We start from the raw sequence: 114,998 nt of genomic DNA, 5'->3' as shown, positions 1-114,998 counted from the left end.
TTTGGCTGTGGCGTACTCACCTGTAAAGATATTTTTGCCACCTATGAAGAACTGAAATCCAAAGGAGTAGAGTTCCTGAAGCCGCCCACCAAAGAGTTTTATGGCACGGAAGCCCTCTTTAAGGATGATTCGGGAAACTACTTTTCATTACAGGCCATCAATAATTTTAGCCATGAAGACAATATTTGATCACCCAACGAGGACTGAATTAATCAACAGAATTAATTCGCTCAACGAGCATAGCAGGGCGCAATGGGGTAAAATGAATGTCTGGCAGATGACCAAACACTGCACCATCTGGTTTGAATGGATCATGGGAAAAAACAATCCTTCCTATAAACAGGAATGGCTGGGCAGAATATTCGGGAAAATAGCGCTGAAAAGTAATACCAAAGACGATAGGCCCATGCAGAAGAATATGCCGGCAGGCAAACAGGCCGTAAAACAAACCGGTGGCGATGTGGAGATGCAGAAAAAAATATGGATGAAGCTGATCGCAGAATGCGAACACTATTCAAATCCCGCATTCATCCACGATTTTTTTGGTAAAATGACCAGAGAACAAATTGGTGTTTTTGCATATAAACATGCCGATCATCACCTGAGGCAGTTTGGCGTATAAGGTCTTGTTACCTCCCTTCCTTTCTGCATTTCACCAAAAACATCGGATAGTTTTCAGTCACCTCGGTGATCTCAAACAATCCTGTCTGCCCGAATTCAGCATGAATAGACGCCTGGTCATAGAAAAACATGCTGACGCCACCGAACATTTCATAGCGGTCTTTACTGATGAGCGTACCCTGGCCATAAGTGGCTGCTGCTTTTGAAATCATCGTGAAAACCATGAAGCCGCCGGATGACAGCTGACTGTAGCAGTCACGGATAAGTTTTATTCTTTCGCTGTCGTCCAGTAAGTGAATCAGTGCATAGCAGAATATCCCATCATATTTTTTATCGTCGAAGGGCATGTCAGTCACAGACCCATGATAGATAGGCATGTCAGTACCGTAATGTTTCTGCGCCATGTCGATGGCGGTTTGGGATATCTCAATGCCGGTGACGGCCATGCCGTTGTCCCTGAAGATACGGGCGTTGCGGCCGTAGCCCATTCCGGGAATAAGGACGTTTTTGATACCTTTTTCAACAAAAAAATCCTTCGTGAGGATGGCGGAGTTGGATGGCTCAAACCCCCACATCTCCTGCTTTTCAATAAAAGCGGCTTCCCAAAATTCAGGTTTCCCGGGTTCCTGTTGCATAGTCAAAATTTGCAACGAAGTTACAAAAAATAGCGCCTCTTGCCATGGGTAAAAAAGGGCTGCTCCTTAAGAGCGGCCCTTAGTGGCGATAACACCGGTTTTATATAGGTTTATAGCCTGTCGGACGATGGCTTTAATTCTGTTGACAGGCAGGTCTTTGGTTGGGTCGAGCAGCATTATTTTCATCCTGGAGCGCTTTTCCTGCTCCAGCCAGGATTGGGAGAAGTGTTTGCCTTCCACAATGCCGATATAGGGCTGCAGGTGTTTTTTGTGTGTCCATAAATAGCAGAACATTCTGCCCCTGAAACAAAAAAACGGCATGCCATATTTTAGCTCGTTCACGATCTCCTCATCCACCGACAAGATAATATCTTTCAAGGCCAGAAAAATTTCCCTGGTGGCTTCATCCTGCCGGAGGTAAAAACTGTCTATTGCTTTCATGGTTGTTTGACTGCTATGAATATATCTACTTCAACAGCTGCCGGATTCATGGCTTTCTCGCCATACACTTCGAAGTCAGCTGTGAAGGTACGGGGTAACCCGGCCTGAATGATCTTTATCCATTCGTGGTAGATCACGTTCTCTGCAAGGTTGCCCTTTGCGGTGTGTTTGGAGTAAGTGGCCGCGGGGATCATTTTGCCTGTCATGCCATCAGGGATATGGTCGAGGTCAGGCACGCGGCAACCGAGGATAACCGTGTATGGTTGGGTATGGTCCTTTTCATAATCTGTATATACGCAGTAAACAGTATCGTCTGTTTTGCCGGGTATATGTTCAGCCACTTTCTCTGAGAAGAACCTGTTCCACAGCGCTGGGATGTCTTGCGTGGCCTGTTCGTTTTCATTGGTTGTTCTCACCGCAATACCGATGATGGCGAATTGCTCCATTTTTTCCATGTCGATCATCTTTTGTTGTGATACAAAACTAGATAGGGGGTGCGACAGCCGTATGTCATGGGTCCGAAAAATATTTTTTACGGCAGTTGTCAAAATAGGTTTGTAAAGTGATCTGGTGGGGTTTGAAGTGTTTGTCGGTGATTTTCAGTTCCAGTATCCTATCCAACCTGAATGCTCTGAAATCCTTTCTCATCCGGCAATACGCAATAAGCACCCAGTTGCCCTGGGTGCTGTATATGGCAAACGGTTCAATTAACCGACTGGTAACTTTATTGTTCTCGTCCGTATATTGTATGTCTGTGAGATTAAAATGGGTCAGTGCCCCTTGTAGTAGGGAAAGGGAGTTGCTGGTCGAGTCACCGGATGTGTTTTTTCTAAATTGGACCCTTTCTGCCAGGAGTGCTGTTTTATCTTTTATACTATGTTTTAGTATAGATCTGATTTTTGAGATGGCTTCGGAATATTCTCTGACAAGGGACGTATCATTGTTTTTTAGCACTATCTGTTCAACAGTGATCAACGCATAGGCTTCACTTTCCGTAAACATGACGGGAGGCATGCTGTAACCTTCCATCAAGGTATATCCTTTGCCTTCTTCGGTTAAGATGGGAACACCTGCTTGCTCCAATGCCTTGATATCGCGGTAGATAGTTCTGATGTTAACATCAAACTTATCCGCGAGCGATCTGGCTGTCACCAGCCGCTTTGTCTGCAGTAGTGTAAGGATAGCAGTTAATCTGGGAAGCCGTTTTAAGTCGTTGTTATCCATCACGATAGCTGTCTGTTAAGGAAGACAAATTTACGCCGTTTTTCCAATTGGGCGGCTATCGTGATAAACAGGCTGTTGCAGAAAAAATGAGGTGATTACCGGCATCACGGCCCGGCAGGCAGCACACCACGCTGCATGAAATCGAAACTTTAAAACACAAAATTATTCGCTGTAGATGGGAGTATACTGGCACTTACGGGAGTAAAAGTGATACAAATCGCTGATGGTGGAAAAAGGCATGAAAAAAGAGGTGAAACGGCCATTTGCGGAAATAATTGGGATTATTCTACGCATTTTTTGGGTACAATAACGGTCAGTGATGTAACCTTACCTATATTTGGACCAGGCCCGGATATTATGGAACGCTACCACTACTTCAGACAATTTCATGATATCAGTCTGGCAGACTACCACCTGCTGACTGACAATCTACAGCTTCGTTCCTTTAAAAAAGGGGAGTCCATTGTTGTACCCGGACAAGTCCAGCGGGAGCTATATTTCGTTAAAAATGGGGTACAGATGGCTTACTTTGATACAGACGACAAAACCTATGTCATCGACTTTAGTTATTTCCCTGGCTTATGTGCGATCGCTGAATCTTTCTCGTTTCAGGTGCCCTCTAAATACTTTATTACCTGTTTGACAGACAGTGAAATGGAATGTCTTAGCTATGAGCGGCTGCAAAAGCTGCTTGATCAGTCCCGGGAAATAGAAAGACTTTTCAGGCGGATGATTGAAGGCATGTTAGCCGGTATGGTGGACCTGCATATTAATCTGCGTGCCATGACCATAGAAGAACGGTACCGCGAGTTTTGCCGAAAAAGCCCGCAACTGCTGCATCTGGTGCCACATAAGTACATCGCTTCCTACCTAGGCATAGCCCCCACCAATTTCAGTAAGTTATTCAATCAGGTGAAGTTCTGATGTTGGTGTACACCAAGAATCGTTTGCTGACTGCTGCCGAGCTTTGTCATAACAAAACAGAAAGTTATGATGACTATAGAAAATCGCGGAAGCTATGCAAACGTAAACGGACTGCATATGTACTATGAAGTACATGGTCAGGGGAGACCTCTTTTCCTGCTGCCTGGAGCTGTCTCCGGAGTAGGTACTGCATTTGGCCGCCTCATTCCACTCCTGGCGGCAGACAGGCAGATTATCGCCCTGGAGTTTCAGGGCTATGGGCATACCGCCGATATCCCCGAACGCCCGCTTTCTTATGAACAATGGGCCGATGACGTGATCGCTTTGACGCAGGTGCTGGACATACAACACGCTGACTTCTTTGGCTACAGCACCGGTGCGGGCGTCGCATTACAGATCGCCATGCGTCAACCGGCACTCGTTGGTAAACTCATCCTCGCTTCCTGTACTTTCAACAGCAAGGGGCGCCATCCACAGCTCAGCGGACTGGAATCGCTGTTGACGCCCGAAGGGCTGAAAGGTACGCCCTATGAAACGGAATATCTCCAGACAGCGCCGCAGCCACAGGATTGGCCTAAACATCTGGCTAAAGTGACGGCATTCAACAAACTAATACAGGATTGGCCTGCCGATGATATCAGGAATATAAAGGCGCCTGCATTGATCATCGCCGGTGATGCGGATATCGTTCAACCGGAACATGCGGTGGAATTGTATCGGCTCCTGGGAGGTGGTAGCCTTGGTGAATTGTCCATGCCGGCGTCACAGCTGGCAATATTGCCCGGAACAATGCATACTGCCTTGACTACAAAAACGGAACTGTTGATGACCATGATCCCGGATTTCCTGAAGATCCTCTAAAAGCATTGTAGTGATTATTGCGCAATCTGTCCTTTAAATACCACGAGGTAATGCCAGGCTGCTCTGTACGCTGCGAAAAGAAAACTGATCACTATATCGAATGGAGCAACTACATATAGTTACTATCGGCATAACCGGACGTATCAATACAACCCGAAGATGGCTTGGATATTGTGAAAAATGGTAGAGTGGTACGTTGTCGGCTTTCTTTAAAACAAGGTTATGTACTTTATTGATCGATATGATGCAGCCATGCAGTTGGTGGATAAACTGAAAAAGTACAGAAGGGAAAATGCCATTGTGCTGGCGGTGCCCAGAGGAGGTGTTCCCATAGGTTATTTTCTGGCCAGGCATCTTGACTTTGACCTGGATTTACTCATGACGAAAAAGATTGGTCACCCTTTGCATGAAGAATATGCCATAGGAGCAGTAGGATTGGAAGATATCGTTATTGATGAAAGAGACGACATTCCTCCTGAATACCTGAAAGAACAAACAGATCTTATTCGTCTTCAGTTAAAGCAACAATATAAAAAATTTATGGGCAGGGAAGCGCCTGCTGACATAAGCGGCAGGACAGTCATTGTGGTGGATGACGGGGTGGCGACAGGCAGGACTATCCTGGTTGCGCTGAAAATGCTTCGTCAGGAACAGGCAGCAAAGCTGGTCGTGGCAGTGCCGGTGGCCGCTGAGGAAGCCGCAGCACTTCTCAAACAGGAAGTAGATGATTTTATATGTTTATATACACCTTCCCCCTTTTATGCAGTGGGGAAGTTTTACCAGAATTTTAATCAGGTAAATGATGAAGAGGTAATGGTTTTATTACAGGAGCTTAATAAAAGAAATACACGCAGGGAGTAGGAAAATATTTCACTATAAAAATTTTTCTTATGCCGGAAAAGAAGACCATCCAGCGGGCGAAGAAAGATGAGCGCGAGGGGAAATCGCCCAGCACACAGGCGGGTGAATTTGTACATGAAGAAATAAAGAAAATCCGTAAGGGAAAACATGGGGCAAGATCAGCCAAACAGGCAATTGCCATAGGGCTGTCTGAAGCTCGTCGTGCTGGTGTAAAGTTAAAACCGCCCAAGAAAGGAACGGTATCAGAGAAAACCCGTAAAAGCGCTGAAAGTGCCTACGAAAAAGGACAGAAGCATGAGCCGATTTCCAAGAAACGCTCTCTGGCAAGAGAGAAAGCCCTGAAAAAGGAAAGTACAACAACCGTTTCTCACAGTGCTTTGTCACGTCAGGCACACTCGGCAGCCGCAAAACGCACCAAGGCCGAACGTTCTGCTGCCGCGAAGAAGGCCGCCAAAACAAAAGGTCCGCGTGAGCGTTCTGTGGCTGCAAAGAAAGCTGCTAAAACAAGAGCGGCACATCATCATTAAAATAATAAAGGGGAGGGGATGTAATTGGAAGAAGCATTTTTTCTGGTGTTGAATGCTGTTGGAGAAATCACCTGGCTGAGATGAATGTGGCTTTTTCACAATGATGGCAATACCAGTAAATTTTGATGTCGTCTTCCAGTCTTATTTCACTTTTTGTTCTGCAGCCAGCACATTCCCTTTCAAAGGATTCGTCTTCCCGGGCAATGTAGCCGCAGCTGGAACAGTTCCATGTTGTGGCCGGGGTATTTTCTTCATCGTATGACCAGGTAAACGCCTGGTCCTGGCAGTTTGGGCAAGTGATCTGTCCCATGGAAAAGTGTTTTGTTTATGGTTGTAAACGCAGCTGCACCCAGGCAAAATCATTTTCCTCTATCTGGTTCCAGCCACAGGTGATATCATATATTCCCGGCTTTACTTTAAATGCGGTGCCTACTTTTAAAATATTTAAGCTGTTTAGTTGAACCGGTGGGTTCAGATCTGCTACCAGACTTAATCCTGTCGGTGCGCCGAGATCACCTTGCGTCATAGGCGCCCATACCAATGCTCCGCGACCGGTAGGTAATGATAATTGCCCAGCTTCATAATGCTTTGTGTCATCCATCACCAGCTGAAGGGCTTTTTCTCTATGCGTGTTCGTTAGTGCAGTGATAAAGAAGACGCTTGTTCGCCTGTGATCAATGGCTAAGGTAACGGTATTGGGTTGTACATCCCAGAATAAGGCCTGCGCATTGGTGCCAAAGGAGGCTACGGCAACTTCATCCTGCGCCAGGGCCGTTTCACAAATACGGGAGTAGTCTGTCTCGATACCTATTCCCAGGTGTAATAAATTTTTATCTTCCAGAGAGAAATGGTAGCTGCCATGTTTGTGTTCATGCCAGATGTGCTGCCAGCTTTCCCTGGCATCGGACACGGCTGCTTCAGAGGCTGCTCCTTTTGCTGCCGCCACGATTTCTTCGACGGTCATTTTTCTCTGTTCCCGCATCGTGATCTCTGGTTGTACCAGGTAGATCTCATCGATCAGGGACTGGATAAATTGCAGCAATCCGGCTTCATCAGCAAAAAGGACAGGAGTAGTTGTTTGAAAACGGGATGGAAGTTCGTTGATCAACGGACCATGGTACTTCACACGATAACCTATTGGTAACGCATCATCACTGCCTCTCCATTGCGTAAAATCTTCAACGGCGGTAATCATAAAGGGGCCGGCTTCGCTGCTGGCGCTTCCATACCAGGTAAAATGTTGCTTTGAGTTTTCCATGCTACTTGATCTTTCAAAGATATATCGGAAAATAATCAATACCTATACGTGATCCGCTAATATATTTCCGAAGCGTGTGGCGGTGGCGCTACACACTTTTTCGGTTAATGTGTTCAATCGCTTATAAATGTCTATCTTGAAGTAAACTATCCAACGCTATGAGAAAACAATCCATTTTAACTATTGTAGCTTTATTGTTGGTTACATCACTCGCCCAGGCCCAATCAGAGAAATCAGGCGTCTACTTCATGAATCCCCCGGAAGTGGCTAAACCCAACGGATACTCGCAGGCCGCCGTTATCAACCTGGGGACCCATACAATGCTCATCCTTTCAGGCCAGGTACCCCTAAACGTTAAAGGTGAACTGGTGGGGAAAGATAACTTCGAACAGCAGGCCGAACAGGTCTTTGCCAACATCCAAAAAGTGATAGAAGCCGCCGGTGGAAAAATGTCCGACATCGTGAAACTTTCCTACTTTATTCTGGACACAAAAAACCTCAAGACGCTTCGTGCTGTCAGGGATAAATATGTGGATGTGCAGCACCCACCTGCCAGTACGCTGGTGCAGGTGAGTGGTTTGTTCCGGGATGATGTTTTACTGGAAGTGGAAGCAACGGCTGTTATTCCTGTGCATAAATAAAATTTTCCTGGCCTTTTACGGGAGGAGGGTCTGTGATGATGACCTGTTATCCGCGCTTACTTTTGAAGTAGCTTTTTTAAAAGGTTTTAAATCCAAAAAACCGCGCGCATAATTTTCTACTTCCATAGATGCCAGCATAAACCGATACTCACTTTTGGTGTTCATTATTTCCCTGCAATACCTTGACTATCGCTTCATGCCCTCGTCCTTCTGCAAAAGAAAGAGCGGTGTGGCCGCCGGAAGAAATATTTTTATCCGCTCCACACTTCAATAAAGTGATTACAATATCCAGATGGCCCATTTCTGCAGCCCGGTGAAGTGATGTAAATCCGCGATTATCTATCGCATTGGGGTTGGCTCCGGATTGCAAAAGCAGATCTACATGATGTATCTTGTTGGATTGTACCGCATTCATCAATGGGGTAGCTCCTTCTTCCGACCTTGAGTCGGGATGGGCGCCCAACGCCAGAAGCTTTTCCATCACCTGTATTTCTTTTGAGGCAATAGACCAATGTAAAGGAGCCAGACCATCACCAGCCAGTAAGTCCAGGCTAAGACCAGTTTGAAACTGTTTTTCAATCTCAGGGATATTGCCCTGCGCTACTGCAATATGCAGGAGGGAGTGGGAGCGAAGCGGCCTATCTATTAGCGGCTCGAAATGCTCATCAAAAACACCAAAATGGGCCATATTTCCATAGGCTGAAAATGCCCATAATGCTGCATTTTGAGGGGTAAGTGCTAATGCTGGAGGTATTGGAGCAGGAGTGACTTCGTTCATTGCATAACCTATCAATAAAAACCTGATAATGTTCCGTGTAAGTTCGGTGCTTTCATTATTAAGAAACTTGCCTTTAATAGCATCGATAGTAAGTGTGTTTTCTCTTTGCGTGGTTTTCGCTGTCACAACTACTTTCCTTAGCCAGCTTCTTACAAATATCAGTGTATCGTTGTGGTAATATATAGCCCACTTATGCTCCATGGTTTGCGGGATAAACAGGACCCCGGGTGCCAGTACCTTATCAATAGGAATAACAATATTGCTGCTGATGATCGTGTTATCGGATGGTTCCTCGTCTATAAAGGTAGTACCATCTTCAGCATTATAGGAAACAGCATTAGATGCGCACTGAGGGTCCTTAGAGGTGGCGAGCATAATTGTTGTGACAGGGCGTAAATCCAGAAGTCTTACTCCCCAGGGATTTTGAGCAGGTTCTATCCACGGCAGAGGTGCTTCATTTGGTTCCTCTTTTTCTGCTTTGTTAAACCATTTTTTGAAAAAGGACATAGGGAGCGGTTTTATTGCGGAGTAAGGTAAATAAAATTTGATTGTTGCAATAATTGCGGGCGGTACTGGGGAAATTAAAAAGCCGCATTTCGTGATGCGGCTTTTTACCTGTAGCGAGATAGGGAGAAATGTTGAAGCTTTTACTGAATGATCTAGTTCGGTTCATAGCCTATAGCCCTTCCCTTGCTTTCAGCCATTTAATCTGATCTTCAGTATCAGGAACCTTCAATCCCCTGGCCCTGCTGATGTATTCAAAAACTTCATCTGCTATATAACCATTCATTAGCAACACGCTTCCTGCAATGATAGAAGACCTACCTATACCCATCCGGCAGTGAATAACAACAGTTGCCCCTTCATCAATCTTTTTTGACAACAGCTTTATAAACTCATTTGGATGTGAAGGAATACCTCTATCTTTTATTGGAAAGTGAAGAAATTCAATTTCATGTTTAGCACAAATCGCTTCCTCCTGTGTAAGTCCCAATTCTATTATTTCCTCTCTTTCAAGCAAAGACGCTATATGTGTGACTTTCTGTTTTCGGAAATTGATTATTTCGTCTTCCAGCCAATCACCACCGCGAGGCCGAGGCATAATGCCTATGCGGGCACCGTTATCAAATTGACGCAACCAATAGATCCTAGTAAGCATAGTTTTATGGAAATAAACTTAAAAGGCTTTCAAGCATCTGCCTGAAAGCCTTTTAACCTGTAGCGAGATCGGGACTTGAACCCGAGACCTCAGGGTTATGAATCCTGTGCTCTAACCACCTGAGCTACCTCGCCATTTCCTGTCTGTCTTGAACTTTCATTCTCAAAACGGGAGTGCAAAGATAACGGCTAATAAATGAAAATTCAAAATGTACAGCCCGTTTTTTTACAATTTTTTTTCTCCGTTCTCTGCCGGCTTATCGCCTGATGGCCCGGATTCCGCTTCCTTATTGACTTTCCACTTGTTCAGCACAGCTTCGTCGACGCTGCGGATATGCAGGTCCCGTTGCGGGAAAGGCAGTTCTATACCGGCTTTATTGAGGGCGTCGTAGATGAAAGTGAGCACTTTACTTTGTAATGTGCCGGCATTGCCGAGATCGGAAATCCAGAAGTACACCTGGAAATTAACGGCGTTATCCCCGAATTGTGACAGTTGCACGATCGGCTCGGGGGTGGTGAGAATACCTTCCTGACCGGGGAAAGCGCTCTTGATAATATCGGTGACCTGCGCTACGTCACTGCCGTAGCCGACGCCCAGCATGAAATTAACACGGCGGACACGATTGGTCATCGTCCAGTTGATCAGCTGCTGGGAGATAAGATCGGCATTGGGAACGACCACGGTCGAGCCATCATAGGCGGAAATTTTGCTGGAGCGGATGCCGATTTCTTTCACCACGCCGGAGCGGGTCCCCAGCTCTATCACATCACCCACTTCTATCGGCTTTTCAAAAGCGAGGATGATACCGGATACGAGATTGTTCACGATATTCTGTAAACCGAAGCCAATGCCCACGCTGAGAGCGCCTATCACGATGGTCAGTTTATCCATCGGGATACCGGAGGCGGCGAAAGCGAGTAATACGCCGCCGGCCAGTACGGCAAGACGTAGCAACAACAGGGTGGAACCGAAGCGTGGCTTCTGGGCGGGACTGGTGCTCTGGCCGGTATTGCCAAACATATACGCGATCAGCTGCGAGGCGACAAAAGCCACCCAGATGACCAGTACAAAAATGATCACGCTGCTGAAGGTGAAGTCGGAATTCCCGATATGGTGGCTGGCAGACAGGATATCGGTGATCTCTTCATAGATGGCATCGTACAGGTACAGATTACGGGCGATAATGATCAGCCAGCCTACAAAAGCCAGTACGGTCAGGAATGTTTTCAGCTTGCGCTGTACATCCTGATAGTCCATGAAAGAGATAAAAGTGCTGGAATTTTTATTGGCTTCTACCTGTATGAAAACAGCTTCCAGCACGATCTTCACAAGCACGTACAGGTTCATGGCCATGACGGTGTTCACCACGGCGCTGGACCCGAATATTTTGGCGCTGCCTACCCGCGCAAATATCACCAGCAGCAGGGAAACAGCGGCGGTGGCGATAAACAGCTTAATGGTCGGCGCGGTATATTTGGGATGGGCGAAGGTGGTCAGCGAGGTTTCTTTGAGCAGCCGGAAACCCAGCATTATACAAAGAACGGCGCAGATCAGCAGCCCCCACTGCTCGGCATAGGTCACCTCAATCAACAGGTTGTTGACGCAATACACAAAAAGCAGCGCCATCAGCATCAGCCAATAGCGATACAATACCCTGGGAAAATGTGACCGGAAAAGATAGGTGAGGGCGAACATGGTCAACCCCCAGATGATTTCTGTGTACAGGATCGGATACCGCACGGAAAACACGGAGGACAGGGTGGTAACGAAAATCACGGTGCTGGCTACAGGATGACGGTATACATACTGCGCATGTTGCAGGATGGCTTCTGCTTCCTGCTCCGGGTGATTGCGCCGGATACGCCGTACATTGGCATAAATCCACCAGGCGAACAGTGATGCCAGCAATATCCATACAATGAAGATCGGCCATTGGATAGAAAAGAAGATGGTCAATACCCGCGTGCTTTTGTGCAACGATCGTTCTACGACCGGGAAAAACTCCAGCGGATTGATACTGTCGCGGTGCGGCGCCCAGATATACCGGTAGTCACGGGAAAACATATTGGCGGAAAACTGTTCCAGTTGGTAATTGCTGTCTTCCAGCAGATTGGACACATCGATGTACCGGTTGGCAATCCTGTTTTGCAACAACCCCATTTTCACAAGACTCACTTTATTGGCGCTGTCTACAACGCGGTATTTGTTGATCAGTCGGGTAAGTTGACCGATATAAAAACCATACAGCTCATCTTCCGCAGGAATACTGCGCATGGAGGTGTCGCGCCGCAGGGAGTGTAGCGTATCATTGATGGCCACCAGGGCGTTGTAATTGGAGAAGAGGTTGTTCTGCCATCCGCTCAGCTTACGTTGCAGCTGTTCCAGCATCACTTTGTTGGTGTAAATATCGTTGATGTTGGGTGTACGGTCTTGTCCAGCTATATTCTGTTTGATCAATGCAAGGGAAGTGTCTACCAACGGAATCTCCCGGGTGATGCTAACGGTGTCAAACCCGCGCCGCAGGCTGCTCATCAGCTGATTGAGCAGCAGGGTGTAACCTTCTATCCTGTTGATGATCACGGCCACGGCGGTGTCAGACTTCTTCAGTTTGGAAGTGTCCTGTGCCAGCTTGCTGATATTTTTGCGGATGGTAGCACTGTCGATTACGGCCATATGAATAGTGTCCGGAATGGGCGTCGCCTTTTTGCTGCGCTGTGCGGTGGCTGGGAAAACGATGCACAGCCATAGCAATGCCAGCAAAGGCCAACAAAAATATCGTGGTCTGGTGATAACCTGAATGGACATATGAATAATGATATGGACTGGAAGTTACGTTACTTAGAGGAACATTTTTTGTGCCTAAATGTTCCGGTCGCCAGAACTTTTCCTTTACCTGTCCGTTAAGTTTTAGGGCAGAAGCCGTTGTCATTTGTGCAGCCGGTATTTCCGCAGTAATTTGTAGTACCCGAAAAATCGTATATGAAAAGAGAAGCTATTGTTGCAGCCCTGAGAAAAGACCTGGAGCCCTGGGATATCATTGTGGCCGGTGGCGGCGCTACCGGTTTAGGTGCCGCGCTGGAAGCGGTGACGAGAGGATACCGTACCCTGCTCCTTGAACAGGCTGATTTTGCAGCCTCCACATCCAGTAAAAGTACTAAACTGGTGCACGGAGGGGTACGTTACCTGGCGCAGGGCGATGTTTCCCTCGTGAGGGAAGCCAGCGTGGAGCGTGGCCGCCTCGCGCATAATGCGCCCCATCTGGTGCGTAACCTCAGCTTCGTCATCCCTACTTTCAATGCGTGGGAAAACCTGAAATATACGATCGGCCTCAAAATGTACGACTGGCTGGCCGGCCGCCTCAGCCTCGGCAGGTCGGTACATATCTCCCGCCGGGAAACACTGGAAAAACTGACTACCCTGAAACAGGAACGGCTCGCCGGCGGCGTCCTCTACCACGATGGCCAGTTCGACGATAGCCGCCTGGCGGTGAACCTGGCCCAGACCATCACTGATAAAGGGGGCACGGTCCTGAACTATATGAAAATCACCAGCCTTCGTAAAGATGAAGGCGGTAATATCAGCGGACTAACGGTCAGGGATACACTGAACAATGGCCCCGAAATATTTCTCAATACCAGAGCGGTGATCAATGCTACCGGTGTTTTTGCAGATGATATTCTGGAGATGGACAACCCGGACGCCCCTAAGTCTATTGCGGCCAGTCAGGGTGTACATGTGGTGCTCGACAGCAGCTTCCTGCCAGGGCATAATGCGCTGATGATCCCCGCTACCAGCGACGGTCGCGTGCTGTTCGTCGTACCATGGCATAATAAAGTGGTGGTAGGCACTACAGACACGCCGGTCAACCACATCAGCCTGGAACCGCATGCGCTGGAGGCGGAAATCAATTTTATTCTGCGTACAGCCGGGCAATACCTGGTCAGGGCGCCCCAACGCAACGATGTGCTGAGCGTATGGGCCGGTCTTCGGCCACTTGCGGCTGCCAAAGCAGAAGGACATAAAACGAAGGAGATATCCCGCAGCCATAAAATTATTGTCGCCGCCTCAGGACTGGTGACCATCATCGGAGGTAAATGGACCACCTACCGCCGCATGGCGGAAGATGTGGTGCAGCAGCTGGAAAAATCCCTGCGCTGGAAACCAACAGCATCAATAACCCACACCATGCCTGTCCATGGTGCCGCTACCGGAATGAACTGGGACGACCCCTGGTATTTCTATGGCAGCGATGTGCCCAGGTTGCAACAACTGATGAAGGACCAACCTGATTTACAGGAAGTGCTGAGTGAGCCTTTCGGTATCCTGAAAGTACAGGTGGTATGGGCGGTAAGGGAAGAAATGGCACGGAATATCGCCGATTTCCTGGCCAGAAGAGTGCGGCTGCTTTTTCTGGATGCACGGGAAGCTTTACGTATAGCCCCGGCCGTAGCGAATATCATGGCGCGGGAACTCGGAAGGGACGAGCACTGGGTCAACGAACAGCTGCAAACATTTGACACGCTTGCCAAAGGATATATACTATCTTGATATTTAGCCATTTGATCATTTAACTATGGGATTTCAAATAATTAAATAATCAAATGGCCAAATACTAAAATAATTACATCCATTTTACTTTTTCAGACAGTGGCCTCAGGCGTTTGCCAGGTTGTGCCGGCTCGTCTGTATAGCCAAGATAGAAGAAGCCCAATACCTGGTCTTCATCTCCCAGGCCCAGGTAGTCCTGCATGGCAGGGTGGAAGGTCATACCACCAGAGCCCCAGTAGGCAGCGATGCCCTGAGCGGTGGCGCTCAGCCACATATTCTGTACAGCGCAGGATACTGCTGCAATTTCCTCTATCACCGGGATTTTCGGATTACTGCCCCTTTTCATGCAAATAGCGATGACATGGGAAGCCAGATCGCCCTGACTTTTCAGTTTATCATAACTGCCGGCAATGAATTTGTCTGCCGGAGTGAATTGTTTGTATAAATCGGCATGAGCAGTACAAAACTCTTGTACCTTTTCACCGCCATACACGACGAAGTACCAGGGCTCCGTATAGCCGTGGGTAGGGGCCCAGTCGGCCATCTGCAGCAGCTGTTGTACGGTTTCGTCGGCTATTTTCCGGCCGTTCATGCTGGTAGGCTTCACGGTACGGCGACTGGCGATTATTTTTTCCAGATAACTGGCTGTAGTATTTGTTTCCATGATATTGACTATATTTTTATAATAATGCTTCTTAATAAAGATGTCTCAGATAATAATGGTTCCCCATAATAATGAAACTTGAATAACATCTTAACCCAGGGCGTGAGCCCCGGGAGACTCTGGGCTTCAAGCTTGGGCTTCATCCTCTGGTTCATCCTCGGGCTTCATCCTCTGGTTCATCCTCGGGCTCCATCCTCTGGTTCATCCTCTGGTTCATCCTCGGGCTCCATCCTCGAGCTCCATCCTCTGGTTCATCCTCTGGTTCATCCTCGGGCTTCATCCCAAACCCTCCATGGCAGCTTTCATCTCTGTCGGTAATTTCATCACTTTACGGGCATTGTAATCAAAGCAGACCATGCCGGTCTTGGCAGTGGCGATCGTGATCGTTTGGCCGTTGCGTTGAGTGGTCAGGTGATAGAAAAGTTCGAAGCCGAAGGGGCTGTATTCACCAGCAGCTACTGCTACGGTGAATATATCGCCGTGAAAGCCTTCTCCTTTGTAGGCTACAGCTACATCGGCCATAATCAGGCCGGTGCCTGCTTGGTGATCCAGTTCTTTGTAGCCGGCCTGTTGAATGAACTGCATGCGGGCTTCATGCATAATAGACAGGATGGCATCATTGCCAACATGTCCGCCGTAGTTAACATCCTGTATCCTGATAGGTATCGTTGTGCTGAACCCAAATTTCTCCGGTAGGTCTATTTTTATTCTTGCCATTATTTTTTAGGTAGATGTTTAGGTAGATGTTAAACAGGCAGTGTTTTCAGGAAGACGATGAACTTCTCAAAGGCACGGCCACGGTGACTGTATTGATTTTTTTCGGCAAGGTCCATTTCGGCAAAGGTGCGGTCGGCTCCTTCCGGAATGAAGATAGGATCGTAGCCGAAGCCTTTCTCGCCGGAAGTGTGCGCTGTAATGGTACCGCGACTGACGCCTTCAAACTGGTGCTCTTTTCCGTCCAGGATCAGAGAGATAACGGTGCGGAACTGTGCGCTGCGGTCGGTGACGCCTTCCATTTCCGCCAGTACTTTAACGATATTGTCAGCTGCCTTTTTCTGTTCACCGGCATACCGGGCGCTTAAGACGCCGGGAGCGCCGTTCAGTGCGTTGATTTCCAGTCCGGTATCTTCAGCAAAGCAGTTTTGGCCGGTCATCTGGTGGATGGTGGTCGATTTCTCACGGGCGTTCTCTTCCAGTGTATCATGTGGCTCCGGAATATCGATGTCAATACCCGCTTCCAGCAGGGTGATGATCTCGAAGTGGTCGCCCAGCATAGAGCGGAACTCCTTCACCTTATTTTCGTTGTTGGTAGCAAAAATCAGTTTCATCTATTAAAATTTCTAAATCTCAAAGTTCCCAAACCCCTGAAATCAAATAATAAAATAAAAAAAATATAAAAATAGCTAAATACCAAGCAGCTGCTTCAAACCGGCCCATAACTTGGCTTTTAATACCTTATCGGTGCCAATCATCTGCAAGTCGTCAGAAAGCAGCAGGGTAGTGCTGTTGACGGTCAGCAACTGGTAAAGAGGCGCGTCTGTCAGGCCCAGCGAAGCTGATGCGGCGCCAAATATAATGGCCTTCTCTATTTTTACAGCAGCCTGCCACGAAGTGTACTCCAGTTGCGGGTATGGAGCGGTGTTCATCAGGGATACGTCCTGCATCCCCAGTTTACAGGCATTTAATATATTGGTAAGGAGGTTGAATAATTCATCATTTAAGTAGGCTTCATTTTCGTTTTGTATGAAGAGCGCAACGTTTTTTTGATTTTCTCCTAAATATTTGACTTTGGGTACCTCAATTTGCGGCGCTGCAACCGGTACGCTTTTCCCGGGAATGATCGGCTGGGTAAAGATCTTAGCCAGATAATACGGATCAAGGTCTAATTGGTCGAGCGACATATTATTATAATTTAATTTAATATCAAAATCCCGCGTGGGGAAAAATCAGTTTATTTGCACTGCCGTATCCGCAAATGCGGCCATCCAACGCAAGAAAGTGTAAAAATATTGAGATAAAATTGATTAACCATGATGGTAGCTAAATCAACAGTAAAGGAAGAAGCATTACAGAAGATCAAAGTCACAAAAACTACGCATAGCCGTTTGAGTGAAGTGGATTTTAATAATCTGGTGTTCGGTAAAAAGTATGCTGACCACATGCTGGTTGCCGATTTTGATGGAAAAGAGTGGAAAAATGCCGAAATCCTGCCTTTTCAGAACTTTTCTGTAAGCCCTTCCAACGCCGCCTGGCACTATGGACAGGCCATTTTTGAAGGTATCAAGGCCTATAAAGATCCTCAGGACAATCCGATGATCTTCCGCCCGTATGATAACTACAAAAGATTCAACCTCTCCGCTGAAAGAATGGGAATGCCCGAAGTGCCGGAATGGCTCTTTATCGGCGGTATGGACATATTGATTGATCTGGACCGCGACTGGGTTCCAACCGGCCCCGGTTGCTCTCTCTATCTGCGTCCCTTCATGATCGCAGCGGATGAGTTCATTGGAGTGCGTCCTTCTGATACCTACCGTTTTGCCATTATCAATTCGCCTTCAGGCCCTTATTTCAATAAACCAATTAAACTGCTGGTGCAGGATAAATATGTACGGGCCTTCCCCGGCGGCGTAGGATACGCTAAAGCTGCGGGTAACTATGGCGGTACCATGTATCCCACCATGCAGGCTAAAAAACAGGGGTACGACCAGATCCTCTGGGTAGACGGCTACGAGCACAAATACCTGCAGGAATGCGGTACCATGAACGTATTTGTGATTATCGGCAATACGGCCATTACCCCCGATCTGGAACAAGGCACCATCCTGGAAGGGGTTACCCGCGCCAGTGTGATCGAGCTGCTGAAAGATCTCGGCCTCACCGTGGAAGAAAGACCTGTATCTATTGATGAAGTGGTGACTGCCTATAAAAATGGCACCCTCCGCGAAGTCTTTGGTACCGGTACAGCCTCCTCCCTGGCTTTTGTAGAACAACTGGACTACCTGGATACCCAGATCAAACTGGACACCACTAAGTATGAAACCGGCGCGGAAGTGATCCGCCGGCTCGATGCTATCCGCACCGGCCGTGCTGAAGATACCCGCCACTGGAATTACCAGGTAGGTGAGAAATAAGCAGGTACACATTAATAAAATATCAAAATCACAAAATATCAAAATGAAAAAGTAGGGTCTGGCAACCGGCCCTATTTTTTTATGGTAGATTCTAAAGGAAATCATACCTTTGCAATCCGGATTTTTGATATCCTGCTTATACCAGATCACGTTTGACCAGTCTTCGACAACATGGGAACTTCAAAACCGGCAAAAAATATTCGAAACAATTTTGTTATTCACATATATAGTTTTACCTTTGCCCTCCCAAAATCCCTTATGGGAAATTTGGATGTCATTGTAAACCGACATAAAAAACTAGGTAAAGAATGCCTACTATACAACAATTAGTAAGAAAAGGAAGAGAAATTATCCGGGCTAAGTCTAAGTCCAGGGCATTAGATAGCTGCCCTCAGCGTCGTGGTGTTTGTACTCGTGTGTACACAACCACGCCTAAAAAACCTAACTCCGCTTTGCGTAAAGTTGCAAAGGTGCGTTTGACCAATAAAGTTGAGGTGATTGCTTACATCCCTGGTGAAGGTCACAACCTGCAGGAGCACTCTATCGTACTGATCCGTGGTGGAAGGGTAAAAGACTTACCAGGTGTTCGTTACCACATCGTTCGCGGTTCCCTGGATACTGCCGGTGTGAAAGACAGAAAGCAGAGCCGTTCCAAATATGGTACTAAAAAGGAAAAGGCTAAAAAATAATCAATTATAAATAGTCGTAATTTTCAATAAATGAGAAAGCAAGCTGCAAAAAAATTGCCTCTGGCTCCGGATCCTCGGTTTAACGACAAGCTGGTAACCCGCTTCGTTAATAACGTAATGGAACAAGGAAAAAAGAGCATTGCCTATAAAATCTTCTACGATGCCGTGGATAAGGTAAGCCAGATGACCGGTGAAAACGGTTATGAAGTTTGGAGAAAAGCATTGAACAACGTAACTCCCGCTGTAGAAGTTAGAAGCCGCCGTATCGGTGGTGCTACCTTCCAGATCCCTGCTGAAGTTCGCCCGGATAGAAAAGTATCCCTGAGCATCAAATGGCTGGTTCGTTACGCTGGTGAAAGAAACGGTAAGAGCATGGCTGATAAGCTGGCAAATGAAATCGTAGCAGCAAGCAAAGGTGAAGGCGCAGCGTTCAAGAAGAAAGAAGATACTCACCGTATGGCTGAAGCTAACAAAGCTTTCTCTCACTTCAGAGTATAGTTATAGCCCTCACGGGCAACTCAATATATTTGGCAAACAGTTCCTCTCCGGAGCTGTTTGCCTTTTTATGTGTGGATAAACTGTGCTTTAGATGTGTGTAACCCCTGCGTAACCTCGTTGATAAACTGAACATCCCACCACCATGGCGGATTTGCCAGAATGCCGCAAGGCATGTGCCGAATGTGGATAACGATGAATCCTTCTGAACAACCCAGCCCTTCTTAGACGCTCCCATCTGTGCAGTGACCGCTCGTTCCATCCCCCTCTTTACTTAAAGTCGCTGTGAGCTTTCTGATTTAATCATTTTACCCTGAGAAACTTCCCGCTTTATCGCTGATGCCAGCCCCGAAATTGTTCCCTTCCTGACATAAAAAAAGCCGTCGGGAGAACCCGACAGCCTTTGCTAATTGGTTAGATTTACTGCTTATCTCACATTTACTAAGACTTTGATCTTGCCGGTTTCACCGGTAAATTCCTGTAATGCCTTGCCGATCGCCTGACCAGGCTTCAGTATATTCAGGTCTGCTTTCATAGCGTAACCAGGTTTGCTGGCGGTAACCAGAATATCCCCACGATGAATAGGCCCATTCTCGTTACATACCTTGGTAGGAATAACACCCACAACACCCAGTGGAACCTTGCTGGAAATATCGGTATCAATATGTTCTTCTGTCAGTAACACCCCCGGTTTGGTAGCATACACGCCAACCACCAGCGAGGAATAGGCTCCGGCAGATTTTTCAATAGTACGGTCAGTATTGGTGGCAATAGCCATCACGTCACCTGGTTCGTACAACCCAATGCCACCTGTTGCATCAAATGCTTCTGCCAGATCGGCGCCACTATTAGCAGTGCCGCCATTAAAGATTCCTTTTCCGTTGTCATCAATACGAGCCACATTTGAGTTTTGATTCTTGAAAACGAAGAAATTTCCATTTCCGCTATTAAGGATGAGACTGAAAAGAGAATTCGAACCATTAACGGTGCCATTGCCGCTAAAAGGAATAGCTATTGTTCCCTGAGGCCCCTGCGGTCCCTGAGGCCCTGTAGCACCTTGTGGCCCTGTCGCACCAGTTGAACCTTGGTTGCCCTGATCACCTTTATCTCCTTTAGCACCAGCGGCACCTGCAGCACCAGTGGCACCTTGTATACCCTGATCGCCTTTATCTCCTTTAGCGCCAGTCGCACCAGTCGCGCCAGTCGCACCAGTAGCACCAGTAGCACCTTGTATCCCCTGATCACCTTTATCACCTTTATCTCCTTTAGCACCGGCAGCCCCGGTTACACCTTGTATACCCTGATCGCCTTTATCTCCTTTAGCACCAGTAGCACCTTGTATCCCCTGATCACCCTTGTCTCCTTTATCTCCAGTCAAGCCTTGGATACCTTGGTTTCCCTGGTCACCCTTATCACCTTTATCTCCCTTATCACCAGTCAGGCCCTGTATACCTTGGTTTCCCTGGTCACCTTTATCACCTTTGTCTCCCTTATCGCCCTTATCACCATTCAGGCCCTGTATACCTTGGTTTCCCTGGTCACCTTTATCACCTTTGTCTCCCTTATCGCCTTTGTCACCCTGGTTTCCCTGGTCACCTTTATCACCTTTGTCTCCCTTATCACCAGTCAGGCCCTGTATACCTTGGTTTCCCTGATCTCCTTTATCGCCCTTGTCACCCTTATCGCCTTTGTCACCCTGGTTTCCCTGGTCACCTTTATCACCTTTATCTCCCTTATCACCATTCAGGCCCTGTATACCTTGGTTTCCCTGATCACCTTTATCGCCCTTGTCACCCTTATCGCCTTTGTCACCCTGGTTTCCCTGATCACCTTTATCGCCCTTATCGCCCTTATCACCTTTGTCACCATGGTCTCCCTGATCACCTTTATCACCCTTATCACCCTTATCACCATGATCTCCCTGATCACCTTTATCGCCCTTATCACCCTTGTCACCATGATCTCCCTGATCACCTTTATCGCCCTTATCACCCTTGTCACCATGATCTCCCTGATCACCTTTATCGCCCTTATCACCTTTGTCACCATGGTCTCCCTGATCACCTTTATCGCCCTTATCACCCTTGTCACCATGATCTCCCTGATCACCTTTATCGCCCTTATCACCCTTGTCACCATGATCTCCCTGATCACCTTTATCACCTTTGTCACCATGGTCTCCCTGATCACCCTTATCACCCTTATCACCCTTATCACCTTTGTCACCATGATCTCCCTGATCACCTTTATCGCCCTTATCACCTTTGTCACCATGGTCTCCCTGATCACCTTTATCGCCCTTATCACCCTTATCACCATGGTCTCCCTGATCACCTTTATCGCCCTTATCACCTTTGTCACCATGATCTCCCTGATCACCTTTATCGCCCTTATCACCTTTGTCACCATGGTCTCCCTGATCACCTTTATCGCCCTTATCACCCTTGTCACCATGGTCTCCCTGGTCGCCTTTATCACCCTTATCACCTTTGTCACCGTGGTCTCCCTGGTCGCCTTTATCACCCTTATCACCTTTGTCACCATGGTCTCCCTGGTCGCCTTTATCACCCTTATCACCTTTGTCACCATGGTCTCCCTGATCACCCTTATCACCCTTATCACCTTTGTCACCTTTGTCACCATGATCTCCCTGATCACCCTTATCACCATGGTCTCCCTGGTCGCCTTTATCGCCCTTATCACCTTTGTCACCATGGTCTCCCTGATCACCTTTATCACCCTTATCACCTTTCTCACCAGGTTCCCCTTTAGGGCCACATGGGCCTGGAGGTCCTTGTACACCAGGCTCTCCTTGAGGCCCGGCCAGTCCTTGAGGTCCTTGAGGGCCTTGAGGTCCAGCTGGACCCTGAGGTCCTGTTGCTCCCTGAGCTCCCGCCGGTCCTTGTTCACCAGGGTCTCCCTTATCTCCCTTTATACCTTGGCTACCAGCTGGCCCGGTTTGTCCCATCGGTCCTGCTGGTCCTGCGGGGCCTGCGTTACCCACATCACCTTTATCTCCTTTAATACCGGCTGCTCCTGCCGGTCCTGTCTGCCCAACGGCTCCCATTGCTCCCATTGGTCCCATTGGTCCCATCGGGCCTACCGGTCCAACGGAACCTGTGGCACCTATATCGCCCTTGTCACCTTTAGAGCCGGCTGGACCCGCCGGCCCTGCTACACCAGCTGTACCTGCTGTACCCGGCGCTCCTGTTGGTCCTGCCGGACCGGTGTCTCCCTTATCTCCTTTTGGGCCGGACAAACCATTAGCCGCATACAAGGCATAAGGTACTGCCGCAAAGGAAGAGGTACCCAATTCCTGATAACTACCGCCATCAGCGGAAGCCTCGACTTTGATGAATTGATTGGCATTAGCCCACGGAATAGTACTGAAATTACCACTGGTAGCACTTCCGCCACCAATCTGAAGTGTAAAAAGCCCTAACTGGTTAGTAGTGGTACTGTGTGTTTCCTGGTATTGTACCGGACCTGACGGTGAGCCACCCAAAATGGTGATCCTCACTTTTATATTTTCGTTCGCCAGCATCGTGCCGTTGCCGTTTCTGGCCACTGCCTGGTAGTTAATGGTCCTAAGCCCGTTTTGTGCATAGAGCTGTAAAGTCAACAGCGTGCAGCAAATGATAAACAAGTATCTTTTTGTCATAACTGGTATTTTATTCAGTAATTGCTTAATGTGTGATGTCTGGGTTTACAGATGGGGTAATAGTGGCAGCGGCGTGTCTGCCGATGTTGTACATCAGTGAAAATTTCAGGGTCCTTCTTTCCCGTAAGCTGTTGGAGGTGGGAATGAGATAAGCCAGGTCCAGCTGCAGATTAGCTACTCTCACACCAAGGCCGCTGGTGAAATGTTGCCGGTAGCCCTTATGGGGATTCTCATAAAAATATCCGGTCCGTACAAAGAAGCATTGTCTATAGGCATATTCAATACCACTGCCAATTGTAAACTCCCGTATTTCTTCTCCAAAACCTCCGGGGGCATCGCTAAAAGAAGAGAAAAGAGCATTGACAACACTCCGGTCGGGATCTTTGCCTTTTGATATCTGACCAGCGCTGTCATACAGGGGTGGGGTAGGCACGAGCAGTTTGTTGATGTCCAGCGCAATGGTGAATTCATGGTCACCGGTATGCACAAACGTATAACTGCCGCCTATCCGCAGATTCATTGGCAAAAAGCTCCTCTGGCGACTGTCATCTGTATACTGAAGTTTAGTGCCAATGTTGGTGATGCTGATACCCACACAATACCGGTTGCTAAAGTCCAGATAGTCCTTGCTGTTCTGGTAGTAGTAGCTGACATCTCCTGCTACTGCGGATGCTGGCTTCTGTTGTATACCATTGAAGGAGCCCTGCCCCAGCTGACTACGGACATAACGCATCGTAATGGCCATCGACATATGCGCTCCCAGCTTGCGCGCATAAGCGCCGTCTATCGCAAATTCCCGGGGAGAATAGTTCTGAAGGATCGTTCCGTTTTCGTCCCGGAAAGTGACATCGCCGTAATTAAAATATTTCATGGAAGCCCCGATACCTTCATTGTCATTCAGGTTCTTATAGGCCGATACAAAAGCCATGTTCGATTTGTAATTGTTTAGCTCCCACATCCAGGGAGAGTAGGTGGCGCTCACTCCCCAGTCCCCCGCAAATACAATTTTGGCGGCATTGGAAAAAATGGAATTGGCGTCCGGACTCACGCCTGTGGCGGCATCACCCATCCCGCTTGATCTGGCATCAGGGTTCACCAGCAAAAAACTGGCACCGATGTTAGGTGGCTGTTGAGGCGCTTTTTGTGCATGGCTGGCTGGTGTAACAGCCAACATGCCGGAAAGAAGTAGAATTATTCGATCACGTTTCATGATTACGACATTTAATTACTGCACGATGAGTTTTTCGAAATAAATGTTGACACCCACTTTCAGCACAACGGTGTAGAGCCCGGCCGCAAAACGGTTGACAGGTATCACTACTGTAGATTTACCCTGCCCGGCCTGGTGTTGTTTGTTATACACCTCCTGCCCGGCCGTATTGAGCATCAGTATGTTGACCATTGCATCGGCAAGTAGCTCAAATTGTACTTTCACCGTGGTGAGCGCAGGATTAGGGAATAGTATGTAGCTTTTGACAGGACTCTTTCCGGGTGGAAGGGGAGGAAGCTCAAATGGTTGCTGAAATCCCTGTGTCAGGAACAACTGTCCATTGGTAATAGGCAGCATAACCGGTTCCCCTATCGTATATTGAATCAATACCTGATTGAGATTACCGCTGCCGCCATTACTGCCAACGACCTGCCTGTTCAGGATCAGTTGCGCGTTCGCTTTGGTGCATAGCGCTGCCAGCACCATCAGCGCAATAATGCACTTGGAGATAAACGATGTCATAATTAAGTAGAGTTAAAAGGTGTGTATAAGCAATAGGAAGCTGTTTCCGACACCGGGAAGAAAAGCCCGACATCGAAAAATGAATGAAAACGAAACAGCCACCTTATTGATTAGGAGGAGTGTACAGATGCAGCCATAAATTTTTCACTTTTGGGATGAATAGATAGATAAATGAATGTGTGATTGACGATAAACAGAAATAGATAAGCACGGAAATAAACCTAAGATCAGAGTTAGATCCAAGCATGGTATAGACATGGCAAAATTTTGATAAGCAGGTATAAATAAACCAATTAGTTTCCTGGGTAACCAGATTATTCTACATGACAGTAAATGTGTGAAGCGGAACTTGGGGGATAATGATCGATAATAACACGAATATCAACGATTTATCGGTCTGAACAAATGCCTAGTTTTCAAGTGGTAGTTTTGGGCTGAAAAATGGTAGAATTCGGTATAAAACTGGTTAGGATAGCTAATAACTATCTTGATTTAAATTAATGTATTGCAACGTTCGTGTTATGACAAGCTGACCATCAAAGAAAAGGCCACCGGCATAAAACCGGCGGCCCTGTGTGCATCGTATACTGCTGATATTATCTCCTGTTATCTCACGTTTACAAGCACTTTGATCTTGCCCTGCGCTCCGTCGAATTCCTGTAAGGCCTTGCCTATTGCCTGACCCGGCTTTAATTTGTTGAGATCTGCTTTCATGGCATATCCCGGCTGGCTTGCAGTCACCAGCAGATCACCCCGGTGAATCGCCCCGTTTTCATTGCATACTTTAGTGGGTATCACACCCACCACGCCCAGGGGCACCTTGCTGGAGATATCGGTCTCAATATCTTCCTCTGTCAGCAACACACCGGGCTTAGTGGCATACACGCCTACCACGAGAGAAGAATAAGCTTCGGATGACTTTTCAATGGTGCGGTCAACATCTGCTGCAATCACCATCACATCGCCGGGCTCATATTGCTGTACGTTACCCGTTACATCAAAGGCCTCGGCTACGTCGGCGCCACTATTCTGGGTACCGCCGTTAAAAAAACCTTTCCCGGCTGAATTGATGCGGGCTACGTTGACCGTTCCCGGATCACCCGCTTTGAAAACTGCCAGGTTACTGCTGATATTGTGGTTTTCCACCTGCAATACAGGATTGTTATTGGCATCGTTGTAGTTTACAAGTCTGGCAGCCCTGCCGTTCCCGAAATTGGGGACCCACGAATAGAGGGCATTGCCACTACCGTCTGCCGTCGTTTCTACGCCATCGCCACCATTGGAGGCATTGGCAGTGATGCCATTGCCGTTGCCATTGGCAATAGCTATCAACGCCGGACCGTTACCTGCCGGGTGGGAGGCGTAAAACAGACCGCCAAAACCGCCGGTACCGGACGATACCCCGTAAACACCGGCAGTACCAAAGTTGGAAAACTGGGAATTGACTTCCCCTTTTACGGCAGGGGAGGTGCCGGTTACCTTATCTACTTTGAAATTTCCAGCGATGCCATTACCAGCCGTCGTAACGGTGATCGCGTCACTGGTATTGGCGGTATTGAAAATATCAAACTTGCCTGCCCTGCCGGTAGCAAAAGAAGGTACCCAGGCATACAACGCGTTACCAGCCCCGTCGATATTGGCTTCCACGGCGTTACCATCTTTGCTGGCATTGGCAGTTATGGCATTACCATTGCCGTCTGTAATAGCCACCAGCGCAGGCCCGTTGCCGCTCGTGTTGGAGGCATGGAAAAGGCCTGCAAAGCCACCGGTGCCGGAAGAAATCCCAAAAACACCGGCCGCTCCAAAGTTGCCGAAGATGGTTTTTACTTCGCTTCTCACGGCTGCTGCTACACTATTGGTATTGTTTACCAGAAAAGAAGCGGCATTGCCCTGTGTATTGTCCGGAATGTTACCGTTGCCGTTGGTCTCTACTTCCAGGGTGTTACCGGCAGTGTTGGCCGTATTGTAGTTCTCAAAACGTCCGGCCCTGCCCGTACCGTTATTGAGACCTACCTGCCCCAACACGCCAATGCCGGTACCTGTGTTATTGGTGGTGATAAAACCTCTTACACCATATCCACCACCATCATTACGGCCCACCACAGCGCCGGCAATATCGCTGGTGGTACGGCCTACCACCGCTTCGCCGCCGCCATTGTTATCGCCCACCACGCCTGCTGACGTTACTGCGCTGGTAATGCCATGCACGGCAAATCCGGCACCACTGCTACTTAGTATCCCGGCACCGTTGCCGCTGGTAGTTACATTAACTACTGTGCCGTTACCCACACTGTTTACACTCAGGGCATTATTGTTATTGGCATTATTGAAAATACTGATGCTGGCAGGTATACCATTGTTACTGGTAGCTGTCAGGCCTGTACCGGTATTACTATTGGCATAAACGCCGATACCATTGGCGGAAGCGTTACCATATACGCCCAACCCATTGGGAGTAACACCATAAACGCCCCAACCGGAGCCATTCTGAGACCCCCATACGCCGATCCCCAAACCACCGGTGCCATTGTTGATACCTCTCATGCCAGATGAAAAACCACCCGGAGCGGTAGAAGATACAATTCCTCTCATCGCGGCAATACTGGAGGTAGCGGTATTATTCACGCCTTCCAGGGAAGTGCCGTCGCCATTATTGGTAATGCTGAAAAGCGTAGCGGCGTTGTTGTCGGTGGCAACATAGGGGAGCGTCAGCCCGCCACCTGCTGCACCGGCCACCCACTGGGTGCCATCAAATTTCAGCAGCTGCCCGGCCAGCGGCGCGGTATTGCTTACCGGTATCCCCTGAAGCTTCGCTACTGCCGGATTGGGATAGGTGCCACTCAGATCTCCACCCGCGGAAACGCCGTTTATGTTGCCCTGCGGCCCTGCAGGTCCCACAGGCCCAACCGGACCAATAGGCCCCGCCGGCCCTGCTACACCTGCCGGTCCAACTGGTCCCGCTGGTCCAACAGGCCCTACAGCGCCTGCCACCCCTGGAAGTCCCATCGGTCCTGCCGGTCCCTGAACACCTTGTGGCCCTACCGGTCCAGCCGGCCCTACTGGTCCTGCCGGTCCTGCCGGACCAGGATTACCATTGGCGGCATACAACGCAAAAGGCACGCTGGCCAGTGGTGAAGTGCCCAGCACCTGGAAACTGCCACCGCCGGTGGCGGCTTCTACTTTGATATATTGATTGGCGTTAGCCCAGGGTACGGCGGAGAATGTTCCACTCACGGGCACGCCGGCGCCAATCTGCAGATTGAACAACCCCAGCTGGTTAGTAATGGCATCGTGCGTTTCCTGATATTGCACCGGGCCGTCTGCTGAACCTCCCAGAATAGAGATCCGCACCTTAATGCTCTCATTGGCAAGCGCAGTTCCATTGGCGTTTCTTGCTACCGCCTGATAGTTGATGGTTTTTAGCCCGTTTTGTGCGGATGTCAACTGCGTTAAAAACAGCATGCTGCAAAAGAGAAAAAGCAGGTATCTTTTTTTCATATCGGCTGATTTAAATCGGTGTTAAGGTTTGTTTTTAAGGGGTTTGCTGCCATTGTTCTTTGGTTCCTCGCCCTGGTCGGGTATTTTGAACGGAGCTGCAGGCGGGGTGGATGGCTGACGGGCGGCAGCCGCAGCTTCACTGTTCATATCAGAGGGGATGGCTGCTTTTTTGCCGGCGGCCGGTGCCGCCATCCTGGCGCTGCTACGGGGTGTTGACGGTTTATAATCGTTAAAAATCAGCTCTTTGGCAGAACGGCCACGAAACTGGCTTTCTTTGGCGTTTTTATCTGAAGCGGGAGCATGAAGCCGTGAAAAATCCTGTTGAAAGGAAGGAAACAGCACATCCCGGGTTTTGTTTTGCGCAGCCGCCTGCATGGTGAGCGCCGCCAGCAGCGTGAAGAGAAAGATAGAAAGTTTCATATGGGTAATTTAAATGTGTTAGCAAATTCATTGGGGTGGCGCATCCCTGCGGGCCCCGATGTTATAGACCAGTGAGAATTTTAATGTTCTTCGTTCCCGCAGGCTGGTACCGGTAGGGACCAGATAGGCTACATCAAATCCGATATTGGAATACCGGACACCCAGGCCGGCGGAGAAATGCTGCCGCAGCCCTTTTTGAGGATGCTCGTAGAAATAGCCGGTCCGTACAAAAAAAGCCTGCTTATAGGCGTATTCCAGCCCGCTGGCAATAGTAAATTCCCGTAACTCTTCACTGAAGCCGCCGGGAGCGTCGCCCAGGGAGGAAAACAATGCATTCACCACTCCCCGGTTGGGGTCTTTGCCTTTGAGGATCTGGTCGGTGGGAATACCATTGTTATCCACAGCATAAAGGGGAGGAGTAGGCACCAGCAACTTGTTGATATCTACGGCTACCGTAAATTCATGATCATAAGTGTGTACAAACGTATAGCCGCCGCCGATACGCAGGTTCATCGGCAGAAAACTCTTACGGGTGTTGTCATCGGTGTACTGCAGTTTGGTGCCGATGTTGGTAAAACTCACACCGAAAGAATACCGGTTGCCGAATTCCAGGTTATCCTTGCTGTTCTGATAATAGTAACCGATATCTCCGGCCACCGCGGATGCCGGCTTTTGCTGTAGTCCGTTGAAGGAGCCCTGGCCCAGCTGGCTGCGTACATACCGCAGACTGACAGAGAGGGACATATGCTGCCCCAGTTTTCTGGCGTAAGCGGCATCCACTGCAAACTCTTTGGGGGAATAGGTTTGCAGCGCCGTGCCGTTATCATCCCTGAAGGTCACTTCTCCGTAGTTGAAGTATTTCATGGACAAACCCACGCCTTCCACGGCGTTGAAGTTTTTATAGGCTGATACGTAAGCCATATTGGACTGGCTGTTATTCAACTCCCACATCCAGGGGGAGTAATTGGCGCTGACGCCCCAGTCGCCGGCAAAAACAATTTTGGCGGCATTGGAAAACAGCGCATTGGGATCGGCTTCCAGCCCGGTGGTGGCATCTCCGGCCCCGCTGGAGCGTGCGTCAGGATTTACCAGCAGGAAGGCGGCGCCGATATTGGGTGCTTTCTGCGTTGTTTTTTGGGCGTGTACGGCCGGTTTTACGGCTAGCATGCCGCATAACAGTAGAATTATTCGACCATATTTCATGATTACATTTTTTAAAAAAAAGATGATGCAATGGTGTGGGCGCTACTGGACAATCAGTTTTTCGAAATAGATGTTGCCATTCACCTTTAGTACTACCGTATAAATGCCGGCGGCAAAATGATTTACCGGCAGTATCAGCGTGGATTTGCCGGCGCCCATCTCAACGAACTGGTGATAGAGCGTCTGCCCTGCCGTGTTCAGCACCTCGATGGTTACCGTGGCGCCCCTGAGCAGGTCAAACTGCACCTTGGCGTTGGTTACCGCAGGGTTGGGGAAGATGATGTAGTTCTTGACAGGGTTGGCGCCGGGAGGCAGGGCAGGAAGTTCTTCCGGTTGCTGGAATCCCTGGGTGAGGAGCAGCCGGCCATCTGTCACCGGTGCCACCACGGCCTCGCCAAGGGTATACTGCAACCGGATGGTGTTCACCACGCCGCTGGCCCCGTTGCTGGCAGTCACCTGCCTGTTCAGGACCAGTTGCCCCTTTGCTGTGGCACATAGCAATGCCAGTACCACTAGTGCAGGGATGCACTTGGAGTTGTAAGATGTCATAATGAAAATGGGGGTTAGAAAATGTACGTATGATATGGCTCTGCTGTAATCAACAGCACACAGCTCAGGAAGAAAGTATATTTCTCTTCATGACAGTTATTTTTTTGGAATTTTGTCAGATAATAATTCGCAATAAGGCCGTTCTGTATACCACTCTGTTGATTTATATATGGTTGATGCTCAGTATTCGGTAACTAACAACAAGGCACAGGATAAACCAGGACATTTCGGGGGCAAACCTATTAAATCATGATACAAATGTGGAAGAATTATTGTTCAGTAAAAATATAGATTTCGTTTTCGGCAGTATTTTTTAAAAAAATGGCGGATTACACCTAAAAACTGGTTCGACTAACAGATACTTATGTTGATTTTAACGCATGTGTCAAAACGCCCGTGTTCGTTAATGAGAAATAACAATTGCACAATATGGCGCGTTTTATTTATTGCTAAAAATAAATTACCTTTGCCCCCCAAATTGCATTATTTAGTCATTTTAATATTATGGCAGACTTAAGATTTCAAAGGAACTTTGGTATTGCGGCGCACATTGATGCGGGTAAAACCACTACCACAGAGCGTATCCTGTATTATACAGGTAAATCCCACAAGATTGGTGAGGTGCACGAGGGTGCTGCTACCATGGACTGGATGGCACAGGAGCAGGAAAGAGGTATTACCATCACATCTGCTGCTACCACTTGTTTTTGGAATTTCCCAACCTTACAAGGTAAAGCTCTCCCGGACACTAAACAATATAAATTCAACATCATCGATACTCCGGGCCACGTGGACTTCACGGTAGAAGTGGAGCGCTCTCTGCGTGTACTGGACGGTCTGGTGGCACTGTTCTGCGCTGTATCCGGCGTTGAACCTCAGTCTGAAACCGTTTGGCGCCAGGCTAACCGCTACCGCGTACCCCGTATCGGTTTCGTTAATAAAATGGACCGTTCCGGCGCCGACTTCCTGAACGTGGTAAAACAGGTAAAGGAAATGCTGGGTGCTAACCCCGTTCCCCTGACCCTGCCTATCGGTGCAGAAGATACTTTCAAAGGCGTGGTTGACCTGATCACCATGAAAGGTATCATCTGGGACGAAGAAGGTAAAGGTGCTACCTACCAGGAAATCGAAATTCCGGAAGACATGAAGGAAGAAGCGAACGAATGGAGAGCTAAACTGGTAGAAGCCGTTGCTGAATACGACGATACCCTGATGGAGAAATTCTTCGAAGATCCTAACTCTATCTCCGAAGCTGAAATCCACGAAGCAATCCGTAAAGCTACTATCGACATCGCTATCATCCCGATGATGTGCGGTTCCTCCTTCAAAAATAAAGGTGTTCAGAAAATGCTGGATGCGGTTTGCCGTTACCTGCCTTCTCCAATGGACATCGAAGCGGTAAAAGGTACCAACCCTGACACCGGTGATGAAATTGAACGTAAACCAGATGCTAAAGAACCATTCTCTGCACTGGCGTTCAAAATTATGACCGATCCTTTCGTAGGTCGTCTGGCGTTCTTCCGGGCTTACTCCGGTCACCTGGATGCAGGTTCCTACATCCTGAACACCCGTACCGGCAAAAACGAACGTATCAGCCGTATCATGCAGATGCACGCTAACAAGCAGAACCCGATCGATTTCATCGAAGCTGGTGATATCGGTGCTGCTGTTGGTTTTAAAGATATCAAAACAGGTGATACCCTGTGCGATGAGAACCACCCGATCATCCTGGAATCTATGACATTCCCTGAGCCGGTTATCCACATCGCTATCGAACCTAAAACTCAGGCCGACGTTGATAAAATGGGTATGGCTATCGCTAAACTGGTAGAAGAAGATCCTACCCTGAAAGCGAGAACTGACGAAGAAACCGGCCAGACCGTATTGAGCGGTATGGGTGAGCTTCACCTCGAAATCATCGTTGACCGTATGAAACGTGAGTTCAAGGTAGAAGTTAACCAGGGTGCTCCTCAGGTTGCTTACAAAGAAGCCCTGACTGCAAAAATTGAACACCGCGAAGTGTTCAAAAAACAAACTGGTGGTCGCGGTAAATTCGCTGACATCCAGATCGAAATCTCTCCTGCTGATGCAGAATGGCTGAAAGAAAACGACGGAAAATCCTTCCAGTTCGTAAACGATATCTTCGGTGGTGCTATCCCTAAAGAGTTCATCCCGGCTGTTCAGAAAGGTTTCGAACAATCCATGAACCAGGGTGTACTGGCTAACTTCCCGCTGGTGAACCTGAAAGTAAGACTGTTTGACGGTTCCTTCCACGCGGTGGACTCCGACGCTATGTCCTTCGAGCTCTGCGCCAAACAAGCCTTCCGTGAAGCTGCCCGCAAAGCTAAACCAGTACTGCTGGAGCCTATCATGAAAGTAGAAGTACAAACTCCTGACCAGTACATGGGTGACGTTACAGGTGACCTGAACCGTCGTCGTGGTATGCTGGAAGGTATGGACTCCAGAAATGGTGTACAGGTGATCAAAGCTAAAGTACCTTTGAGCGAAATGTTCGGTTACGTAACCCAACTGCGCTCTCTGTCCTCTGGCCGCGCCAGCTCCATCATGGAATTCTCTCACTACTCTCCGGCTCCGAACAACGTGGCTGAAGAAGTGGTAGCGAAAGTAAAAGGTAAAGTAAACGCCTAATACATATTCTTTCCATAGAAAAAGGTTGTCCTGCGAAAGCGGGACAACCTTTTTTGCTTACATGAACATGCTATTGTCAGGTGACGGTTTTTCAATAAATTCGGTCACATATAACCTACAACTGAACGTACTTTTTGCCAAATGCCCGGGGTCCTGCTCTTCAGGACCTTTTTTTATGATTTCTTTCGGGGGTACTAGGGGGTGGTCAACGTTTTGCCGTCATACTATATGAAAATGCATATCTAACTGAGCCTGTATTTTTTTACTGATAGCCGACTGACCACATATGTACTTAGAATTAACACAAGCACCTCCTGCAACTGTTATATACGAAACAGGAGAACAGGTTGTACTGGCTCCTGGCCTGGATGTGATTCTGCCCTGCTGGAACCCGTCGGGCCCTTGGGTGGAATCGCTAATCCGGCACTATCATGAAGTACTTCGCCTCATGGGCGAGGTACCGGTGCAGCTCATCCTGGTAAATGACGGCTCACTCCGTAACTTCACCAGCCAGCACATCTCCTGGCTCGAAGCTGCCATTCCCGGTATCATCATCGTCAACTATAAACAAAACCGCGGTAAAGGCCATGCGGTCCGCGAAGGCGTGAAAAACTCCCGTCATGCCTATCAGGTATATACCGACCTCGATTTCCCCTTCGGCGTTGATGCCGTAAAAAAGGCATATGACCAGCTGCAGCATGGCCTCGACGTAGTGGCCGGCGAAAGAGGTGCCGCTTACCTGAAAGAACTGCCCCGCAAAAGAAGAGTGATCACCCGTATCAGCCGCCTGCTCAACAAGGTGGTACTTCGCCTCAAAGTCAATGACGCCCAGGCCGGCCTCAAAGGGTTCAACGCCCACGGCAGGTCCGTGCTCCTCAATACTACCATCGACGGTTTTCTCTACGATAGCGAGTTTCTGTACAAAGCCGGTAAAAATCCACGCCTCAAAATTGGCGCAGTAGACGTATATTGCCGCCCCGGTATCAGCTTCAGCGCGTTTAAAATCAAACTGCTGCTGAAGGAACTAAAGAACTATTGCTGGATTATTACCAGTGCTAACGCCGCTAAATAATGATGAACCAGGAGAAAAGGATACTGATTAGTGTTGACGTGGAAGAATTTGATATCCCCGAAGAATTTGGCCGACAGGTACCCCTGCAGGAAAAACTGGAAATATCCAGAAAAGGCCTGCAAACTACCCTCGACCTCTTTGATCAATACAACGTGCGCGCTACTTTCTTCATCACTGCCTATTGGGCGCAGCATTACCCCGAACTCATCAGGCAAGTGGCAGCCAAACATGAAATAGCTTCCCACGCCTACTACCACAGCTCCTTCTCCGATGCAGACCTGGAAGGGTCGCGACTGGCACTGCAGGAAATCAGCGGTCAACAGGTACGCGGCTTTCGCATGCCCCGCCTCCGTAAAGTGAACATGCAGGCACTACAGGATGCCGGTTATCTCTACGATGCCTCCCTGAACCCTACCTGGCTTCCCGGACGCTATAATAACCGCCACCTGCCCCGTACCATGTTCCGGGGCGATAACGATATGTGGATCATCCCTTCGTCCGTTTCCCCCCTTATCCGATACCCCGTTTTCTGGCTCAGCGTGAAAAATGCCCCGCTGTGGGTAACCCGCCATTTCAGTAAAACAATCCTCCGGAAGGATAATTACCTCTCTTTCTACTTCCATCCGTGGGAACTGGTGGATATCCGGGGCTATGCCCTGCCTTCCTATATCAGCCGGGTTTCCGGCGCCCGAATGGAACAGAAAATGAGCGGTTTCCTGCGTTTTCTGCAACAACAGGGCCGCTTCTGCGCACATATTGATATGCTGTAATCTGCCTTTTAATCGTGCTTATTTTGTCTGTACTGTACAGTTCGGTATAAGCTGCCGGCTACCCCTGCTATCTGCTCATCATTCGGCAGGTGACCTCCTGCCGCTGCCGTGGGTCCTTCCTGTCAGGTCTCCGAACCATTCTCCTTCCCGAAATATCATAGGATAAACATGGAAAAAAAAGCACAGGTGGGAAAAGATTTTTATACAACAACATTCGATCGTAATTGTTATTAGCCTTAAGTATCATCGGAAAAACATGATCAGCAAAAAGTGCAGCGCAAGAAAAAAATTATATTTTTCTTAACAAATTGAACACTTATATGCTTCATTTTCAGTACTTTTGTTTCACGTTCAGATTCTGTTCGAACATGTGTCTGTGATTGTTTGTGATTGTTTGAAGCATATTATTAAGCTACCCATTATCCCCCTGCCGCTAATTTTTTTCAGTTCATTATTCAATAGCAACCTGCTACAGCTGCAAACCTCAAATACTGATTTGCTGTTTTGCGCGATCGGCATATTTATTCATTCAGCATGTTAAATGTTAAAACTAAAATGCACACTATGAAAAAAATTCGTCTCCTAACCCTTGTTGCAGTGAGCGTACTGATGGGATCAACCGTTAAAGCACAGATCCAGAAAGGAAACATTATGGTGGGTGCCAATCTCACAAATTTGAATGTGACTTTTCAAAAGGAAAGCACTGCTTTCAGTTTCAATCTATCTCCTAAAATCGGTTGGTTTATCAAAGATGGTCTGGCTATCGGTGGTTATGTTGATTTTGGTGCCAACACCACCAAGAACAAAGTGACAGACACCAGGGCTTCGAATACAAATTATGGTGTAGGCGTCTTTGCCCGTTATTTTGTGGAAGATAAAAACGTCCGGAAACTGGAGTTTTCCAAGAGAGTGAGATTCTTTGCGGAAGCGAATGCCGGATTCGCTGGCCAAAACCCGGCCAGTGGCGCATCTACAAATGGTTTTAACGTGGGTATCGGACCTGGTATTTCCTACTTTATCACACCCAATGTTGGCCTGGAAGGCTTAGTGAAATATGATCTGACAGTTGGAGGCGGTAATTCCACCACTGCTAACCGGATCAGCCTGGGCGTAGGCTTCCAGATCTACCTGCCATCTGCTAAAGCAAAAGCTATTTATAAAGAAGAAAGAGGCGGAAAATAATCCACTGGCAAGTGAAAAAATAGTCCCGGTAGCCGTATCCATGGCCGCCGGGGCTTTTTTAATCAGGATTCCTAATGAACAAAATGAATGTCATAGTAACGATTGAATGACGTGTATCATATTTGAATTTGAGCGAAGCGGTTACATTTGTGGCATGACCGGTTATTACCGGTCATTTGGGAATGCTGAAAACCAATAAAAGAGTAGGCTTTAACCCTAAAACCATTTGTTATGTTCCTTCACGATTTGCTCGAATGGCTTCGCCGGCTGCTTTGCGGCGGTAACACCAATCCTGGTAATGGTGGTAATGGATGTCACCGTCGTGATGACGATGATGATGATCGTTGCCATCGTCGTTGCCACTAAACGACCTGTGAACTATTCTTGCTCTTGAACCCCTATGGCTTGTCTACCTTCCCCAGACCGCACAAACAATAAGATTACCGAAAGCCATGTAAAAGCGTAGCTGAGATTAAAAACCTTTTTCCTATGGTCCTCGCTGTACTCTTTCCCTGTCACCAGGTTATTTTGCGTTGCTGAAAACCGCACTGGGCGGCATTCGGCCCGAGAGCATGCTGTGTTTGTTACCCGTAGAGCCATGACTGACGTCATGGCTTTTTTATAGGCAGGAATATATTGAACAACGATTAAAATAAATATTGTGGTAAGTAACCAATGGGTGATCTGCATCATGTTTCGATTTAGGAGAAGCGGTTACATTTGTAGTATGACCGGTTAACACCCGGACATTGGGATTGCTGAAAACCAATAAAAGAGTAGGCTTTAACCCTAAAACCATTTGTTATGTTCCTTTGTGAATTGCTTGAATGGCTTCGCCGGCTGCTCTGCGGCGGTAACACTAATCCAGGTGGTGGTGGTTGTCATCGTGATGATGATGACGATGATAATCGTTGTCATCCTCGCCATTGCAGTTAAGCAACCAGTGAACTATTCCTGCTCTCGAACCGCTACGGCTCGTTTGCCTCTCCAAGACGCATGAACAATGAGAATGCCGAAACCATGTAAAAGCGTAGCTGAGATTAAAACCTTTTTCCGATGGTCCTCGATGTACTCTTTACCTGTCACCAGGTTATTTTGCGTCGCTGAAATCCGCACCGGGCGGTATTCGGCCCGAGAGCATGCTGCGTTTGTTACCCGTAGAGCCATGACTGAGGTCATGGCTTTTTTATTGGCAAGGCGTCTGTAATAATCAACTTCATGCCTTCATTCACAAGAATGAATGCGAGATTAAAAAGGGGTGACCGGAGTCATCGTTGTATTTAAGAGAAGCGGTTACATTTGTAGTATGACCGATTGTTACCGGTCTTTGGGATTGCTGAAAACCAATAAGAGAGTAGGCGCTTAACCCCTTTAAATCCAGTTTTATGATTCTCACTGGTTTGCTTCAATTCCTGCTCCAACTGCTGTTGGGTGGAGGTAACACTAATCCTGGTGGTGGTGAACATGGTGGTGGCTGTGGCTGCCATCGTTGTCACTAAACAACCTGTAAACTATTTTTTGCTCTTGAACCCATGGCTTGTCTGCCCTCCCCAGACGCACGAACTATGAGACCGCCGAAAACCATGTAAAAGTGAAACTGATATAACCCCTTTTCTTATGGTCCCCGCTGTACTCTTACCCTGTAGCCAGGTTATTTTGCGTAGCTGAAAACCGCACTGGGCGGCATTCGGCTAAAGAGCATGCTGCGTTTGTTACCCGTAGAGCCATGACTGACGTCATGGCTTTTTTGTAGGCAGATATTGCAATGAACAAAATGAACGGTAGTGGTGGCAATGGATTAACTGAACAGGTAATTATTGCGGGGATACACTATTTTGCAGTGTGGCCGGTGCGTTCCGGTCATTGGGATCGCTGAAAACCAATAAAAGAGTAAGCTCAGAATCTTTAATCGTTTCCGTATGTTAAACACAATTCTCAACGCCTTCCTGAAGTTTCTGCACACTGTTGTTGGTGCCCTGTAATTCCTGTCAGCTACAGGACAGCTATTGCTCTTGTATCCTGTGATTACGGAAAACATTTTTTACTTGTATTGCAAAAAAGCCGCGAATAATCGCGGCTTTTTTGTGTCTCGTGAATAATAAAATAATTAGGATTCCTGTTTTCCGGTAATGATTTTTACAGATATGATAGTATTTCAAAAGATGTTCGATAATCGCTGATGACCTTGTAAATAGCGTGTTCAGCGGATTGAACAAGATGATATTTTTTGAAGATGGAATGAACAAAATGAATGCATGTTATTGCAGGAATAGCCCTTATTTTTAACGTGTTGGTTGCTCCTATGAAACCAATTGGGATTGCCGAAAACCAAAAAAAGAGTAGGCTAAACAGGTGTAATTTCCATTCTTATGAACTTACTGAACCAACTGCTCGCAACGATCGTTGCGCTGCTGCAATCTCTGCTGGGCGGCCTGTAATCAGTAGCACCCGTGAGGGAACTGTCCTATCCTTAGCGCCTGATTTCCCTCGCAATGCATGAAGCTAATTGGGATCGCCGAAAACCAAAAAAAGAGTAGGCATAATAACTGAAAATCCATTTCTATGAACTTGCTGAATCAACTGCTCGCAACGATCGTTGCTCTGCTGCAATCTCTGCTGGGTGGCCTGTAATAATTGACCTCCCGTAAGGGAATTGTCCTATCCTTAGCGTCTGATTTCCCTTGCAACGCATTTAGCTCCGGGACCTGTTCCCGGAGTTTTTTTTTATGGCTACCTGCTATCCGCACGATGATTCCACTGCTCGCTATAGGGTGAATTTTTAGTGAAGGCAGCGTCGTTTCAGGTGTTTTTCTCCTTGACAGAGAAGGGGGAAATAACCTGCTATGCAGCCAGTATAAAGGAATGAACAAAATGATCAAAAGTGCTGAAAATGAACAAAATGAGCTCAGGCTAATTGCGGAAGAGCTTTTAAATTCGGCACCGGATGTTAACATTACCAACTGGGATTGCCGAAAACCAGTCAATAGAGTAGGCATAACAATGAAAACCTAAAACTATGGATTTGCTGAACCAATTGCTCGCACTGATCTTAGGATTAGTAAAATCATTACTGGGCGGTATCGGTGGCGGTTTACCTCTGTAAGAGGTGGCCGGATGCACCGTATCTGCTTTAACTAATTCAGGGACCGCTTCGTTTTGCTGCCTTTGGCACAAAATGGAGCGGTTTCATTTTGAAGTGTTACGATTGTTTGAGTTGTTCCTATGTTTCGATTGTTACCTATAATAGTATGGCATCCTTCCTTTTTTAACCAGGTCCTTCTTCCTGGTTGTACTGAAGGCATATCGTTTCCCGACATTTCTATGGCCTGAGTGCTGGCAGAGCAGCTGTCCAGGCTGGTCACAGCGGTATTTCCCCGAATGCTGGCATATGAGCTCAGTATACGGGTATAGCGCGCTATCTCCCGGTTATCTGTAAAAAGGGGGAGGAGGGGGCCTTTTTGCCGGAGGTTGCCAACAGGGAAGAGGGTGTAAACAGGGAAGCGTCCGGAGCCGGAGTGTGGTTTTACTGCCTCCGGAAGCAGCTGGGGTAAAAAATCGTGTTTTTCTCCGGAGGCTTGCTGAAAAATTTTTTGTTTTGATTTTTGTTTTCCTATATTTGTCAAAATCAGCATGTCAACTAAGCGTAAGACTTAATACGCACAAAATGAATGTTTTCGGAGGCCTAATCGCATAAAATCCGTACCCCATACCCCGCTTTCCCGTGACCATGGCAAACTTCTGCCGGGTATCTTTTTATTTTTTTCCTGAGATTTATTTGCCAATTCAAAAAAACCGGGTTACCTTTGCCCTCCCAAATTGTAAAGGGAAAAAACACGAAGAAGTTCATTGCATATGTCTCAGAGAATAAGAATCAAGCTGAAGTCCTACGATCATAACCTGGTAGACAAGTCTGCTGAGAAGATCGTTAAAACCGTGCGTAACACGGGCGCCGTGGTAACAGGTCCAATTCCTTTACCTACAGAGAAGAAAATTTTTACGGTACTGCGTTCTCCGCACGTAAATAAGAAAGCGCGCGAGCAGTTCCAGTTGTGTACTCACAAACGTTTACTGGACATCTATACCTCCTCTTCCAGGACGGTGGATGCGCTGAGTAAGCTGGATTTACCTTCTGGGGTAGAAGTTGAAATTAAAGCATAAGGACAACAGCAAGGCTGGGCAAAAGGCCCGCCTTTTACTGATTTTATGGTTATTGGTTGATTTTCAACCAATAACAATTTTAACACATAACACATAGGTCGCGCCTTCTGGGCGGCCGCCCAATAAATGTATTTAACCGCCCATCCTGGGGATAGCTGGAAATCCCCCAGGCGCTGGGTAAAATCATATATAAAATGAAAGGTATTATTGGTAAAAAGATTGGTATGACCAGTATCTTCGAGTCCAATGGTAAGCAAACTGCTTGCACCATTATCGAAGCAGGTCCCAACGTTGTAACACAGGTAAAAAGCCTGGAATCAGACGGTTACAATGCAATTCAGGTTTCTTTCGGTGAGAAGAAAGAAAAACACACTACAAAAGCTGAGCTCAATCACTTCGCGAAAGCAAGCACCTCTCCCAAACGTTTTGTTAAAGAATTCCGCAATCCGGACGTACAGAAAGCCCTTGGTGAATCTATCACCTGCGAAATCTTCGCTGAAGGTGAATCTGTTGACGTTGTAGGCACTTCCAAAGGTAAAGGCTTCCAGGGTGTTGTTAAACGCCACGGATTTAGCGGTGTGGGTGAAGCCACCCACGGCCAGCACGACAGAAGCAGGGCTCCTGGTTCTGTAGGCGGTTCCTCCTATCCTTCCCGCGTTTTCAAGGGCATGCGTATGGCCGGCCAGACAGGTAACGAAAGAGTGAAAGTGAAAGGTCTGAAGATCCTGAAAATATTCCCTGAAAAGAATTATATCCTGGTAAGTGGTTCCGTTCCCGGCCACAATGGTTCAATCGTTTTAATCCAGAAGTAACATGCAACTCGATATTTTAAATATAGAAGGTAAGAAAACCGGAAGATCCATCGAACTTCCTGAGGAGATCTTTGGTGTGGAGCCTAACAACCACGTGATCTACCTGGCTGTTAAACAATACCTCGCTGCTCAGCGTCAGGGTACCCACAAGGTAAAAACCAGAGCTGAAGTAAAAGGTGCTTCCCGCAAACTGCACAAACAAAAAGGTACTGGTGGCGCCCGTAAAGGTAACATCCGTAACCCACTGTATAAAGGTGGTGGTACCATCTTCGGTCCCAAACCTCATGGTTGGGGTATCAAACTGAACAGAAAAGTGAAAGATCTCGCTAAGATCTCCGCCCTGTCAGTAAAAGCTAAGGAAAACAGCATCATCATCGTTGAAGATCTGGCGCTGCAGGCTCCTAAAACCAAACAATTCGTTGGTATCTTAAAGAACCTGAACATCAATGTAGACGGTAAGAAGACTATGTTCATCACACCAGAATACAACGATAGCGTTTATCTGTCTTTAAGAAACATCCCTACTGTAGACGGAGCAATGCTGAGCGATATCAATACTTATGATATCATGAACAGCAACTACCTCGTGTTCACAGAAAGCGCTGCTAAAATCTTCACTGAAGAGCCAGCAGAAGCATAAGGTGTTGTAAACCAATTCAATAACAAAGCTACAAAGCTCACAGCTTAAAAGCTATAAGCTATAAAAGATGAAACTTTCAGACGTTTTAATCAAACCGGTAGTAACCGAAAAGGTGAACAAAGCCACCGAAAAATTCAACCGCTACTACTTCATTGTTGACAAAAAAGCCAACAAACTGGAGATCAAAAAAGCAGTGGAAGAGTTCTACGGTGTAACCGTACAGGATGTGAATACTGCCGTAATGCCGGGTAAAGCTAAATTCCGCTTTACTAAAGCCGGTTTCATTGCAGGTAAAAAACCGTCTTTCAAAAAGGCGATCATCACCCTCGCATCTGGTGAAACTATAGATCTGTATGCTAACATGTAGTGCCGTTCCGGCCTGAACAGCCGGGATGTGGATGTATATACAGATCACGATTTATAATTATCAATAACATTTAACTTTTTAGGAAGTAATGGCACTGAAGAAGTTCAAACCAATGACGGCCGGTACCCGCTGGAAAATAGGCAACGCTTATGCTGAGCTGACTACGGATACCCCCGAAAAAAGCCTGCTCGAGCCCGCTAAAAGAAGCGGCGGTAGAAACGCTCAGGGTAGGATGTCTATGCGCTACATCGGTGGCGGTCACAAAAAAGCTTACCGTGTGGTAGACTTTAAACGTGAAAAAACTGATATTCCTGCTACTGTTAAGACTATCGAATACGATCCTAACCGTAGCGCATTCATCGCTCTGATCAGCTATGCAGACGGTGAAAAACGTTATATCATCGCTCCACAAGGCCTCCAGGTTGGCAGCACCGTTGTTAGCGGTGAGAATGTTGCTCCTGAAGTAGGTAACGCCCTGCCGCTGAAAAATATGCCGCTGGGTACTGTGGTACACAATATCGAACTGCAGCCTGGTAAAGGTGGTGCTATCGCAAGAAGCGCCGGTGCCTACGCTCAGCTGTCGAACAAGGAAGAAAGATACGCCGTACTGAAAATGCCTTCCGGTGAACTGCGCAAAGTGCTGAACACCTGTAAAGCAACTGTAGGTACTGTTTCCAACTCCGACCACGCCCTGCAATCTATCGGTAAAGCAGGTGCTAACCGTTGGAGAGGTATCCGTCCCCGCAACCGTGGTGTAGCCATGAACCCTGTAGATCACCCGATGGGTGGTGGTGAAGGTAAATCTTCCGGCGGCCATCCTAGATCCAGAACAGGCAAATATGCGAAAGGTCTGAAAACCAGAAAACCGCATAAGAGCTCTGATAAACTGATCATCAGCAGGAAAAACGGTAAAAAATTATAATATTTCGGAATTCGGGTCCTGCTAACCCGGGACCCAAATTTGAAAAATCATAAATAAGAAGACATGGCTCGTTCCATAAGAAAAGGTCCTTACGTAGACCAGAAATTAGAAACTAAAGTTGAAAAAATGAACGCTGGCACCAAGCGCACAGTTATCAAAACCTGGAGCCGCCGTTCTACTATTACGCCTGATTTCGTTGGTCACACTTTCGCTGTTCACAATGGCAACAAATTCATTCCTGTTTATGTAACGGAATTTATGGTAGGCCACAAACTGGGCGAATTTGCACCTACACGTAACTTCAGAGGACACGCTAACAAGAAAATGTAAATTATAGTCTGAGGTTTGAGGTTTGAGAAGGTTCAAGCCCAATCTCAAACTCCAGACGTCAGACATTAAATAATAAAAGAAATTAATAACAATGGAAGCAGTAGCTAAGCTGAATAATAATCCCACATCTACCCGCAAAATGCGTTTGCTGGCAGACTTAATCCGTGGTCTGGATGTGGAAAAGGCTTTGAATATTTTGAAATTCCATCCAAAGCACCCCAGCGTTCCGTTGGAAAAACTGCTGGTATCCGCTATCGCAAACTGGAAAGTGAAGAATGAAGGTGCTCGGGTAGAAGATGCCAACCTGATCGTTAAAACCATCTTCGTTGACGGTGGCCGCACCCTGAAAAGAATGCGCCCCGCTCCGCAAGGTAGAGGTTACCGTATCCGCAAGAGAAGTAACCACGTTACGATTGTAGTGGATGGTAAAAATGCACAGTAAGCGTTTCATACCAAAGAGATATAAATTAAAACTATTAAACTAATAGACAAATAACCGAAACATGGGTCAGAAAACAAATCCTATTGGTAACAGGTTAGGTATCATCAGAGGATGGGACTCTAATTGGTATGGCAGCAAAAAAGATTTTGCTACCAAACTGATCGAAGATAACAAGATCAGAACTTATCTGAATGCCCGTATCAATAAAGGTGGCATCTCCAGAGTTGTGATTGAAAGAACTTTAGGTAAGTTGATCGTCACTGTGCATACTTCCAAACCAGGTATCATTATCGGTAAAGGTGGTAACGAAGTTGATCGTATCAAAGAAGAACTGAAGAAACTGACTGGTAAAGAAGACGTACAGATCAATATTCTCGAAATCCGTCGTCCTGAAATGGATGCTAACATCGTTGCTGAAACCATCGCTAAACAAATTGAAAGCCGTATCAACTACAAACGTGCTATCAAAATGGCGATCGCTACTGCACTGAGAATGGGAGCAGAAGGTATCAAAATTAAAGTAAGCGGCCGTCTGGGTGGTGCTGAAATCGCCCGTGCGGAAGAAGTGAAACAAGGTCGTGTACCCCTGCATACTTATCGCATGGATATCGACTACGCTTCCCTGTTCGCACTGACTGTATACGGTAAAATCGGTATCAAAGTATGGATCTGTAAAGGTGAAGTACTGGGTAAACGCGATCTGAACCCGAACGTGCTGACTGGCAAAGAAGGCGATAACCGCGGTGGTGGACGTGAACACGGTGGAGAAAGAAGAGAACACGGCGAAAGAAGAGATCATCGCGGTGGTGACAGAAGAGGCGGTGAAAACCGTGGCGGTGGCCGCAGATAATCCCTGCAGGCATAGCAAACATTAACAATTACTATTAACATTAACAATACAGACGATGTTACAGCCAAAAAGAGTGAAACATAGGAAGATGCACAAAGGCCGCATCAAAGGGAACGCTAAAAGAGGCGCTACCCTCTCCTTTGGTACATTCGGTCTTAAAGCATTAGAACCTAAGTGGATCACTGACCGGCAGATCGAAGCTGCCCGTGTAGCCCTCACCAGACACATGAAACGTGAAGGTAACGTATGGATCCGCATATTCCCTGACAAACCTATCACTGCCAAACCTCTGGAAGTGAGGATGGGTAAAGGTAAAGGTGCTCCGGACCATTGGGCAGCAGTAGTAAAACCAGGCAGAATTTTATTTGAAGCAGACGGCGTTCCCTTACAGGTAGCGAAAGAAGCGATGGAACTCGCAGCACAGAAACTGCCCATCAAAGTAAAATTTGTAACCAGCCGCGACTACGTTGCTTAATTACTTATCAATCACTAATATACCCCGTTTACAGCGTGAGCGGTAAACGGACCAAATAAAATACAAATGGCAAAAGAAAAGCTGGATCTGAACGGCCTGAGCATTCAGGATCTCCAGGAGAAAATCTCTGCGGAAGAGCTGCGCCTGAAGAAAATGAAATTCGGTCATGCAATTACGCCCATCGAAAATCCCATGAGCATCCGCTCTGTGAGACGCGATATCGCCCGTATGCAAACCGAACTGCGTAAAAAACAACTGGGCTTCTAAGCATTCGTATAACAAAATTTACCTCCCCGGAGGATTAAATACTTTCAACAATGACGACCGAAAGACAATTAAGAAAAACCAGGATTGGTGTGGTGGCCAGCAACAAAATGGATAAAACCATTACTGTGAAGGTAGAACGTAAAGTGAAGCACCCTATCTATGGTAAATTCGTTAAAAAAACTACCAAGTTCATGGCGCACGACGATAAAAACGAGTGCAGCATCGGCGATACCGTGAAAATCGCGGAAACCCGCCCTCTGAGCAAAAACAAATGCTGGAGATTGGTAGAAATTATCGAAAAAGTAAAATAATTTATCAAGTGTTTCAAGCTGCTGCCGGCTTACCCGGCTTCAGCCGCTGATTAAACAACAAACTCATTACGATGATACAACAAGAATCAAGACTGAGTGTAGCTGACAACAGCGGTGCCAAAGAAGTACTTTGCATCCGTGTGCTGGGCAACTCCGGTCAGGACTACGCTAAAGTAGGCGATAAAATTGTGGTAACTGTAAAGGACGCGATTCCTGGCGGTGGTGCTAAAAAAGGTATGGTTACCAAAGCGGTAATCGTAAGAACCAAAAACAAATTACGCCGTAAAGACGGTTCCTATATCCGTTTCGACGACAACGCGGTTGTACTGCTGAATAACTCAGACGAACCACGCGGTACCCGTATTTTCGGTCCGGTTGCCCGTGAACTGAGAGACAAGGGATATATGAAAATTATCTCCCTCGCTCCTGAGGTATTATAAGATTTGTTAATTTATCCATTTTGATATTTTAGGTTTTATCCCCTGAAATAGCAAAATGGATAAATGTCAAAATATTTCTTATCTTTGCAGCCCGTTTGCAAAACGAGACAAAACATTAATCAAGCGAAACAATTGTTTCGCTTGGCGTTTATAAATAAATCAAAGTGATGAAAACTAGATTTAAGCCTAAATTCAACATTAAGAAAGGCGACCTGGTTGCGGTGATTGCCGGTGACGACAAGGACAGGACCAAAGCGCGCAAAGTGCTGGAAGTTCAGCCTGAAGCAGGTCGTGTTCTTGTAGAAGGCGTTAACATTATTACCAAGCATACCAAGCCTACTGCGCAGAACACCAAAGGTGGTATCGTTAAGCAGGAAGCTCCGATTGCGATCTCCAACGTGATGCTGTGGGATGCCAAAGCAGGTAAACCTACCCGTGTAAACAGACAGCGGGAAAACGGTAAATTAATTCGTATCGCTAAAAAATCAGGGGAGGTAATTAAATAATGGCAAACACTACATATACTCCAAGACTGCAGAAAAAATACTTCGACGAGGTAGCTCCTGCACTGATGAAGAAATTCAACTACAAAAGTGTAATGCAGGTTCCCCGTCTGGTAAAAATTTGCCTGAACCAGGGTATCAATGGCGCCGTGGGTGATAAGAAACTGGTTGACATCGCTGTAGATGAAATGACCCGTATCTCCGGCCAGAAAGCTGTTGCCACCATGTCCAAAAAAGATATCTCAAACTTTAAACTGAGAAAAAACATGCCTATCGGCGCCCGCGTAACACTGCGCAGCACCAACATGTTTGACTTCCTGGACCGCCTGGTTTCTGTTTCCCTGCCTCGTGTACGTGACTTCAAAGGTATCAACGAAAAAGCTTTCGATGGTCGCGGTAACTACACCATGGGTATCACCGAACAAATCATCTTCCCTGAGATCGATATCGATAAAGTAACAAAAATGTCCGGTATGGATATCACTTTCGTTACTACGGCTAAAACCAACGAAGAAGCTTACGAGCTGCTGAAAGAAATGGGTATGCCGTTCAGGAACATGAAAAAAGATAATCAGTAAATTGAAACGATAATATAATTATGGCAAAAGAATCCGTAAAAGCCAGACAAAGGAAAAGAGAAGCCATGGTAGCAAGATTCGCTGAAAAGCGCGCTGCCCTGAAAGCTGCCGGTGACTACGCTGCACTGGATCAACTTCCTAAAAACGCTTCTCCTGTTCGTCTGAAAAACAGATGCCAGCTGACCGGTCGTCCTAAAGGATACATGCGTCACTTCGGCCTCTGCAGGAACATGTTCCGCGACCTGGCTCTCGCAGGCAAAATCCCTGGTGTAACTAAAGCCAGCTGGTAATTCCATTTCAATATTTAATTATTTAAATATTGAAATAAAAAAAGTTATTTGATTCCCATCTTTTTCGATTGGATATCGCATTGTAAACATTATTCAAACTATTTAAACAATGGTTACTGATCCAATAGCAGACTTCCTGACTAGAATCCGGAACGCGCAAATGGCCACCCACAGGATCGTGGAAATCCCGGCTTCCAAGCTGAAAAAACGCATTACAGAAATTCTGTACGACAAAGGTTATATCCTGAAGTACAAATTCGAAGAGGACAACAAACAAGGTGTTATCAAAATAGCCCTGAAATATGATCCTCAGACTAAAGAACCCGCTATTAAAGAACTGCAACGCATCAGCCGTCCAGGCCTGCGTCAGTACGCTAAACCTGAAGAGTTTAAGCGTGTTAAAAACGGGCTCGGCGTGGCTATCATCTCCACTTCTAAAGGCGTAATGACCGACAAAGAAGCTAAAGCTCAGAACGTAGGCGGCGAAGTAGTTTGCTACGTTTATTAATATATTGGCTTACAGGGACTTCCGGTCCCGGTAAGCCCAAACGGTTATCTGACAATTAAGCTTTCTATACGGCGCTGAACACGGATAACTGCAGAAACAACTATCAAAAATATACTTAAACTCAAGTTATGTCACGTATAGGTAAAGCTCCTATCAAATTGGCCAGCGGTGTTACCATCACCGTTTCTCCGGCTAATGAAGTTACTGTAAAAGGTCCTAAAGGTGAACTGAAAAGATCCATCGACAGAGACCTGAAAGTAGAAGTGAAAGACGGAGTATTGACTGTAATTCGTCCTACAGATCAGATCCGCCACAAAGCACTGCACGGTCTGACCCGCGCACTGATCGCTAACATGGTGACTGGTGTTACTGAAGGATTCAAAAAACAACTCGAACTGGTTGGTGTGGGTTACAAAGCTGCTAACAACGGTCAGCTGCTGGACCTGTCTCTGGGTTACTCCCACAACATCGTGATCGAAATTCCAAAAGAATTGAAAGTGGCTACCCTGACTGAAAAAGGTCAGAACCCTAAAATTATGCTGGAAGGTTCCGATAATCAGTTGCTGGGTCAGGTAGCGGCTAAAATCCGCAGCCTGCGTAAACCAGAGCCTTACAAAGGTAAAGGTGTTCGCTACAGCGATGAAGTGGTTCGTAAGAAAGCTGGTAAGTCAGCAGGTAAATAATTTTTAACTGGCTAATCAGCTCCGGCTGGTTAGCTGGTTTTAACATATCCCGGCAGCATCGGGATAATAAATAAAACTCACAATGAGCACAAAAGTTAGCAGAAGGGAAAAGATCCGCTACCGCATCCGTAAAAAGATCTCCGGTACTGCCAAAACACCAAGATTATCTGTATTTCGCAGCAACAGCGATATCTACGTACAGCTGATCGATGATACCAACGGTACTACCCTGGCATCCGCTTCTTCCCGTGATAAAGATATCAAAGCGCAATCCGGTACCAAATCCGAGAAATCCAAACTGGTAGGTATGGCCCTGGCTCAGAAAGCCACCGCTTTAGGCCTCACCACTTGTGTTTTCGACAGAAGCGGGTACTTATACCATGGCCGCATTAAAAGTGTAGCTGACGGAGCAAGAGAAGGTGGTCTCCAGTTTTAATTCCTGGGTCCTAATTTTATCATTCTGAACAAGTAATTCTTATAAAATAAAATGGCAAAGAATTCATTCAATAAAGTAAAGGCCGGTGATCTGGAGCTGAAAGAGAAAGTAGTGGCGATCAACCGTGTTACCAAAACCACCAAAGGCGGTCGTACTTTCAGTTTCTCCGCACTGGTAGTAGTAGGTAATGAAAACGGCGTGGTAGGTCATGGCCTTGGTAAAGCTAAAGAAGTACAGCAGGCTATCACCAAAGGTATCGACGATGCTAAAAAGAACCTGATCAAGGTTCCGGTTATGCACGGTACTATTCCTCACGACCAGTTCGCGAAAGAAGGTGCTGCCAAAGTATTGATCAAACCGGCTGCTCACGGTACCGGTGTGATCGCGGGTGGTTCTATGCGTGCAGTACTGGAAAGCGCAGGCGTTACTGACGTACTGGCTAAATCCCTGGGTTCTGCCAACCCTCACAACGTGGTGAAAGCTACTTTCAAAGCACTGGGCCTGCTGCGCGAACCAATCAGCGTAGCCAGAACCAGAACTGTTTCCCTGAAGAAAGTTTTCAACGGTTAATTTCCTCTCGAGGCGATTATCCGGTGAAACATATACCTCCGGGATATATTGACACTCATTATTAACAATTAAATTACTCCGCCTTCAGCGGATAGGGATTTATGGCAAAGATTAAGATCACTCAAGTGAAAAGTGGTATTGACCGTCCTGAAAGGCAGAAACTGACCTTGAAGGCACTGGGCCTGACTAAAATGAACGCTACTGTTGAAGTAGAAGCTACTCCTCAGGTCCTGGGAATGGTTCGTAAAGTGGATCATCTGGTAAAAGTAGAGACAGTTAACGCTTAATAATTAAGTAACACTGCTGTGGGATTGTCTACTGATAATCTTACTTTTACATTTGTAACTTTACAAAGTCATACTTTTTACAATTACATGCGAGCGGTTAATTTCCGCGTAAGTAAAAACAATTAAATTATGAATCTGCATTCATTAAAGCCTGCTAAAGGCGCCGTACATAAAGAAAAACGTCTCGGACGTGGTGAGGCTTCCGGTAAAGGTGGTACTTCTACAAAAGGTAACAAAGGTATCCAGCAACGCGCCGGTTACGCCAGCAAAAGAGGCTTTGAAGGTGGCCAGATGCCAATCCAGCGCCGTATGCCTAAACGCGGTTTCAAAAACAACAACCGTGAGGAATACACCATCTTCAACCTGGGTCAGATTGACCACTTAGTTGAAAAATATGGCCTGCAGGAATTCAACCTCGAAAACCTGTACATGAACGGCCTGGTGAACCGGACAGCTAAAGTGAAAATTCTGGCTAACGGTGAACTGAAATCCAAGGTGACTGTTAAAGTAAACGCTATCAGCGAAAAAGCTAAACAGGCCATCGAATCAACAGGTGGATCAGTAGAACTGGTATAAGACTTTACGACTGAGGAGACGCCTACGGAGTAGTGCGTCTTTTCATATTTAATAGCGCTATTAAACCTTTATCTTCCTGTGAAGAAATTTATCGAAACGATTAAGAATATCTGGAGTATCGAGGACCTGCGTAATCGCATCTTAACTACCCTGCTCCTGGTCCTCATTTACCGTGTTGGATCCTATATAGCCTTGCCCGGTATTGATGCAAACGCGCTCAGCAACTTTGAAAAAAATTCTAACCAGGGCATTCTGGGGCTGGTAAACATGTTTGCCGGCGGATCGTTTTCAAGGGCCTCCATTTTTGCGTTGGGTATCATGCCCTACATCTCCGCCTCCATTGCTATTCAGTTGCTGACCATAGCAGTACCTTATTTCCAGAAATTACAGAAGGAAGGTGAAAGCGGCCGCAAAAAAATCAACCAGTATACCCGTATACTTACGGTGGTGGTAACCGGATTCCAGGCAAGTGCTTACGTAGCTTATCTCCGTAATCAGTCAGGTGGCGCTATTATTCCAGAATACGGAACCTTCTTCTTCTGGCTCTCTACCACTATCGTCCTCACAGCAGGTACCCTGTTCGTGATGTGGCTCGGTGAAAAGATCACAGATAAAGGTATTGGTAACGGTACTTCCATTATCATCATGATGGGCATCCTCGCCCGCCTCCCACAAGCCCTGATCGGGGAATTCTCCTCTAAAGTGGCCGGCTCCGGCGGTCCGATCCTCTTCCTGATCGAAATCGCGGTGTTTATCATGATCACCGTGGGCCTTATCCTGCTCGTTCAGGGTACCCGGAAAATTCCTGTTAACTACGCAAAACGTATTGTGGGCAACAAACAATACGGCGGGGTTCGCCAGTTCATTCCCCTCAAGGTGAATGCTGCCGGTGTAATGCCGATCATCTTTGCCCAGGCTATTATGTTCATCCCTGCTACGGCCATCGGTTTCGCTACCAGCTCTGAAAGCGCTTCCGGTTTCGTTCGTATCTTCAGTGACCACACTAATGGCTGGTACAACCTGATCTACGCTGTTCTCGTGATTGTATTTACTTATTTCTATACTGCGCTGATCTTCAACCCCACTCAGATGGCGGATGAAATGAAACGCAACAATGGCTTCGTTCCCGGTGTTAAACCCGGTAAAGCGACTGCTGATTACATCGGTGCTGTAATGGACCGCATTACCCTCCCGGGAGCATTTTTCCTGGCACTCGTGGGTATTATGCCTGGTCTGGCAGCTGCCTTCAAGATCAACAGCAACTTCGCCACCTTCTTCGGTGGTACGTCCCTCCTCATCATGGTAGGGGTTATCCTGGATACGCTACAACAGATCGAAAGCCAGCTCCTGATGCGCCACTACGATGGCCTCATGAGCACCGGCCGCATCAAGGGCAGAACTGCCCCGGCTAATGCTTAAAATGATTGTTCGCCCGGTGCGCTCCGGCGCCTGACGCGACAAACGCAATAAAATAGCCACAAGAGCTTTTACGCTTTGGTGGCTATTATATTTTGTTAAGGCCGTCAAACGCCCCCTTAAAAGGGCTGGACCGCTAAAAGTTTACGAAAGATGATTCACTATAAGACGAAGGAAGAAATAGAGCTGATCCGTAAAAGTGCCCTCCTCCTCAGCGCTGCCCTGGCAGAAGTGGCGAAAGCCCTCAAACCAGGGATGACGACACTCGACGTGGACGCGGTGGCGGATAAATTTATCGTGGAAAACGGAGCCGTGCCTTCGTTTAAAAACTATAAAGGTTTCCCCAACGCCTGCTGCATTTCGGTGAACGAGGCAGTGGTGCATGGTATTCCCAACAAACATGTGCTGAAAGACGGTGATATCCTCACGGTGGACGTAGGCGTGTATATGAACGGTTTCCATGCTGACAGCGCCTATACTTTCGCTATCGGTAACGTGCCGGAGAATGTGCGCCGCCTCATGGCTGCTACCAAAGCTTCTCTCTATAAAGGCATTGAAAAAGCCGTTATCGGCAACCGTATCGGGGATATCTCCTATGCCATTCAGGAATATACCGAAAAAGAACGCGGTTACGGCGTAGTAAGGGAACTGGTAGGGCATGGCTTGGGACGCCATCTCCATGAAGATCCGCAGGTGCCTAACTATGGCAAACGCGGTAGCGGTCCGGTGATCAAAGAAGGACTGGTCATCGCCATCGAACCGATGATCAACCTCCGTACCAAGGACGTGGAATACCTGGAAGACGGCTGGACCGTGGTTACCCGCGACAGAAGTCCGTCTGTTCACTTTGAACACACCGTAGCGGTAGGAAAAGGCAAGCCCGATATCTTGTCTTCCTTCACAGAAATCGAAAAAGCGGAGAAAAACAACCCGGAGCTGAATACAAATTACTAATATCTGTTAGTGTATTTGATTAGTAGTGAAGGGGTTTTATATAGCGACAGACAGGCATTAATGACCGGATCGGCAATATTAATAATAATTAAGGGAAATTTTTCTATTTCAAAAGATAAATGCTATCTTTGCAGTCCTAAAAATTTTTATGGCAAAACAGGCACTCATTAAACAGGATGGAATTATATTAGAAGCCTTGTCAAACGCTATGTTCCGTGTAAAACTGGAAAATGGGCACGAGATCCTGGCCACCATTTCTGGAAAAATGAGAATGCACTACATACGCATTCTGCCAGGAGATAAGGTGGGAGTGGAGATGAGCCCATACGATTTGTCAAGGGGCCGTATAATTTTCAGATACAAATAGGCGGGACCCGGATTCGTGCATTAAGGCAGATAAATTAACAAATAATATAACCTTTTATAAAATAATCATCATGAAGGTAAGAGCTGCAATCAAAAAAAGAAGTGCGGATTGTAAAATAGTTCGTAGAAAAGGTGTTCTGTTGGTGATCAACAAAAAGAACCCTCGTTTCAAACAACGTCAGGGATAATCTGTTCCCCCACGGAATTTGATTTTTTAATCAGAATCATAAAATCTAAAATATAAATATGGCACGTATAGCCGGTATAGATCTTCCTAAAAATAAAAGAGGAGAAATTGGCCTCACCTATATTTTTGGTATAGGCCGTTCTACCGCCCAATATATCCTGAACAAGGCGGAAATTGATGTAAACAAGAAAGTGAAGGATTGGAATGACGATGAACAAGCTGCCATCCGTAACATTATCAACGGCGAGTTTAAGGTAGAGGGTCAACTGCGTTCTGAAGTACAAATGAATATCAAGCGTCTGCTGGATATCGCTTGCTACCGTGGTCTGCGTCACAGGAAAGGCTTACCGGTAAGAGGTCAGCGTACACGTACCAACAGCCGTACCCGCAAAGGTAAACGTAAGACAGTGGCTGGTAAGAAAAAAGCAACTAAGAAATAATAAATAATCCCAGGTTGGAATCCCAAATTCCCAAACGAGGGGTTTGGTTTCGATGTCAACAGGATCGGAAGATTTGGGATCTGGAATTTCATATTTGGAATTTAAATCATTATGGCAAAAGCAAATAATACAAAAACTGCTGCTAGTAAAAAAAGGGTAGTAAAAGTAGACAACTACGGAGACGTACACATCTCCGCCAGCTTCAATAACATTATTGTGAGCATCACCAACAAGCATGGTCAGGTTATTTCCTGGTCTTCTGCTGGTAAAATGGGCTTCAGAGGTTCTAAAAAGAACACTCCGTACGCCGCTCAGCTGGCTGCACAAGATGCTGCTAAAGTTGCTATGGACGCCGGTCTGAAAAGAGCAGATGTATTTGTAAAAGGCCCAGGAGCAGGTCGTGAGAGCGCTATCCGTGCTATCGCTAACTCCGGTATCGAAGTGAGCATGATTAAAGACGTTACGCCTTTACCGCACAACGGTTGCCGTCCTCCCAAGAAAAGAAGAGTATAGTCAGCTATCATAACAGATTCCAGATACCGGACTTCAGCAGAAGTTGGGTATCTGGACTTTGTAATTTATATTTATAATTGGGTGTATGATCAGGTTTTCAGATTTTTTGAAGAGCATACATCATTAACTAAAAAATCTAACTTATATTTAAATCATGGCAAGGTATACAGGCCCAAAGACCAAAATTTCCAGAATTTTTGGCGAACCTATCTTAGGTAATGGTAAATACTTAGGTAAAAACAGTAACCCTCCGGGTCAGCACGGTGCTAACCGCAAACGTAAACAACTGGGCGAATACGCACTGCAGCTGAGAGAAAAACAGAAAGCCAAATACACTTATGGCCTGCTGGAAAAACAATTCCGCAACCTGTTCGATGAAGCTACCCGCAGAAAGGGCGTTGCCGGTGAAGTATTGATTAAACTGCTGGAAGCACGTCTGGACAACACCGTTTTCCGTCTGGGTATCGCTCCTTCCCGTCCTGCTGCCCGTCAGCTGGTATCCCACAAACACATCACCGTTAACGGTATCGTGGTGAACACACCTTCTTTCCAACTGAAACCAGGTGACGTTATCAGCCTGAAAAACAAAACTGCCAACAATACCGCTCTGACCAGCGTTATTCGTGGAAAGAATCCTAAATTCAGCTGGCTGGATTGGAACGAAAAAGAAATGAAAGGCGTATTCATTGCTTATCCTGAGAGAGAGAGCGTTCCTGAAAACATCAAGGAACAACTGATTGTAGAATTGTACTCTAAGTAATAAATATTAGTCCATGGCTATTGCCATGGACTAACTTCATATTTAAACTAATAAATCTATCATATCAATGGCAATTTTAAATTTCCAGAAACCTGATAAGATCGTATTGCAGAAGTCTACCGACTTTGAAGCTCAATTCGAATTCCGTCCATTAGAACCAGGTTATGCTGTGACTATCGGTAATGCGTTGCGTCGCGTACTGTTGTCTTCTTTGGAGGGCTATGCCATTGTGGGTATAAAAATTGAAGGCGCCGATCACGAATTCGCTACACTCAGAGGTGTTACCGAAGACGTTACAGAGATCATCCTGAACCTGAAACAGGTTCGTTTCAAGAAGATCGCTGAAAACGACGTAACGAACGAAAAGATCACCCTGTCCATCAAAGGCAAAACAGAATTCCGTGCCGATATGATCGAAAAAGCCACCAGCGCTTTCCAGATCATGAACCCGGAACTGCTGATCTGCACCCTGGACCCTTCTGCCAAACTGGATATCGAACTGACTATCGGCAAAGGCCGCGGTTACGTGCCAGCAGAGGAAAATAAACCCAAAGATGCAGTATTCGGCTACATCGCTATCGACTCTATCTTTACGCCCATCAAAAACGTAAAGTACAGCATAGAAAATACCCGTGTGGAACAAAAAACCGACTATGAAAAACTCATCATGGAAGTTGTCACAGACGGTACCATCCATCCGGAAGAAGCAGTAAAACAGGCTTCCCGCATCCTCATTCAGCACCTGATGATCATCACCGATGAAAACATCAGCTTTGATACCAAAGACGCTGAAAAAGAAGATGTAGTGGACGAACAAACACTGCAACTGCGTAAGATCCTGAAAACACCACTGGAAGATCTCGATCTGAGCGTGCGTGCATTCAACTGTCTGAAAGCAGCGAAAATCAACTCTCTGAGCGAACTGGTACAATACGAACAGGAAGAACTGATGAAGTTCAGAAACTTCGGCCAGAAATCCCTCAGCGAAATCGAACAAGTGCTCGGCGAAAGAGGCCTGCACTTCGGTATGGACCTGTCCAAACTGAAACTCGAAGAAGAATAAAATCATTTGGGGATTTTTTGATGTACGATTTTGGAATTGGCGAAAACCAGCCAAAACCATAAATCAAAAAATCCCTAAATCGTACATCCTTTTATAAAAAGTACCTTACAATTCCTGACACGGTGTAAGGGGTAAAACAACAAATGTCATGCGTCACGGAGTTAAATTAAACAAATTAAGCAGAACTGCTGCCCACCGCAAAAGCCTGATGTCTAACCTGGCTTGCGAACTGATCAGCCACAAACGTATCACCACTACCCTCGCAAAAGCGAAAGCACTGCGTGTTTACGTTGAACCGTTGCTCACAAGAGGCAAAAACGATACTACCCACAACCGTAGAATCGTGTTCAGCTACCTGCAGGACAAAGAAGCTATCAAAGAACTGTTCGGTGCGATCAGTGAAAAAATAGCGACCCGTCCTGGTGGTTACACCCGTATCATTAAGCTGGGTAAACGTCATGGGGATAACGCAGAAGTTGCCCTGATCGAGCTGGTTGATTTCAACGAAATCTACGGTGCTCCGACAGAAAAAGCTGCTGCTAAGAAAACCCGTCGTGCCGGTGGTGCGAAGAAGAAAGCTGACGCTGCTGCTCCTGCTGCAGAAAAAGCTGCCGATACCACTGAAGAGAAATCAGCTGAGTAATCGTACTTTACGATACATAAAAGGACAAAGCCCCGCTTTGTCCTTTTTTTATGGCTAAATAAATATATTTATTTTGTAATATTATGGTGTGTTTCCCTGCGGGGAATAATCAACACCTAATCTTTGCCTATGAAATACCTGCTTTGCGGGAGCTGCTCGCATGCTAATCCCCTGAAATCCGAATACCTCACTTTCTGTGACCAATGTGGCAAAAAGCTGCCCAATACGTTCTCCGACTGGCGAAAAGTCCACCCAATGGGATCTTTTTCAGAATATCAACACACGGTGGGCATCTCCATAAAAGAAAAAAAGCCCAACCGGACCTCCTCCTGGTTCAAAAGACAATTGCAACCGGCCAATAAAGGGAAGGTTATCGTGTTTTTTTCACTGGTATTGGTACTGCTGGCCACGGCCGGCACCCTCTTCGGCAAAAGGGCAGTATTTACACTGCTGTATGCCAAAGTACCCAAATCTTATCTCTACTCCGGTTGGCAAACAGCCACCATTGGTCGCCAGGCACTGGAAATCAGCACCCCGGTGAAGCTGTGGATACATGACCAGCCGCTGGACCCGGAAATCGCTAAGGCGACGGAATATGCCAAAAGCTATCGGAACGAGGAGGGGGGCGGTATCCGGATCACCGTGAATATGTACAGCTATTTTGAGAACGTGGCCAATACCCTCGAAAATGCTAAAGCCGACAGTCGCCATGCAATGGAGCAGGATGACCAGTCTGATATCCATTCTAAAACCATCCCGGTGTTGATTTCCGGCATGCAGGGCCAGCTAGAAGAAGGTAATTACCTGTATAAAGGCGGTATCCGCCTGGCATTCCAGCACCTGGTGGTGGTAAAAGGAGCCAACCGCTGGGAGATACAAATTCACTATCGGGATGACGACCCCATCGGTCCGCAAGTGGCCCAGCGCGTGCTCAAGTCAGTAAAAATTAAATAACCGGGGCGAAAGGCAAAAAAAATCTGTAATTAAACCTTGCATTTCATAACTTTGCACGGTTTTTTATCCGAACCTTCAGGGCGTACTAACCCTTGAAGGTTTTTTTTAAAATATAAAACAAGAACAGATACCAGAAATGCCTCAGACAAGAACCATCCAGCCTGCCATACTGTTGCTCGACGACGGTACGGTTTTTCAGGGAAAAGCTTTTGGGAAAATTGGCACTGCCGCCGGTGAATTAGCTTTCAATACCGGTATGACGGGTTACCAGGAAGTGTTTACAGACCCTTCTTACAAAGGACAGGTACTTATCATGAACAACTGCTACATCGGCAACTACGGCACCCGTAAAGATGACGTAGAAAGCGGCAGTGTGAAGATAAGTGGTCTGATTGCGAAAAATATCGCGTACAACTATTCCAGAAAGATGGCAGACGAATCGCTGGAAAAGTTCCTGACCGATAATAACCTGGTCGCCATTTATGATGTAGATACCCGCGCGCTGGTGTCCCATATCCGCAGCAAAGGTGCTATGAACTGCATCATCTCCTCCGAAACCCTCGATGTGGAGCAGCTGAAAACACAGCTGGCGCAGGTTCCTTCTATGGAGGGACTGGCACTCTGCCAGGAGGTGACTACCGCTGAGCCTTATTATGTCGGTGATCCGGAAGCGGAGATCCGTATTGCGGTAATGGACAACGGTGTGAAAAGAAACATGCTGAAATGCCTGTCCGACAAAGGCGCGTACCTGAAAGTATTCCCAACGGACACCAAATTTGAAGTGTGTGAAGAATTTAAACCACATGCTTACTTCATTTCCAACGGCCCCGGCGATCCGGCTCCCCTGAAATATGCAGTGGATACGGTAAAACAAATCCTGGCTGCTGAAAGACCGATGTTCGGCATCTGTCTTGGCCACCAGCTGCTGGCACTGGCCAATGATATCCCGACTTACAAAATGCACCACGGGCACCGCGGCCTGAACCACCCGGTTAAAAACCTGAAAACCGGTCTGTGTGAAATTACCACCCAGAACCACGGTTTTGCAGTAGATGCCACGGCGGTAGCAGCCAGCGAGCAGGTAGAAGTAACACACATCAACCTGAACGATAATACCGTAGAAGGTATCCGTATCAAGAACAAACCGGCTTTCTCCGTGCAATATCACCCGGAAAGCACTCCTGGTCCGTTCGATTCCCGCTATCTGTTCGATGATTTCTTCGAAATGATCAAAGCGAATAAGAAATAAGACAGGTTAACAAGACTGCAATATAACTGAGACGGTCCCGAGGAATCGGGACCGTTGCATTTTAAAATTCCACGTTATGAAAACAAACGAAAATACTATGCAACGAGGCATTAGCTTTTCCGCCGTTTTATTACATAACAATATTATAAAAAAAAGGTGTGTAATGTTGAATCGGGGTGGTGAAAATTTTAGCAAACAAGACTAAAAAGGAGATTTTCGGCAGTTTCAGGCTGAAAACCGGCATATAAGGACAAAAAAATACGGCTCTGTGATCAGAGCCGTTTGCCTTTATAAATTCCACGTTATGAAAAACTGATACAAAAATACGATATTTTGCTAAAACGTTTTAGTAAGCTTTATACTTTTTACAGATTGCTGATAATTCTCTTTCTGTAAAGTGATCCAAAGTTCGCTCCAAAAAAACGTTTGTTGAAATTCTCCAGGTTAAATTTTTCTTAAACAAGTTTAGATTTTGCAATCTATCGTATATGTAAATATTTTTATTTGTGTTTATTTTTGTGTTTTTTGTTGTTTCTACATCAAATATACAAAAGAAAAGATGAAAAAAACAAGAGGTGAATGTTAAAAAATGATGAATTGAGACGAAAAACAAAATATATAATTTTATATAATGTGTTTTTAGTTCTCTATTCTTCTTTTCTGCTCCTGGTTTTTTCATTGAATTATTTGTCGGTACGGCCAGGATATACTTCCAGCGCTTTCTCCAGACAAACTATTGCATGACGAATGTCGTCACGGTTCAGCACATAAGCTAACCGCACTTCCTGTTTGCCCAGGCCGGGAGTAGCATAAAAACCGGTCGCCGGAGACATCATCACCGTTTGTTTTTCGTATTCAAAAGATTCCAGCATCCACTGGCAGAACTTATCGGAGTCATCAATAGGCAGACGTGCCATGGCATAAAAAGCACCACCCGGATTAGGGCAGAAAACGCCCGGGATCTTATTCAGACCTTCTACCAGCACATCACGACGGCTTTGGTATTCTGCTTTGATACCATCGAAATAGTCCAGCGGCAGGTCTACCGCAGCCTCACCTGCGATCTGTGCAAAGGAAGGAGGGCTCAAACGGGCCTGCGCAAACTTCATCGCAGCGTCCAGCACTGACTGGTTCTTGGTTACAAAAGCACCGATACGGCCGCCACAGGCGCTGTAACGCTTGGAGATGGTGTCCATCAGGATCACGTTGTCGTCCATTCCTTCCAGGTTCATGGCAGAGAAGTGGGTACCCGCGTAACAGAATTCGCGGTAAGCCTCATCAGAGAATAAGAACAGGTTGTGTTTCAGGCACAGCTGTTTCAGTACTTCCATTTCTTCCCTGCTGTACAGGTAACCGGTAGGATTGTTGGGGTTACAGATCAGGATCGCTTTGGTGCGCGGCGTAATAGCTGCCTCAAATGCTTCCATGGCAGGCAGCGCAAAGCCGGTTTCAATATTGGCAGTAATCGTCTTGATCTTCACTTCAGCTTCTACCGCAAAACCATTATAGTTAGCGTAGAATGGCTCCGGTACAATCACTTCATCACCCGGGTCCAGGCAGGCCATAAATGCAAAGACGATGGCTTCAGAACCGCCGGTGGTGACGATGATCTGGTTGTGGTTCAGCGAAACGTCGAACCGTCCGTAATACTCTACCAGTTTGCGGCGGTAGCTTTCGTTACCTGCGCTGTGGCTGTATTCCAGGACTTTGAACTCAGAATGACGCACGGCGTCCAGCACCGGTTTCGGGGTCTCGATGTCGGGCTGTCCGATGTTCAGGTGATATACCTTCACACCTCTTTTCTTGGCTGCTTCGGCGAAGGGAACAAGTTTTCTGATGGGAGAAGGTGGCATCAGCACACCTCTCTGGCTAATGGTAGGCATAAAATTGTTTTGATCTTTTGCCCTGCAAAGATAGGGGTTAGGCAGGGCAACAAAAAAACCTTACAGCGCGCTGCTGTAAGGTTTTTAAAATATTTTTTTTAACCTAAAACTAGTTGTTGGCTACGGTACCGGTCAGGTGCAGTTCTTTGTCCTGATCCACGCCCTTGAACTTCACCCAGATGGTTTTGTTCTGCTGGCCTAAACCGTTGGCGCTGTAGTTGGCAGTGATCTTACCTTTTTTACCAGGCAGGATCGGCTCCTGTGTCCATTTCGGTGTAGTACAGCCACAGCTCGCACGTGCAGCTTCAATCAAAATAGGTTCTTTAGAAATGTTCGTGAACTCAAAATCAACAGTTACCGGTTTATTCAGTGCTGTTTTTCCGAAATCAACAGTTTCCTTCGCAAATTTTACTTTCGTGTCTGCCGCATTTGGCTGAGACTGTGCCCACAAAGCTGTAGTAATCAACAAGCTGGCGAATAGGGACAAGATGAATTTTTTCATTTTCATATGATGGTTTTAGCGCGACTGGTTAAAAAATATAAATTTCTTTTTGACCAAGGACAAATTTACGGCCAAAAAGTAATTGTTACCTTGTAATTTATTAAAATCTTATTAAAAAAAATCAGATTATTTTAAATGCACAGCAGCGAGCGATTTTTCAACTGTATAATTAACCTTACTTTTGTACTTTAACCAAGAGGCATGATAGAAAATAAAGCACTATCTATGAATATAGAAAGCCGGTTGTCATTCGAAGAATTCCGCAAGGAGGTATTAAATGACTACAGGTTGGCCTGCGAAAGCAGGGAAGTTAGTCTGCTGGCCCGCCGGGAAGTTCTCACGGGCAAGGCTAAGTTTGGCATCTTTGGGGATGGTAAAGAGGTGGCACAGGTGGCGATGTCAAAGTATTTCAAGCCTGGTGACTTCCGCTCCGGTTATTATCGCGACCAGACCGTTGCATTTGCTACTGGTATCGCTACCCCCGAACAATATTTTTCGCAGTTATATGCTGATCCTGATCAGCAGCACGATCCGTTCTCCAGCGGCCGGCAGATGAACTCGCATTTTGCGACGCCCAACCTCGGCAGCGATGGTAACTGGCTCAACCTGATGGAGATGAAAAACTCCGCCACGGACATGGCGCCTACTGCCGGACAGATGCCTCGTGCGCTGGGACTGGCATATGCCTCCAAAATGTTCCGGGAAGCAGAATCGCTCCACGATCTAAAACATCTCTCTGATAACGGCAACGAAATCTGTTTCGCTACTATCGGTGACGCCTCTACGTCGGAAGGGCATTTCTGGGAAACCATGAATGCTGCAGGCGTATTGCAGGTGCCACTGGCTGTTTTCGTATGGGATGACGGCTACGGTATCTCCGTACCGCGTAAATACCAGACTACCAAAAACTCCATCAGCGCCGCACTGGAAGGCTTCCGCAAAGCGGACGGCACCAACGGCTTTGATATTTATAACGTGAAAGGATGGGATTATGCCGGTATGTGTGAAGTATTTGAAGCGGCTATCCGCAAAATACGGGAAACACATATCCCTGCATTATTCCACGTGGAAGAAATCACGCAGCCGCAGGGCCACTCTACCAGCGGTTCTCACGAACGCTACAAAAGCAAGGAACGCCTGTCCTGGGAAAAAGAATTCGACTGTAACCTCAAAATGAGGTCCTGGATCTTGGAAAATGCGCTGTGTGATGAAGAAACACTGGTGCAGATTGAAGCTGCTGCTAAAACTACTGCACAGGACGCCCGTAAAGCGGCATGGGAAAAATATATTACGCCCATCAAACAGGAAGTACTGCGTTTTGTGGCACTGGCCACACCGCTCACAGCAGTGTCTGGCGTTAACGCTGAACTGGTAGCACAGCAGATACATGAGTTGCAGGCTAACCGGGAACCACAGCGCAGGGACATCCTGAAAGCGGCTGTCACTATTCTGGTAAGGCACCGTCAACAGAAAACAGATCCGGCAGTACAGGCTTTACAGCAGTACTACGATCAGTACCTTCAGGAAGAAAAAGAAAATTACAACACCTATCTGCACGCAACCGGCGCTAATTCGGTACTGAATGTACCGGTAGTACCGGCGGAATATAACGATGACGCCACTACGCTCAACGGTTATGAAGTGCTGAATAAATATTTCGATCAGCTGATCACCAACAATCCGAAAGTGTTTGCCTTCGGAGAAGATGTGGGTAAAATCGGCGACGTTAACCAGGCCTTTGCAGGATTGCAACAGAAGCATGGTCCGGTGCGTATAACGGATACGGGTATACGTGAATTAACGATCATGGGCCAGGGTATCGGTATGGCACTGCGTGGCCTGCGGCCTATTGCGGAAATCCAGTACCTGGATTACCTGCTGTACGGTCTGCAGCCATTGAGCGATGATGTGGCCTCTCTGCAATATCGCACCAGGGGCATACAACATTGTCCGATCATCGTGCGTACCCGTGGCCACCGGCTGGAAGGCATCTGGCATAGTGGGTCCCCGATGGGCATGATCATCAACTCGCTCCGGGGCATGAACGTATGCGTGCCACGCAACATGGTACAGGCAGCCGGTATGTACAATACGCTGTTACAGGCCAATGAGCCGGCGCTGGTGATTGAATCACTGAATGGTTACCGCCTCAAGGAAAAGTTACCATCCAACCTCGAAACATTCACGGTACCAATGGGTATTCCGGAAGTGCTGAAAGAAGGCAGCGACGTGACACTGGTAACGTATGGTTCTATGACCCGCATCGTGGAAGAGGCGATGGTGACCCTTGAAGAACTGGGTATTTCCTGTGAATTGATAGATGTACAGACATTGCTGCCTTTTGATATTCATCACAGCATTGTGCAATCACTGAAGAAAACCAACCGTATCGCCTTCATAGATGAAGACGTACCCGGAGGTGCCACTGCTTACATGTTCCAGCAGGTGATGGAGCAACAGGGCGGCTACCGTTGGCTGGATGTGGCCCCGCGCACACTGACAGCGCAGGCACATCGTCCGGCTTATGGCTCTGATGGCGATTATTTCTCCAAACCTAATACAGAAGATGTAGTGAAAATGGTTGTGGAGATGATGGAAGAATAGAAAATAAACTTGCTTATAATTGGCGAAGCCACCGTACATGCATCCAATCTGCATATGCGGTGGCTTCTGTTTTAAATTTAATCAAGCAGTTATTGCAAGCTTAGTATTTTGCTATTATGGCGCAGCAAAGGTGTGGCATTTTTTCAAAGTGCAGAACGGTAGCAGGCTGAGTTAATAATTATTTAATTCATCATGTATATTTAACGAACAAACAGAAATATATGAAAAACATAGTTGTACTGGACGGATATGCTTTAAATCCTGGTGACCTGGACTGGGCGCCACTGCAGGCTTTGGGAAAGGTGACCATCTATGATCGTACGCCGGCAAATCTGGTGGCGGAACGGGCAAAAGATGCGCATATACTGCTGACCAATAAGGCGATCGTTAGCGCGGAAACGATCCATAACCTGCCTTTCCTCGAATATATCGGGGTAATGGCTACAGGGTATAATGTGGTGGATATTCCTGCCGCTACGGCCCGGAAAATACCTGTTACGAATGTTCCCGCTTACAGTACTGCTTCAGTGGCGCAGCTTACTTTTGCATTAATATTGGAATTGTGTTACCATACCGGTTTACATGCTGAAAGTGTGAGAGCCGGCGAATGGGCTTCCAGCGTGGATTTCAGCTATTGGAAAACGCCGCTGACCGAACTGGAAGGCCGTACGCTTGGTATTGTAGGGTTTGGGCAGATAGGACAGGCGGTGGCGAGGATCGCACTGGCTTTTGGAATGAAAGTGATCGCCAGTCATAGACACCCTGAAAGAGACAAAATGGAAGGGGTGACTTTTGTGGACCAGGCCACCTGTTTCCGGGAAGCGGATATTGTGTCATTACATTGCCCGCTGAATCAGGAGAACCGGGAGTTTGTGAATGCATCTTTACTGAAAACGATGAAGAAAACAGCATTGTTGATCAATACCAGCCGGGGGCCGCTGATTCAGGAGGCCGATCTGGCAGAGGCGTTAAGAGAAGGGGTGATAGCAGGAGCGGGGCTGGATGTGCTTTCCACAGAGCCGCCCGCGGCAGATCATCCGCTGGTGCAGGCGCCGGGAACTATTATTACACCACATATCGCGTGGGCAACGCAGGCGGCACGTGGCCGGTTGATGCGCGTGGCAGTAGAGAATGTTCGTCAATATCTCCAGGGGAAAGGTCAAAATAATATCAATAAAATACAATAAAATATTATTTTGATATTTTTTTCATGTGTTTGTATATTTAAGTAATCCTCTTATAAATAACTATTAATTTTTGTCTGAAGAATGAATAAGCTGAATAACTCCTGTAACTTGAACAGAATGGTCACCGGTTTTAGTATAATTTTGAAAACGTATAATTTACCCTTATAGAATTAAAATATATAAAAACGGGACAGTACCTTCTGGTACCGACTGCGTTTTTAAGAAGGGGGAAGTCGCTAAATTCAGGAGGTCACCTTCAAAATTCAACCGAAATATGAAATCACGTATTCTATTGGTAGAGGACGATGAATTTTTTGCCAAAGTGCTCAAGCGGCAGCTGGAGCGTGCCAATTTTGAAGTAACGCATGCCATCGACGGACAGGCCGGTTGGGAGAAATTCCAGGAAACGATTTTTGATTTATGCATCCTGGACGTAGTAATGCCCAGGAAAGACGGTTTTACACTGGCGGGAGAAATACGGGCCACGGATTTTAATATCCCCATCGTATTTACTTCTTCCCGTTATATGGAGCAGGACAGGTTGCAGGGGTTTGATATCGGGGCGGATGATTACCTGGTAAAGCCCTTCAATACGGATGAACTGATCAGCCGTATTAAAGTCTACATTAAACGCAGCCGTCTGCTTCGAAGTGAGAAGCGGATTGTCTATACAGTAGGTAACCTTGTTTTCGATTATTCCCAGCTTCAGCTGCGGCATAAAGACAATGAGGTAGAGAATCACGTGCGGATCGCTCCCAAGGAGGCGGAATTACTGCGCTATCTGTGTGAAAACTCTAATAAAAAACTAAAAAGGGAGCATATCCTGGCGAGTGTCTGGGGAGCTGACGGTTACCTGGCACAAAGGGTAATGGACGTTTACCTGAGTCGCTTACGCCGGCATATTGCCATGGATCCCTCTATCCGGATAGAAACCTTTCACGGAAAAGGACTTATGCTGGTCATCAACGAGATGGACCGCACCCACATCATTGAGAAGGCTTAGCGCCTGATTGTTTTTTAAACCTGAAATAGAAACGTCCCGGCATTTGCCGGGACGTTCTTTTTTTATGGAAATAACCTTTATTTCAGATTATAGAATACCTGCTGTACGTCATCATCCTGTTCCAGACGATCTACCAGTTCCAGTACTTCTTTGGCCTGTTCTTCATTCAGTTCCACGGTGGTGGTAGGAATGCGTTTCAGCTCAGAGCTGGTCACTTCCAGTCCTTTGTCTTCCAGCGCTTTGGCCATATTGCCAAATTCATTGAAAGCAGCCCGGATAATGATGTTGCCTTCACTGTCTTCTCCGATTTCTTCCAGACCGAAATCAATCAGTTCCAGCTCCAGTTCTTCCAGGTCCTGGCCTGCATTTTTCACTTTGAATTCACCTACACGGTTGAACAGGAAACCTACAGAACCACTGTTGCCCAGCGCGCCGCCACCTTTGGTGAAGTGCATACGGAGGTTGGCTACAGTACGGGTGGTATTGTCAGTCGCAGTATCGATGATCACCGCCACGCCATGAGGGGCGTAACCTTCGTATACTACTTCCTCGTAATCAGTCTTGTCTTTACCCATCGCGCGTTTGATAGCCGCTTCCACACGATCTTTAGGCATGTTGGCGCTTTTGGCGTTGAGTATGCAACGGCGCAGTGCAGGGTTGTTGTCGGGGTCAGGGCCACCATTTTTTACTGCAATAGCGATTTCTTTACCGACTCTTGTGAATGCTTTGGCCATCCTGTCCCAGCGGGCAAACATGGTTGACTTTCTTACTTCAAATATCCTTCCCATAATGGGTTATAAATTAATTATTTGTGAATGATAACAATTGGAGGTGATTTACCTCAAAAGGCTAATAAAGATGCAAATTTAGAGAACTTTCCGCGAAAATGGAGCCCTTTTATAACAGAAAACCGCCCGGGAAAAGTGGCCGGGCGGTTTTCTGTAAATATCGTTGGTGACGACAGGATCACAATTTCTCAACAACGCTCTGTTGTTCGTTTTGCTGTCCGATCTTACTGTTTTTCTTGCTGTAGGCAAAGTAGATGATGAAACCGAGGCCCATCCAGATAGCCAGTCGTAACCAGGTATCCCATGGCAGCGCGCCCATCATGACGATGCAGATAATGATACCCATGATCGGAACAAAAGGCACCAGCGGTGTTCTGAACGGTCTGGGGGCATTGGGCTGCTTTTTGCGCATAATGATGATACCGATACATACCAGCACAAACGCGAAGAGTGTACCAATGCTCACCATCTCACCCACCACGTGCACCGGCACGAAAGCGGAGAACAGGCTTACAAACACCATGAACAGGAGGTTGGATTTATACGGCGTGCGGTATTTCGGATGTACATCAGAGAAGGTTTTAGGCAGCAAGCCATCTTTGGACATGGAATAGAACACACGGGACTGTCCCATGAGCATTACCAGGATCACAGAGGTATAACCTGCCAGGATAGCGAGGATGATGGCTTGTTGTAACCAGCCGTACGGTGTTTTCGCAATGGCGATCGCTACCGGTGCGGCGCTGTCTTTAAATTCTTTGTAGTTGGCGAGGCCGGTCATCACGTGTGCAAACAGCACGTACAGTATGGTACAGATGACCAGTGAGCCCAGAATACCGATAGGCATATCTTTCTGCGGCTTTTTCGCTTCCTGTGCCGCAGTAGATACCGCGTCGAAACCGATGAAGGCGAAGAACACCACGGCAGCACCCCGTAATACGCCGGAAATACCGAAGTGGCCGAAGCCCTGGTTTTCAGGAATATAAGGATGATAGTTGTCCGGGTTTACATGGTTCCAGCCCACAGCAATGAACACCAGTACCACTGTTACTTTCAGGGCTACCAGCAAGGCATTGGTGAAGGCTGATTCACGGGTACCACGGATCAGCAGCATGGAGAGTGCGCCTACGATCAGGATAGCCGGGAAGTTCATGTACCCGTGTACGGTAGAGCCATCCATCAGCGTAACGGTTTCAAAAGGAGATGCCGTCAGCTGTGCAGGCAGATGAATATTAAAGTGATGCAGGAATTTCACCAGGTACTGCGACCAGCTAATGGCTACGGTAGCCGCGCCCAGTGCGTACTCCAATACGAGGTCCCATCCGATGATCCATGCCATGAATTCACCCATGGTAGCGTAGGAGTAGGTATAAGCACTTCCTGCAATAGGAATCATGGAGGCAAATTCGGCATAGCAAAGACCTGCAAAAGCGCAACCAATGGCGCCTACGAGGAAAGAGATAGTAACGGCGGGGCCGGCATTGTTGGCTGCTGCCAGACCAGTCAGGGAAAACAGACCTGCGCCTATGATAGCGCCTATACCCAGCGCAACAAGGTTTGTTGCGGATAAAGATCGTTTCAGTCCTTTCTCTGACTCGCTCGCCTCATTCATGAGCTGATTTAAAGACTTGGTTCTGGAAAATAGAAGACCCATACAAAAGAAAAGTTGTGGTTGATGTTTTAAGGTAGTTTAGTTCTGTTGTGTTGTACGTCGATCGTCAAATATAATATCTAAAATCTAGATCGGATACTTTTATTTTGCCCTGAAACGCTTATTTGTACCGGCAGAACCTTATTTTTGGGAAATTTTCCGGTTACAACAATTATTAAATTTTTTAAAGAAGAAAAAATCCTGGCGTTGCATGAAGAAATCATCAAATAGGCTTACTCTGTTCATTTTTATTGCCATGTTGGTGGGCATCAGTACTGGTTATGCGGTTTGGCTGGCTTATGCTGTTCCTGCTGATCAGCTTGTGAAACCCGGCGGAGTGGCCACCATTGCTCAAAGCGACGCCCCTCAGGTTTTTGCTGACAGGATTTCCATTCTGACAGATATTTTCCTGCGACTGGTAAAAATGATTATTGCTCCGCTGGTGTTTTCCACACTGGTAGTAGGCGTGGCCAAGATGGGCGACATCAAGGCTGTAGGCCGCGTAGGAGGCAAGACCATGCTGTGGTTTATCAGTGCAACCTTTGTATCATTGTTCCTGGGTCTGGTGCTGGTAAATATCATGAAGCCCGGCCTGTCTCTCAATCTTCCGCTGCCCGATACGCATGCCAGTACAGGCATTGCCAAGGCAGATATGACACTGAGAGGGTTTTTCCACCATGTGGTGCCGGATAGTGTGATTGAAGCCATGGCTAAAAATGAAATTCTGCAGATCGTGATATTTGCGATTTTCTTTGGCGTGGCAGCTGCCGCCATTGGTGAGAAAGCGCAGCCGGTAGTGAAACTGATGGACAGCGTGGCGCATATTATGCTGAAAGTGACCGGCTTTGTCATGAACTTCGCCCCGTTCGCGGTATTTGGCGCAATGGCCGCTATCATCGCCACCAAAGGGCTTTCTGTTCTGCTGGTGTATGGTAAATTTATTATCCAGTTTTATCTGGGCCTGTTTAGCTTATGGATCGTACTGGCATTGGTAGGATGGCTGATACTCGGCAAACGGGTGTTCCGCCTGCTGGGTGGTATCAAAGATCCGCTGTTACTGGCTTTCGGCACTGCCAGCAGTGAAGCGGCGTATCCACGTACCATGGCTGAACTGGAGAGATTTGGCTGCGACAACCGTATTGTAAGTTTTGTATTACCCCTGGGCTATTCCTTTAATCTGGATGGCTCTATGATGTATATGACGTTTGCCAGCCTGTTTATTGCACAGGCTTATGGCATGCACCTGGGTATTGATCAGCAGATCACGATGCTGCTGGTATTGATGATCACCAGTAAAGGTATCGCGGGCGTACCAAGGGCTTCCCTCGTGGTAATAGCCGGTACCCTGTCCATGTTCCATATTCCGGAAGCAGGATTGTTGCTGCTGCTGGGGGTGGACCATCTGCTGGACATGGGCCGTTCTGCTACCAACGTAATTGGTAACGCTATGGCCACTGCGGTGGTGTCTAAATGGGAGAATAAGCTGGGACCGGGCGATGATAGCAATGGGATTTTAGTTAACAAATAGATAACAGTTTTATTCTTATTTTACCGATTCTGAACAGAATTTATTAGCATGGACCAGATTTTAGAGTTTTTTAAACACCTCATTAATCCCTCGTGGATTATTGAACACGGAGGCCTGTACCTGTTACTGGCGATTATTTTTGCGGAGACCGGTTTATTTATTGGCTTCTTTCTTCCCGGCGATTCCCTGCTCTTTGTAGCAGGCATATACAGTGCAGATCTCTGCCGGAGTTTCTTCGATATGCCGTTTTTTGTTGTGATGCTGCTGATTGCGCTGGCTGGCGTACTGGGTAATATGGTAGGCTTCTGGTTTGGCAATAAATCCGGTCCCCTGTTATTTAAAAAGAAAGATACTTTCTTCTTCAAAAAGAAACACCTGCATCAGGCGCATGACTTCTTTGTGAGATACGGTGGCGGCGCTATTTTCCTGGCCCGTTTCCTTCCCATTATCCGCACCTTCGCTCCCATTGTGGCAGGTATGGTGCAGATGGACAGAAAGAAGTTCATGCTGTTTAATGTGATTGGTTCCTTCTCCTGGGTATTTTCCATGATGCTGGCAGGCCACTATCTGGACAAATTCTTTCCCAATCTGAAAAACCACCTGGAGCTGATCATACTCGTGATCATTGTGATCACTACATTACCGGTGATTATTAAACTGATTTCCGGAAAAGTGAAACATCATCCTGATCCGGACCAATCGGAAGTGACCAATACCTCCGATACAACTTTATAAGAATTTTTGAAAAATGGGCTGTAACTGGCCCATTTTTTTTATTTTAACCGTTATTTATTTTATCAACCAAAGTTCCACATGAAAACTGATAGCCGCCCGGCTTCTATCTTTAACATCGCCGTGATCGTTGCATCACTGGGTTATTTTGTAGATATCTATGATCTGCTTCTTTTTACCATCGTACGTGTTCCCAGCCTGAAGGAACTGGGATTGCCACAAAATGAAATAGACGCCGGCGCCGGCCTGTTGCTGATTAATATTCAGATGCTCGGCTTGTTGATAGGCGGCATTGTCTGGGGTATTATCGGTGATAAAAAAGGGCGTTTGAGTGTGCTGTTCGGTTCCATTCTCATTTATTCCGTGGCCAATATTGCCAATGGTTTTGTCCATAGCATCAACGGATATGTTTTATGGCGTTTCGTTGCCGGCTTTGGGTTGGCGGGAGAACTGGGAGCTGGCATTACACTGGTATCGGAGATCCTGCCAAAAGAAAAGCGTGGTTATGGTACCATGATTGTAGCCACAGTGGGCGTTTCGGGGGCAGTAGCTGCCAATCTGATCGCTAAACTGGTGGGCGACTGGCGTATCTGTTATTTCATAGGGGGTGGTCTGGGCCTGTGTTTGCTGATACTGAGGGTAAGTGTGATGGAATCACATATGTTTAATGCCGTACGTACTTCCACTACGGCCAGGGGGAGTTTTCATGCCTTATTTACCAACCGGGACCGGTTTCTCAAATACCTGAAATGTATCCTGTTAGGGGCACCTACCTGGTTTGTGGTAGGTATCCTGATTGCTTTCTCCAATAAGTTTGCGAAGGAAATGAATGTAGCCGGCGCCATTAGCCCGGGTGATGCCGTGGCTTTCTGTTATGCAGGACTTACCCTGGGTGATTTCTCTTCCGGTTTACTCAGTCAGTTGTGGAAAAGCCGGCGTAAAGTGATGTTGGTGTTCCTGGCGTTGACGGGAGCCATGGTGGCCGTGTACCTGAATATGTTTGGGGCAGCCACCTGGGTGTTTTATACTGTTTGTTTTATTCTTGGTTTCAGTGTTGGTTTCTGGGCCATTTTTGTCACTATTGCAGCCGAGAGTTTTGGTACCAATCTGCGGGCCACGGTGGCCACTACCGTACCTAATTTTGCGCGGGGCATGTTACCCCTGATATCCCTGTTGTTTGTGCAGGTACAAAGTTATTTTACTTTTCTGCAGAGCGGTGCAGTCGTAGCCGTGGTATGTATCGGTATTGCGATGGTTGCAGCCTGGAAAATTGAAGAAACTTTCGGGAAAGACCTGAATTATCTGGAAGAAATTTAGTGATACGCTTCCAGCATTTTGTCCAGCAGTTTATTCAGCTGACTGAGTTCTTTTTCGTTTAGTGCTTTGAACATGTCATTGAGGTGACTGATTTCTGTATCGATGGCGCTGAGCAGTTCCAGGCCTTTGGCAGTGATTTTTACGTCTACTGCTCTTCGGTCGAGTTCACAACTTTTACGTTCCACCAGATCTGCTTTGCGCAGTCTTTCCACGAGGCGCGACACATCGCTCATTTTGTCGAGCATACGGTCTTTCAACACATTGATACTGGCTGCTTTGGGGTGTTGTCCGCGAAGGATGCGCAGTATATTGTACTGCTGCATGGTGATGTCGTAACGTTTGAAAAACTGCTGATGGCGGGAGGTGATCCAGTTGCCGATGAAGATGAGGCTCACGAGTCCCCGCTGATGTTCATCTCCGAAATTTTTTTGTGTGATTAGTTTTTCAAGATTTGACATACGCTGTTGCTATGAGTTAGCGAAATGGTGCCCGTTCGATTTGGAAGTATTTCATTTATACCAGTTTATGCAGGCTCTAATCAAAATTACGAATCTTTTTTAACACTGGTTAACATTCGCTGCGGGGTAGTGAAAGGTATTTTTCCCGGTGATGGGAGTTGATTTTATAAATGACAACGGATTACAGCAGCGAAAAAAATATTTTCGGTTGCTGTAATCCGTGATAATGTTTGGATACAGGTTAAGCAGTAGCAGACTGCATTTTATCCAGGACGTCCATTACTTCTTTCACGTGTTGGGCAGAAGTATTGAGCAGTGCTTTTTCGTCGGCATTGAGTTGCAGTTCCAGTATTTTTTCGATACCGTTTTTACCCAGTACAACCGGAACGCCCAGGTAGATGTCTTTCAGTCCGTATTCGCCGGTAAGCCATGCGCAAACGGGGAAGATACGTTTTTCGTCCTTCACGATGGCTTCCACCATCTGAGCAGCAGCGGCGCCGGGAGCGTACCAGGCGGAAGTACCGAGGAGGTTTACGATTTCGCCGCCACCTACTTTGGTGCGTTGGATGATAGCATCGAGTTTGTCGGCAGCTACCAGTTCAGTTACCGGGATACCGCTTACGGTGGTATAACGGGGGAGGGGTACCATGGTGTCTCCATGGCCGCCCATCAGGATGGCCTGAATATCTTTAGGGGAACATCCGATTTCATCTGCCAGGAAAGCGCGGTAGCGGGCGGTATCGAGGATGCCGGCCATACCGAATACTTTGGAGCTGCTTTTTTTAGCAGTGAGGTAAGCGCAATAGGTCATCACGTCCAGCGGGTTGCTGACAACGATGATGATAGCGTCTGGTGAGTGTTTGGTGATATTTTCAGTGACTGATTTAACGATATTGGCGTTGGTGGAAATCAGGTCATCGCGGCTCATACCGGGTTTGCGGGGAAGGCCGGAGGTGATGACAACGACATCACTGTTGGCAGTTTTGGCGTAATCGTTGGTAACGCCGGTCACCTTGGTGCTGTAATAATCAATGGGAGCCTGCTGCCAGGTGTCCAGCGCCTTTCCTTCAGCTGTTCCTTCCTTAATATCCAGTAAAACCACTTCCTGCAGAAAATCTCTATGGGCCAGCACATTGGCGCAGGTAGCGCCCACATTCCCAGCTCCTACTACTGTAACTTTCATTTTGTCGATAGCTTTAAAAGTGAAGAATGATTATAATAAACAAATGTAATGATTCGGGATCAGATCCGGCCGCCGTGTTTATTGCCATTTCAGCGGGCGACTGGCCAGGTAATGTACGAGTGAGTCCAGTTTAACGGTGCCCTCAAATCCTTTGATGAACTGTTGTTTTTTATCGTACAGATAAAGTCCCGGGAAGTAGTGCAGGTCGTAGAAATACATGATCTGACGGGTAGGTTCGCTGGCCATAATAATGTTGGGGTACTTTTTGATATTATAGTGATCATAATATTCCTTCATCTGCTCTACCTTAAAGGGGGTTACCATCAGAATCTGTACATTTTTGAACTTATCGATGTTTTTCAGCACTTCTTCTGTCAGGTGTTTACAGTGGTCACAATCCACACTGAAAACAAACACCATGGTCTTTTCGTTTTTGCGGAGATCATTTTTAGTAAAGGTATTGCCATCGGTGAGGATCATCGGGAACGCCGGGACGATGGGATACTGCAAATAGGCCGGTTTGGAAGGGGTGGTAGTTTGAGCCTTCATAAACATTGGCACACAACACAATACAAATAATAAAAACTGACGCATACTATTATGAATTTGCTTGATTTAAAATTCAATTTAGCCCTTTAATGTCATTTATTGGAGAAAAAAGACGAAAATTGGGTCGAAAAGAGACTAATCTGCCTAATTTTAGGAATTTAGTGTTCGTTCATATGCAAAAATTTCTACTTTTGCAATCCGTATAAATTTTTAACTTAAAATCAGTAACCTATTTATGGCTACCACCGCAGATATCAGAACAGGATTAATTATCAAGCTGGATAACAGTTTGTATTCTGTTGTAGAGTTTGGTCAAAACAAAACCGCCCGTGCTGCAGCAAAAGTTTGGGCTAAATTGAAGGGCGTTGATAATAGCCGTTCTATAGAGCACACCTGGAACTCCGGCGATACCATTTTCCCGGTTCGTATTGAGAAAAAGGCATTCCAGTTTTTATATAAGGATGACACCGGTTACAATTTCATGGACAACGAGACGTTTGAGCAGATTGCTATGGCAGAACAGGCCATCGACGCTCCTCAGTTCCTGAAAGAAGGCCAGGAAGTAATGGTTCAGATCAATACTGAAACTGAACAGTACATGGCGGTAGAACTGCCTGATAAAATTGTGGTAACAGTAACTTATTCAGAACCAGGTGTAAAAGGTGATACGGCTACCCGTACCCTGAAACCTGCTACTGTGGAGACAGGTGCTACTGTCATGGTGCCGTTGTTTGTGGATGAGGGAGAACAGATCCGTGTGAATACCAAAACCGGCGAATACATCGAAAGAGTAAAGGCGTAATTCATTCTCTGAAATTATTTATCTGGCTACCGGGCTGCCTCAGGGCGGCCCCGGTTGTCCGGTAAAGGACCATATACGTTCATAAATTATAAACCAAAAACTGTCTACATGGACTTTAAACAGATTCAGGAACTGGTAAAAATGATCAACAAATCAAATATCAGTGAACTGAGCATTGAGCAGGACAAGTTCAAGATTACAATAAAACAGAAAGACAACGAAGTACAACAGGTAATCGCTGTTCCTGCGGCCGCAGCGCCGATTCAGACGGTAGCAGCGGTAGCTCCGGCCGCCGCCCCGGTACAGGCAGCAGCAACACCTGCAGCAGCCGCACCAGCTGCTCCCAAAGCAGATAACCTGATTACTATCAAATCTCCTATGATCGGTACCTTCTACCGTTCAGCAGGACCTGATAAAGCTCCTTTCGTGAACGTAGGTGATGAAATTGCTGCCGGCAAGGTAGTATGCATCATTGAAGCGATGAAGTTATTCAACGAAATCGAAAGTGAAGTAAGCGGTAAGATCGTCAAAGTGCTTGTTGACGATGCCACTCCGGTAGAATACGATCAACCTTTGTTTTTAGTAGAACCGTAATAACAGCCATTAGTGCTCAGCAGTTAGCCTTTAGCCTCTGACAGATTTTTTGTAGGGTTAAAGGCTAACTACTAAGAACTAATGGCTGCCTGCTACTTAGCTATTATATCAACTTATAAGGAAAACAATGTTTAAAAAAATATTGATTGCCAACCGTGGTGAGATTGCCCTTCGGATTATCCGTACCTGTAAGGAAATGGGTATCAAAACGGTAGCAGTTTATTCTACTGCAGATAAAGACAGCCTGCATGTGAAGTTTGCGGATGAAGCTGTGTGTATTGGTAAACCACAAAGCAGCGAATCTTACCTGAACATCCCTCACCTCATGGCTGCCGCCGAGATCACCAACGCAGACGCTATCCACCCGGGATATGGTTTCCTGGCGGAGAACGCGCGTTTTGCCGAAATCTGTGGCGAACATGGTATCAAATTCATCGGCCCCACTCCGGAGATGATCCGCAAAATGGGCGACAAGATGACTGCGAAAGAAACCATGATTGCTGCCGGCGTACCGGTAATCCCGGGATCTGAAGGCCTGCTCCAGAGCGTTGAAGAAGCCAAAACCCTCGCTAAAGCAATGGGCTTGCCCGTTATCCTGAAAGCTACTGCCGGCGGCGGTGGTAAAGGTATGCGTGTGGTATGGGACGAGAGCGAACTGGAAAATGCCTATAACATGGCTAAAAATGAAGCCCGCGCTGCTTTCAATAACGACGGTATCTACATGGAGAAATTCGTGGAAGAGCCCCGTCACATTGAAATCCAGGTTGCTGGTGACCAATATGGCAAAGTATGCCACCTGTCTGAAAGGGACTGCTCTATCCAGCGCCGTCACCAGAAACTGGTGGAGGAATCTCCTTCTCCTTTCATGACACCGGAACTGCGCGAGAAAATGGGCGAAGCGGCTATCAAAGCTGCCAGCGCCATTAACTATGAAAGCGTAGGTACCATCGAATTCCTGGTAGATAAACACCGCAACTTCTACTTCATGGAAATGAACACCCGTATCCAGGTGGAACACGGTGTGACAGAAGAGGTGATCAATTTTGACCTGGTAAAGGAACAAATCAAGATCGCTGCCGGTATTCCTATCTCCGGTAAAAACTATACGCCGCAGATGCACGCTATCGAGTGCCGTATCAATGCGGAAGATCCGTACAATGATTTCCGTCCTTCTCCGGGCAAAATCACTACCCTGCATATTCCGGGCGGCCACGGCGTACGCGTGGATTCCCATATCTATGCCGGTTATGTAATCCCTCCGTTCTATGACTCTATGGTGGCTAAAATCATCACCATGGCGCAAACCCGTGAGGAAGCCATCAACACGATGGAACGTGCCCTGAGCGAGTTCGTGATTGAAGGCGTTAAAACAACTATTCCTTTCCATCAGCAGCTGATGCGCAACGAAGACTTCCGTAAAGGCAACTTTACGACCAAGTTTACCGAAACCTTCAAACTGGTGTAAGAAAGTGCACTGTATTGGAAAAGCTCCGGAGATGTCTCCGGAGCTTTTCTGTTTTAAGGTGGTTACTGGTAGCGGATAGCAGTGTGGTGAAACGGAATGCCCAGTACATAAGAACTCTGCGGATACGGTGGTGCAGGAAATTCCAGCGGCAGTCCGTAGGAATTGTAACTCACTACCTGGTTCGGGTTGTTGCGGCTGTAATCTCTGTCGATGAACTGCCACAGTGGATGCAGCCGGCGGAAATTGATTTTGTTGTCATATACCGGATAGACGATGGTCGTATCTGGTTGTATGCCCATTGCGGTAATTTCTTCGGTGATGTTTTGTATTCTCCAGGCGTTACCGCTGCTGTTGTAGGAATAGTCAATGGTGCTCCGGAAGACGGGCGGATGCGTAGGCATCTCAGTGGCCACTGCCCGGATGATGCGGTTAAGGCTATCATACTGATAGGTGGTGGTACGGAGGCGCTGGCCGCCAATGCCGACCGGGGTGACGGTCGTGTCAAACGTACCGAAGACATATGCAGTGTCCCTGATAATGCGGCCGGCGGCGTCATACACATAACGATGGGCCATTTCAAAGGTTTCTAAAGAGCTGTAGGAGCCGATTCTGGCGACCAGCCGCTGCTGGTTGTCGTACCGGAACAGCCACATAGGTCTGCCTGTGCCTACCAGGGTAGGGATAATCCTGGTGGGGTTGCCCTGGCTGTTGTAGTACAGCCGGAACGAGTCGGCATACAGCGGGTCCAGTTCTTTCAGCAGCGTAATCCTGACGGTGGGATGTCCGGGGACTACGATGGGGCCGTTGGGTTTGAGGCAGGCAGTCAGGAACAGGGCGGTAAAGATGGTGCAATACAGTAGCAGGCCCAATGGATTTTTTTTCATGGGTATATTGATTTTGGGTGAGGAAAAGCTTTCCTGGCGTGGGTGTACGGGTTAAAAGGGCAGGAGGGGCAACGGTCAGGGATATACTTTAAAGTACATAGAAATCAGGAAAAAACAAAGCCCCGGATAAAAATCCGGGGCTAATCATACACCAAAACAATCTTACGGTTTTATCGCAAGAAAAGCAGTTCTCTGTACTTAGGCAGTGCCCATCTTTTATCATCTACCAGGAATTCCAGTTTATCGGAGTGGTAGCGGATAATATCGAAGTACGGTTTAATTTTTTCGCAGTATTCAATCGCTTTCTGGCGGCTGTCGGTCAACTTGTTGGTCACTTTACGTTGCTCGATCATAGCCTGAACGTTTTCACTGATCACATTGATGTGTTCAGATATTTTGGCAGCGATTTGTGTTTGTGCTTTGTAGGCAGCTTCACCCATGCCAATTTCTTTCAGTCCGCGGATATTGCTGATCAGGTCATTGAGGTAGCTGATAGCTGCGGGTAAAATAGTGTTGGTGGCCAGGTCACCGATTACACGGGCTTCGATCTGAACTTTCTTCACATAGTCTTCGAGCAGGATCTCGTGACGGGCGTGTAATTCTTTTTCGGTATAAACACCGGTTTCGGAGTACAGCTTGGAGGCTTTAGGAGTGATCATCGCATCCAGCGCTTTAGGCGTGGTTTTGATGTTCTGTAAACCTCTTCTTTCGGCTTCTTTTTCCCATTCTTCGCTGTAGCCGTCGCCTTCGAACAATATTTTTTCCGAATCTACAATATATTTCCGAAGAGTTTGCATGATGGCAATCTCTTTTTTCTCACCTTTTTCGATCAGGCCGTCCACTTCCACTTTAAAGTCGGTCAGGGTTTTGGCCACGATGGTGTTCAGTACGGTCATAGCGGAGGCGCAGTTGGCAGTAGAACCTACGGCGCGGAACTCGAACTTGTTACCGGTGAACGCAAAAGGAGAGGTACGGTTACGGTCGGTGTTGTCCAGCATCAGTTCAGGAATGTGACGGTGCAGGTCCAGTTTGAGGATGGCCTCGTCTTGTTCGTCGAACTTGTTGCTTACGCGGGATTTTACTTCCTGCAGTACATCGTAGAGATATTTACCGGAGAATACGGAGATAATAGCAGGAGGCGCTTCGTTGGCACCCAGACGGAAGTCGTTGCTGGCAGAAGCGATAGCAGCTCTCAGCAGGTCGGCGTAGTCATGTACCGCTTTGATGGTGTTCACGAAGAAGGTGAGGAACATCAGGTTGGTTTTCGGGGTTTTGCCCGGAGCCAGCAGGTTCACACCAGTATCGGTGGCCATGCTCCAGTTGTTGTGTTTACCGGAACCGTTGATGCCAGCGAATGGTTTTTCGTGCAGCAGCACTTTCAGTTTGTGGCGTTTGGCCACTTTATTCATGATGTCCATCAGCAGGGAGTTGTGGTCCACTGCGATGTTCACTTCTTCAAATATAGGAGCGCATTCGAACTGGGAAGGAGCTACTTCATTGTGGCGTGTTCTTAACGGAATGCCCAGTTTGTAGGATTCTTCTTCGAAATCGCGCATGTACGCGTAAATACGCTCAGGGATGGAACCGAAGTAGTGGTCTTCCAGCTGTTGACCTTTGGAAGGTGCGTGACCTACCACGGTACGGCCGGTCATGAGCAGGTCAGGACGGGCGTTAGCCAGGTTTTCATCTACCAGGAAGTATTCCTGTTCCCAACCGAGGGTAGGAGTTACTTTGGTAACATTTTTATCGAAGTAGTTGCATACGTCTACTGCGGCTTTGTCGATAGCGGCCAGTGCTTTCAGCAGTGGAGCTTTGTAGTCCAGTGATTCGCCGGTATAAGAAACAAATATAGTAGGGATGCAGAGGGTTTTACCATAACCCTGTTCCAGGATAAAAGCAGGAGAGGAAGGATCCCAGGCAGTGTAGCCACGGGCTTCAAAAGTAGCTCTCAGACCGCCGTTAGGGAAGCTGGAGGCATCGGGCTCCTGTTGTACCAGGGCGTCGCCGTCGAAAGTTTCCAGGGCAGATCCATCACCTTTCAGGGTGAAGAATGAGTCGTGTTTTTCAGCAGTGGTGCCGGTTAACGGCTGAAACCAGTGAGTGTAGTGGGTTACTCCCTTTTTCATAGCCCAGGCTTTCATGCCGGAAGCGATTTGCTCCGCCATTTTGCGTTCCAGCTTAGTGCCATTCTTAATGGAGTTCATCAGGCTTTTATAAGCCTCGTCACTCAGGTATTCTCTTACAATTCTTCCGGCAAAAACATTGCTGCCAAATACCTCGGTGATTTTACCGTTGTGTTCGGGAAGATTGGTGTCTACGCCAGCTAATCCTTCCAGCGCGGTGAAACGTAACGATTGCATGCTGTAATAATTTTAATACAAAAGAACGCCAACGTCGCTGGAAATGCAAATAAATTGTTCACTTTAACCAAAAAATTACATTTCTTGGTTTATAAAGGCGATTTTTTTGAGAAATGAATAAAAAAAAGATGTTGTCGATGTCTGAAACTGATGAATTAAAAAATTTATAATATGAAAATGCTGATGTGATGCCATGTGATGCATCCCATAAAACCCAGGGCTGAAGCCCCGGGCTACGATTGTTGTTCAGACGCCTTTTAGAAGATGCAGGCGTTATCGGGTGAGTTTTATAGTTACCTGGGAATCGATAGAAGCTTCCCGGATAGGAACTTCCCCGGAAACCCGGCTTTCCGGGAAGATGGGCCATATCCCATAGCATCTTATCAGGATGGCCCAATAACATCATAGCCCGGGGCTGAAGCCCCGGGGACAAATGCATCCCCATTTTTACGCCCTTTAACCCCTCATTCTTGGCATTTGCCATAAAATCTTGTAGGTTTGCATCTTCTTTTTAATTACTCGTTTTTTTATACTTAAACTACATGCAAACCACCGTAGAAATTGCTGAACAGCTGGGCCTTACTGCTGACGAGTTTGAACGAATTGAATCTATCTTAGGGCGTAATCCCAACTTTACCGAATTGAGTATGTACTCCGTTATGTGGAGTGAGCACTGCTCTTACAAAAACTCAATCGTATGGCTGAAGTCATTACCACGTGAAGGTGACCGCCTCCTCGTAAAGGCTGGTGAGGAAAACGCCGGACTGGTAGATATCGGTGATGGATACGCAGTTGTATTTAAAATAGAATCCCATAACCACCCTTCAGCAATTGAGCCTTTCCAGGGCGCTGCTACCGGGGTTGGTGGTATCCACCGCGATATCTTCACAATGGGCGCCCGCCCCATTGCGGCACTGAACTCCCTGCGCTTCGGCAATATCAATGATAAAAAAACACAGCACCTGGTAAAAGGTATCGTTCACGGTATCGGTCACTATGGTAACTGCTTCGGTGTTCCAACCGTAGGCGGCGAAACTTATTTTGAAGACTGCTACGGTACCAACCCGCTGGTAAACGCGATGAGCGTGGGTATCGTAAAAGTAGGCCAGACAGTTTCCGCTACCTCCCACGGTGAAGGCAACCCGGTTTTCATCGTAGGTTCCGCTACCGGTAAAGACGGTATCGGCGGCGCTTCTTTCGCTTCTGCCAACATCACGGAAGACAGTGCGGAAGACCTGCCGGCTGTACAGGTAGGTGACCCTTTCCAGGAAAAGAAACTGCTGGAAGCCTGCCTCGAAGTAATTAAAACCAACGCTATCATCGGTATGCAGGATATGGGCGCTGCCGGTATCACCTGCTCTACTGCCGAAATGAGCGCCAAAGGCGAACATGGCATGCACATCTGGCTGGATAAAGTGCCTACCCGCCAGGAAAATATGAAAGGATGGGAAATGCTGCTGAGCGAAAGCCAGGAACGCATGCTCATCGTCGTGAAAAAAGGTCAGGAAAAAGCAGTACTCGACATCTTCGAAAAATGGGACCTGCACTGCGTTCAGATCGGTGAAGTAACCAAAGACACCAACCTGAAGTTCTATATGAACGGTGAACTGGAAGCGGACGTTCCTGCTGAAAGCCTCGTGCTCGGTGGCGGCGCTCCTCAATATCACCGCGCTTATACGGAACCTGCCTACTTCCAGAAAGTGAAGGCGTTCGATATTCAGAACGTTCCGGATACAGAACACGCCCGCTTCGCAGCGGAAAGAATCATCGCACTGCCTAACATCGCTTCCAAACGCTGGATCTACAACCAGTACGACAGCATGGTAGGTACTGCCAATGCCACTACCAACGCACCAAGCGACGCTCCGATCGTACTGGTAAAAGGTACCAAAAAAGCGCTGGCAATGACGACCGACTGTAACAGCCGTTACGTATTTGCTGATCCGCACAAAGGCGGCCAGATCGCTGTGGCGGAAGCTGCCCGTAACATCGTTTGCTCCGGCGGTGAACCACTGGCTATCACCAACTGCCTCAACTTCGGCAACCCTTACGATCCGGAAGTTTACTACCAGTTCGTCCATGCAGTACAAGGTATGGGCGAAGCCTGCCGCAAGTTCAATACCCCGGTTACCGGCGGTAACGTGAGCTTCTACAACCAATCACCTGATGGCGCGGTATATCCCACTCCTACTATCGGTATGGTGGGCCTGCTCGACAGCATCGATCAACGTATCACCCTCGACTTCAAAGAAGCCGGTGACCTGGTATACATGATTGGCCGCAGCCGCAACGATATCAACAGCTCCGAATATCTGCACAAAATCATCGGTATCGAATACAGCCCTGCTCCTCACTTCAACCTCGAAGAGGAACTGCAGTTACAGCAGGCTATCACTAAACTGAACAAAGCCGGCCTGATCCAGTCCGCGCACGATATCAGCGAAGGTGGTCTGTTCGTTACCATGATAGAAAGCGCTATGCCAAGAGGCCTGGGCTTTGAACTGCAACTGAATGATAAATTCCGTAAAGACGCCTACCTCTTCGGTGAAAGCCAAAGCCGTGTAGTCGTTACCGTTAAACCGGAAAATAAAGAGAAATTTGAAGCACTGATGCACGGCCTGGTAGACGCTACAGAAGTTTCTGTACGTTACGTGAAAATTGGCGCCGTAACCGGTGATCACGTGAAAGTAGGTGGTGAAGACTGGGGTAAAGTAAGCGACTGGAAACAGATCTACGATACTTCTGTGGAAGAACACCTGAAATAGTCACGAAGTCACGCAAAGGCGCAAAGCAGCAAAGCAGCAAAGAATTATTTTTTAAGAATGATAAGAAAACAAAGGAGCGAAGATCATTTGATCTTCGCTCCTTTGTTTTCTTATATATTTTTCTTTGCGTCTTTGCTGCTTTGCGCCTTTGCGTGATTAGAAATTATACCGGAAACCCAGATTAAACCGGGCGCCACTGCCTTTGATATAAGAATCCGTTCTCACTCTCGCCTGCGACATCACCGGATAATAATCAGCATTCAGCAGATTGTCTACCCCCAGCCGGAAAGAAGCGGCAGGGCTGAAACGATAAGCTGTATACAGGTTCACCAGCGAAAAATCACCCACGGGTCCGTTGCCCAGATCATACTCTTTGGTAGTGGGATTAGGATCAAAACGTTTACGCACGCCGGAGTAGATGTAATACACACCCAGGTCCCATTGTTTGAGCGGAGAATAATTCACATTGACGGTCATCTTATCCGGTGTAATACGGGTAGTGGGCAGCCATGTCCTCACACCGTTCACCTCCTTTTTACCTTCTACGTGTGTGTAAGATGCGTTGGCAGAGAGCTGGGGCAGGAACTGATAGCCAGCTGTCAGTTCGAAGCCGTGTACCCGCTCGGGTGCTCTTTCGGGTACTGCTACGCCATTTACATCTTTCAGACTGGTACCCAGATTGGAAGTGCTGATGAAGTAAGAGCCGGATGCATTGAATTTACCGATGTTGCTGTTGAAACCTGCTTCATAGTTATTGGTAATGATGGCTTTGGTTTCAATGGTATTGATGCTGGTGGAACCGTTGCTGACCGCCTTGGCCAGCCGGAGGGTACGGCCCAGATCATATAAGGAGAAGCTCTGGGAATAGCTGACAAACGGGTTGAAAGCCGGGAACCTGGTATAACGCAGGCCTGCATTGAATACCAGCGCTTCATAAGGCAGGTTGCCGCCTTTCACGAATACGCCGCCGGCATAGTTACCAAACCTGATGGTGGTATAATCAGGAATATCGAGCCGGATGTTCTCATAGCGTAGGCCCGCTTTCACCAGGAAGTCTTTGAACAGGTATGTCTTCAGCTGTGCATAAGGCGCCAGATTTTTCATGTTCATCTCAGGAACGAAGGGACGCCCATCTGTAAGTGGCTGGGCTGTTTTATCGTTCAGTACGTCTATACCCCAGGTGACGTCGCCATGCAGATTGGGATGGAAGTTGAACAATGTATTGAAGTTCACGCGGGCACCCATTTTTTTGGAGGTGATAGCAGAGTTGCCGGGCGGCGCGTAAAAATCGGAATATTCAAATACGGTGTAAAAGTCCTGGTAATACAGGTTTACATTCAGTGAGGTATGACGGAAGATATTTTTGCTGGTAAAATTCACATAGGCGTTGTGGTTATATGGCGTACCCTGTTTGTCCCCGGGATTAGTGCCAACGATACCCGTAATGGGGCGTTGTCCGAATTTACCGCCAGAGTCAACATAAGTGCTGTTTTGCATGGTACGGTAATAGTTGTACATCACCTCCAGCCGGTTGTTCTCATTGAAATTGTAACCCAGCTTTGCAAAAAGATTCACGTTTTCGTTCTGGCTGAGTGACTGGAAAGGGGCTATGACCTGGCCTTTAGCGTCTTTGTTGACACCGGTTTGCTCATAGGTGCCGGCTACTACATAGTCGAAATGATTGATCCGGCCGCTGAACTGTTGCGCCACGCGTGCACCAAGGCTATTGGCCGCGCTGGTGAGCGAACCACTGGCGCTGATATCGGTACTGCCGCTAAAACGTTTATTGGGATTGGCTTTGATGGTAATGAAGTTGATGATTCCTCCATCGGCACCGTTGCCATAGATAGCGGTGGAACCTTTGATCACTTCCACTCTTTCGATAACGGAAACATCAATGCTGCGCATGTCTTTATCGCCATTGCGCAGCGGGGTCGACTGTGGAATGCCATCGATCATGATCAGCATACCGCGGCCACGCAGTGTTTGGCCTTTATTGGTAGAGGTATTGCTCCCCAGCGTAAGGCCCGGCACGTTCATGCTGAGCAGCTGGTTGATGTCTGTGGTGATGGCACTTTGTTCCCGCAGTTGTTTACCACTGATGATGGTAATAGAAGAAGGGACGGTGCCCAGTGTTTCTTTATTGCGACTGGCGGTGACCACTATTTCATTCAGGCCAACGTCCGATGGCTGTACCGTGAGTGCAAGGGTGGTGATGCTATCAGCGATGGTAACCGGTTGTTCCAGCGTGTTGTAACCGATGCCCGTAGCGATCAGTTTATAGTTGCCGGGTTTTATGTTCTGGATGCTGAAAGTACCGTCAGGGGCGGAGATCGCGTGTTTCTGTGTTCCTGCCAGATAGATACGTAGCATGGGAACGGCTGTTTGTGCCGTATCCCGGATGGTGCCGGTCAGTTTTTGTGCAGTCGTCTGTAAAGTAACCAGGAGTGTCAGTAAACACAGTACCAGGTATTGTTTCATTTTCAAAGCTGATGTTTTTTAATGATGTATTTCCGGCGATACCATATCAGAAATCCTGATACGGAAAGGATACCGGGTGTTAAGCCCAGAAGGACATACAGTATTTTAACAGGAATGCCGCCATAGTTGCCGTAATGGAGCGGGGCCATGGCCGCGTTGAATTTATCGCCCCAGGGTGCCTGGCTGAAATTAACGGTCTTTTTTATCTGCCCGTTGACGTCGAAATGTACAGCAGAGCTGTAGCGGCCCCAGATAGCGGCTTCGTGGGCGTGGCCCAGAATACGTATCGGATCGCCGGCTTTTTTAGGCGGGCGGATGCCCATTGGTTCGAAACCCGGGATTTGTGCGGAAGCTTTGTTTAGTAATGATTCATAATCAACGGAAATAGGGGCGCCCACATTGGGAAAGGGGCCGGTAGTTTTTCGGTTGTCCAGTACTTTCAGCTGCATCATAAAGCCGGTGAAGGCAATGAGGAGATTGAACAGCAGGGCCCACACGCCCACTATACGGTGCAGGTTGCGCCAACGCCGGGTGCGACTGCCCCATTCAGGCTTCAGGCGGAAGGTCAGTACTTTGACTACTGATTTCCGATATACCCAGATGCCGGTGAGGAGCGATATAAACAGCAGCATGGCAACGGTCAGCATTACTTTAGCGCCGGTTTTTCCGCTGAGCAGGGAAAAGTGCAGATATATCAGAAAGCCGGAGAAGTAACCGGTGTTGGTATGTTGGTGGACCACCTCCCCGGTGTAGGGATTGAGGAAGAGGTATACTTTATGATCTGGCCCGTATTCCGCCCTGATGATGGCTGGTTCTTCCGGTGTTTGTGGCAGCCGGGAGAAGAACAGATAGGGAGTACCACCCCGGAGGGATCGACCGGCTTGTTGTAATAGCTCAAACAGCGGTTTGCGCTGTGTGCCGGGAGCAATATGATAAGTTTCCTGATGCAGGGCTTCGTCTATTTCGTCGCTGAAAACCAACAGGGAGCCTGTTATGCTGGCAAAAAGCAGCATAATGCCTACGATGAGGCCAGTAATACGGTGAACAGTGAAAAGCTGTTTATGCAGGTATTGCTTCAATTTCCTTATTAGTTTTTTTGCCAGCTGCAAAAGGTGACGATTACAGGGCGGGCACGAAAGTGCTATGTCCCGGCGGTTGATAGTGATCAGTTATCTGTTGCACTAACTATTTGCAGTTGTGGCTGCAAAGGTACTGCTGTCGTGCAGGAAGCGTTTACGCAATCGGGAAATTTATTGGTGTAAGGGCAAAAAAAGAGGGATTTTGACAGTTAGCTGATTTATTGTTGCAGTGTAATACTTTAACAAGCTATTAACAAAATACCACATTTGTGTTATGTGATACTGAGAAAACTGCTCTACATTTGAAATGTAACAATGAACACACGCAAAATCTAAAAAAGATTATTATATAAGATACTTGGAATCACTTGGTTATTCCAAATTCTATGAAGACCATATATTCTACCATGTCCTGATGAAAATTTAGTGAAATTTTACACCTAGTGAAAGAACGATTTGAGTAGGGCTGAGGAAACTCAGCCCTTTTGTATTTTAATATTTAAATATTTTGTTCATTGGGTTATTGATATTTACAGATTTTTTGATGTTGTGATTTTTTGATTTTACTCCCTAGGTTTCAAATTTTTATAAACAAATAGCATATTACAATAAATGGAAAGGCCTCCCTGCATTTGCAAGGAGGCCTTCTCTATAAATAACTAAAAAAATCTCAAAATCCGTAAATGGCTTACACCATTGGGATTTCAGCCACCTGATAAACTTTCTCGTCGAGCTTCGCTTTAGTTTCGCTGAAAGCTTTCAGTGTCAGTTCAATGTCCTCGTCTGTGTGAGCAGCAGTTGGGATAAGGCGGTAGATGATCTGGCCTTTTGGAATAACGGGATATACCACGATAGAGCAGAAGATGTTGTAGTTTTCGCGGAGGTCCAGGCACATCGCTGTAGCTTCCGGAATATCACCTTGCAGGTAGATCGGGGTAACGGGGGAGTTGGTTTTACCGATGTTGAAACCGCGGGCTTTCAGGCCGTTCTGCAGTTTATTCACATTTTCCCACAGTTTTGCTTTCATTTCCGGGTGTTTACGCATCAGTTCCACTCTTTTCAGGTGGCCGATAACGATTGGCAGCGGAATAGATTTAGCAAAGATCTGGGAGCGCATATTGTAGCGCAGGTAATTGATGATAGCTTTTTCGCCGCTGATGAAAGCGCCGATAGAAGCACCGGATTTAGCGAAGGTATTAAACAGCAGGTCGATTTTATCCTGAACTCCTTGTTCTTCGCCGGTGCCGGCACCGGTTTTACCCATGGTACCGAAGCCGTGGGCGTCGTCTACCAGCAGGCGGAATTCAAATTTATCTTTCAGTGCAGCGATTTCTTTCAGTTTACCCTGATCACCGGCCATACCGAATACGCCTTCTGTTACTACGAGGATACCGCCACCTTGTGCGTTAGCCAGTTCAGTAGCGCGTCTCAGTTGTTTTTCGCAATCTTCGATATCGTTGTGTTTGAACACATAACGTTTGCCGGGGTGGAGGCGTAAGCCGTCCAGGATGCTGGCGTGGCATTCTGCGTCGTACACAATCACGTCTCTGCGGCCGCAAACAGCGTCAATGGCACTCATGATGCCCTGGTAGCCGTAGTTCAGCAGTGTGGTATCTTCTTTACCCATGTAATCGGACAGTTCGCGCTCGAGCTGCTCGTGATAGTTGGTGTTGCCGCTCATCATGCGGGCGCCCATAGGCGCTGCAAGGCCAAAGTCAGCTGCCGCCTTTGCGTCGGTAGCCCGTACTTCCGGAAGATTGGCCAGCCCCAGGTAGTTGTTGAGGCTCCAAACTATTTTTTCATTGCCCCGGAATTTCATGCGGGGGCCTATTTCTCCTTCCAGCTTAGGAAAGGCGAAATAGCCATGGGCTCTGTCTGAATGCTCCCCAATGGGGCCCATGTGTTTCAGCAGTTTCTCGAAAATATCCATACGCTATATTATGTAATAGTTAAATGCTTTGATAAAAAGAGGACACAAAGGTATTAAAATATTGCTTTTTCTAAACTTCGATTACTTTTGCCAGCGTCATTTTAACGCTTCAGTCCTACCGGCCTCTGCCGGCAAAAGTACGTTTATCTTATAAAAAGCAATAATATCTAATGAAAAGGATCTCCCTGCTTGCCTTTGCCCTGGTGATCGCCACCACAGGCACCCGGGCACAAAAGGCCACTTCACCAAAACCTTTCAATCATCTGGCGACAGCCAAAAGCAGCAAAACAGCTGCCAAACCGAAACTGATCGTAGGCATGGTAGTAGACCAGATGCGCTGGGACTACCTGTACCGCTATAGCAACAGGTACGCTGCCGGAGGCTTTAAAAGACTGCTGCAGGAAGGTTTTTCCTGCGAAAATACACTGATCAACTATACACCTACCATCACCGCATGCGGCCATACCTGCGTGTATACCGGCTCGGTACCGGCTATCCACGGCATTATCGGTAACACCTGGTACAGCAACGAAATAGGCCGTACCATGTACTGCGCGGAAGATACCACTATGACGACCGTCGGCAGTACCTCTGCTGCCGGTAAAATGAGTCCACGCAATATGCTGGTGACCACCATCGGGGATGAACTGCGCCTGTCCAACCACTTCCAGAGCAAAGTAGTAGGCGTAGCGATCAAAGACCGCGGCGCAATTCTGCCGGCTGGCCACAGCGCCAACGCTGCTTACTGGTACGACGGCACTACCGGCAACTGGGTAACCAGCTCTTACTATATGAATGAGCTGCCAGGTTGGGCACAACAGTTCAATAACGAAAAATGGCCTCAGCAATATCTGTCCAAACCCTGGACCACGCTGTATCCTGCGTCTACATACACCCTCAGTACTGCCGATGAAAAAGTGTATGAAGGAAAATATAAAAACAGCACCACCGGCACCTCTTTTCCGCATGACCTGAGCGGGGCTGCCAATAGCTCCATCGCTGCTTCTCCTTTTGGTAATACCATGACCCTGGAATTTGCCAAAAAAGCCATGGAAGCCTACAATATGGGTAAAGGTGCGGTGACCGATTTTCTGGCCATCAGCCTTTCTTCCACGGACTATGTGGGGCACCAGTTTGGCCCTAATTCCATAGAAGCCGAAGATACTTACCTGCGTCTGGACCATGATCTGGCCACGTTCTTCCAGTATCTGGACGCCAATATCGGCAAAGGACAGTACTTGTTCTTTATCACCGCCGATCACGGCGTAGCGCATGTACCAGGGTTCCTGGAAGAAAACAAACTGCCGGGCGGCACCTGGGACGACCGCGCTGCCATGAAAGACCTGAATGAAAAGCTGGCCGCTAAGTTCGGCGTGAAAGACGTGATCAAAGCAGTGGACAACTATCAGCTGTGGCTGAACCACGACCTGATCGAGACTTCCGGCAAGAACTACAACGATATCCAGCAGTTTATCATCTCTAATCTGCAGAAATCCCCTGCCATTGCCAAGGCGTTTCCTATCCGCGATCTGATGGTGACCGTACTGCCTGAACCTATGCGCACCATGATGACCAACGGCTACAATACCAAACGGAGCGGAGATATTCAGATCGTATTGTCCCCCGCTTATATCGATGGTGGCAAAACCGGTACCACACACGGTTTATGGTATCCTTACGATGCACACATCCCGCTGGTATGGATGGGATGGGGTGTTCAGCCTGGTAAAACCAATCGTACGGTGGGTATGACAGATATCGCGCCTACACTGGCGGCGTTGTTACATATCCAGATGCCCAGCGGCAACGTAGGACAAGTGATCCAGGAGATTACTCATTAAAAGTTTATTCCTTATATTGCTCATGAAAGTACGGATGGTTACCCGGCAACCGTGGTGGCCATCCGTACTGCGTAATTCTTTACCATATGGAATTCAACTTGTTGCAATATGAGGTGGCGTCCCGTGTCGCCACGATCACGCTGAACCGGCCCGACAAACGCAATGCGCTGAATGGCCAGCTGGTAGCGGAGCTTCGGCAGGCATTTGCCCGGGCTGCCGCAGATGAAGGGGTGAAAGTGATTGTACTGAAAGGTAACGGAGAGGCTTTCTGTGCCGGGGCAGACCTGGAATACCTGCAGCAGTTGCAGCAAAACACCTATGATGAAAACCTCGCGGACTCGCGGGAGTTGATGCAGTTGTTTCAGGAGATTTATTTGCTCGATAAGGTAGTAATAGCCCAGGTGGAGGGCCATGCCGTAGCCGGAGGCTGTGGACTGGTGACCGTTTGCGACCTGAGTTATGCCGTGCCCGAAGCCATGATGGGATATACCGAAGTGAAAATCGGGTTTATACCAGCGCTGGTAGCTGTTTTCCTGGTCAGGAAAATAGGAGAGGGCAGGGCGCGGGAATTACTATTGACCGGCAGGTTGGTGGCCGCCGAAAAAGCCGCCCGCGATGGTCTGATCACCGCGGTAGTACCTGCCGGGGAAATGAAGGAATATGTAGCCAAAGTGGCTGCCGGCTTATGTAACGATGCATCCGGCAACTCCCTGAAAGTGACCAAAAAATTGATTGGCACAGTGTTGGACTTACCTATAAAAGACGGACTGGAGCATGCAGCTGAACTGAATGCTGCCACCCGTGGACATGAAGACTGTAAACGCGGGATAGCTGCGTTTTTGCATAAAGAAAAGCTGGTATGGTAACCTGTACCGGCTGTCACCACCACTAACCAACACACCACGACTATGTCATACCGGTTGTTTTTAACATATTTCCTGCTGTGGATAACCAGCCCTATACTGGCACAACGCGTTATTTCCGACGCTAAGATCGTTTACAAGATAGACCTGCCGCCTGAGCGTGCCCAGATGGACGCTATGCAGGAGGGAAGCACGCTTACCCAGTATATGCGGGGCCAGCTGAGCAGGATAGATATGGACTTCAATATTGTCAAATACACCTACCTGATCAACAGTAAGGATGAAACGCTGACCACGCTGATCGACCAGCATGGTAACAAGTACCTTATCCGCGCTAACAAGGGCCAGTATGAAAAGGAGTTGAAGCAGTATGAGAACGTACAGTTTAAAGACCAGGCCGAAACCCGGCAGATCGCTGGTTACACCTGTAAAAAGACCATTGGCACGATGCCGGACGGCACTACCTTCGAAGTGTACTATACGCCCGATCTGGTGCCCGAAAATAAGCATTATAACCGCCGGTTTGTTAACCTGAAAGGGATACCTCTGGAATTCGAGATCGTGACCAAAACGGGCTCCAAAATGCGTGTAATAGCCACCAAGGTAGAGTTATATCCTATTCCTGCTTCTTACTTTGATGTGCCGAAGACGGGTTATAAGATCGTGAGCCCGGAAGAGCTGAAAACGATGCAGTAAAGTAAGCGCCGGGGCGCCGGCCGGGAAGCCGGTCTATATTCCGGTGAGCGGCAGCCGGTGCCGATACATGCCCTGGCATCTCCCGACAGATATTTAAAAAGAAAAAGGCCTATCAAGAAGTTGTTAAACTTGTTGATAGGCCCATATTTGTACTTGAAGAAACGTTAAGGTCAGCCTTTCTTAAGCGGCAGGATAATCTGCAGTTTTTGAAAGTTCATGTTGCCCGGAGGCTGTATGGGTTGTACAGTGTAAGGCACAACATAAGTCGTATTGCCCTTGGTATAGGACATTACAGACTGGAAATTGATCACATTGGTATTGGTGAACTTAAAATTTGAATTGTAGCTGCCTGTGAATCTGTAACCGGCGTCAAGCGCGAGGTTGGTTTTGGGCATGGCGGTATTCAACACGAAATGGACGTTATCGGTCTTTTTCGCCTTGTCTTTTTCATTATCGGTGGGCAAAAGGGTGTTATTTGCCAGTGCGCTAATGGCGAACAGTGCCATAGCTCCCGCCAAAAGGCAGGACAATGAAAAAGTCCTGGATATGTGAATTTTCGTTTTCATTGTAACACAAATATACAAACTTTTCGATCTATTATATAACAAATCCTTAACGCAAATTACAATAAATTCTTAATAAAATGTTAAAAAATTTATAAACGGTTTTAAATACTGCGAATTGGTGGATACATAAAAGTCTTATATTTACATTAATGAGTAAAGATTTTTCTTTTTTAAACGAGGATTTTGATGATCTGAGAGACTTGTTGCAGCAGTTTGAAAATCTGAGGGCGGGTAAATCTCACTCTTTTCTGGACGAGGACTCATTTGAGCAGATCATAGACTATTATGACGAGCAGGATGAAATGCCGATTGCATTGCAGGCCGCCGAAATAGCCATAGAGCAGTTTCCTTATTCTTCCGCACTTCTTCTGAAAAAAGCCAACTTACTGATAGAAACCAAAAAGTACAAAGAAGCCCTTCATTTACTGGACAAAGCCGCTTTGCTGGACCGCAACGATATCAATTTGTATATCCTGCAGACCGACGTATATCTGGCGCTGAACCAGCATCAGAAGGCTGCGGACGTACTGAATGAACAGATTGACCAGTTTGAGGGAGAAGACAAGACGGAATTGTTGCTGGAGCTGGCTGACGTATATGATGACTGGGAAGAGTTTGAGAAAGTGTTCGATTGCCTGAAAATGGCACTGGAACATGATCCCAATAACGAGGAAGCGTTGCACAAGATCTGCTTCTGGACCGAGTTTACCGGCAGAAACGAAGAAAGTATCCGGTTACATACCTGGATCATAGATGAGCATCCGTTTAATCACCTGGCGTGGTTTAACCTGGGTACTGCCTATCAGGGGCTGAAACTGTACGAGAAAGCGATAGATGCTTATCAGTATGCAGTAGCCATTGACGAGAAGTTTGACTACGCCTATCGTAACATGGGCGATGCCTATATCCGTTTACGTAAGTATGCCGATGCCATTGAAGTGTTGCAGAAGCATCTGGAGATAGCCAAACCGGAAGATGTGATCTATGAGGCTATCGGACATTGTTATGAGCGGCAGCGCAAGTATACGCAGGCCCGTTATTACTACCGGAAAGCTTCCCATCTGAGCCCCAACGACGACAAGCTGTTTTACAAGATTGCCGTGGCCTATATGATGGAGGAAAACTGGGACAATGCCGCCAAATCACTGCTTAACGCATTGAAAATAAACAAACAGAGCGCAGAATACAATATGAGCCTCGGCGAATGTTACCTGCAGCTGGGCAAGGAGAAAGACGCACTGCTTTATTTCGTGAATGCGGTGCGTATCCGTCCAAAGAGCGTGCAGCCGTGGCAGGAGCTTGTAAAAGGCTTGTATGTATTTGGTTTTCTGGAAGAAGCGCTCGATCAGCTGGCCGCCGCTGAAGAAAAAGCCGGCCGTAAACCGGTATTCCAATACTACCGGGCCGCTATCCTGATAGCGCAGGGTAAGACCAAAGAAGGACTGCTGCACCTGGAAACCGCGCTGCAGCAGGCTCCCAAGGCCCTCAAGAAGCTGGTGGAGCTGGACCCCGCCATTTTACAACATGTGAGTGTGGTAGACCTGATCGGTCAATACCGCAAGAAACGTTAACCAATGTTATTTACTTTTAAAATAAAGTATAGTCTTCTTATTTTTGCGCCGGCTTTTTAAATTGTCATGGACATAAGCCATTGTATTTCCGGTTACTAAAATTGCAGCTACACTATCCCAACTTGCCCGGGTGAAAAATAGTATGTGTTTTACTGACCAATAAGAAGATAAAAATATTTCAAATGAATTTTAATCTGACACAAATCCCGGAAAGGACGAAGAAACCCCGCACCCATGGGCTTACCATGGTGATGGACAAGGGGCTTAGTTTGGAAGAAGCAAGAAATTTTTTATCGGCGTCGGGACCTCACGTGGATATCCTGAAACTCGGCTTTGGTACTGCGTTTGTCACGCCCAACCTGCGCGCAAAAATTGAGCTTTACCAGTCGGCCAACATTCCGGTATATTTTGGCGGTACTTTATTTGAAGCGTTTCTCATCCGTAACCAGTTTGATGAATATGTGAAGCTGGTGCAAGATTACGGTATCAGTTACATGGAGGTGTCTGATGGTTCTATCATCATCCCGCATGCGGAAAAATGCGGCTATATCGAAAAACTGTCCAAAATCGGCCTCGTATTGAGTGAAGTAGGCTCCAAAGACGCGGAACATATTATTCCTCCCTATAAATGGATCGAATTAATGAGAGCGGAACTGTCTGCCGGCGCTACCTATGTGATCGCAGAAGCCCGCGAAAGCGGTAACGTAGGGATCTACCGCGGTACCGGTGAAGTACGTGAAGGCCTGGTACAGGAAATCCTGACCCAGATCCCGGCGGAAAAAATCATCTGGGAAGCACCACAGAAAGCGCAACAGCTCTACTTCCTGGAACTGGTAGGCTGCAACGCCAACCTCGGCAACCTCGCCCCTAATGAAGTGATCTCCCTCGAAGCGATGCGCGTTGGCCTGAGAGGCGATACCTTCCACCTGTTTCTCGACAAAGAATAATTCCGTAAAGGAATGATATATGAGAGACCTGATTATTTATGATGCAACAAAACATTCTAAATAATCAGGTCTCTTCTTTTTTAAAAAACAACACATGAAAACATACGGCCTTATTGGGTATCCGCTCAGCCACTCTTTCTCCAAAGGTTTTTTTACCAAAAAATTTGAAGAAGAACATATTGCCGGGCATCAGTATGAAACCTTCCCGATACCTGCTATCACTGAGTTCCCGGCATTGCTGGCACAGCATCCGGACCTGTGCGGCCTGAATGTCACCATTCCCTACAAAGAACAGGTGATCCCTTACCTCGATGAGCTCAGCGATGCTGCCTCCCAAATTGGTGCGGTCAACTGTATCCGGTTTAAAGACGGTAAAAAGAAAGGCTTTAATACCGATGTGATCGGGTTTCGCGATTCCCTGCAGCCTTTGCTGCAACCGCATCACCACAAAGCGCTTGTACTGGGTACCGGCGGTGCGGCCAAAGCAGTGATGTATGCTTTGCAGGAAATAAACATCGACTATCTGGTGGCCAGCCGTACGCCCGCTAACGGGACGGTGGCCTATCATTCGCTGGACCAGGCCACCATGGAGACTTACACGTTGATCATCAATACCACGCCGCTGGGAATGTATCCTAACGTCGACGCCTGTCCGGATATTCCTTACGAATACATCACCTCCCGTCATCTGTTGTATGATCTGGTGTATAATCCGGCGGAAACGCTCTTTCTGCAGAAAGGCGCTGCACAGGGCGCGGTTATCAAAAACGGCCATGAGATGCTGATCCTGCAGGCGGAGGCTTCGTGGGATATCTGGAATGCATAGCCCTCGCCGGGTTCACGCAAAGGCGCAAAGCAGCAAAGACGCAAAGGCAATAAATAAGAAAACAAAGAAAGCAAAGGAGCGAAGATTTAATGTTGATCTTCGCTCCTTTGCTTTCTTATTTAAAACTTAAAAAATCTTTGCGTCTTTGCTGCTTTGCGCCTTTGCGTGAGCCCAGCGAGCTCGCGAGCATTATACCGGTTTGATCATATAATACATACACGTCGTCACAAAATCGCGCACATAGGGGATGGCCGACACCGGCTTCCACTGCTCACGGGCGCTGACATTGAACTTGTATTTGTAAATGGGATTGATCAGGTAAAAGCGGCGCTGTGTAATTTTATAGCCCTGACGTTTTACGATTCGCTCGAACCGTTCGATGGAGATGCCGGTGGACTTCACATCCATCAGCTCCTGAACGATATCGTTTTCTTCCCCGAACATCCGGAGCACGCCACGGTAAACTGGTTTAGGCAGCAGGTGGATATAAGGCACCATGCTCAGGAATTTATTATGACAGATCTGCTGGTGTCCGCCATGAGGCATATACCAGGGCGGAAACCCAAAGTATACCTGTCCGCGTGGCGTGAGCAGCTGTTTGAGGTGGCCTACGATCTTCTCCTGGTCGGGTATATGTTCGATGGCGTCTTTGAGGATGATCACATCGAAAGAGTTGCGGAATTCTCCCAGAAAATCAACATCATAAATATTTTTGGCAATCAGCTTCAGTTGTCCGGTCGTTTCATATTTCCCCAGAAAACTTCTGGCCAGTTCTATCCTGGCCGGCGCCAGGTCTACTCCCACACAGTGGCAGCCTTTTTCCAGCAAAGGTGTGAGCACACCGCCCTCACCACAGCCCACTTCCATGACACGCAGGCCTTCCAGCTGCGGAAATTCCTGCTGGATAAATGGCACCACGTAATCGCGGGAGTTGTCTACCTGTTGCTGATAACGGAGCGTAGCATTCTTATGGTGTTCTAATGACATGTTAGCAAAATTGCGTGAATTTATGCAAAAGCTTCAAGCTTTTAATAGTTATTGGTTATAATATTTTACTATATAACCGGTAGTTAGTCAGGATATGGTGCGCTAAACGTGATTTAGCTATCTTTGCGGGATGCAAACAACCGATAAGACGAAATACCAGGAAGGAGCTGTAATACTGGTTAATAAACCGCTGACATGGACTTCCTTTGATGTAGTACGCAAAATAAGAAATTTAACCAAAGCCAAAATAGGGCATGCCGGCACCTTAGACCCGCTGGCTACCGGATTGCTGATCTGCTGCACCGGTAAAATGACCAAAAAGATCAACGAATACCAGGCTCAGGAGAAAGAGTACACCGGTACCTTTACCCTCGGTGCTACCACTCCTACTTTCGACAAGGAATCTGAACCGGAGAATTTCAAAGAGATTACCGGTATAGATGAGGCTGCCCTGAAAGCCGCTACCGAAGGCTTTTTAGGGGAGATTATGCAGCTGCCGCCGATCCACTCCGCCATTAAACAAAACGGTAAACCCATTTATCTGCTGGCCAGAAAAGGGGTGGACGTGAAAGTGGAGCCCCGTAAGATCACAATCTCCGAATTTGAGATCACTAAAATAGAATTGCCTGTTGTGCACTTCCGCGTGGTATGCAGCACGGGCACGTATATACGTTCCCTGGCCAACGATTATGGCGCTGCATTAGGCTGCGGAGCCTATCTGAGCAGCTTATGCCGTACCCGCATCGGTGCTTTCAGGCTGGAAGAAGCGATCGACATGGACGCATTCATATCTGCTAACAGCGCGCCTAAAACGGATAACCAATAGCGATATTCCAGATAATATTGTTCCTGCGCCATCTGCTGTTTCCCAGGTCCCACTCGCTGATGTACCAACCGTTTTTGCTGTCGGTGTAATAAGGTACTTTCAGCGGGATACCCCAGTCGAGGCGGATCAGGAAGAAGGAGAAATCCAGTCTCAGGCCGGCGCCGGTACCGATGGCCAGATCGTGATAGAGCTGATCGAAGCGGAATTCGGAGCCGGGCCTGGTAAGATCTTTCTTGATCATCCAGATATTGCCCATATCGAGGAAGGTGGCGCCTTTAAGGTTGATGGTGCCGCCAAACATTCGTAACAGATCGAAACGGTATTCCACGTTGCCTTCCAGTTTCATATCGCCGGTTTGGTCCGGGAATATCTGCGCACTGGAAGAGGTGTCTTTGTAAGAGCCGGGGCCCAGTGTACGTAAACGGAAAGCGCGGATGCTATTGGGCCCGCCGGAGGTAAACTGCCTTACGTAAGGCAACACGCTGGAAGAGCTGTAAGGGATACCCACACCTGCATATAACCTTGTTGCCAACCCGCTATGAACGCCCAGCCGCCAATAGTGACGGTAATCGGCCTCCATCTTCACAAAATTGGAAATATTTACTTTGGTGAGAGATTCAATATTTGATCTTTTGCCGGTCGCCATATCCACCAGACTGTTGATACCATTCAGCCACAATCCTGATTCTTCGATATTAGCCCTGAAGTAGCTGTAGTGCCGTTGGTGCAGCAGGTCATTGTTGCTGTAAATGAACGAAACACTTTCCCCACCGATCAGTGCCGGCTCAAAGCTGCGTTTCAGGTATGGGTTGGGGTCTACAGTTGAAGCTTTAAAGTTAGGATCAAGGTTTACCCCCACATAGTTGAGGGTGAATGGTTTTACTATCCAGCGTTTGTACAGGCTTTCATTCCAGTCGTAGCCATAGGAGAGGTTGATACTGGTGATGTCGAATTTCTCGATACGTGATAGAAAGTTGGCGCCGAAAGTAAGCCTGGTTTTTACATTGGACCGGGCGGCCTGCCGGATATTGAACGGAAGTGCAAACCGGGGCCAGGTAAAGCTCATCTCTCCGCCAAACTCTCTCGATTGCAACACCCATCCTTCGGCTGGTTTATTCACCAGTTCGATGCCGGTATTGAGGCTCATACTTAGCTGGGTAGCGCTTTTAGCGAGGTTGATGTGTCTGTAGTTGAGGCTGACACCGGAGCCTAACGTATAGTCGGAACTGTTACTCAACTCGAAGTTGACGCCCAGTTCCTGTTTACGGCGGGGCGTCAGGAACAGATAGGCGTCCAGTCCGTGTGCGGTATCCTTGTTTTCCTTGTATTGCAGGGTAACGAACTGCCAGACGCCCAGGTCGTACAGTTTGTTAACCGTATTGTTGTACTGCTGCAGGGAGTAAGTTTCTCCGGGTCTCAGCAGGATGGATTTGGAGAGTGTTTTAGGTTTCAGGATATCCTGATGTGAACGGATGGTAATGTATTTGCGGTTGTCTTCCTTCAGGGTGGAGTCGTTGGGATTGCCATTGAGCGGGAAGTCGGGGTACGCGTATATTTTGCTGATATGGTACCGTTGCCAGGTAGCGTTGGCCGAGTCTTCCGGGTTTTTGATCCTTACTTCCACGTCCATCGTGGGTTTTTCGCGGCCTTTGTTTTCCGTGAAGATGTTCACAAATCCTTCAAAGGGGTTGAGGGAGTTGCGGAACAGGGCTTTATTGAGGGTATCGACTTCAAATTCGATAGCATCGCGGCCAAATTTGTAGTAGCCGGCGTCGCGGATAATGCGGGTGAGCCTTTCCCTTTCGGACGATAAGGTAGCGGATTTGTAGGCGATACCTTTTTTCAGGAGCGAGAGGTTTTGATTGGCCTGCACTACAGCCAGAATATTGGAGTCGGGCACTTCGTAAGTGATTTTATCGAGTACGAAGTTGCGGCCGGTGTTTACATTATAGTTGACGCTGGTTTTATGCCGTTTTTCGCTGGGTTCAGCTGTCACGGTGGCATAGAAGAAGCCCTGGTTATGCAGGTAGCTGGTCATGCGGGAGATAGACTCCTTTGTTTTGGCGGAATCGTAGACCACCGGCGCTTCCATGTTTCTTTTGGAGAGCACCATGTTCCAGAACCAGCTGGATTTTTTCTCGTTATACTTCTGATTGTAGAGCCATACCTTAATACGGGTGGCCAGCAGTTTTTTGTTGGGCTGCTGGGTCATCAGGGACTTGGAAGACAGGGAGCTGCGGATATCCTGTTTTTCTGAATTGAGGATATCGCCTTTTACATTTACAGTGCTGCTGACATACAAGGTCTGGTCCTGTTGCAGGTATTTGGTATTGGAACATGCGCCCAAAGCCAGTATTCCAACCAGTAGCAGCAAATATCTCAGCAAAGAAGTCCTTGAATTGGGTGGCGGCTGCATCACGGGCGAAAACGTTATAATATTTTAAATGGTAATACTGAACCCTACCTCCGGCAGCCTGTTTCTTGGCTGATTAAAAGAAATCGTGTAGGTTTGGCCTCATGTTGTCAAAGGCGCAAATTAAATATATTCAATCATTACAGCACAAAAAAAACCGTCAAAAATCCAGCCAGTATATTGCGGAGGGAGATAAGATCGTACAGGAGCTACTACAGGCGGGCATGCCAGTGAAAGCCGTTTATGCCACCAGCGCATGGTTGCTTCAGCATAGCCAGCTACTGGACCGTTTGCCGGCAGATGCTGTAAAGGAAGTGGATAATGCAGTTCTGAAACAACTATCGGCGCTTACCACGCCGAACAACGCCATGGCCCTGCTGGATATGCCACCGGCAGATAGCGGGCTTCCGCCTGAAGGTACGGTGGTACTGGCCCTGGAAGCGATCCAGGACCCCGGTAACATGGGTACGCTGATTCGTATAGCCGACTGGTTTGGTATCCGGCAGCTCATCGTGTCTCCGGATTGCGTGGACGTGTATAATCCTAAAACCATACAAGCCACTATGGGCAGTATTGCCCGGGTACAGGTGAAAGAAATGGATATCCGGAAGCTGCTGGAGGAAAGTAAACTGCCTTCCTATGCCGCCACCCTGCATGGGGAAGACATTACCCGCTTCTCCACCCTCCGTGAAGGAATTATCCTGATCGGTAATGAGGGCCGGGGGCTGACAGAAGAAACCATCGCCCAGGCCACCCATCGCATCACCATCCCGCGCCTGGGAGGCGCCGAATCCCTGAATGCCGCCGTAGCCGCCGGTATTATCTGTGGCAGATTATTGATTTAATTGACCGTAATGCCCCGATATCTGTTTTTGTGTTTGTTGATACTGTGTTTCGCCTGCCAACGTCCCGCGCCGCGACAGATCACTCCTGCTTTTTATTATTGGAAACAGACATGGACAGGTAATGCCAACGAGATGCAATACCTGCGTAGGTTGCCGGCTAAGCGGCTGTACGTGAAAATGTTTGATACAGATGTTGATCCCGGGACCGGCAAACCCATACCGGTAGCGATGCTGCGCGAGCAGACGCCGCTGCCCGACAGCATTGATATTATCCCGGTAGTGTTTATTGTGAACGAAGTATGGAGCAAGCCGGATACCGCTCTCGCCACCAATATCAACCGGCTGCTGGAGCAGTTGTGCCAGCAGATTCCTGCCGGCCGTATTCCGGAAATACAGATCGATTGCGACTGGACACGCACTTCCCGGGACATCTATTTTGCTTTTTTGCAACAGCTGCGCGAGCAGTCTTTTTTCCGTCATCGTCAGCTGTCAGCCACTATCCGCATGCATCAGGTGAAATTCCTGATCAACAGCGGCGTGCCGCCGGTAGACAAAGGGTTGCTGATGTGTTACAATATGGGTGATTTGCGAAAGCCGGGAGATCATAACTCCATTCTGGATGAAAACACCATGAAATCTTATATCGGCAACGACAGGGTATCCGCTTATCCGGTACCTTTGGACATTGCTTTACCATTGTTCGACTGGTCTGTATTGTTCAGAGATGGCCGTTATGCCGGCATCCTCCGTAATATCAGAGAGGCGGACCTGCAAGACACGGCACTGTTTGCATCGTCCGGGAAATACGTTTACACTGTTTTAAAAGACAGCGTGGTAAATGGTTACCTGTTAAAAGCAGGTAATGTGGTGCGCCGTGAAACCAGCGAGCCTGCTATGCTGGAAACAGTGTCCCGTATGGTGGCCCGGCAACGACAGGACTATGACCCTGTCGTTATTTTTTATCATTTGGATTCAGTAACCCTTCATAATTATCCGTTGGATGAACTACAAAAAATTTATCGTTTTTTCCATTAGCTTTTGTGCCGTGATGTTTGGCAATGTGATCTACACCCTGTCCTGTGGGCCGGATGCGGATCCCTATGATTATTACATCTCCTTTTTTAATCCTTATCAGTCTGGGAAAGGGTATGAGCCGTTTTATTATACCGGCATGAGTACTTTTTATGATGAAGCCACCACACCTTCGGAAACAGAAGTGAATGTGAGCGACTGGCAGCGGTTTACCGGCGATAAGGCGACAGCCGCTGATATCCGGCAGTATATCTACACGTATACCAAAGACGAGATGTCTGCAGTGGCTACCCGCAGCACCGCTTCCCTGCCCGACAGCGCACGTAGCAATACTTTTGCCCGGTTTCTGCAGGAAGACCGTAATCAGGAGGCTGCCCGTTATCTGTTGTTTGCCAAAACCTGTGAGCCGTCTGTAAGCCAGATCGATCCATGGACCCCACCTACCCGCAACATGCCTACTATGGAGGCGTTAGGGAAAGAGGCGGCTGAGCTGTATGAGAAGACCGGCAATAAAGACCTCCGCGAACGTTATGCCCTGCAGCAGGTAAGACTGCTGCACTATAGTGGCCGGTATGAAGATGCTGTCACTACCTTCGATAAACTGTTTAAGAAGGGAGGTTCTTCACTGATGTATTACAAAGCGCTGGCGCTGAAAGCAGGTGCAGTACAGCATATGGGCGATTCCATACAAGGGGCTTATCTGTTTTCCCGTGTTTTTGACAAAGCACCGGCCCTGCGTGTCAGCTGTTATACCAGTATGAGATGGGGCAACGCACCGGAAGAAGCGGTGTACCATCTTTGTAAAGACAATCGCGAAAAGGCCATGGTAGCGGCTATTTATGGCATGAGGAAGGATGAGATCACGTTGGAGCCTCTGAAGAAAGTGTATGCGTTCGATCCTGCCTCTCCGGCGCTGACGGTATTAATGGGCCGTGAGATCAGCAAGCTGGAATCCCGGTTCCTTGACAGGGTGGTTTCCACGTCTACCGATTCTGTATCCATGGCCGGTATGGTGAATCTGTCCCCTGAACTGAATACTATCGTCAATACGCAGATACGCCCGTTGGTCGGCTGGATGAACAGTGTGATCGACAAAGGGAAAGTGAAAGACCTGGCCTTCTGGCAGGTGAATTCCGCTTACCTGTCTTACATGTGCCGCGATTATGATGTGGCGAGGGCGCAGCTGGACAAAGTAAACAGCAAAGAACCTGAGATCCGCAATCAGTGGGAAGTGGTGAATTTGTTGATCAACATCAACCAGCATAAAACCATCGACAAAGAACTGGAAGATAAATTACTGGGTACCTTTAAATGGCTGGACGGCCAGCTGGCAGCAGCCCCGCGACAGGGAGAATGGTGGGAGACCGGCCGTGACAGGTTTTTCAGCAAAACGTACCGTAACCTGCTGGGAGCCATACTGGCGCCCAAATACCATCTGCAAAAGGACTTTGCAAAAGAAGCGTTGGTCCGTGGCCGTTGTGACAGCCTGAATGTATATGATTATTTCCTCTCCGGCCAGTCAGCGACAGACCAGATATGTGACGAGATGAACAGTGCACAGCTGCTGCAATTGCACAACTTCATGAAATCTACCGGTAAAACTCCTTACGAGAATTACCTGGCCAGCTTCTTCCCCAGGGCGGTTGATTTAAATGCTGCCATCGGCGAAAGTTACCTGCGTGTGCATGATTTCAAAACTGCACAGCAGTGGTTTAGGAAAGCCAACAAGATGAGTGCTTCTTTCCTGGTATTCAAAGAGCTGTTTCAGGATTTCGGTCCGGACGACGGCCCGGAGAAAGCCTTTCCTAAAGCGATCACGCAGCTGCAGTTCTGCGATAAGATGTTGGCCTTACAGGAAAAAATGAAAATATCGCCGGTAGACGCGAAAGTTTACTATGAATATGCGACAGGGCTGTTCAATATTACTTACTATGGCAGATCGTGGAACCTGGTCAACCGCTACCGGCCGTCTACGTTGTGGTACACCACTGCCTGTGAAAAAGATCCCTTTTCGCGGCAGTATTTTGGCGCCTATGGTGCGGAAGGTTATTATCTGAAAGCGGCGCAGGCAGCTACAGATCCTGAATTCAGGGCAAAATGTTTCTTTATGGCCGCACGTTGTTATCAGAAACACGTGACACCGATGGAAGACAGTGATAAATACTATGCGGCGTTGGTCCGTAACCGTTATTTCCCGGTATTGAGGAGCAACTATTCACAGACACGCCTGTACCAGGAAGTGTATGGTCAATGCAGTTACCTGCGTGACTTCGTGAAAAGCGGAAGATAAAGTTATTTAAACTGGATCGCTTTTACCGGCGTGATCTTCCGGATAATGAGGGACGGAATCAGTAGTACCAGCAAACAGATGGCGAAGGTACCCAGATTGATCAGCAGTATTTCCGGCCATCTGATATCGATAGCGGCCACCGACATGTAGTAGGACTCTTCCGGGAGTTTGAAGATGCCGGTGGCCTTTTGTAAAAAGGCCAGCCCCAGCCCGAAAAAGTCGCCGATGAGTACACCCATAAGGATGATGTAGCCTGCCTGGAACACAAATACTTTCTGGATTTTCCAGTCACGCATGCCCAGCGCTTTGAGGATGCCTACCATGTTGGTCCGTTCCAGTATCAGTATCAGGATAGCGGTGATCATGTTAATAACGGCCACGATCGTCATGATCACGATAATAATGAGTTCATTCTGGTTCTGTAACTGAAGCCAGTCGAAAATATTGGGATAGATATCGCGGATGGTGCGGGTAAAGAGTTGATCGGGGAGTGCGCTGTTATCGATGATGCGGGCGGTAGTGTCCATCTTATGATAGTCCTGAAGCATGATCTCATAACCGCCTACCTGTGCGGGCGCCCAGTCGTTGAGCCGGCGAACGAGGTTCAGGTCACCGATAACATAGGTTTTATCATATTCTTCGATACCGGTTTTAAAGATGCCGGAAACCTGTAATTTGCGGGCGCGGGGCGGAAGCCCGCCACCTTGAATAAAGTAGATGATCACTTTATCATCGACCTTGAGCTGCAGGTCTTTTGCCATGTTGGTGGAAACCATAATTTCCGGTGCATAGCTGGTATCATTGAAGCGGGGCTGGCGGCCGGACTGGATGAACCGTTGCAGCTGTGGCCAGTCGTAGCTTTTGTCTATTCCTTTGAAGATGATGCCGTTGATTTCCTTTTCAGACTTGATAATAGCTGATTTGGTGGCATAGGGGTAGACGGACTTCACGCCGGGTACTCTTTTGAGGCTGTCTATCAGGGTAGGCGTAGAGGTGAAGGGGATTTCTTCTGTCAGCGGGCCGGCATTGGGCTGGTATTGATTGACATGAAGATGCCCCCAGAAACTGAAAATCTTATCCTGAATGACCTGCTGAAAACCGTTGACCAGGGCTGTTGCCAGAATCATTACCGCCACGCTGACTGCGGTAGCAGCAACAGCGATGTTGATGATGAACTTTGAAAAAGAGGACGCTTTGTTAAAAGCGATCCTTCTGGCAATAAAAGCAGATAATTCCATTGAACTGATTTCGATTAAAGCAAATGTAGGAAATCAAAAATCAAATCTCTAAATAAGCAAATAATCGTAACTTGAATACAACCAAATAGCCAGTATGCGTACAGCAGCTTTTCTTTCATGGGTGGTCCTGGCAACCTGTCTGTTTACCGGCAGGGTGGTGGCGCAGGCAAATGTCATTACACCGGACCATATCTACCACAACAACATCAAGTCCGTCAAATTCAATCAGCAGGGCGATCCACTGAGTATGCCGATGTATACCATTGGTACAGGGGAGAAACTGGAGTTGTCTTTTGATGACATGGACAATGATGTGAAGACCTACTACTATTCTTTTATCCTTTGTAACGCAGACTGGACACCGGCTCAGGTGAATCAGTTTGATTACATGCGTGGGTTTTCTGAAACGAGGATCCTCAATTACAAAATGTCGTCTGTGGCGTTGCAGCGGTATACGCATTATAGTGTGCAGCTGCCGGGCACTAATAGTTACCCGATCAAATCAGGCAACTATCTGCTAAAGGTATATCTGGACAGCGACACTACTCAACTGGCCTTTACCCGCCGTATGTATGTGATGGAATCAAAAGCCGGTATCGCCGGATTTATCCAGCAGCCGGTGTCGCCCAAATTGTTCCGTACCCATCAGAAGATAAATTTTGAGGTCAATACCGGTTCCCTGAATATCCAGAATCCTTTTGATCAGATCAAAGTGGTGATTTTGCAAAACTATCGTTGGGACAATGCGCTCACCAATCTGAAGCCGCAGTTTATCAATGGTAATGTGATCAAATACAATGCGGAGCTGGATTGTGTTGTTCCTGCGGGGAAAGAGTTCCGGTGGATAGACCTGCGAAGTTTCCGTTTGCAGACTGAAAGGGTGAGCCGGTCGGAATATCACGCCAGCAGTACGGATGTTTTTGCGGTGACAGATGTGGAGCGTGCTGATAAAGTGTATCAGTTTATCAAAGACATCAATGGTAAGTACTACCTCGCTACGCTGGACAACTATGATCCGAATTTTGAAGGTGACTATGCATCGGTGCACTTTTCTTTTGCTTCCCCGGAACCTTATGCCGGATATGATATGTATATTTTGGGGGAGATGACCGACTACGAGCTAAACAGCAATAGTAAGTTGAGCTACAATGCTGCCAGCCGGGCTTATGAAGGAACATTGTTCCTGAAGCAGGGGTACTACAATTATATCTATGGGCTGGTAGATAAAACAGTGCCTAACGCAAAAATCAATACCGATTTAACAGAAGGCAACTGGTGGGAGACGGAGAATAACTACACGATTTTATTATACTTCCGTCCGTTGGGTGGTCGTGCAGACGAGCTGGTGTCCAGTGTTACCCTGAATTCTATTCTGAACCGCAAGTAAGCCGGTTGAGATAAATTATAAAGCAAAGACCTGATGATATGCTCATCAGGTCTTTTGCATTTTTAACAATAAAACACCTATTTATATAACAACAAAACAACCTTGTTTGATTATACGCCTACTGTTTGTCGCAGCTTCACAATGTTGGCAGCGCCGCGTTTGATGATGATGCGGGTACCTCTTTCGTAGGTGAAGTAGCGATAGAACCAGTTGATGAATACGACTAGTTTGTTACGGAAGCCGAGCAGGCTCATAAGGTGAACGATCATCCATACTATCCAGGCGAAGTAGCCGCTGAGGCGCATGTTGGCGAATTCGGCCACGGCCCTGTTTCGTCCGATGGTGGCCATGCTGCCGAGGTCTTTGTAATAGAAACCTTTCAGCGTCTTTTTCTCCAGCAGGAGGCGGATATTGTGCGCCAGGTTTTTCCCTTGTTGGATAGCCACCTGGGCCACCATCGGGTATCCTTTCGGGAAGCGCGGGTCGTTGGTCATTTGCGCGATATCGCCGATCGCAAATACGTTTTCGTATCCTTTTACCTGATTGAATTCATTGACCAGAATGCGGCCGTTAGGTAACAAGATGTCTTGTGGCAGACCTTGTACGGGCACGCCTTTCACGCCGGCAGACCAGAGGAGGGACTGTGATTCAATTGTTTCGCCGTTGCTGAGCGTGATGGTATGGCCATCATATTCTTTTACGCCGGTGTTGACCATCACTTTTACACCCAATTCCTGCAGCGCATGCATGGTGCGTTCTGATGTTTTTTCACTGAAAGAAGCCAGTAGCTTAGGGCCTGCTTCGATCAGGTAAACGTTCATCAGGGATTGGGGCAGATCGGGATAGTCTTTAGGCATAATATATTTCCGTAACTCAGCGAAAGCGCCTGCCAGTTCCACACCGGTGGGGCCGCCGCCTACCATTACGAAGTTGAGTTTCGGTTTTATTTCTTCCTGGTTTTTCAGCAGCAGACTTTCCTCAAATTGTTTCACCACATAGTTTCTGATCTGTACTGCTTCGATCAGGGATTTCATGCCGATGGCATTGTCTTCGATGGCTTTGTTGCCGAAGAAATTGGTATTGCTGCCGGTGGCGAAGACGAGGTAGTCGTAGCGGATATTACCGATACCTGTTTCCAGTATATTTTCTGTTGCTTTGATGCCGGTCACTTCCGCCATTCGGAAGACGAGGTTTTTCTGTTTTCTGAAGATGCCTCTGAGCGGGAAAGCGATGCTGTCGGGTTCCAGGCCGGCCGTAGATACCTGATAAAGCAGCGGTTGAAAGAGGTGATAATTGTTTCTGTCTAATAATACTACCTGAACCGGAGCATGTTTCAGCTGCTTGGCGAGATTTATACCTCCAAATCCTCCTCCTACAATAACTACGCGCGGTTGAGCTGATTCCGGAATATTAGGCTGGATCATAATTCATCTATTTATTTTATTGGATATGGCATGCCTCGTTATAACATTCTGATATTGTCGGCAGTTCAAATGCCGTACCAGTGGTAATTTTTATCAAAGTTACGAAACTTTCAGAAAAAAATGAAAATTACTTACATGATAAATATCAGGTTTTCTGAGATAGGCGTTTCCGTGAGAATGGGGGTGCATATATAACGGTCCGCGGCACGGATTGAGGCTTAAGGGAGGCCGGCTCACGAGGCTTGAGGGAGGATGGAGCCATTTATGATAGCGATGAATCCATAAAACCCATAAAACCCATAAAACCCAGGGCTGAAGCCCTGGGCTACGATGTTATTCAGGCTCATTAGGAGATAGCGTTCTTAAGTTTCAGCCTGCGATAGACAAGTCATGTGCGTCACAATGCCAGGTATGTATTGGATGGCACTGTTGCTGCCGTGGATCTTGCCCATGGCCTTGGTTGCTGGTGGATTTGCTGATTGTTCGAGATGAATACCGTTTGTTAGTATCCCTATATTCGAATTCTATGCATGGAGGTATCTTGAACAACAACATTGCCCAGGGCTTTAGCCCTGGGATTGTAAGGCGGATATTGTATATCTCCCTTGCAATAGCAGATGCCCCTGTTTTGCTTTTAGACCTTGCAGATTAGTCAGAGAATATTGTGGCGATGAAGGCCTTTTTTTGTTACCCTATAATTTGAATTTCATGCATGGAGGTATCTTGAACAACACCCAGGGATTATAGGGCGGATATTGTATCCGCCTTACAATAGCAGATGCCCCTGTTTGCTTTTAGACCTTGCAGATTAGTCAGAGAATATTGGGGCGATGAAGGCCTTTTGTTGTTACCCTATAATTTGAATTTTATGCGTGGAGGTATTTTGAACAACAATTTAGCCCAGGGCTTTAGCCCAGGGATTATAGGGCGGATATTGTATCCGCCTTACAATAGCAGATGCCCCTGCTTGCTTTTAGACCTTGCAGATTAGTCAGAGAATATTGTGGCGATGAACGCCTTTTGTTATTACCCCTATAATTTGAATATTATGCACGGAGGTATCTTGAACAACAACTTAGCCCTGGGATTGTAAAGCGAATATTGTATATCTCCCTTGTAATAGCAGATGCCCCTGTTTGCTTTTAGACCTTGCAGATTAGTCAGAGAATATTGTGGCGATGAAGGCCTTTTGTTGTTACCCCTATAATTTGGATTTTATGCATGGAGGTATCTTGAACAACAACTTAGCCCAAGGCGTGAGCCCTGGGATTACAGATCACGATGCCAGAAAAACGTTGTATATCACCGCTGCAGCTATTGCTCCGGCAATGGGGCCGGCAATGGGTATCCATGCGTAGGCCCAGTCGCTGCTGCCCTTTCCGGAGATGGGGAGCAGGGCATGCATGATACGCGGGCCCAGGTCTCTGGCGGGATTGATGGCATAGCCGGTAGGCCCGCCAAGGGAGAGGCCGATGGCCAGTACTACAAAAGCTACGGGCAGCGCGTCGAGGGAACCGATGCCGCTGGCGGGTTTGGTGATATAAAAGACGGCCAGTATAAAAACGAGTGTGGCAATAAATTCGGTGAGGAAATTATAGCCTGGTGTTCGTATAGCCGGGATCGTGCAGAACACGCCCAGTTTGCTGGCGGCATCGGTGGTGGCATCGAAGTGTTTTTTATAGCAGAGCCATACGAGGCCGGCGCCCAGCATGGCTCCCAGCATTTGGGCAGCGATGTAGGAGGGTACGAGCGCCCAGCTGAAGGAGCCTTTCACCGCCAGCGCGATGGTTACGGCGGGGTTGAGGTGGGCGCCGCTGTATTGCCCGGCGCAGAATACCCCGATAAATACCGCCATGGCCCATCCCATGGTAATGACGATCCAGCCGCCCTGATTACCTTTGGAGCGGCTGAGTACTACGTTGGCGACTACCCCGTCGCCGAGGGCGATGAGCATTGCTGTTCCGATAATTTCGGCTAAGAATGGTGACATGGGTGGAATTTTTTAGTCTTCTTCTGTCCAGGCCTGGGCTGCTCTGATGGCGCGTTTCCAGTCCTTACAAAGTTGCTGGCGTTGTGTTGTTTCCATTGAAGGTTCAAAGGTGGCGTCTACTTTCCACTGACGGGCGATGGACGGAATACTGTCCCAGTACCCGACAGCCAGGCCGGCGAGGTAAGCGGCGCCCAGCGCGGTGGTTTCGGTGATATGCGGACGTACCACGCGTACCTGCAGCAGGTCCGACTGGAACTGCATAAGCAGGTTGTTGCTGGTGGCGCCGCCATCGACGCGCAGTTCACTGATAGGCATGCCGGCATCGCCTTCCATGGCTTTGAGCACGTCCATGGTCTGGAAAGCGATGCTGTCGAGTGCCGCACGGGCGATATGTGCCGCACCGGTACCGCGGGTGATGCCTACCATGGTGCCGCGTGCATGCTGGTTCCAGTAGGGAGCACCGAGACCGGCGAAGGCCGGCACGAAATATACGCCATCGCTGTGCGGCACGGTAGCGGCCAGCTTTTCCACATCAGCGGAATGCCGGATGATACCGAGGCCGTCACGCAGCCACTGTACTACTGCTCCGCCGATGAAGATACTGCCTTCGAGGGCGTAGGTAGTTTTGCCGTTGATCTGCCACGCCACGGTGGTGAGCAGGTTATTTTTGGACGGGATCGGCTTGTCGCCGGTATTGAGTACCATAAAACAGCCGGTGCCATAGGTATTTTTCAGCATACCGGGCTCGGTACACATCTGTCCGAAGAGTGCCGCCTGCTGATCACCGGCGATGCCGGCAATAGGGATGCGATAGGGGGTGAGGGTGGCTTCGGAGTAGCCGTACACTTCGCTGGAAGGTTTTACTTCCGGCAGCATGGAAGCAGGGATGCCGAAGAGGGTGAGCAGTTCTTCATCCCATTTCATGTCGTGGATATTAAACAACAATGTGCGGGAGGCGTTGCTCACATCGGTGATATGCAGGTGTCCGTTGGAGAAATTCCAGGTGAGCCAGCTGTCCACTGTGCCGAAGGCCAGTTCGCCGGCTTCTGCTTTTGCCCTGGCACCGGGTACGTTGTCCAGTATCCATTTGATTTTGGTAGCAGAGAAATAGGCGTCTATACGGAGACCGGTTTTGTCTTTGATCAGTTGTTCTTTGCCTTCTTTGATGAGGCTATCGCAATAGGCGGCGGTGCGGCGGTCCTGCCATACGATGGCGTTATGAACGGGTTTGCCGGTTTGGCGGTCCCATATGATGGTGGTTTCCCGTTGATTGGTGATACCGATGGCCGCGATGTTTTCACCGGAGATGCGCGCTTTGAGCAGTACTTCCGCGGCTACGCTGGCCTGTGATGTCCATATTTCCATGGCATCATGTTCCACCCATCCGGGTTGGGGGAATATCTGTTTAAATTCTTTTTGAGCAGTAGCCTTTATACTGCCATCGTGGTCGAAGATGATGGCGCGGGAGCTGGTGGTGCCCTGGTCCAGCGCAAGAATGTATTTCCCCATCCGGTTAATGGTTTTTAGTGGTAACAATTTACAAAAAAAATCCCCGGCGCAAGAACTGCACCGGGGATACACCATCTAAAAAATATCTTAAAAATTACATTTTCTTGGCATCTTCCAGGAACTTGGCGAGGCCGATATCCGTTAACGGATGTTTCAGCAGGCCGAGGATGGAATCTAACGGGCAGGTACATACGTCAGCACCTACTTCCGCACATTTAACGATGTGGAGAGCGCTGCGGATGGATGCTGCGAGGATCTCTGTTTTGAAGCCCTGCAGGCTGTATATCTGAGCAATCTGTGCGATCAGTTCCACACCGTCCCAGTTGCTGTCATCAATACGACCGATGAAAGGAGATACGTAAGCAGCACCGGCTTTAGCAGCCAGGATAGCCTGACCGGCAGAGAATACCAGGGTGCAGTTAGTACGGATACCGTTCTCAGAGAACCATTTGATGGCTTTCACGCCTTCTTTGATCATCGGTACTTTCACAACGATGTTGGGGTGGATAGCGGCCAGTTTCTTACCTTCTTCCACGATAGATTTGAAATCGGTAGAAAATACTTCCGCGCTCACATCTCCGTCTACGATCTCGCAGATGTCTGCATAATGTTTCAGGATAGCAGCTTCCCCTTTAATACCTTCTTTGGCCATCAGGGACGGGTTGGTGGTAACACCATCCAGTACGCCGAGATCATGAGCTTCTCTTATCTGATCGAGATTAGCTGTATCGATAAAGAATTTCATACTATTAAGAATTAGTTTGTAAAGACTCGATTTGCGTCATTTTGTGGAGTACACTGTCATTAGTGAAGAGGTGAGCAAATAGTAACCAGATGACTACTGACGAGCAACTAATGACCTTTATAAAAAGAAAAAAGGCAAGTTACTTATATCGCACCGCTTCAACCACCTACCCTTGCTACATTCCTGTCCTGGGGGAGTTCAGCAGGAGCTGGTCGTATAAGACTTGCCGGTTGCAAAGGTAATGCAATCCACTGAAAATCCAAATTTTGTAAAAGAAATCTCAAAAAAAATGTTGGATCAGCCTCCTGCACGTATTATTTTCCAGTTAAAAAATCAACTAAATATGTATGCACTTGAATTGTTATACTTGAATTTTTGTGTATCTTGTTGATGTTTTAATCCCAGACAGCGCGCTAAAACATGTGATGGCCCCTGTCTTTATTCTTTCATTCAAAACTATATTCTTATGGACAACGCCAATAGTGGTGCCGTTTTCGCCATGATGCTCCCCTTTATTTGGTTTTGCCTCGGCCTTGCTGTTTTCTCCATTATCTGCATGTGGAAAGTATACAGGAAGGCAGGTTTTGAAGGCTGGGAATGCATTATCCCCATTTACAGCACACTTATTCTGTTGCGTATCATCGGCAAACCATGGTGGTGGCTGCTGATGTTTTTAATCCCCGTTGTGAATATTATCTTCGCCATTATGGCAATGGACCTCCTCAGTAAAAGCTTCGGCAAAGGCCTTGGCTTTACGCTGGGACTGATATTCCTGGGCTACATCTTCATCGCTATCATTGCATTCGACCGGACTATCATATACCAGGGACCCGCAGGCGACCCCAACGCTCCCCGGCCACAACAGGATATTAATTCAATCGGCAAAAACCTCGTTTAATTGTTGGAAATCTATTTTTTAATTCTATATACTGTTTGAACCTATGGATTCATTTAACCAAACCAAGAACACCGACCTGCTCTCTGATTTGCAGGAACCTGTAAACTTCAATCGCGCCTCCAAAGGGCAACGTTTTGCCAATCTGCTGATCGACAGCATCATTCTCGGCGTAGCCCAGAATATATTTGCTGCGATACTGGGATTAGGAACGTTTGAAAGCATCGCGATTGGTCTCATCGTCAACCTCGCCTATTACACCTGCATGGAAGGCTTTGCAGACGGTCGTACCGTGGGCAAGATGGTAACCGGCACCCGTGTGGTGAGCACCAGCGGCGAACCACTGACCACCGGCAGAATCATGCTGCGTACCGTTTGCAGATGGGTGCCTTTTGAACCATTCAGCATGCTGTTTGGCGACGCTCCCTGGCACGATACCTGGACTGATACCACAGTTGTAAGCAGCAAATAAGTCAGTGCAAATATCTTCTTCAAAAACAACGGCCGAAGTGGGTGAACCCCGCTTCGGTCTTTGTTTTTTGACAACATCATCTTAAACATTTTTTATCCCGGCCTATGGAGTCAATTGATCAATCCAAATCCACAGATCTGCTGTCTGATCTGCAGGAACCCGTTATTTTCGAATATGCCTCTAAAGGGCAACGTTTTGCCAACCTGTTCATTGATATGATTATTATCGATCTGGGTATGGCGCTGTTACTGAATGTTATTCCGGGAGCACTCTTGCTGTTACCGTTTCTTTTTATCTGGTACATTGGGTACTTTGTCTGTATGGAAGCCTTTGCCGGCGGCCGTACCATCGGAAAAATGGTGACCAATACCCGTGTGGTTACTTTGGACAAAGAACCTATCAGTGTCGGGCAGGCATTTGGCCGGATTTTTTCCAGGCTGGTCCCCTTTGAAGCCTTCTCGGCCTTGTTCGATACCCCATGGCATGACCAGTGGACGAATACGACCGTGATCAAAAACAAATAAAACTTCTTCAAAAAAACAAAGGCCGAAGCAACATGCTTCGGCCTTCCTGTTGAATATTATTCACGTCAGTTGTCGCGCGTGGTGTAGTAGTTGTAATCGTTCAACACGGTTTCCAGGAAGCTGGTGTTGGGCAGCTCAGATTGAATATGCAGCACCTCTTTTACGCGATGCGCCACTTTGGCG

116 protein-coding genes, 1 tRNA gene and 1 other RNA gene (2 of these 118 cut by a window edge) are annotated in these 114,998 nt (G+C 47.5%); 72 read left to right on the top strand and 46 right to left on the bottom strand.

Translation table 11 applies throughout. From position 1 onward, the window contains the following. A protein-coding gene (locus ICL55_RS19185) for a VOC family protein (protein WP_188100140.1) crosses the window boundary here: on the top strand, positions 1–189 show its end. It extends 246 nt beyond the left edge of the window; only the last 189 of its 435 coding nucleotides appear in the window; its start codon lies beyond the left edge, outside the window; it ends in the stop codon at positions 187–189. After that, on the top strand, positions 173–622 hold the full coding sequence (locus ICL55_RS19180) for a DUF1569 domain-containing protein (protein ID WP_188100138.1): 450 nt from the start codon (positions 173–175) through the stop codon (positions 620–622). The genes ICL55_RS19185 and ICL55_RS19180 overlap by 17 nt, the downstream gene beginning before the upstream one ends. Positions 623–629: 7 nt before the next feature. Here the strand turns inward: ICL55_RS19180 and ICL55_RS19175 are convergent, their stop codons facing one another. From ICL55_RS19175 to ICL55_RS19160, 4 genes are all read right to left on the bottom strand, one after another. Further along, complete coding sequence (locus ICL55_RS19175) at positions 630–1,256, bottom strand: class I SAM-dependent methyltransferase (RefSeq protein WP_188100136.1); 627 nt, start codon at positions 1,254–1,256, stop codon at positions 630–632. Positions 1,257–1,322: 66 nt separating this feature from the next. Next, positions 1,323–1,697 carry a DUF1801 domain-containing protein gene (locus ICL55_RS19170; protein WP_188100134.1) on the bottom strand — a complete coding sequence of 125 codons (375 nt, stop codon included), beginning with the start codon at positions 1,695–1,697 and terminating at the stop codon, positions 1,323–1,325. Further along, positions 1,694–2,152, bottom strand: coding sequence for a GyrI-like domain-containing protein (locus tag ICL55_RS19165; protein ID WP_223151505.1), 459 nt, complete (start codon positions 2,150–2,152; stop codon positions 1,694–1,696). Before ICL55_RS19165 ends, ICL55_RS19170 begins: the two co-directional genes overlap by 4 nt. Positions 2,153–2,207: 55 nt before the next feature. Beyond that, complete coding sequence (locus tag ICL55_RS19160) at positions 2,208–2,921, bottom strand: helix-turn-helix transcriptional regulator (RefSeq protein WP_188100132.1); 714 nt, start codon at positions 2,919–2,921, stop codon at positions 2,208–2,210. Positions 2,922–3,278: 357 nt separating this feature from the next. Between ICL55_RS19160 and ICL55_RS19155 the strand changes: the two genes are divergently transcribed. The 4 genes from ICL55_RS19155 (at position 3,279) to ICL55_RS19140 (ending at position 6,094) form a co-directional block, all read left to right on the top strand. Next, positions 3,279–3,845: a Crp/Fnr family transcriptional regulator gene (locus tag ICL55_RS19155; protein WP_188100130.1), complete on the top strand. Its 567-nt coding sequence runs from the start codon at positions 3,279–3,281 to the stop codon at positions 3,843–3,845. Between the two features lie 66 nt (positions 3,846–3,911). Further along, positions 3,912–4,706: an alpha/beta fold hydrolase gene (locus ICL55_RS19150; protein ID WP_188100128.1), complete on the top strand. Its 795-nt coding sequence runs from the start codon at positions 3,912–3,914 to the stop codon at positions 4,704–4,706. A 222-nt stretch (positions 4,707–4,928) separates the two neighbouring features. Then, positions 4,929–5,567, top strand: a complete 639-nt coding sequence (locus ICL55_RS19145) for a phosphoribosyltransferase (RefSeq protein WP_188100126.1) — start codon at positions 4,929–4,931, stop codon at positions 5,565–5,567. Positions 5,568–5,596: 29 nt separating this feature from the next. Further along, positions 5,597–6,094, top strand: a complete 498-nt coding sequence (locus ICL55_RS19140; protein ID WP_188100124.1) for a DUF6496 domain-containing protein — start codon at positions 5,597–5,599, stop codon at positions 6,092–6,094. 67 nt (positions 6,095–6,161) lie between these two features. Here the strand turns inward: ICL55_RS19140 and ICL55_RS19135 are convergent, their stop codons facing one another. Beyond that, positions 6,162–6,404, bottom strand: coding sequence for a hypothetical protein (locus ICL55_RS19135; protein WP_188100122.1), 243 nt, complete (start codon positions 6,402–6,404; stop codon positions 6,162–6,164). Between the two features lie 15 nt (positions 6,405–6,419). Beyond that, positions 6,420–7,352 carry a hypothetical protein gene (locus ICL55_RS19130; RefSeq protein WP_188100120.1) on the bottom strand — a complete coding sequence of 311 codons (933 nt, stop codon included), beginning with the start codon at positions 7,350–7,352 and terminating at the stop codon, positions 6,420–6,422. Between the two features lie 158 nt (positions 7,353–7,510). On the opposite strand from ICL55_RS19130, the gene ICL55_RS19125 reads away from it, so the two are divergent. Further along, positions 7,511–7,993 carry a RidA family protein gene (locus ICL55_RS19125; RefSeq protein WP_188100117.1) on the top strand — a complete coding sequence of 161 codons (483 nt, stop codon included), beginning with the start codon at positions 7,511–7,513 and terminating at the stop codon, positions 7,991–7,993. Positions 7,994–8,141: 148 nt separating this feature from the next. Here the strand turns inward: ICL55_RS19125 and ICL55_RS19120 are convergent, their stop codons facing one another. The 4 genes from ICL55_RS19120 to ICL55_RS19105 all read right to left on the bottom strand — a co-directional run bounded on the left by ICL55_RS19120 (position 8,142) and on the right by ICL55_RS19105 (position 12,735). After that, entirely contained in the window at positions 8,142–9,278 is a 1,137-nt protein-coding gene (locus ICL55_RS19120) for an ankyrin repeat domain-containing protein (RefSeq protein WP_188100115.1), read from the bottom strand. Between the two features lie 169 nt (positions 9,279–9,447). After that, on the bottom strand, positions 9,448–9,930 hold the full coding sequence (locus ICL55_RS19115; RefSeq protein WP_188100113.1) for a protein-tyrosine phosphatase family protein: 483 nt from the start codon (positions 9,928–9,930) through the stop codon (positions 9,448–9,450). Positions 9,931–9,990: 60 nt separating this feature from the next. Further along, positions 9,991–10,064: transfer RNA gene (locus ICL55_RS19110), tRNA-Met, on the bottom strand. A 91-nt stretch (positions 10,065–10,155) separates the two neighbouring features. Next, the gene (locus ICL55_RS19105) at positions 10,156–12,735 is read right to left on the bottom strand and encodes a mechanosensitive ion channel family protein (RefSeq protein ID WP_188100111.1); all 2,580 of its coding nucleotides are present in this window, start codon (positions 12,733–12,735) and stop codon (positions 10,156–10,158) included. Positions 12,736–12,909: 174 nt separating this feature from the next. On the opposite strand from ICL55_RS19105, the gene ICL55_RS19100 reads away from it, so the two are divergent. Continuing rightward, positions 12,910–14,478 carry a glycerol-3-phosphate dehydrogenase/oxidase gene (locus ICL55_RS19100; RefSeq protein ID WP_188100109.1) on the top strand — a complete coding sequence of 523 codons (1,569 nt, stop codon included), beginning with the start codon at positions 12,910–12,912 and terminating at the stop codon, positions 14,476–14,478. A gap of 73 nt (positions 14,479–14,551) precedes the next feature. Here the strand turns inward: ICL55_RS19100 and ICL55_RS19095 are convergent, their stop codons facing one another. The 4 genes from ICL55_RS19095 to ICL55_RS19080 form a co-directional block, all read right to left on the bottom strand. Then, complete coding sequence (locus ICL55_RS19095; protein ID WP_188100106.1) at positions 14,552–15,142, bottom strand: nitroreductase family protein; 591 nt, start codon at positions 15,140–15,142, stop codon at positions 14,552–14,554. 276 nt (positions 15,143–15,418) lie between these two features. Continuing rightward, complete coding sequence (locus ICL55_RS19090; protein WP_188100104.1) at positions 15,419–15,859, bottom strand: acyl-CoA thioesterase; 441 nt, start codon at positions 15,857–15,859, stop codon at positions 15,419–15,421. Between the two features lie 29 nt (positions 15,860–15,888). Beyond that, positions 15,889–16,470: an RdgB/HAM1 family non-canonical purine NTP pyrophosphatase gene (gene rdgB, locus ICL55_RS19085; RefSeq protein WP_188100102.1), complete on the bottom strand. Its 582-nt coding sequence runs from the start codon at positions 16,468–16,470 to the stop codon at positions 15,889–15,891. Positions 16,471–16,545: 75 nt separating this feature from the next. Continuing rightward, entirely contained in the window at positions 16,546–17,043 is a 498-nt protein-coding gene (locus tag ICL55_RS19080; protein ID WP_188100100.1) for a hypothetical protein, read from the bottom strand. A gap of 129 nt (positions 17,044–17,172) precedes the next feature. On the opposite strand from ICL55_RS19080, the gene ICL55_RS19075 reads away from it, so the two are divergent. The 3 genes from ICL55_RS19075 (at position 17,173) to rpsG (ending at position 19,460) form a co-directional block, all read left to right on the top strand. Next, positions 17,173–18,273 carry a branched-chain amino acid aminotransferase gene (locus ICL55_RS19075; protein ID WP_188100098.1) on the top strand — a complete coding sequence of 367 codons (1,101 nt, stop codon included), beginning with the start codon at positions 17,173–17,175 and terminating at the stop codon, positions 18,271–18,273. A gap of 308 nt (positions 18,274–18,581) precedes the next feature. Next, positions 18,582–18,962 carry a 30S ribosomal protein S12 gene (gene rpsL, locus ICL55_RS19070; protein ID WP_012789278.1) on the top strand — a complete coding sequence of 127 codons (381 nt, stop codon included), beginning with the start codon at positions 18,582–18,584 and terminating at the stop codon, positions 18,960–18,962. Positions 18,963–18,992: 30 nt separating this feature from the next. Next, entirely contained in the window at positions 18,993–19,460 is a 468-nt protein-coding gene (rpsG, locus tag ICL55_RS19065; RefSeq protein WP_143307685.1) for a 30S ribosomal protein S7, read from the top strand. A gap of 424 nt (positions 19,461–19,884) precedes the next feature. On the opposite strand, the gene ICL55_RS35110 is transcribed toward rpsG, so the two are convergent. Next, complete coding sequence (locus ICL55_RS35110; protein ID WP_223151504.1) at positions 19,885–20,358, bottom strand: hypothetical protein; 474 nt, start codon at positions 20,356–20,358, stop codon at positions 19,885–19,887. Positions 20,359–20,541: 183 nt separating this feature from the next. Between ICL55_RS35110 and ICL55_RS35105 the strand changes: the two genes are divergently transcribed. Further along, positions 20,542–22,899 carry an LTA synthase family protein gene (locus tag ICL55_RS35105; RefSeq protein WP_223151503.1) on the top strand — a complete coding sequence of 786 codons (2,358 nt, stop codon included), beginning with the start codon at positions 20,542–20,544 and terminating at the stop codon, positions 22,897–22,899. A 244-nt stretch (positions 22,900–23,143) separates the two neighbouring features. On the opposite strand, the gene porV (ICL55_RS19055) is transcribed toward ICL55_RS35105, so the two are convergent. From porV (ICL55_RS19055) to ICL55_RS19030, 6 genes are all read right to left on the bottom strand, one after another. After that, positions 23,144–24,328, bottom strand: coding sequence for a type IX secretion system outer membrane channel protein PorV (porV, locus tag ICL55_RS19055; protein WP_188100094.1), 1,185 nt, complete (start codon positions 24,326–24,328; stop codon positions 23,144–23,146). Positions 24,329–24,343: 15 nt separating this feature from the next. Then, positions 24,344–24,850 (bottom strand): T9SS type A sorting domain-containing protein, encoded by a 507-nt coding sequence (locus ICL55_RS19050; protein ID WP_188100092.1) that lies wholly within the window; start codon positions 24,848–24,850, stop codon positions 24,344–24,346. Between the two features lie 606 nt (positions 24,851–25,456). Further along, on the bottom strand, positions 25,457–28,348 hold the full coding sequence (locus ICL55_RS19045) for a beta strand repeat-containing protein (protein WP_188100090.1): 2,892 nt from the start codon (positions 28,346–28,348) through the stop codon (positions 25,457–25,459). 21 nt (positions 28,349–28,369) lie between these two features. Next, the gene (locus ICL55_RS19040; protein WP_188100087.1) at positions 28,370–28,768 is read right to left on the bottom strand and encodes a hypothetical protein; all 399 of its coding nucleotides are present in this window, start codon (positions 28,766–28,768) and stop codon (positions 28,370–28,372) included. Positions 28,769–28,795: 27 nt separating this feature from the next. After that, entirely contained in the window at positions 28,796–29,935 is a 1,140-nt protein-coding gene (gene porV, locus ICL55_RS19035; protein WP_246496433.1) for a type IX secretion system outer membrane channel protein PorV, read from the bottom strand. A gap of 78 nt (positions 29,936–30,013) precedes the next feature. Next, complete coding sequence (locus tag ICL55_RS19030) at positions 30,014–30,520, bottom strand: T9SS type A sorting domain-containing protein (protein ID WP_188100083.1); 507 nt, start codon at positions 30,518–30,520, stop codon at positions 30,014–30,016. Positions 30,521–31,024: 504 nt separating this feature from the next. Between ICL55_RS19030 and fusA the strand changes: the two genes are divergently transcribed. From fusA to ICL55_RS19010, 4 genes are all read left to right on the top strand, one after another. After that, the gene (gene fusA / locus ICL55_RS19025) at positions 31,025–33,169 is read left to right on the top strand and encodes an elongation factor G (RefSeq protein WP_223151501.1); all 2,145 of its coding nucleotides are present in this window, start codon (positions 31,025–31,027) and stop codon (positions 33,167–33,169) included. Positions 33,170–33,455: 286 nt separating this feature from the next. After that, on the top strand, positions 33,456–34,241 hold the full coding sequence (locus ICL55_RS19020) for a glycosyltransferase (protein WP_188100081.1): 786 nt from the start codon (positions 33,456–33,458) through the stop codon (positions 34,239–34,241). After that, a complete protein-coding gene (locus ICL55_RS19015) occupies positions 34,241–35,011 on the top strand; it encodes a polysaccharide deacetylase family protein (RefSeq protein ID WP_188100079.1) in 771 nt (256 codons plus the stop codon). Before ICL55_RS19020 ends, ICL55_RS19015 begins: the two co-directional genes overlap by 1 nt. Positions 35,012–35,575: 564 nt before the next feature. Further along, complete coding sequence (locus ICL55_RS19010) at positions 35,576–36,193, top strand: outer membrane beta-barrel protein (RefSeq protein ID WP_188100077.1); 618 nt, start codon at positions 35,576–35,578, stop codon at positions 36,191–36,193. Positions 36,194–36,409: 216 nt separating this feature from the next. Here ICL55_RS19010 and ICL55_RS35450 read toward each other — a convergent pair whose 3' ends face one another. Next, positions 36,410–36,544: a hypothetical protein gene (locus tag ICL55_RS35450; protein WP_281392577.1), complete on the bottom strand. Its 135-nt coding sequence runs from the start codon at positions 36,542–36,544 to the stop codon at positions 36,410–36,412. 438 nt (positions 36,545–36,982) lie between these two features. Continuing rightward, on the bottom strand, positions 36,983–37,111 hold the full coding sequence (locus tag ICL55_RS35445; RefSeq protein WP_281392576.1) for a hypothetical protein: 129 nt from the start codon (positions 37,109–37,111) through the stop codon (positions 36,983–36,985). A gap of 2,934 nt (positions 37,112–40,045) precedes the next feature. Here ICL55_RS35445 and rpsJ point away from each other — a divergent pair. The 32 genes from rpsJ (at position 40,046) to carA (ending at position 59,183) form a co-directional block, all read left to right on the top strand. After that, positions 40,046–40,351 (top strand): 30S ribosomal protein S10, encoded by a 306-nt coding sequence (rpsJ, locus tag ICL55_RS19005; RefSeq protein WP_012789286.1) that lies wholly within the window; start codon positions 40,046–40,048, stop codon positions 40,349–40,351. Between the two features lie 194 nt (positions 40,352–40,545). Then, positions 40,546–41,163: a 50S ribosomal protein L3 gene (rplC, locus tag ICL55_RS19000; RefSeq protein WP_168871747.1), complete on the top strand. Its 618-nt coding sequence runs from the start codon at positions 40,546–40,548 to the stop codon at positions 41,161–41,163. A 1-nt stretch (position 41,164) separates the two neighbouring features. After that, a complete protein-coding gene (gene rplD, locus ICL55_RS18995; protein ID WP_168871748.1) occupies positions 41,165–41,803 on the top strand; it encodes a 50S ribosomal protein L4 in 639 nt (212 codons plus the stop codon). 67 nt (positions 41,804–41,870) lie between these two features. After that, positions 41,871–42,170 (top strand): 50S ribosomal protein L23, encoded by a 300-nt coding sequence (gene rplW / locus ICL55_RS18990; protein ID WP_169228452.1) that lies wholly within the window; start codon positions 41,871–41,873, stop codon positions 42,168–42,170. A gap of 88 nt (positions 42,171–42,258) precedes the next feature. Continuing rightward, complete coding sequence (gene rplB / locus ICL55_RS18985; RefSeq protein ID WP_188100075.1) at positions 42,259–43,092, top strand: 50S ribosomal protein L2; 834 nt, start codon at positions 42,259–42,261, stop codon at positions 43,090–43,092. Between the two features lie 63 nt (positions 43,093–43,155). Continuing rightward, positions 43,156–43,422 (top strand): 30S ribosomal protein S19, encoded by a 267-nt coding sequence (gene rpsS / locus ICL55_RS18980; RefSeq protein WP_078666978.1) that lies wholly within the window; start codon positions 43,156–43,158, stop codon positions 43,420–43,422. Positions 43,423–43,513: 91 nt separating this feature from the next. Next, entirely contained in the window at positions 43,514–43,864 is a 351-nt protein-coding gene (gene rplV, locus ICL55_RS18975; RefSeq protein WP_078666979.1) for a 50S ribosomal protein L22, read from the top strand. Positions 43,865–43,925: 61 nt separating this feature from the next. Then, a complete protein-coding gene (gene rpsC, locus ICL55_RS18970) occupies positions 43,926–44,714 on the top strand; it encodes a 30S ribosomal protein S3 (protein WP_169228455.1) in 789 nt (262 codons plus the stop codon). A 55-nt stretch (positions 44,715–44,769) separates the two neighbouring features. Then, positions 44,770–45,189 (top strand): 50S ribosomal protein L16, encoded by a 420-nt coding sequence (gene rplP, locus ICL55_RS18965; RefSeq protein WP_078666981.1) that lies wholly within the window; start codon positions 44,770–44,772, stop codon positions 45,187–45,189. A gap of 66 nt (positions 45,190–45,255) precedes the next feature. Then, positions 45,256–45,456: a 50S ribosomal protein L29 gene (rpmC, locus tag ICL55_RS18960; RefSeq protein ID WP_078666982.1), complete on the top strand. Its 201-nt coding sequence runs from the start codon at positions 45,256–45,258 to the stop codon at positions 45,454–45,456. A gap of 50 nt (positions 45,457–45,506) precedes the next feature. Further along, positions 45,507–45,767 (top strand): 30S ribosomal protein S17, encoded by a 261-nt coding sequence (gene rpsQ / locus ICL55_RS18955; RefSeq protein WP_078666983.1) that lies wholly within the window; start codon positions 45,507–45,509, stop codon positions 45,765–45,767. Positions 45,768–45,838: 71 nt separating this feature from the next. Beyond that, positions 45,839–46,207: a 50S ribosomal protein L14 gene (rplN, locus tag ICL55_RS18950; RefSeq protein ID WP_078666984.1), complete on the top strand. Its 369-nt coding sequence runs from the start codon at positions 45,839–45,841 to the stop codon at positions 46,205–46,207. A gap of 167 nt (positions 46,208–46,374) precedes the next feature. Further along, positions 46,375–46,713, top strand: coding sequence for a 50S ribosomal protein L24 (gene rplX, locus ICL55_RS18945; RefSeq protein WP_188100072.1), 339 nt, complete (start codon positions 46,375–46,377; stop codon positions 46,711–46,713). After that, positions 46,713–47,288, top strand: coding sequence for a 50S ribosomal protein L5 (rplE, locus tag ICL55_RS18940; RefSeq protein WP_188100070.1), 576 nt, complete (start codon positions 46,713–46,715; stop codon positions 47,286–47,288). Before rplX ends, rplE begins: the two co-directional genes overlap by 1 nt. 20 nt (positions 47,289–47,308) lie before the next feature. Beyond that, a complete protein-coding gene (gene rpsN, locus ICL55_RS18935) occupies positions 47,309–47,578 on the top strand; it encodes a 30S ribosomal protein S14 (protein ID WP_168806964.1) in 270 nt (89 codons plus the stop codon). A 109-nt stretch (positions 47,579–47,687) separates the two neighbouring features. Continuing rightward, positions 47,688–48,086 carry a 30S ribosomal protein S8 gene (gene rpsH, locus ICL55_RS18930; protein WP_078666988.1) on the top strand — a complete coding sequence of 133 codons (399 nt, stop codon included), beginning with the start codon at positions 47,688–47,690 and terminating at the stop codon, positions 48,084–48,086. Between the two features lie 128 nt (positions 48,087–48,214). Next, positions 48,215–48,769 (top strand): 50S ribosomal protein L6, encoded by a 555-nt coding sequence (gene rplF, locus ICL55_RS18925; RefSeq protein ID WP_168871754.1) that lies wholly within the window; start codon positions 48,215–48,217, stop codon positions 48,767–48,769. A gap of 82 nt (positions 48,770–48,851) precedes the next feature. Further along, entirely contained in the window at positions 48,852–49,205 is a 354-nt protein-coding gene (gene rplR / locus ICL55_RS18920; protein ID WP_188100068.1) for a 50S ribosomal protein L18, read from the top strand. 51 nt (positions 49,206–49,256) lie between these two features. Continuing rightward, the gene (gene rpsE / locus ICL55_RS18915; RefSeq protein ID WP_168871756.1) at positions 49,257–49,775 is read left to right on the top strand and encodes a 30S ribosomal protein S5; all 519 of its coding nucleotides are present in this window, start codon (positions 49,257–49,259) and stop codon (positions 49,773–49,775) included. A 101-nt stretch (positions 49,776–49,876) separates the two neighbouring features. After that, entirely contained in the window at positions 49,877–50,062 is a 186-nt protein-coding gene (rpmD, locus tag ICL55_RS18910) for a 50S ribosomal protein L30 (RefSeq protein WP_078666992.1), read from the top strand. 129 nt (positions 50,063–50,191) lie between these two features. After that, on the top strand, positions 50,192–50,638 hold the full coding sequence (gene rplO / locus ICL55_RS18905; RefSeq protein ID WP_078666993.1) for a 50S ribosomal protein L15: 447 nt from the start codon (positions 50,192–50,194) through the stop codon (positions 50,636–50,638). Between the two features lie 78 nt (positions 50,639–50,716). After that, positions 50,717–52,057: a preprotein translocase subunit SecY gene (secY, locus tag ICL55_RS18900; protein ID WP_168871757.1), complete on the top strand. Its 1,341-nt coding sequence runs from the start codon at positions 50,717–50,719 to the stop codon at positions 52,055–52,057. 150 nt (positions 52,058–52,207) lie between these two features. Further along, complete coding sequence (gene map / locus ICL55_RS18895; protein WP_168871758.1) at positions 52,208–53,008, top strand: type I methionyl aminopeptidase; 801 nt, start codon at positions 52,208–52,210, stop codon at positions 53,006–53,008. Positions 53,009–53,156: 148 nt separating this feature from the next. Next, positions 53,157–53,375 (top strand): translation initiation factor IF-1, encoded by a 219-nt coding sequence (gene infA, locus ICL55_RS18890; protein ID WP_012789309.1) that lies wholly within the window; start codon positions 53,157–53,159, stop codon positions 53,373–53,375. Positions 53,376–53,445: 70 nt separating this feature from the next. Beyond that, positions 53,446–53,562, top strand: coding sequence for a 50S ribosomal protein L36 (gene rpmJ, locus ICL55_RS18885; protein ID WP_073083232.1), 117 nt, complete (start codon positions 53,446–53,448; stop codon positions 53,560–53,562). A 58-nt stretch (positions 53,563–53,620) separates the two neighbouring features. Then, on the top strand, positions 53,621–54,001 hold the full coding sequence (rpsM, locus tag ICL55_RS18880) for a 30S ribosomal protein S13 (RefSeq protein ID WP_073083235.1): 381 nt from the start codon (positions 53,621–53,623) through the stop codon (positions 53,999–54,001). 111 nt (positions 54,002–54,112) lie between these two features. Continuing rightward, a complete protein-coding gene (gene rpsK / locus ICL55_RS18875; protein WP_078666997.1) occupies positions 54,113–54,514 on the top strand; it encodes a 30S ribosomal protein S11 in 402 nt (133 codons plus the stop codon). 154 nt (positions 54,515–54,668) lie between these two features. After that, on the top strand, positions 54,669–55,274 hold the full coding sequence (gene rpsD, locus ICL55_RS18870) for a 30S ribosomal protein S4 (RefSeq protein ID WP_078666998.1): 606 nt from the start codon (positions 54,669–54,671) through the stop codon (positions 55,272–55,274). 67 nt (positions 55,275–55,341) lie between these two features. After that, positions 55,342–56,337 (top strand): DNA-directed RNA polymerase subunit alpha, encoded by a 996-nt coding sequence (locus ICL55_RS18865; protein ID WP_168871759.1) that lies wholly within the window; start codon positions 55,342–55,344, stop codon positions 56,335–56,337. A gap of 148 nt (positions 56,338–56,485) precedes the next feature. Then, positions 56,486–56,980: a 50S ribosomal protein L17 gene (gene rplQ / locus ICL55_RS18860; RefSeq protein WP_188100066.1), complete on the top strand. Its 495-nt coding sequence runs from the start codon at positions 56,486–56,488 to the stop codon at positions 56,978–56,980. A gap of 129 nt (positions 56,981–57,109) precedes the next feature. Next, positions 57,110–57,934, top strand: coding sequence for a hypothetical protein (locus ICL55_RS18855; protein ID WP_188100063.1), 825 nt, complete (start codon positions 57,110–57,112; stop codon positions 57,932–57,934). A gap of 136 nt (positions 57,935–58,070) precedes the next feature. Then, positions 58,071–59,183: a glutamine-hydrolyzing carbamoyl-phosphate synthase small subunit gene (gene carA, locus ICL55_RS18850; RefSeq protein WP_188100060.1), complete on the top strand. Its 1,113-nt coding sequence runs from the start codon at positions 58,071–58,073 to the stop codon at positions 59,181–59,183. 683 nt (positions 59,184–59,866) lie between these two features. On the opposite strand, the gene ICL55_RS18845 is transcribed toward carA, so the two are convergent. Together ICL55_RS18845 and ICL55_RS18840 are read right to left on the bottom strand one after the other, a co-directional pair. After that, positions 59,867–61,066, bottom strand: a complete 1,200-nt coding sequence (locus tag ICL55_RS18845; protein WP_188100058.1) for a pyridoxal phosphate-dependent aminotransferase — start codon at positions 61,064–61,066, stop codon at positions 59,867–59,869. 109 nt (positions 61,067–61,175) lie between these two features. Next, complete coding sequence (locus ICL55_RS18840) at positions 61,176–61,568, bottom strand: DUF1573 domain-containing protein (RefSeq protein ID WP_188100055.1); 393 nt, start codon at positions 61,566–61,568, stop codon at positions 61,176–61,178. Between the two features lie 225 nt (positions 61,569–61,793). Between ICL55_RS18840 and ICL55_RS18835 the strand changes: the two genes are divergently transcribed. The 3 genes from ICL55_RS18835 to ICL55_RS18825 all read left to right on the top strand — a co-directional run bounded on the left by ICL55_RS18835 (position 61,794) and on the right by ICL55_RS18825 (position 66,362). Then, a complete protein-coding gene (locus tag ICL55_RS18835) occupies positions 61,794–64,172 on the top strand; it encodes an alpha-ketoacid dehydrogenase subunit alpha/beta (RefSeq protein WP_246496432.1) in 2,379 nt (792 codons plus the stop codon). 221 nt (positions 64,173–64,393) lie between these two features. Continuing rightward, positions 64,394–65,359, top strand: coding sequence for a D-2-hydroxyacid dehydrogenase (locus ICL55_RS18830; protein ID WP_188100051.1), 966 nt, complete (start codon positions 64,394–64,396; stop codon positions 65,357–65,359). Positions 65,360–65,633: 274 nt separating this feature from the next. Beyond that, positions 65,634–66,362 carry a response regulator transcription factor gene (locus ICL55_RS18825; RefSeq protein WP_168871767.1) on the top strand — a complete coding sequence of 243 codons (729 nt, stop codon included), beginning with the start codon at positions 65,634–65,636 and terminating at the stop codon, positions 66,360–66,362. 77 nt (positions 66,363–66,439) lie between these two features. Here ICL55_RS18825 and ICL55_RS18820 read toward each other — a convergent pair whose 3' ends face one another. Together ICL55_RS18820 and ICL55_RS18815 are read right to left on the bottom strand one after the other, a co-directional pair. Next, a complete protein-coding gene (locus ICL55_RS18820) occupies positions 66,440–67,150 on the bottom strand; it encodes a YebC/PmpR family DNA-binding transcriptional regulator (protein WP_188100049.1) in 711 nt (236 codons plus the stop codon). Positions 67,151–67,328: 178 nt separating this feature from the next. Next, the gene (locus ICL55_RS18815) at positions 67,329–68,762 is read right to left on the bottom strand and encodes an amino acid permease (protein ID WP_223151500.1); all 1,434 of its coding nucleotides are present in this window, start codon (positions 68,760–68,762) and stop codon (positions 67,329–67,331) included. A gap of 250 nt (positions 68,763–69,012) precedes the next feature. On the opposite strand from ICL55_RS18815, the gene ICL55_RS18810 reads away from it, so the two are divergent. The 3 genes from ICL55_RS18810 to ICL55_RS18800 all read left to right on the top strand — a co-directional run bounded on the left by ICL55_RS18810 (position 69,013) and on the right by ICL55_RS18800 (position 72,378). Beyond that, positions 69,013–70,329: a dicarboxylate/amino acid:cation symporter gene (locus ICL55_RS18810; RefSeq protein ID WP_188100044.1), complete on the top strand. Its 1,317-nt coding sequence runs from the start codon at positions 69,013–69,015 to the stop codon at positions 70,327–70,329. 48 nt (positions 70,330–70,377) lie between these two features. Continuing rightward, positions 70,378–71,064, top strand: coding sequence for a DedA family protein (locus ICL55_RS18805; RefSeq protein ID WP_188100041.1), 687 nt, complete (start codon positions 70,378–70,380; stop codon positions 71,062–71,064). 78 nt (positions 71,065–71,142) lie between these two features. Then, positions 71,143–72,378 carry an MFS transporter gene (locus ICL55_RS18800; RefSeq protein WP_188100039.1) on the top strand — a complete coding sequence of 412 codons (1,236 nt, stop codon included), beginning with the start codon at positions 71,143–71,145 and terminating at the stop codon, positions 72,376–72,378. Here the strand turns inward: ICL55_RS18800 and ICL55_RS18795 are convergent. From ICL55_RS18795 to ICL55_RS18785, 3 genes are all read right to left on the bottom strand, one after another. Further along, on the bottom strand, positions 72,375–72,836 hold the full coding sequence (locus ICL55_RS18795) for a MarR family winged helix-turn-helix transcriptional regulator (protein WP_188100037.1): 462 nt from the start codon (positions 72,834–72,836) through the stop codon (positions 72,375–72,377). The two genes, ICL55_RS18800 and ICL55_RS18795, sit on opposite strands and share 4 nt — an antisense overlap. Before the next feature lie 241 nt (positions 72,837–73,077). Further along, positions 73,078–74,019: a malate dehydrogenase gene (gene mdh / locus ICL55_RS18790; protein WP_168871774.1), complete on the bottom strand. Its 942-nt coding sequence runs from the start codon at positions 74,017–74,019 to the stop codon at positions 73,078–73,080. A gap of 78 nt (positions 74,020–74,097) precedes the next feature. Further along, on the bottom strand, positions 74,098–74,568 hold the full coding sequence (locus ICL55_RS18785) for a peroxiredoxin family protein (RefSeq protein WP_188100035.1): 471 nt from the start codon (positions 74,566–74,568) through the stop codon (positions 74,098–74,100). Between the two features lie 235 nt (positions 74,569–74,803). Between ICL55_RS18785 and efp the strand changes: the two genes are divergently transcribed. The 3 genes from efp to accC all read left to right on the top strand — a co-directional run bounded on the left by efp (position 74,804) and on the right by accC (position 77,429). Next, entirely contained in the window at positions 74,804–75,370 is a 567-nt protein-coding gene (gene efp, locus ICL55_RS18780; protein WP_188100033.1) for an elongation factor P, read from the top strand. A gap of 108 nt (positions 75,371–75,478) precedes the next feature. Beyond that, positions 75,479–75,964, top strand: coding sequence for an acetyl-CoA carboxylase biotin carboxyl carrier protein (gene accB / locus ICL55_RS18775; protein WP_188100031.1), 486 nt, complete (start codon positions 75,479–75,481; stop codon positions 75,962–75,964). Positions 75,965–76,091: 127 nt separating this feature from the next. Next, positions 76,092–77,429, top strand: a complete 1,338-nt coding sequence (accC, locus tag ICL55_RS18770) for an acetyl-CoA carboxylase biotin carboxylase subunit (protein WP_188100029.1) — start codon at positions 76,092–76,094, stop codon at positions 77,427–77,429. Positions 77,430–77,491: 62 nt separating this feature from the next. Here accC and ICL55_RS18765 read toward each other — a convergent pair whose 3' ends face one another. The 3 genes from ICL55_RS18765 to ICL55_RS18755 all read right to left on the bottom strand — a co-directional run bounded on the left by ICL55_RS18765 (position 77,492) and on the right by ICL55_RS18755 (position 81,157). Continuing rightward, positions 77,492–78,313 carry a hypothetical protein gene (locus tag ICL55_RS18765; RefSeq protein WP_188100027.1) on the bottom strand — a complete coding sequence of 274 codons (822 nt, stop codon included), beginning with the start codon at positions 78,311–78,313 and terminating at the stop codon, positions 77,492–77,494. Positions 78,314–78,483: 170 nt separating this feature from the next. After that, positions 78,484–80,673, bottom strand: coding sequence for a glutamine synthetase III family protein (locus ICL55_RS18760; RefSeq protein ID WP_188100025.1), 2,190 nt, complete (start codon positions 80,671–80,673; stop codon positions 78,484–78,486). A gap of 58 nt (positions 80,674–80,731) precedes the next feature. After that, positions 80,732–81,157, bottom strand: a complete 426-nt coding sequence (locus tag ICL55_RS18755; RefSeq protein WP_188100023.1) for a hypothetical protein — start codon at positions 81,155–81,157, stop codon at positions 80,732–80,734. 58 nt (positions 81,158–81,215) lie between these two features. Between ICL55_RS18755 and purL the strand changes: the two genes are divergently transcribed. Beyond that, positions 81,216–83,438 (top strand): phosphoribosylformylglycinamidine synthase subunit PurL, encoded by a 2,223-nt coding sequence (gene purL, locus ICL55_RS18750; RefSeq protein WP_188100021.1) that lies wholly within the window; start codon positions 81,216–81,218, stop codon positions 83,436–83,438. 156 nt (positions 83,439–83,594) lie between these two features. Here the strand turns inward: purL and ICL55_RS18745 are convergent, their stop codons facing one another. The 3 genes from ICL55_RS18745 to ICL55_RS18735 form a co-directional block, all read right to left on the bottom strand. Continuing rightward, positions 83,595–85,919: a TonB-dependent receptor gene (locus ICL55_RS18745; RefSeq protein ID WP_188100018.1), complete on the bottom strand. Its 2,325-nt coding sequence runs from the start codon at positions 85,917–85,919 to the stop codon at positions 83,595–83,597. 2 nt (positions 85,920–85,921) lie between these two features. Next, positions 85,922–86,998 (bottom strand): PepSY-associated TM helix domain-containing protein, encoded by a 1,077-nt coding sequence (locus ICL55_RS18740; protein WP_188100016.1) that lies wholly within the window; start codon positions 86,996–86,998, stop codon positions 85,922–85,924. Between the two features lie 688 nt (positions 86,999–87,686). After that, complete coding sequence (locus ICL55_RS18735) at positions 87,687–88,928, bottom strand: aminotransferase class I/II-fold pyridoxal phosphate-dependent enzyme (RefSeq protein ID WP_169228485.1); 1,242 nt, start codon at positions 88,926–88,928, stop codon at positions 87,687–87,689. A 170-nt stretch (positions 88,929–89,098) separates the two neighbouring features. On the opposite strand from ICL55_RS18735, the gene pafA reads away from it, so the two are divergent. The 3 genes from pafA to ICL55_RS18720 all read left to right on the top strand — a co-directional run bounded on the left by pafA (position 89,099) and on the right by ICL55_RS18720 (position 92,328). Further along, positions 89,099–90,769, top strand: coding sequence for an alkaline phosphatase PafA (pafA, locus tag ICL55_RS18730; protein WP_188100014.1), 1,671 nt, complete (start codon positions 89,099–89,101; stop codon positions 90,767–90,769). 86 nt (positions 90,770–90,855) lie between these two features. Next, the gene (locus ICL55_RS18725; protein ID WP_188100012.1) at positions 90,856–91,635 is read left to right on the top strand and encodes an enoyl-CoA hydratase/isomerase family protein; all 780 of its coding nucleotides are present in this window, start codon (positions 90,856–90,858) and stop codon (positions 91,633–91,635) included. A 42-nt stretch (positions 91,636–91,677) separates the two neighbouring features. Next, positions 91,678–92,328, top strand: coding sequence for a hypothetical protein (locus ICL55_RS18720; RefSeq protein ID WP_168871787.1), 651 nt, complete (start codon positions 91,678–91,680; stop codon positions 92,326–92,328). A gap of 170 nt (positions 92,329–92,498) precedes the next feature. Here ICL55_RS18720 and ICL55_RS18715 read toward each other — a convergent pair whose 3' ends face one another. After that, complete coding sequence (locus ICL55_RS18715; RefSeq protein ID WP_188100010.1) at positions 92,499–92,894, bottom strand: hypothetical protein; 396 nt, start codon at positions 92,892–92,894, stop codon at positions 92,499–92,501. 149 nt (positions 92,895–93,043) lie between these two features. On the opposite strand from ICL55_RS18715, the gene ICL55_RS18710 reads away from it, so the two are divergent. The 3 genes from ICL55_RS18710 (at position 93,044) to ICL55_RS18700 (ending at position 96,238) form a co-directional block, all read left to right on the top strand. Then, complete coding sequence (locus ICL55_RS18710; protein WP_188100008.1) at positions 93,044–94,465, top strand: tetratricopeptide repeat protein; 1,422 nt, start codon at positions 93,044–93,046, stop codon at positions 94,463–94,465. A gap of 182 nt (positions 94,466–94,647) precedes the next feature. Then, positions 94,648–95,412, top strand: a complete 765-nt coding sequence (locus ICL55_RS18705; protein WP_188100006.1) for a phosphosulfolactate synthase — start codon at positions 94,648–94,650, stop codon at positions 95,410–95,412. Between the two features lie 94 nt (positions 95,413–95,506). After that, positions 95,507–96,238, top strand: coding sequence for a shikimate dehydrogenase family protein (locus ICL55_RS18700; RefSeq protein ID WP_188100004.1), 732 nt, complete (start codon positions 95,507–95,509; stop codon positions 96,236–96,238). Positions 96,239–96,427: 189 nt separating this feature from the next. Here the strand turns inward: ICL55_RS18700 and ICL55_RS18695 are convergent, their stop codons facing one another. Then, the gene (locus ICL55_RS18695) at positions 96,428–97,225 is read right to left on the bottom strand and encodes a class I SAM-dependent methyltransferase (protein WP_188100002.1); all 798 of its coding nucleotides are present in this window, start codon (positions 97,223–97,225) and stop codon (positions 96,428–96,430) included. A 130-nt stretch (positions 97,226–97,355) separates the two neighbouring features. Here ICL55_RS18695 and truB point away from each other — a divergent pair, with 130 nt between their 5' ends. After that, complete coding sequence (truB, locus tag ICL55_RS18690; protein ID WP_188100000.1) at positions 97,356–98,051, top strand: tRNA pseudouridine(55) synthase TruB; 696 nt, start codon at positions 97,356–97,358, stop codon at positions 98,049–98,051. Here truB and tamL read toward each other — a convergent pair. Continuing rightward, positions 98,032–100,437: a translocation and assembly module lipoprotein TamL gene (gene tamL / locus ICL55_RS18685; RefSeq protein WP_188099998.1), complete on the bottom strand. Its 2,406-nt coding sequence runs from the start codon at positions 100,435–100,437 to the stop codon at positions 98,032–98,034. The two genes, truB and tamL, sit on opposite strands and share 20 nt — an antisense overlap. Before the next feature lie 131 nt (positions 100,438–100,568). Between tamL and ICL55_RS18680 the strand changes: the two genes are divergently transcribed. From ICL55_RS18680 to ICL55_RS18670, 3 genes are read left to right on the top strand one after another with little or no spacing between them, the layout of a single operon-like run. After that, positions 100,569–101,309: a TrmH family RNA methyltransferase gene (locus tag ICL55_RS18680; protein ID WP_188099995.1), complete on the top strand. Its 741-nt coding sequence runs from the start codon at positions 100,569–100,571 to the stop codon at positions 101,307–101,309. A 9-nt stretch (positions 101,310–101,318) separates the two neighbouring features. Next, the gene (locus tag ICL55_RS18675) at positions 101,319–102,344 is read left to right on the top strand and encodes a hypothetical protein (RefSeq protein ID WP_188099992.1); all 1,026 of its coding nucleotides are present in this window, start codon (positions 101,319–101,321) and stop codon (positions 102,342–102,344) included. Further along, positions 102,310–104,631: a hypothetical protein gene (locus tag ICL55_RS18670; protein ID WP_188099990.1), complete on the top strand. Its 2,322-nt coding sequence runs from the start codon at positions 102,310–102,312 to the stop codon at positions 104,629–104,631. The genes ICL55_RS18675 and ICL55_RS18670 overlap by 35 nt, the downstream gene beginning before the upstream one ends. Before the next feature lie 2 nt (positions 104,632–104,633). Here ICL55_RS18670 and ICL55_RS18665 read toward each other — a convergent pair whose 3' ends face one another. After that, positions 104,634–105,869, bottom strand: coding sequence for an ABC transporter permease (locus ICL55_RS18665; RefSeq protein WP_188099988.1), 1,236 nt, complete (start codon positions 105,867–105,869; stop codon positions 104,634–104,636). A gap of 94 nt (positions 105,870–105,963) precedes the next feature. Between ICL55_RS18665 and ICL55_RS18660 the strand changes: the two genes are divergently transcribed. Continuing rightward, positions 105,964–107,256: a type IX secretion system plug protein gene (locus tag ICL55_RS18660; protein WP_188099986.1), complete on the top strand. Its 1,293-nt coding sequence runs from the start codon at positions 105,964–105,966 to the stop codon at positions 107,254–107,256. Positions 107,257–107,366: 110 nt separating this feature from the next. Here the strand turns inward: ICL55_RS18660 and ICL55_RS18655 are convergent, their stop codons facing one another. From ICL55_RS18655 to ffs, 5 genes are all read right to left on the bottom strand, one after another. Beyond that, complete coding sequence (locus ICL55_RS18655) at positions 107,367–108,680, bottom strand: NAD(P)/FAD-dependent oxidoreductase (RefSeq protein ID WP_188099984.1); 1,314 nt, start codon at positions 108,678–108,680, stop codon at positions 107,367–107,369. A 1,276-nt stretch (positions 108,681–109,956) separates the two neighbouring features. Next, positions 109,957–110,670: an MIP/aquaporin family protein gene (locus ICL55_RS18650; protein WP_188099982.1), complete on the bottom strand. Its 714-nt coding sequence runs from the start codon at positions 110,668–110,670 to the stop codon at positions 109,957–109,959. Positions 110,671–110,682: 12 nt separating this feature from the next. Continuing rightward, a complete protein-coding gene (glpK, locus tag ICL55_RS18645) occupies positions 110,683–112,179 on the bottom strand; it encodes a glycerol kinase GlpK (RefSeq protein ID WP_188099980.1) in 1,497 nt (498 codons plus the stop codon). 94 nt (positions 112,180–112,273) lie between these two features. Then, complete coding sequence (fsa, locus tag ICL55_RS18640) at positions 112,274–112,924, bottom strand: fructose-6-phosphate aldolase (protein WP_078667044.1); 651 nt, start codon at positions 112,922–112,924, stop codon at positions 112,274–112,276. 129 nt (positions 112,925–113,053) lie between these two features. Then, positions 113,054–113,153, bottom strand: an RNA gene (gene ffs, locus ICL55_RS18635) — signal recognition particle sRNA small type. Positions 113,154–113,390: 237 nt separating this feature from the next. On the opposite strand from ffs, the gene ICL55_RS18630 reads away from it, so the two are divergent. The 3 genes from ICL55_RS18630 (at position 113,391) to ICL55_RS18620 (ending at position 114,815) form a co-directional block, all read left to right on the top strand. Beyond that, positions 113,391–113,822, top strand: coding sequence for a DUF5684 domain-containing protein (locus tag ICL55_RS18630; protein WP_188099978.1), 432 nt, complete (start codon positions 113,391–113,393; stop codon positions 113,820–113,822). A 43-nt stretch (positions 113,823–113,865) separates the two neighbouring features. Then, the gene (locus ICL55_RS18625; protein ID WP_188099976.1) at positions 113,866–114,291 is read left to right on the top strand and encodes an RDD family protein; all 426 of its coding nucleotides are present in this window, start codon (positions 113,866–113,868) and stop codon (positions 114,289–114,291) included. Positions 114,292–114,395: 104 nt separating this feature from the next. Continuing rightward, positions 114,396–114,815, top strand: a complete 420-nt coding sequence (locus ICL55_RS18620; RefSeq protein WP_188099974.1) for an RDD family protein — start codon at positions 114,396–114,398, stop codon at positions 114,813–114,815. Positions 114,816–114,880: 65 nt separating this feature from the next. Here ICL55_RS18620 and ICL55_RS18615 read toward each other — a convergent pair whose 3' ends face one another. Then, a protein-coding gene (locus tag ICL55_RS18615; RefSeq protein ID WP_188099972.1) for an RDD family protein crosses the window boundary here: on the bottom strand, positions 114,881–114,998 show its 3' portion. It continues 626 nt past the right edge of the window; only the last 118 of its 744 coding nucleotides appear in the window; the start codon falls outside the window, past its right edge; it ends in the stop codon at positions 114,881–114,883.

It is taken from the genome of Chitinophaga varians, from assembly GCF_014529945.1.
GTDB classification, from domain to species: domain Bacteria; phylum Bacteroidota; class Bacteroidia; order Chitinophagales; family Chitinophagaceae; genus Chitinophaga; species Chitinophaga varians.
Note: the sequence above shows the minus strand (reverse complement) of the source record. Positions and strands in the feature narration are given on the sequence as shown.

Bases quoted from the DNA above. Each gene is read 5' to 3' on its own strand.
- ICL55_RS19090 (WP_188100104.1), bottom strand. From the start codon at position 15,859: ATGGCAAGAATAAAAATAGACCTACCGGAGAAATTTGGGTTCAGCACA.
- pafA (WP_188100014.1), top strand. From the start codon at position 89,099: ATGAAAAGGATCTCCCTGCTTGCCTTTGCCCTGGTGATCGCCACCACA.
- ICL55_RS18625 (WP_188099976.1), top strand. From the start codon at position 113,866: ATGGATTCATTTAACCAAACCAAGAACACCGACCTGCTCTCTGATTTG.
- ICL55_RS19130 (WP_188100120.1), bottom strand. From the start codon at position 7,352: ATGGAAAACTCAAAGCAACATTTTACCTGGTATGGAAGCGCCAGCAGC.
- ICL55_RS19175 (WP_188100136.1), bottom strand. From the start codon at position 1,256: ATGCAACAGGAACCCGGGAAACCTGAATTTTGGGAAGCCGCTTTTATT.
- mdh (WP_168871774.1), bottom strand. From the start codon at position 74,019: ATGAAAGTTACAGTAGTAGGAGCTGGGAATGTGGGCGCTACCTGCGCC.
- rpsN (WP_168806964.1), top strand. From the start codon at position 47,309: ATGGCAAAAGAATCCGTAAAAGCCAGACAAAGGAAAAGAGAAGCCATG.
- rpmC (WP_078666982.1), top strand. From the start codon at position 45,256: ATGGCAAAAGAAAAGCTGGATCTGAACGGCCTGAGCATTCAGGATCTC.
- rplD (WP_168871748.1), top strand. From the start codon at position 41,165: ATGCAACTCGATATTTTAAATATAGAAGGTAAGAAAACCGGAAGATCC.
- ICL55_RS18795 (WP_188100037.1), bottom strand. From the start codon at position 72,836: ATGTCAAATCTTGAAAAACTAATCACACAAAAAAATTTCGGAGATGAA.
- rpsH (WP_078666988.1), top strand. From the start codon at position 47,688: ATGGTTACTGATCCAATAGCAGACTTCCTGACTAGAATCCGGAACGCG.
- rpsS (WP_078666978.1), top strand. From the start codon at position 43,156: ATGGCTCGTTCCATAAGAAAAGGTCCTTACGTAGACCAGAAATTAGAA.
- ICL55_RS18840 (WP_188100055.1), bottom strand. From the start codon at position 61,568: ATGAAAAAATTCATCTTGTCCCTATTCGCCAGCTTGTTGATTACTACA.
- ICL55_RS18720 (WP_168871787.1), top strand. From the start codon at position 91,678: ATGTCATACCGGTTGTTTTTAACATATTTCCTGCTGTGGATAACCAGC.
- ICL55_RS18715 (WP_188100010.1), bottom strand. From the start codon at position 92,894: ATGAAAACGAAAATTCACATATCCAGGACTTTTTCATTGTCCTGCCTT.
- purL (WP_188100021.1), top strand. From the start codon at position 81,216: ATGCAAACCACCGTAGAAATTGCTGAACAGCTGGGCCTTACTGCTGAC.
- ICL55_RS18695 (WP_188100002.1), bottom strand. From the start codon at position 97,225: ATGTCATTAGAACACCATAAGAATGCTACGCTCCGTTATCAGCAACAG.
- ICL55_RS19155 (WP_188100130.1), top strand. From the start codon at position 3,279: ATGGAACGCTACCACTACTTCAGACAATTTCATGATATCAGTCTGGCA.
- rpsG (WP_143307685.1), top strand. From the start codon at position 18,993: ATGAGAAAGCAAGCTGCAAAAAAATTGCCTCTGGCTCCGGATCCTCGG.
- rplE (WP_188100070.1), top strand. From the start codon at position 46,713: ATGGCAAACACTACATATACTCCAAGACTGCAGAAAAAATACTTCGAC.
- ICL55_RS19170 (WP_188100134.1), bottom strand. From the start codon at position 1,697: ATGAAAGCAATAGACAGTTTTTACCTCCGGCAGGATGAAGCCACCAGG.
- ICL55_RS18705 (WP_188100006.1), top strand. From the start codon at position 94,648: ATGAATTTTAATCTGACACAAATCCCGGAAAGGACGAAGAAACCCCGC.
- ICL55_RS19020 (WP_188100081.1), top strand. From the start codon at position 33,456: ATGTACTTAGAATTAACACAAGCACCTCCTGCAACTGTTATATACGAA.
- ICL55_RS19140 (WP_188100124.1), top strand. From the start codon at position 5,597: ATGCCGGAAAAGAAGACCATCCAGCGGGCGAAGAAAGATGAGCGCGAG.
- ICL55_RS19100 (WP_188100109.1), top strand. From the start codon at position 12,910: ATGAAAAGAGAAGCTATTGTTGCAGCCCTGAGAAAAGACCTGGAGCCC.
- rplX (WP_188100072.1), top strand. From the start codon at position 46,375: ATGAAAACTAGATTTAAGCCTAAATTCAACATTAAGAAAGGCGACCTG.
- ICL55_RS18815 (WP_223151500.1), bottom strand. From the start codon at position 68,762: ATGAATGAGGCGAGCGAGTCAGAGAAAGGACTGAAACGATCTTTATCC.
- map (WP_168871758.1), top strand. From the start codon at position 52,208: ATGATTCACTATAAGACGAAGGAAGAAATAGAGCTGATCCGTAAAAGT.
- rplW (WP_169228452.1), top strand. From the start codon at position 41,871: ATGAAACTTTCAGACGTTTTAATCAAACCGGTAGTAACCGAAAAGGTG.
- ICL55_RS18785 (WP_188100035.1), bottom strand. From the start codon at position 74,568: ATGAAGGCTCAAACTACCACCCCTTCCAAACCGGCCTATTTGCAGTAT.
- ICL55_RS18755 (WP_188100023.1), bottom strand. From the start codon at position 81,157: ATGGCAAATGCCAAGAATGAGGGGTTAAAGGGCGTAAAAATGGGGATG.
- rplP (WP_078666981.1), top strand. From the start codon at position 44,770: ATGTTACAGCCAAAAAGAGTGAAACATAGGAAGATGCACAAAGGCCGC.
- ICL55_RS19180 (WP_188100138.1), top strand. From the start codon at position 173: ATGAAGACAATATTTGATCACCCAACGAGGACTGAATTAATCAACAGA.
- ICL55_RS19045 (WP_188100090.1), bottom strand. From the start codon at position 28,348: ATGAAAAAAAGATACCTGCTTTTTCTCTTTTGCAGCATGCTGTTTTTA.
- ICL55_RS18865 (WP_168871759.1), top strand. From the start codon at position 55,342: ATGGCAATTTTAAATTTCCAGAAACCTGATAAGATCGTATTGCAGAAG.
- ICL55_RS18805 (WP_188100041.1), top strand. From the start codon at position 70,378: ATGGACCAGATTTTAGAGTTTTTTAAACACCTCATTAATCCCTCGTGG.
- ICL55_RS19095 (WP_188100106.1), bottom strand. From the start codon at position 15,142: ATGGAAACAAATACTACAGCCAGTTATCTGGAAAAAATAATCGCCAGT.
- ICL55_RS18710 (WP_188100008.1), top strand. From the start codon at position 93,044: ATGAGTAAAGATTTTTCTTTTTTAAACGAGGATTTTGATGATCTGAGA.
- ICL55_RS18735 (WP_169228485.1), bottom strand. From the start codon at position 88,928: ATGGATATTTTCGAGAAACTGCTGAAACACATGGGCCCCATTGGGGAG.
- ICL55_RS19150 (WP_188100128.1), top strand. From the start codon at position 3,912: ATGATGACTATAGAAAATCGCGGAAGCTATGCAAACGTAAACGGACTG.
- ICL55_RS18700 (WP_188100004.1), top strand. From the start codon at position 95,507: ATGAAAACATACGGCCTTATTGGGTATCCGCTCAGCCACTCTTTCTCC.
- ICL55_RS18620 (WP_188099974.1), top strand. From the start codon at position 114,396: ATGGAGTCAATTGATCAATCCAAATCCACAGATCTGCTGTCTGATCTG.
- rplO (WP_078666993.1), top strand. From the start codon at position 50,192: ATGAATCTGCATTCATTAAAGCCTGCTAAAGGCGCCGTACATAAAGAA.
- ICL55_RS19010 (WP_188100077.1), top strand. From the start codon at position 35,576: ATGAAAAAAATTCGTCTCCTAACCCTTGTTGCAGTGAGCGTACTGATG.
- ICL55_RS18655 (WP_188099984.1), bottom strand. From the start codon at position 108,680: ATGATCCAGCCTAATATTCCGGAATCAGCTCAACCGCGCGTAGTTATT.
- ICL55_RS18725 (WP_188100012.1), top strand. From the start codon at position 90,856: ATGGAATTCAACTTGTTGCAATATGAGGTGGCGTCCCGTGTCGCCACG.
- ICL55_RS19080 (WP_188100100.1), bottom strand. From the start codon at position 17,043: ATGTCGCTCGACCAATTAGACCTTGATCCGTATTATCTGGCTAAGATC.
- carA (WP_188100060.1), top strand. From the start codon at position 58,071: ATGCCTCAGACAAGAACCATCCAGCCTGCCATACTGTTGCTCGACGAC.
- ICL55_RS19120 (WP_188100115.1), bottom strand. From the start codon at position 9,278: ATGTCCTTTTTCAAAAAATGGTTTAACAAAGCAGAAAAAGAGGAACCA.
- ICL55_RS19050 (WP_188100092.1), bottom strand. From the start codon at position 24,850: ATGACATCGTTTATCTCCAAGTGCATTATTGCGCTGATGGTGCTGGCA.
- accB (WP_188100031.1), top strand. From the start codon at position 75,479: ATGGACTTTAAACAGATTCAGGAACTGGTAAAAATGATCAACAAATCA.
- ICL55_RS18820 (WP_188100049.1), bottom strand. From the start codon at position 67,150: ATGGGAAGGATATTTGAAGTAAGAAAGTCAACCATGTTTGCCCGCTGG.
- ICL55_RS18675 (WP_188099992.1), top strand. From the start codon at position 101,319: ATGCCCCGATATCTGTTTTTGTGTTTGTTGATACTGTGTTTCGCCTGC.
- rpsC (WP_169228455.1), top strand. From the start codon at position 43,926: ATGGGTCAGAAAACAAATCCTATTGGTAACAGGTTAGGTATCATCAGA.
- ICL55_RS19015 (WP_188100079.1), top strand. From the start codon at position 34,241: ATGATGAACCAGGAGAAAAGGATACTGATTAGTGTTGACGTGGAAGAA.
- ICL55_RS18680 (WP_188099995.1), top strand. From the start codon at position 100,569: ATGTTGTCAAAGGCGCAAATTAAATATATTCAATCATTACAGCACAAA.
- ICL55_RS18670 (WP_188099990.1), top strand. From the start codon at position 102,310: ATGAACTACAAAAAATTTATCGTTTTTTCCATTAGCTTTTGTGCCGTG.
- rpsE (WP_168871756.1), top strand. From the start codon at position 49,257: ATGGCAAAGAATTCATTCAATAAAGTAAAGGCCGGTGATCTGGAGCTG.
- rpmJ (WP_073083232.1), top strand. From the start codon at position 53,446: ATGAAGGTAAGAGCTGCAATCAAAAAAAGAAGTGCGGATTGTAAAATA.
- ICL55_RS18825 (WP_168871767.1), top strand. From the start codon at position 65,634: ATGAAATCACGTATTCTATTGGTAGAGGACGATGAATTTTTTGCCAAA.
- ICL55_RS18650 (WP_188099982.1), bottom strand. From the start codon at position 110,670: ATGTCACCATTCTTAGCCGAAATTATCGGAACAGCAATGCTCATCGCC.
- rdgB (WP_188100102.1), bottom strand. From the start codon at position 16,470: ATGAAACTGATTTTTGCTACCAACAACGAAAATAAGGTGAAGGAGTTC.
- rpsM (WP_073083235.1), top strand. From the start codon at position 53,621: ATGGCACGTATAGCCGGTATAGATCTTCCTAAAAATAAAAGAGGAGAA.
- rpsK (WP_078666997.1), top strand. From the start codon at position 54,113: ATGGCAAAAGCAAATAATACAAAAACTGCTGCTAGTAAAAAAAGGGTA.
- ICL55_RS19115 (WP_188100113.1), bottom strand. From the start codon at position 9,930: ATGCTTACTAGGATCTATTGGTTGCGTCAATTTGATAACGGTGCCCGC.
- ICL55_RS19040 (WP_188100087.1), bottom strand. From the start codon at position 28,768: ATGAAACTTTCTATCTTTCTCTTCACGCTGCTGGCGGCGCTCACCATG.
- ICL55_RS18830 (WP_188100051.1), top strand. From the start codon at position 64,394: ATGAAAAACATAGTTGTACTGGACGGATATGCTTTAAATCCTGGTGAC.
- ICL55_RS18835 (WP_246496432.1), top strand. From the start codon at position 61,794: ATGAATATAGAAAGCCGGTTGTCATTCGAAGAATTCCGCAAGGAGGTA.
- ICL55_RS19075 (WP_188100098.1), top strand. From the start codon at position 17,173: ATGATGGTAGCTAAATCAACAGTAAAGGAAGAAGCATTACAGAAGATC.
- ICL55_RS19145 (WP_188100126.1), top strand. From the start codon at position 4,929: ATGTACTTTATTGATCGATATGATGCAGCCATGCAGTTGGTGGATAAA.
- fsa (WP_078667044.1), bottom strand. From the start codon at position 112,924: ATGAAATTCTTTATCGATACAGCTAATCTCGATCAGATAAGAGAAGCT.
- rpsQ (WP_078666983.1), top strand. From the start codon at position 45,507: ATGACGACCGAAAGACAATTAAGAAAAACCAGGATTGGTGTGGTGGCC.
- ICL55_RS19165 (WP_223151505.1), bottom strand. From the start codon at position 2,152: ATGGAAAAAATGGAGCAATTCGCCATCATCGGTATTGCGGTGAGAACA.
- infA (WP_012789309.1), top strand. From the start codon at position 53,157: ATGGCAAAACAGGCACTCATTAAACAGGATGGAATTATATTAGAAGCC.
- rpsD (WP_078666998.1), top strand. From the start codon at position 54,669: ATGGCAAGGTATACAGGCCCAAAGACCAAAATTTCCAGAATTTTTGGC.
- rpsJ (WP_012789286.1), top strand. From the start codon at position 40,046: ATGTCTCAGAGAATAAGAATCAAGCTGAAGTCCTACGATCATAACCTG.
- ICL55_RS18660 (WP_188099986.1), top strand. From the start codon at position 105,964: ATGCGTACAGCAGCTTTTCTTTCATGGGTGGTCCTGGCAACCTGTCTG.
- ICL55_RS19135 (WP_188100122.1), bottom strand. From the start codon at position 6,404: ATGGGACAGATCACTTGCCCAAACTGCCAGGACCAGGCGTTTACCTGG.
- porV (WP_246496433.1), bottom strand. From the start codon at position 29,935: ATGCTAGCCGTAAAACCGGCCGTACACGCCCAAAAAACAACGCAGAAA.
- rplR (WP_188100068.1), top strand. From the start codon at position 48,852: ATGAGCACAAAAGTTAGCAGAAGGGAAAAGATCCGCTACCGCATCCGT.
- rplQ (WP_188100066.1), top strand. From the start codon at position 56,486: ATGCGTCACGGAGTTAAATTAAACAAATTAAGCAGAACTGCTGCCCAC.
- porV (WP_188100094.1), bottom strand. From the start codon at position 24,328: ATGAAACGTGATCGAATAATTCTACTTCTTTCCGGCATGTTGGCTGTT.
- ICL55_RS18845 (WP_188100058.1), bottom strand. From the start codon at position 61,066: ATGCCTACCATTAGCCAGAGAGGTGTGCTGATGCCACCTTCTCCCATC.
- rplN (WP_078666984.1), top strand. From the start codon at position 45,839: ATGATACAACAAGAATCAAGACTGAGTGTAGCTGACAACAGCGGTGCC.
- rpmD (WP_078666992.1), top strand. From the start codon at position 49,877: ATGGCAAAGATTAAGATCACTCAAGTGAAAAGTGGTATTGACCGTCCT.
- ICL55_RS18855 (WP_188100063.1), top strand. From the start codon at position 57,110: ATGAAATACCTGCTTTGCGGGAGCTGCTCGCATGCTAATCCCCTGAAA.
- ICL55_RS19105 (WP_188100111.1), bottom strand. From the start codon at position 12,735: ATGTCCATTCAGGTTATCACCAGACCACGATATTTTTGTTGGCCTTTG.
- fusA (WP_223151501.1), top strand. From the start codon at position 31,025: ATGGCAGACTTAAGATTTCAAAGGAACTTTGGTATTGCGGCGCACATT.
- accC (WP_188100029.1), top strand. From the start codon at position 76,092: ATGTTTAAAAAAATATTGATTGCCAACCGTGGTGAGATTGCCCTTCGG.
- ICL55_RS18745 (WP_188100018.1), bottom strand. From the start codon at position 85,919: ATGAAACAATACCTGGTACTGTGTTTACTGACACTCCTGGTTACTTTA.
- ICL55_RS18765 (WP_188100027.1), bottom strand. From the start codon at position 78,313: ATGAAAAAAAATCCATTGGGCCTGCTACTGTATTGCACCATCTTTACC.
- truB (WP_188100000.1), top strand. From the start codon at position 97,356: ATGCAAACAACCGATAAGACGAAATACCAGGAAGGAGCTGTAATACTG.
- ICL55_RS18630 (WP_188099978.1), top strand. From the start codon at position 113,391: ATGGACAACGCCAATAGTGGTGCCGTTTTCGCCATGATGCTCCCCTTT.
- efp (WP_188100033.1), top strand. From the start codon at position 74,804: ATGGCTACCACCGCAGATATCAGAACAGGATTAATTATCAAGCTGGAT.
- ICL55_RS35450 (WP_281392577.1), bottom strand. From the start codon at position 36,544: ATGGCAACGATCATCATCATCGTCATCACGACGGTGACATCCATTACC.
- rplF (WP_168871754.1), top strand. From the start codon at position 48,215: ATGTCACGTATAGGTAAAGCTCCTATCAAATTGGCCAGCGGTGTTACC.
- ICL55_RS35445 (WP_281392576.1), bottom strand. From the start codon at position 37,111: ATGACAACGATTATCATCGTCATCATCATCACGATGACAACCACCACC.
- glpK (WP_188099980.1), bottom strand. From the start codon at position 112,179: ATGGGGAAATACATTCTTGCGCTGGACCAGGGCACCACCAGCTCCCGC.
- ICL55_RS18810 (WP_188100044.1), top strand. From the start codon at position 69,013: ATGAAGAAATCATCAAATAGGCTTACTCTGTTCATTTTTATTGCCATG.
- ICL55_RS18760 (WP_188100025.1), bottom strand. From the start codon at position 80,673: ATGCAATCGTTACGTTTCACCGCGCTGGAAGGATTAGCTGGCGTAGAC.
- rplB (WP_188100075.1), top strand. From the start codon at position 42,259: ATGGCACTGAAGAAGTTCAAACCAATGACGGCCGGTACCCGCTGGAAA.
- ICL55_RS18800 (WP_188100039.1), top strand. From the start codon at position 71,143: ATGAAAACTGATAGCCGCCCGGCTTCTATCTTTAACATCGCCGTGATC.
- rplC (WP_168871747.1), top strand. From the start codon at position 40,546: ATGAAAGGTATTATTGGTAAAAAGATTGGTATGACCAGTATCTTCGAG.
- rplV (WP_078666979.1), top strand. From the start codon at position 43,514: ATGGAAGCAGTAGCTAAGCTGAATAATAATCCCACATCTACCCGCAAA.
- ICL55_RS18665 (WP_188099988.1), bottom strand. From the start codon at position 105,869: ATGGAATTATCTGCTTTTATTGCCAGAAGGATCGCTTTTAACAAAGCG.
- rpsL (WP_012789278.1), top strand. From the start codon at position 18,582: ATGCCTACTATACAACAATTAGTAAGAAAAGGAAGAGAAATTATCCGG.
- ICL55_RS19125 (WP_188100117.1), top strand. From the start codon at position 7,511: ATGAGAAAACAATCCATTTTAACTATTGTAGCTTTATTGTTGGTTACA.
- ICL55_RS19030 (WP_188100083.1), bottom strand. From the start codon at position 30,520: ATGACATCTTACAACTCCAAGTGCATCCCTGCACTAGTGGTACTGGCA.
- ICL55_RS19160 (WP_188100132.1), bottom strand. From the start codon at position 2,921: ATGGATAACAACGACTTAAAACGGCTTCCCAGATTAACTGCTATCCTT.